Source organism: Parvibaculum sp., assembly GCF_035325945.1.
Lineage (GTDB): Bacteria > Pseudomonadota > Alphaproteobacteria > Parvibaculales > Parvibaculaceae > Parvibaculum.
In genome coordinates this window covers 244,398-354,964 of the sequence record NZ_DAOKYX010000001.1, presented here as the reverse complement: position 1 = coordinate 354,964, position 110,567 = coordinate 244,398, and the positions used below count along the sequence as shown (strand labels likewise).

111 protein-coding genes and 1 riboswitch (1 of these 112 only partly in view) are annotated in these 110,567 nt (G+C 65.2%); of the genes, 54 read left to right on the top strand and 57 right to left on the bottom strand.

Features of this window, described 5'->3' with window-relative positions; translation table 11 throughout:
* Positions 1-248, bottom strand: the 5' portion of a protein-coding gene (gene groES, locus PKA57_RS01745) for a co-chaperone GroES (protein WP_324297195.1). The gene continues 67 nt to the left of window position 1, outside the view; the window shows 248 of its 315 coding nt (coding positions 1-248); the start codon lies at positions 246-248; the stop codon falls past the left edge of the window.
* 165 nt (positions 249-413) lie between these two features.
* Positions 414-1,046: a TetR/AcrR family transcriptional regulator gene (locus tag PKA57_RS01740; RefSeq protein WP_324297194.1), complete on the bottom strand. Its 633-nt coding sequence runs from the start codon at positions 1,044-1,046 to the stop codon at positions 414-416.
* 177 nt (positions 1,047-1,223) lie between these two features.
* On the opposite strand from PKA57_RS01740, the gene PKA57_RS01735 reads away from it, so the two are divergent.
* Positions 1,224-2,363 (top strand): DSD1 family PLP-dependent enzyme, encoded by a 1,140-nt coding sequence (locus PKA57_RS01735; RefSeq protein WP_324297193.1) that lies wholly within the window; start codon positions 1,224-1,226, stop codon positions 2,361-2,363.
* A gap of 12 nt (positions 2,364-2,375) precedes the next feature.
* On the opposite strand, the gene PKA57_RS01730 is transcribed toward PKA57_RS01735, so the two are convergent.
* The 4 genes from PKA57_RS01730 to purD all read right to left on the bottom strand — a co-directional run bounded on the left by PKA57_RS01730 (position 2,376) and on the right by purD (position 6,550).
* The gene (locus PKA57_RS01730; protein ID WP_324297192.1) at positions 2,376-3,545 is read right to left on the bottom strand and encodes a Gfo/Idh/MocA family oxidoreductase; all 1,170 of its coding nucleotides are present in this window, start codon (positions 3,543-3,545) and stop codon (positions 2,376-2,378) included.
* 100 nt (positions 3,546-3,645) lie between these two features.
* Complete coding sequence (locus PKA57_RS01725; RefSeq protein ID WP_324297191.1) at positions 3,646-4,071, bottom strand: GNAT family N-acetyltransferase; 426 nt, start codon at positions 4,069-4,071, stop codon at positions 3,646-3,648.
* A gap of 21 nt (positions 4,072-4,092) precedes the next feature.
* Positions 4,093-5,205 (bottom strand): phosphotransferase family protein, encoded by a 1,113-nt coding sequence (locus PKA57_RS01720; RefSeq protein WP_324297190.1) that lies wholly within the window; start codon positions 5,203-5,205, stop codon positions 4,093-4,095.
* 61 nt (positions 5,206-5,266) lie between these two features.
* Positions 5,267-6,550: a phosphoribosylamine--glycine ligase gene (gene purD / locus PKA57_RS01715; RefSeq protein ID WP_324297189.1), complete on the bottom strand. Its 1,284-nt coding sequence runs from the start codon at positions 6,548-6,550 to the stop codon at positions 5,267-5,269.
* Positions 6,551-6,694: 144 nt separating this feature from the next.
* On the opposite strand from purD, the gene xseA reads away from it, so the two are divergent.
* Genes xseA through PKA57_RS01700 form a run of 3 tightly spaced genes read left to right on the top strand, consistent with a single transcriptional unit; the run spans position 6,695 to position 9,273 of the window.
* Complete coding sequence (gene xseA, locus PKA57_RS01710) at positions 6,695-8,158, top strand: exodeoxyribonuclease VII large subunit (RefSeq protein ID WP_324297188.1); 1,464 nt, start codon at positions 6,695-6,697, stop codon at positions 8,156-8,158.
* Between the two features lie 42 nt (positions 8,159-8,200).
* A complete protein-coding gene (locus tag PKA57_RS01705; RefSeq protein WP_324297187.1) occupies positions 8,201-8,422 on the top strand; it encodes a DUF2093 domain-containing protein in 222 nt (73 codons plus the stop codon).
* Positions 8,419-9,273: a M23 family metallopeptidase gene (locus PKA57_RS01700; protein ID WP_324297186.1), complete on the top strand. Its 855-nt coding sequence runs from the start codon at positions 8,419-8,421 to the stop codon at positions 9,271-9,273. Before PKA57_RS01705 ends, PKA57_RS01700 begins: the two co-directional genes overlap by 4 nt.
* A gap of 27 nt (positions 9,274-9,300) precedes the next feature.
* Here the strand turns inward: PKA57_RS01700 and PKA57_RS01695 are convergent, their stop codons facing one another.
* The 10 genes from PKA57_RS01695 to PKA57_RS01650 all read right to left on the bottom strand — a co-directional run bounded on the left by PKA57_RS01695 (position 9,301) and on the right by PKA57_RS01650 (position 19,008).
* Positions 9,301-10,179, bottom strand: a complete 879-nt coding sequence (locus PKA57_RS01695) for a hypothetical protein (RefSeq protein WP_324297185.1) — start codon at positions 10,177-10,179, stop codon at positions 9,301-9,303.
* 44 nt (positions 10,180-10,223) lie between these two features.
* Positions 10,224-11,258, bottom strand: a complete 1,035-nt coding sequence (lpxK, locus tag PKA57_RS01690) for a tetraacyldisaccharide 4'-kinase (protein ID WP_324297184.1) — start codon at positions 11,256-11,258, stop codon at positions 10,224-10,226.
* The gene (locus tag PKA57_RS01685; RefSeq protein ID WP_324297183.1) at positions 11,251-12,594 is read right to left on the bottom strand and encodes a 3-deoxy-D-manno-octulosonic acid transferase; all 1,344 of its coding nucleotides are present in this window, start codon (positions 12,592-12,594) and stop codon (positions 11,251-11,253) included. The genes lpxK and PKA57_RS01685 overlap by 8 nt, the downstream gene beginning before the upstream one ends.
* Complete coding sequence (locus tag PKA57_RS01680) at positions 12,591-13,337, bottom strand: lysophospholipid acyltransferase family protein (RefSeq protein ID WP_324297182.1); 747 nt, start codon at positions 13,335-13,337, stop codon at positions 12,591-12,593. Before PKA57_RS01680 ends, PKA57_RS01685 begins: the two co-directional genes overlap by 4 nt.
* An 8-nt stretch (positions 13,338-13,345) precedes the next feature.
* Positions 13,346-15,223 (bottom strand): ABC transporter ATP-binding protein, encoded by a 1,878-nt coding sequence (locus PKA57_RS01675; RefSeq protein ID WP_324297181.1) that lies wholly within the window; start codon positions 15,221-15,223, stop codon positions 13,346-13,348.
* A 179-nt stretch (positions 15,224-15,402) separates the two neighbouring features.
* A complete protein-coding gene (locus PKA57_RS01670) occupies positions 15,403-15,927 on the bottom strand; it encodes a TspO/MBR family protein (RefSeq protein ID WP_324297180.1) in 525 nt (174 codons plus the stop codon).
* On the bottom strand, positions 15,924-16,175 hold the full coding sequence (locus PKA57_RS01665; RefSeq protein ID WP_324297179.1) for a DUF4170 domain-containing protein: 252 nt from the start codon (positions 16,173-16,175) through the stop codon (positions 15,924-15,926). The genes PKA57_RS01670 and PKA57_RS01665 overlap by 4 nt, the downstream gene beginning before the upstream one ends.
* 164 nt (positions 16,176-16,339) lie before the next feature.
* Positions 16,340-17,104 (bottom strand): 3'(2'),5'-bisphosphate nucleotidase CysQ, encoded by a 765-nt coding sequence (locus PKA57_RS01660; protein ID WP_324297178.1) that lies wholly within the window; start codon positions 17,102-17,104, stop codon positions 16,340-16,342.
* Between the two features lie 37 nt (positions 17,105-17,141).
* Positions 17,142-18,452 (bottom strand): metallopeptidase TldD-related protein, encoded by a 1,311-nt coding sequence (locus tag PKA57_RS01655; RefSeq protein WP_324297261.1) that lies wholly within the window; start codon positions 18,450-18,452, stop codon positions 17,142-17,144.
* A gap of 154 nt (positions 18,453-18,606) precedes the next feature.
* Entirely contained in the window at positions 18,607-19,008 is a 402-nt protein-coding gene (locus PKA57_RS01650) for an MAPEG family protein (protein WP_324297177.1), read from the bottom strand.
* 93 nt (positions 19,009-19,101) lie between these two features.
* On the opposite strand from PKA57_RS01650, the gene PKA57_RS01645 reads away from it, so the two are divergent.
* Entirely contained in the window at positions 19,102-19,632 is a 531-nt protein-coding gene (locus PKA57_RS01645) for a macro domain-containing protein (protein ID WP_324297176.1), read from the top strand.
* Between the two features lie 6 nt (positions 19,633-19,638).
* Here PKA57_RS01645 and PKA57_RS01640 read toward each other — a convergent pair whose 3' ends face one another.
* Positions 19,639-21,732, bottom strand: a complete 2,094-nt coding sequence (locus PKA57_RS01640) for a methyl-accepting chemotaxis protein (protein WP_324297175.1) — start codon at positions 21,730-21,732, stop codon at positions 19,639-19,641.
* Positions 21,733-22,040: 308 nt separating this feature from the next.
* Here PKA57_RS01640 and PKA57_RS01635 point away from each other — a divergent pair, with 308 nt between their 5' ends.
* From PKA57_RS01635 to PKA57_RS01620, 4 genes are all read left to right on the top strand, one after another.
* Positions 22,041-22,646 (top strand): cytochrome b, encoded by a 606-nt coding sequence (locus PKA57_RS01635; protein WP_324297174.1) that lies wholly within the window; start codon positions 22,041-22,043, stop codon positions 22,644-22,646.
* A gap of 6 nt (positions 22,647-22,652) precedes the next feature.
* The gene (locus tag PKA57_RS01630) at positions 22,653-23,237 is read left to right on the top strand and encodes a YceI family protein (RefSeq protein ID WP_324297173.1); all 585 of its coding nucleotides are present in this window, start codon (positions 22,653-22,655) and stop codon (positions 23,235-23,237) included.
* Positions 23,234-23,866, top strand: coding sequence for a YceI family protein (locus PKA57_RS01625; RefSeq protein ID WP_324297172.1), 633 nt, complete (start codon positions 23,234-23,236; stop codon positions 23,864-23,866). The genes PKA57_RS01630 and PKA57_RS01625 overlap by 4 nt, the downstream gene beginning before the upstream one ends.
* Before the next feature lie 162 nt (positions 23,867-24,028).
* Positions 24,029-24,982 carry a TerC family protein gene (locus tag PKA57_RS01620; RefSeq protein ID WP_324297171.1) on the top strand — a complete coding sequence of 318 codons (954 nt, stop codon included), beginning with the start codon at positions 24,029-24,031 and terminating at the stop codon, positions 24,980-24,982.
* Between the two features lie 3 nt (positions 24,983-24,985).
* Here the strand turns inward: PKA57_RS01620 and PKA57_RS01615 are convergent, their stop codons facing one another.
* Complete coding sequence (locus PKA57_RS01615; protein WP_324297170.1) at positions 24,986-26,512, bottom strand: UbiD family decarboxylase; 1,527 nt, start codon at positions 26,510-26,512, stop codon at positions 24,986-24,988.
* Positions 26,513-26,713: 201 nt separating this feature from the next.
* Here PKA57_RS01615 and PKA57_RS01610 point away from each other — a divergent pair, with 201 nt between their 5' ends.
* The gene (locus tag PKA57_RS01610; protein ID WP_324297169.1) at positions 26,714-27,310 is read left to right on the top strand and encodes a DUF6101 family protein; all 597 of its coding nucleotides are present in this window, start codon (positions 26,714-26,716) and stop codon (positions 27,308-27,310) included.
* 79 nt (positions 27,311-27,389) lie between these two features.
* Positions 27,390-27,680, top strand: a complete 291-nt coding sequence (locus PKA57_RS01605) for a DUF1330 domain-containing protein (RefSeq protein WP_324297168.1) — start codon at positions 27,390-27,392, stop codon at positions 27,678-27,680.
* Positions 27,681-27,843: 163 nt separating this feature from the next.
* Here PKA57_RS01605 and PKA57_RS01600 read toward each other — a convergent pair whose 3' ends face one another.
* Positions 27,844-28,779 (bottom strand): putative sugar O-methyltransferase, encoded by a 936-nt coding sequence (locus PKA57_RS01600; protein ID WP_324297167.1) that lies wholly within the window; start codon positions 28,777-28,779, stop codon positions 27,844-27,846.
* A 91-nt stretch (positions 28,780-28,870) separates the two neighbouring features.
* Positions 28,871-29,659, bottom strand: a complete 789-nt coding sequence (locus PKA57_RS01595; RefSeq protein WP_324297166.1) for an enoyl-CoA hydratase — start codon at positions 29,657-29,659, stop codon at positions 28,871-28,873.
* A 158-nt stretch (positions 29,660-29,817) separates the two neighbouring features.
* On the opposite strand from PKA57_RS01595, the gene PKA57_RS01590 reads away from it, so the two are divergent.
* A complete protein-coding gene (locus PKA57_RS01590) occupies positions 29,818-30,396 on the top strand; it encodes a DUF308 domain-containing protein (protein ID WP_324297165.1) in 579 nt (192 codons plus the stop codon).
* 13 nt (positions 30,397-30,409) lie between these two features.
* Here the strand turns inward: PKA57_RS01590 and PKA57_RS01585 are convergent, their stop codons facing one another.
* The 5 genes from PKA57_RS01585 to PKA57_RS01565 all read right to left on the bottom strand — a co-directional run bounded on the left by PKA57_RS01585 (position 30,410) and on the right by PKA57_RS01565 (position 34,610).
* Positions 30,410-31,060, bottom strand: a complete 651-nt coding sequence (locus PKA57_RS01585; RefSeq protein WP_324297164.1) for a methyltransferase — start codon at positions 31,058-31,060, stop codon at positions 30,410-30,412.
* 10 nt (positions 31,061-31,070) lie between these two features.
* Positions 31,071-32,015, bottom strand: coding sequence for a bifunctional riboflavin kinase/FAD synthetase (locus PKA57_RS01580; protein ID WP_324297163.1), 945 nt, complete (start codon positions 32,013-32,015; stop codon positions 31,071-31,073).
* Positions 32,016-32,243: 228 nt separating this feature from the next.
* Positions 32,244-33,113 carry a TIGR01459 family HAD-type hydrolase gene (locus tag PKA57_RS01575; protein WP_324297162.1) on the bottom strand — a complete coding sequence of 290 codons (870 nt, stop codon included), beginning with the start codon at positions 33,111-33,113 and terminating at the stop codon, positions 32,244-32,246.
* Positions 33,114-33,124: 11 nt separating this feature from the next.
* On the bottom strand, positions 33,125-33,697 hold the full coding sequence (gene rsmD, locus PKA57_RS01570; protein ID WP_324297161.1) for a 16S rRNA (guanine(966)-N(2))-methyltransferase RsmD: 573 nt from the start codon (positions 33,695-33,697) through the stop codon (positions 33,125-33,127).
* On the bottom strand, positions 33,672-34,610 hold the full coding sequence (locus tag PKA57_RS01565) for a pseudouridine synthase (protein WP_324297160.1): 939 nt from the start codon (positions 34,608-34,610) through the stop codon (positions 33,672-33,674). Before PKA57_RS01565 ends, rsmD begins: the two co-directional genes overlap by 26 nt.
* An 89-nt stretch (positions 34,611-34,699) precedes the next feature.
* Here PKA57_RS01565 and PKA57_RS01560 point away from each other — a divergent pair, with 89 nt between their 5' ends.
* The 3 genes from PKA57_RS01560 (at position 34,700) to PKA57_RS01550 (ending at position 37,323) form a co-directional block, all read left to right on the top strand.
* Positions 34,700-35,179 (top strand): nucleoside deaminase, encoded by a 480-nt coding sequence (locus tag PKA57_RS01560; RefSeq protein ID WP_324297159.1) that lies wholly within the window; start codon positions 34,700-34,702, stop codon positions 35,177-35,179.
* Positions 35,180-35,318: 139 nt separating this feature from the next.
* On the top strand, positions 35,319-36,557 hold the full coding sequence (locus PKA57_RS01555; protein ID WP_324297158.1) for an acyl-CoA dehydrogenase family protein: 1,239 nt from the start codon (positions 35,319-35,321) through the stop codon (positions 36,555-36,557).
* 121 nt (positions 36,558-36,678) lie between these two features.
* Complete coding sequence (locus PKA57_RS01550; protein WP_324297157.1) at positions 36,679-37,323, top strand: glutathione S-transferase family protein; 645 nt, start codon at positions 36,679-36,681, stop codon at positions 37,321-37,323.
* A 9-nt stretch (positions 37,324-37,332) separates the two neighbouring features.
* Here the strand turns inward: PKA57_RS01550 and PKA57_RS01545 are convergent, their stop codons facing one another.
* From PKA57_RS01545 to PKA57_RS01530, 4 genes are all read right to left on the bottom strand, one after another.
* Positions 37,333-39,282: a PAS domain S-box protein gene (locus PKA57_RS01545; protein WP_324297156.1), complete on the bottom strand. Its 1,950-nt coding sequence runs from the start codon at positions 39,280-39,282 to the stop codon at positions 37,333-37,335.
* A gap of 169 nt (positions 39,283-39,451) precedes the next feature.
* Entirely contained in the window at positions 39,452-40,516 is a 1,065-nt protein-coding gene (locus tag PKA57_RS01540; RefSeq protein ID WP_324297155.1) for a phosphotransferase, read from the bottom strand.
* Between the two features lie 96 nt (positions 40,517-40,612).
* A complete protein-coding gene (locus PKA57_RS01535) occupies positions 40,613-41,635 on the bottom strand; it encodes a fatty acid desaturase family protein (RefSeq protein WP_324297154.1) in 1,023 nt (340 codons plus the stop codon).
* The gene (locus PKA57_RS01530) at positions 41,632-42,285 is read right to left on the bottom strand and encodes a TetR/AcrR family transcriptional regulator (protein ID WP_324297153.1); all 654 of its coding nucleotides are present in this window, start codon (positions 42,283-42,285) and stop codon (positions 41,632-41,634) included. The genes PKA57_RS01535 and PKA57_RS01530 overlap by 4 nt, the downstream gene beginning before the upstream one ends.
* Before the next feature lie 79 nt (positions 42,286-42,364).
* Here PKA57_RS01530 and PKA57_RS01525 point away from each other — a divergent pair, with 79 nt between their 5' ends.
* Positions 42,365-42,607 carry a hypothetical protein gene (locus tag PKA57_RS01525; RefSeq protein WP_324297152.1) on the top strand — a complete coding sequence of 81 codons (243 nt, stop codon included), beginning with the start codon at positions 42,365-42,367 and terminating at the stop codon, positions 42,605-42,607.
* A 231-nt stretch (positions 42,608-42,838) separates the two neighbouring features.
* Positions 42,839-44,083, top strand: a complete 1,245-nt coding sequence (locus tag PKA57_RS01520; protein WP_324297151.1) for an MFS transporter — start codon at positions 42,839-42,841, stop codon at positions 44,081-44,083.
* Here PKA57_RS01520 and ubiA read toward each other — a convergent pair whose 3' ends face one another.
* Together ubiA and PKA57_RS01510 are read right to left on the bottom strand one after the other, a co-directional pair.
* Positions 44,084-45,001 carry a 4-hydroxybenzoate octaprenyltransferase gene (ubiA, locus tag PKA57_RS01515; RefSeq protein WP_324297150.1) on the bottom strand — a complete coding sequence of 306 codons (918 nt, stop codon included), beginning with the start codon at positions 44,999-45,001 and terminating at the stop codon, positions 44,084-44,086. It abuts the gene before it with no gap.
* A 4-nt stretch (positions 45,002-45,005) separates the two neighbouring features.
* Entirely contained in the window at positions 45,006-45,500 is a 495-nt protein-coding gene (locus tag PKA57_RS01510) for an NUDIX domain-containing protein (protein ID WP_324297149.1), read from the bottom strand.
* Positions 45,501-45,600: 100 nt separating this feature from the next.
* Between PKA57_RS01510 and PKA57_RS01505 the strand changes: the two genes are divergently transcribed.
* From PKA57_RS01505 to PKA57_RS01490, 4 genes are all read left to right on the top strand, one after another.
* Entirely contained in the window at positions 45,601-46,392 is a 792-nt protein-coding gene (locus PKA57_RS01505; protein ID WP_324297148.1) for a 16S rRNA (uracil(1498)-N(3))-methyltransferase, read from the top strand.
* A gap of 13 nt (positions 46,393-46,405) precedes the next feature.
* Positions 46,406-46,996, top strand: a complete 591-nt coding sequence (locus PKA57_RS01500) for an NAD(P)H-dependent oxidoreductase (protein ID WP_324297147.1) — start codon at positions 46,406-46,408, stop codon at positions 46,994-46,996.
* A 142-nt stretch (positions 46,997-47,138) separates the two neighbouring features.
* A complete protein-coding gene (locus PKA57_RS01495; RefSeq protein WP_324297146.1) occupies positions 47,139-48,509 on the top strand; it encodes a glutamate--cysteine ligase in 1,371 nt (456 codons plus the stop codon).
* Positions 48,510-48,536: 27 nt separating this feature from the next.
* Positions 48,537-48,920, top strand: coding sequence for a VOC family protein (locus PKA57_RS01490; RefSeq protein WP_324297145.1), 384 nt, complete (start codon positions 48,537-48,539; stop codon positions 48,918-48,920).
* 535 nt (positions 48,921-49,455) lie between these two features.
* Here PKA57_RS01490 and PKA57_RS01485 read toward each other — a convergent pair.
* From PKA57_RS01485 to PKA57_RS01475, 3 genes are read right to left on the bottom strand one after another with little or no spacing between them, the layout of a single operon-like run.
* Positions 49,456-50,067: a hypothetical protein gene (locus PKA57_RS01485; RefSeq protein ID WP_324297144.1), complete on the bottom strand. Its 612-nt coding sequence runs from the start codon at positions 50,065-50,067 to the stop codon at positions 49,456-49,458.
* Between the two features lie 26 nt (positions 50,068-50,093).
* Positions 50,094-51,527, bottom strand: coding sequence for a metalloprotease TldD (tldD, locus tag PKA57_RS01480; protein ID WP_324297143.1), 1,434 nt, complete (start codon positions 51,525-51,527; stop codon positions 50,094-50,096).
* A 27-nt stretch (positions 51,528-51,554) separates the two neighbouring features.
* On the bottom strand, positions 51,555-51,953 hold the full coding sequence (locus tag PKA57_RS01475) for a hypothetical protein (RefSeq protein ID WP_324297142.1): 399 nt from the start codon (positions 51,951-51,953) through the stop codon (positions 51,555-51,557).
* Between the two features lie 628 nt (positions 51,954-52,581).
* Between PKA57_RS01475 and coxB the strand changes: the two genes are divergently transcribed.
* The 11 genes from coxB (at position 52,582) to PKA57_RS01420 (ending at position 66,089) form a co-directional block, all read left to right on the top strand.
* Positions 52,582-53,340 carry a cytochrome c oxidase subunit II gene (gene coxB / locus PKA57_RS01470; RefSeq protein WP_324297260.1) on the top strand — a complete coding sequence of 253 codons (759 nt, stop codon included), beginning with the start codon at positions 52,582-52,584 and terminating at the stop codon, positions 53,338-53,340.
* Between the two features lie 56 nt (positions 53,341-53,396).
* Positions 53,397-55,004: a cytochrome c oxidase subunit I gene (gene ctaD / locus PKA57_RS01465; RefSeq protein WP_324297141.1), complete on the top strand. Its 1,608-nt coding sequence runs from the start codon at positions 53,397-53,399 to the stop codon at positions 55,002-55,004.
* 61 nt (positions 55,005-55,065) lie between these two features.
* Positions 55,066-55,992, top strand: a complete 927-nt coding sequence (cyoE, locus tag PKA57_RS01460) for a heme o synthase (protein WP_324297259.1) — start codon at positions 55,066-55,068, stop codon at positions 55,990-55,992.
* 2 nt (positions 55,993-55,994) lie between these two features.
* Positions 55,995-56,207: a hypothetical protein gene (locus tag PKA57_RS01455; RefSeq protein WP_324297140.1), complete on the top strand. Its 213-nt coding sequence runs from the start codon at positions 55,995-55,997 to the stop codon at positions 56,205-56,207.
* Between the two features lie 50 nt (positions 56,208-56,257).
* The gene (locus PKA57_RS01450) at positions 56,258-57,097 is read left to right on the top strand and encodes a cytochrome c oxidase subunit 3 (RefSeq protein ID WP_324297139.1); all 840 of its coding nucleotides are present in this window, start codon (positions 56,258-56,260) and stop codon (positions 57,095-57,097) included.
* A gap of 108 nt (positions 57,098-57,205) precedes the next feature.
* Positions 57,206-57,949, top strand: a complete 744-nt coding sequence (locus tag PKA57_RS01445; protein ID WP_324297138.1) for an SURF1 family protein — start codon at positions 57,206-57,208, stop codon at positions 57,947-57,949.
* 7 nt (positions 57,950-57,956) lie between these two features.
* Entirely contained in the window at positions 57,957-59,468 is a 1,512-nt protein-coding gene (locus tag PKA57_RS01440; protein WP_324297137.1) for a carboxypeptidase M32, read from the top strand.
* Positions 59,469-59,581: 113 nt separating this feature from the next.
* On the top strand, positions 59,582-60,985 hold the full coding sequence (gene thrC, locus PKA57_RS01435; RefSeq protein ID WP_324297136.1) for a threonine synthase: 1,404 nt from the start codon (positions 59,582-59,584) through the stop codon (positions 60,983-60,985).
* A gap of 18 nt (positions 60,986-61,003) precedes the next feature.
* Entirely contained in the window at positions 61,004-62,275 is a 1,272-nt protein-coding gene (locus PKA57_RS01430; RefSeq protein ID WP_324297135.1) for a pitrilysin family protein, read from the top strand.
* Between the two features lie 96 nt (positions 62,276-62,371).
* Positions 62,372-62,959, top strand: coding sequence for a GNAT family protein (locus PKA57_RS01425; RefSeq protein ID WP_324297134.1), 588 nt, complete (start codon positions 62,372-62,374; stop codon positions 62,957-62,959).
* Between the two features lie 148 nt (positions 62,960-63,107).
* Positions 63,108-66,089: an EAL domain-containing protein gene (locus PKA57_RS01420; protein WP_324297133.1), complete on the top strand. Its 2,982-nt coding sequence runs from the start codon at positions 63,108-63,110 to the stop codon at positions 66,087-66,089.
* Positions 66,090-66,091: 2 nt separating this feature from the next.
* Here PKA57_RS01420 and PKA57_RS01415 read toward each other — a convergent pair whose 3' ends face one another.
* Positions 66,092-66,712 carry a YqgE/AlgH family protein gene (locus tag PKA57_RS01415; protein WP_324297132.1) on the bottom strand — a complete coding sequence of 207 codons (621 nt, stop codon included), beginning with the start codon at positions 66,710-66,712 and terminating at the stop codon, positions 66,092-66,094.
* A gap of 225 nt (positions 66,713-66,937) precedes the next feature.
* Here PKA57_RS01415 and PKA57_RS01410 point away from each other — a divergent pair, with 225 nt between their 5' ends.
* Both PKA57_RS01410 and PKA57_RS01405 read left to right on the top strand, forming a co-directional pair.
* On the top strand, positions 66,938-67,753 hold the full coding sequence (locus PKA57_RS01410) for a protein-disulfide reductase DsbD domain-containing protein (RefSeq protein WP_324297131.1): 816 nt from the start codon (positions 66,938-66,940) through the stop codon (positions 67,751-67,753).
* 125 nt (positions 67,754-67,878) lie between these two features.
* A complete protein-coding gene (locus tag PKA57_RS01405; protein ID WP_324297130.1) occupies positions 67,879-68,364 on the top strand; it encodes a peroxiredoxin in 486 nt (161 codons plus the stop codon).
* 88 nt (positions 68,365-68,452) lie between these two features.
* On the opposite strand, the gene rnhA is transcribed toward PKA57_RS01405, so the two are convergent.
* The 3 genes from rnhA to ispH are packed head-to-tail and all read right to left on the bottom strand — an operon-like array spanning position 68,453 to position 70,848.
* Entirely contained in the window at positions 68,453-68,917 is a 465-nt protein-coding gene (gene rnhA, locus PKA57_RS01400; protein ID WP_324297129.1) for a ribonuclease HI, read from the bottom strand.
* Positions 68,914-69,879 carry a homoserine kinase gene (locus PKA57_RS01395; protein ID WP_324297128.1) on the bottom strand — a complete coding sequence of 322 codons (966 nt, stop codon included), beginning with the start codon at positions 69,877-69,879 and terminating at the stop codon, positions 68,914-68,916. Before PKA57_RS01395 ends, rnhA begins: the two co-directional genes overlap by 4 nt.
* Positions 69,880-69,891: 12 nt before the next feature.
* Positions 69,892-70,848 carry a 4-hydroxy-3-methylbut-2-enyl diphosphate reductase gene (gene ispH / locus PKA57_RS01390; protein WP_324297127.1) on the bottom strand — a complete coding sequence of 319 codons (957 nt, stop codon included), beginning with the start codon at positions 70,846-70,848 and terminating at the stop codon, positions 69,892-69,894.
* 277 nt (positions 70,849-71,125) lie between these two features.
* On the opposite strand from ispH, the gene PKA57_RS01385 reads away from it, so the two are divergent.
* The 7 genes from PKA57_RS01385 (at position 71,126) to PKA57_RS01355 (ending at position 78,035) form a co-directional block, all read left to right on the top strand.
* A complete protein-coding gene (locus PKA57_RS01385; RefSeq protein WP_324297126.1) occupies positions 71,126-71,740 on the top strand; it encodes a hypothetical protein in 615 nt (204 codons plus the stop codon).
* A gap of 139 nt (positions 71,741-71,879) precedes the next feature.
* Positions 71,880-71,970, top strand: a riboswitch (glycine riboswitch).
* A 178-nt stretch (positions 71,971-72,148) separates the two neighbouring features.
* The gene (gene gcvT, locus PKA57_RS01380) at positions 72,149-73,303 is read left to right on the top strand and encodes a glycine cleavage system aminomethyltransferase GcvT (RefSeq protein ID WP_324297125.1); all 1,155 of its coding nucleotides are present in this window, start codon (positions 72,149-72,151) and stop codon (positions 73,301-73,303) included.
* Between the two features lie 12 nt (positions 73,304-73,315).
* On the top strand, positions 73,316-73,693 hold the full coding sequence (gcvH, locus tag PKA57_RS01375; protein ID WP_324297124.1) for a glycine cleavage system protein GcvH: 378 nt from the start codon (positions 73,316-73,318) through the stop codon (positions 73,691-73,693).
* 84 nt (positions 73,694-73,777) lie between these two features.
* Complete coding sequence (gene gcvPA, locus PKA57_RS01370) at positions 73,778-75,124, top strand: aminomethyl-transferring glycine dehydrogenase subunit GcvPA (protein WP_324297123.1); 1,347 nt, start codon at positions 73,778-73,780, stop codon at positions 75,122-75,124.
* An 8-nt stretch (positions 75,125-75,132) separates the two neighbouring features.
* Positions 75,133-76,701: an aminomethyl-transferring glycine dehydrogenase subunit GcvPB gene (gene gcvPB / locus PKA57_RS01365; RefSeq protein ID WP_324297258.1), complete on the top strand. Its 1,569-nt coding sequence runs from the start codon at positions 75,133-75,135 to the stop codon at positions 76,699-76,701.
* 28 nt (positions 76,702-76,729) lie between these two features.
* Entirely contained in the window at positions 76,730-77,293 is a 564-nt protein-coding gene (locus PKA57_RS01360) for a nucleotidyltransferase family protein (protein WP_324297122.1), read from the top strand.
* Between the two features lie 139 nt (positions 77,294-77,432).
* Positions 77,433-78,035, top strand: a complete 603-nt coding sequence (locus tag PKA57_RS01355) for a D-sedoheptulose 7-phosphate isomerase (RefSeq protein WP_324297121.1) — start codon at positions 77,433-77,435, stop codon at positions 78,033-78,035.
* Positions 78,036-78,044: 9 nt separating this feature from the next.
* On the opposite strand, the gene PKA57_RS01350 is transcribed toward PKA57_RS01355, so the two are convergent.
* The 10 genes from PKA57_RS01350 to PKA57_RS01305 all read right to left on the bottom strand — a co-directional run bounded on the left by PKA57_RS01350 (position 78,045) and on the right by PKA57_RS01305 (position 87,599).
* The gene (locus PKA57_RS01350; RefSeq protein WP_324297120.1) at positions 78,045-78,827 is read right to left on the bottom strand and encodes a dienelactone hydrolase family protein; all 783 of its coding nucleotides are present in this window, start codon (positions 78,825-78,827) and stop codon (positions 78,045-78,047) included.
* An 11-nt stretch (positions 78,828-78,838) separates the two neighbouring features.
* Complete coding sequence (locus PKA57_RS01345) at positions 78,839-79,570, bottom strand: class I SAM-dependent methyltransferase (RefSeq protein ID WP_324297119.1); 732 nt, start codon at positions 79,568-79,570, stop codon at positions 78,839-78,841.
* Positions 79,571-79,715: 145 nt separating this feature from the next.
* Entirely contained in the window at positions 79,716-80,207 is a 492-nt protein-coding gene (locus PKA57_RS01340) for an ATP F0F1 synthase subunit B (RefSeq protein ID WP_324297118.1), read from the bottom strand.
* A gap of 3 nt (positions 80,208-80,210) precedes the next feature.
* On the bottom strand, positions 80,211-80,828 hold the full coding sequence (locus tag PKA57_RS01335) for a F0F1 ATP synthase subunit B (protein WP_324297117.1): 618 nt from the start codon (positions 80,826-80,828) through the stop codon (positions 80,211-80,213).
* Positions 80,829-80,929: 101 nt separating this feature from the next.
* Entirely contained in the window at positions 80,930-81,154 is a 225-nt protein-coding gene (locus tag PKA57_RS01330; RefSeq protein ID WP_324297116.1) for a F0F1 ATP synthase subunit C, read from the bottom strand.
* 104 nt (positions 81,155-81,258) lie between these two features.
* Positions 81,259-82,038: a F0F1 ATP synthase subunit A gene (locus PKA57_RS01325; RefSeq protein WP_324297115.1), complete on the bottom strand. Its 780-nt coding sequence runs from the start codon at positions 82,036-82,038 to the stop codon at positions 81,259-81,261.
* 6 nt (positions 82,039-82,044) lie between these two features.
* Positions 82,045-82,452 carry an AtpZ/AtpI family protein gene (locus tag PKA57_RS01320; protein ID WP_324297114.1) on the bottom strand — a complete coding sequence of 136 codons (408 nt, stop codon included), beginning with the start codon at positions 82,450-82,452 and terminating at the stop codon, positions 82,045-82,047.
* A gap of 259 nt (positions 82,453-82,711) precedes the next feature.
* Entirely contained in the window at positions 82,712-86,170 is a 3,459-nt protein-coding gene (smc, locus tag PKA57_RS01315; RefSeq protein WP_324297113.1) for a chromosome segregation protein SMC, read from the bottom strand.
* Between the two features lie 67 nt (positions 86,171-86,237).
* Positions 86,238-86,945: a DsbA family protein gene (locus tag PKA57_RS01310; protein ID WP_324297112.1), complete on the bottom strand. Its 708-nt coding sequence runs from the start codon at positions 86,943-86,945 to the stop codon at positions 86,238-86,240.
* A gap of 93 nt (positions 86,946-87,038) precedes the next feature.
* Positions 87,039-87,599, bottom strand: a complete 561-nt coding sequence (locus PKA57_RS01305; protein ID WP_324297111.1) for a DciA family protein — start codon at positions 87,597-87,599, stop codon at positions 87,039-87,041.
* A 109-nt stretch (positions 87,600-87,708) separates the two neighbouring features.
* Here PKA57_RS01305 and mutY point away from each other — a divergent pair, with 109 nt between their 5' ends.
* A complete protein-coding gene (mutY, locus tag PKA57_RS01300; RefSeq protein WP_324297110.1) occupies positions 87,709-88,794 on the top strand; it encodes an A/G-specific adenine glycosylase in 1,086 nt (361 codons plus the stop codon).
* 80 nt (positions 88,795-88,874) lie between these two features.
* Here mutY and PKA57_RS01295 read toward each other — a convergent pair whose 3' ends face one another.
* The 3 genes from PKA57_RS01295 to PKA57_RS01285 form a co-directional block, all read right to left on the bottom strand.
* Positions 88,875-89,981: a site-specific DNA-methyltransferase gene (locus PKA57_RS01295; RefSeq protein ID WP_324297109.1), complete on the bottom strand. Its 1,107-nt coding sequence runs from the start codon at positions 89,979-89,981 to the stop codon at positions 88,875-88,877.
* A gap of 61 nt (positions 89,982-90,042) precedes the next feature.
* Positions 90,043-90,759 carry a ribonuclease HII gene (locus PKA57_RS01290; protein WP_324297108.1) on the bottom strand — a complete coding sequence of 239 codons (717 nt, stop codon included), beginning with the start codon at positions 90,757-90,759 and terminating at the stop codon, positions 90,043-90,045.
* A 140-nt stretch (positions 90,760-90,899) separates the two neighbouring features.
* Positions 90,900-92,090 carry a PA0069 family radical SAM protein gene (locus tag PKA57_RS01285; RefSeq protein WP_324297107.1) on the bottom strand — a complete coding sequence of 397 codons (1,191 nt, stop codon included), beginning with the start codon at positions 92,088-92,090 and terminating at the stop codon, positions 90,900-90,902.
* A gap of 90 nt (positions 92,091-92,180) precedes the next feature.
* On the opposite strand from PKA57_RS01285, the gene PKA57_RS01280 reads away from it, so the two are divergent.
* From PKA57_RS01280 to PKA57_RS01270, 3 genes are read left to right on the top strand one after another with little or no spacing between them, the layout of a single operon-like run.
* Positions 92,181-92,876 (top strand): TIGR04283 family arsenosugar biosynthesis glycosyltransferase, encoded by a 696-nt coding sequence (locus PKA57_RS01280; protein ID WP_324297106.1) that lies wholly within the window; start codon positions 92,181-92,183, stop codon positions 92,874-92,876.
* Positions 92,877-93,485, top strand: coding sequence for a TIGR04282 family arsenosugar biosynthesis glycosyltransferase (locus PKA57_RS01275; RefSeq protein ID WP_324297105.1), 609 nt, complete (start codon positions 92,877-92,879; stop codon positions 93,483-93,485). It begins immediately after the preceding gene.
* Positions 93,482-94,228: a class I SAM-dependent methyltransferase gene (locus tag PKA57_RS01270; RefSeq protein ID WP_324297104.1), complete on the top strand. Its 747-nt coding sequence runs from the start codon at positions 93,482-93,484 to the stop codon at positions 94,226-94,228. The genes PKA57_RS01275 and PKA57_RS01270 overlap by 4 nt, the downstream gene beginning before the upstream one ends.
* On the opposite strand, the gene mscL is transcribed toward PKA57_RS01270, so the two are convergent.
* The 4 genes from mscL to PKA57_RS01250 all read right to left on the bottom strand — a co-directional run bounded on the left by mscL (position 94,225) and on the right by PKA57_RS01250 (position 98,213).
* Positions 94,225-94,650, bottom strand: coding sequence for a large conductance mechanosensitive channel protein MscL (mscL, locus tag PKA57_RS01265; RefSeq protein ID WP_324297103.1), 426 nt, complete (start codon positions 94,648-94,650; stop codon positions 94,225-94,227). The genes PKA57_RS01270 and mscL overlap by 4 nt on opposite strands.
* A gap of 85 nt (positions 94,651-94,735) precedes the next feature.
* Positions 94,736-95,272, bottom strand: coding sequence for a molybdenum cofactor biosynthesis protein B (gene moaB / locus PKA57_RS01260; RefSeq protein ID WP_324297102.1), 537 nt, complete (start codon positions 95,270-95,272; stop codon positions 94,736-94,738).
* A gap of 52 nt (positions 95,273-95,324) precedes the next feature.
* Positions 95,325-97,109 (bottom strand): transglycosylase SLT domain-containing protein, encoded by a 1,785-nt coding sequence (locus PKA57_RS01255; protein ID WP_324297101.1) that lies wholly within the window; start codon positions 97,107-97,109, stop codon positions 95,325-95,327.
* 210 nt (positions 97,110-97,319) lie between these two features.
* Positions 97,320-98,213, bottom strand: coding sequence for a uracil-DNA glycosylase (locus PKA57_RS01250; protein WP_324297100.1), 894 nt, complete (start codon positions 98,211-98,213; stop codon positions 97,320-97,322).
* A gap of 138 nt (positions 98,214-98,351) precedes the next feature.
* Between PKA57_RS01250 and PKA57_RS01245 the strand changes: the two genes are divergently transcribed.
* The 3 genes from PKA57_RS01245 to PKA57_RS01235 all read left to right on the top strand — a co-directional run bounded on the left by PKA57_RS01245 (position 98,352) and on the right by PKA57_RS01235 (position 102,898).
* Positions 98,352-100,022, top strand: a complete 1,671-nt coding sequence (locus PKA57_RS01245; protein ID WP_324297099.1) for an electron transfer flavoprotein-ubiquinone oxidoreductase — start codon at positions 98,352-98,354, stop codon at positions 100,020-100,022.
* 221 nt (positions 100,023-100,243) lie between these two features.
* Positions 100,244-102,010, top strand: coding sequence for a tetratricopeptide repeat protein (locus tag PKA57_RS01240; protein WP_324297098.1), 1,767 nt, complete (start codon positions 100,244-100,246; stop codon positions 102,008-102,010).
* A 3-nt stretch (positions 102,011-102,013) separates the two neighbouring features.
* Positions 102,014-102,898 carry a 4-(cytidine 5'-diphospho)-2-C-methyl-D-erythritol kinase gene (locus PKA57_RS01235; protein ID WP_324297097.1) on the top strand — a complete coding sequence of 295 codons (885 nt, stop codon included), beginning with the start codon at positions 102,014-102,016 and terminating at the stop codon, positions 102,896-102,898.
* A 38-nt stretch (positions 102,899-102,936) separates the two neighbouring features.
* Here the strand turns inward: PKA57_RS01235 and PKA57_RS01230 are convergent, their stop codons facing one another.
* The gene (locus PKA57_RS01230; protein WP_324297096.1) at positions 102,937-103,956 is read right to left on the bottom strand and encodes a polyprenyl synthetase family protein; all 1,020 of its coding nucleotides are present in this window, start codon (positions 103,954-103,956) and stop codon (positions 102,937-102,939) included.
* Between the two features lie 144 nt (positions 103,957-104,100).
* Between PKA57_RS01230 and PKA57_RS01225 the strand changes: the two genes are divergently transcribed.
* The 4 genes from PKA57_RS01225 to PKA57_RS01210 are packed head-to-tail and all read left to right on the top strand — an operon-like array spanning position 104,101 to position 106,288.
* Complete coding sequence (locus PKA57_RS01225; RefSeq protein ID WP_324297095.1) at positions 104,101-104,328, top strand: DUF2007 domain-containing protein; 228 nt, start codon at positions 104,101-104,103, stop codon at positions 104,326-104,328.
* Entirely contained in the window at positions 104,325-105,143 is an 819-nt protein-coding gene (locus tag PKA57_RS01220) for a methyltransferase (protein WP_324297094.1), read from the top strand. The genes PKA57_RS01225 and PKA57_RS01220 overlap by 4 nt, the downstream gene beginning before the upstream one ends.
* A gap of 8 nt (positions 105,144-105,151) precedes the next feature.
* A complete protein-coding gene (locus tag PKA57_RS01215) occupies positions 105,152-106,048 on the top strand; it encodes a S49 family peptidase (protein ID WP_324297093.1) in 897 nt (298 codons plus the stop codon).
* Between the two features lie 48 nt (positions 106,049-106,096).
* Positions 106,097-106,288 (top strand): hypothetical protein, encoded by a 192-nt coding sequence (locus PKA57_RS01210; protein ID WP_324297092.1) that lies wholly within the window; start codon positions 106,097-106,099, stop codon positions 106,286-106,288.
* Positions 106,289-106,300: 12 nt separating this feature from the next.
* Here PKA57_RS01210 and PKA57_RS01205 read toward each other — a convergent pair whose 3' ends face one another.
* Positions 106,301-107,830 (bottom strand): helicase HerA-like domain-containing protein, encoded by a 1,530-nt coding sequence (locus tag PKA57_RS01205; protein ID WP_324297091.1) that lies wholly within the window; start codon positions 107,828-107,830, stop codon positions 106,301-106,303.
* 193 nt (positions 107,831-108,023) lie between these two features.
* Between PKA57_RS01205 and PKA57_RS01200 the strand changes: the two genes are divergently transcribed.
* Positions 108,024-108,911, top strand: a complete 888-nt coding sequence (locus PKA57_RS01200) for a glycine--tRNA ligase subunit alpha (RefSeq protein ID WP_324297090.1) — start codon at positions 108,024-108,026, stop codon at positions 108,909-108,911.
* The coding region (gene glyS, locus PKA57_RS01195) for a glycine--tRNA ligase subunit beta (protein ID WP_324297089.1) at positions 108,908-110,567 on the top strand (1,660 nt) is incomplete at its 3' end. The genes PKA57_RS01200 and glyS, both read left to right, overlap by 4 nt.

Here is a 110,567-nt window from a genome sequence, read left to right as displayed (position 1 = left end):
AGCAGCTCCTGGCCGTCGATCTTGACCTCCGTGCCCGACCACTTGCCGAAGATGACCCGGTCGCCGACCTTGACGTCGAGCGGGAGGATCTTGCCTTCGTCCGTGCGGGCGCCCGGGCCGACCGCGAGCACTTCACCCTGGGAGGGCTTCTCCTGGGCCGTCTCGGGGATGATGATGCCACCGGCGGTCTTGGTGTCTTCCTCGACGCGCTTGACGACAACGCGGTCATGCAGAGGACGGAATTTCATTTCTGTCTGCTCCTGTTTCGGAACCGCGAATTTCGCGGGAAACTTTTGTGGATTATGGGTTGTTAGCACTCGCTAGGGGTGAGTGCTAACAACCGGGAAAACAGATAGGCGTGCCCCTGGGGCATGTCAAGATTGCGAGATCAATGAAGAGATGGATCGCGGGAGCTATTTTTGCTCGCGCGGGAGCGGGCGCAGGCCCCGGAGGGCGAGCCGGACGATGCGCTCCAGCCGGTCGCGGAAATCGGCCTCGTCCCGGGCCCCCCATTCGGCGCCGTGGGCGGCCGCCACGAGCGTGTCGACGGCGGCGTCGAGGCTGAAACCTGCGGCTTTGGGGTCGAACTCGCCCCGCCTGACCCCTTCCTTCAGGGTCTTCGTCAGCGCGGCGCGGAAGCTTCGGTCCACCGGCTCGAAGACGTCGCCGGAGAGCTTGTGCTTCGAATCGATGAATTCCGCCGCATGTGGGCTCGACAGCACCCAGCGGTAGATGAAGCCGAGCTTGGCGTCGAGAAGGGCGAAGATCTTGTCCTCGGCGCTCGTGTCGCGCGCCGCCGCCGCCTTCAGATTCGCTTCGATGCGCTCGCCGAGCTGGCGGGCCAGCGCCTCGAAAAGCTCGTCCTTGCTCTTGAAATAGAGATAGAGCGTGCCCTTGGCGACATTCGCTGCCTGGGCGATGTCCTCCATCGAGGTGCGCCGGTAGCCGTAATGGCGAAAGAGATCGAAGGCGGAATCGAGAATGAGCGTCCGCTTGTCCGCGGCCGGGCCCTTCTGCTGCGACGCTTCGTTCACCTTCGCTGCCATTCCGAGCGGGCCGGGTGGTGTGGTTCGCCCGGCCGTCCCCCTGTCCGGTCGACGATCCCTATTCGCATACACCAGGCCCGGCGCAAAGTCATGGCCGCCGCTGTCGCACCGTTTGCGTAACTCGTGCCGCCAGCTAGGATGGCGCCTCTTTCGCAGATGGGCAGGGGGAGGATGATCATGGCCGGCCGTTTCGTGAATGAAGGGCTGATCGGCAAACCGGGCTCGCGCGACAGGCTTCAGACGCCCGCACTCGTTCTCGATCTCGACCGCTTCGAGCGAAATGTCGCGGCCATGGCCGAGCATTGCCGCCGCAATGGGCTGGCGCTCCGCCCCCATGCGAAGACGCACAAGAGCGTGGCAATTGCGAAGGCGCAGATGAAGGCCGGCGCCATCGGCCAGTGCTGCGCCAAGCTCGGTGAGGCCGAGGCGATGGCCGATGGCGGCATCGAGAGCCTCCTTCTCACCTCGCCTGTGGTGAGCGAGGGCGGCATCGCCCGCCTCATGGCGCTGAACGCGAAGGTCTCCGATCTGATGGTCGCGGTCGACAATCCGCTCAATGCCGAAGCGCTGGCCACCGCGGCCGCCACGGGGGGCAGGAAGCTCAAGGTCCTTGTCGATCTCGATCCGGGCCTGCACCGCACGGGCATCACGCCCGGCGCGCCCGCTCTCGCGCTTGGCGAGCAGATCCACCGCTCGGAATGGCTCGAGCTTCGCGGAATCCAGTGCTATGCGGGCCATGTCATGCATATCGAGGATTTCGCCGACCGCCGCGAAAAGTCGCTCGCCGCGATGAAGCTCCTCGCCGAAACGCGCGATGCCTTCCGCGCCAAAGGGCTGCCGGTCGATATCGTCTCGGGGGGCGGCACGGGGAGCTACAATATCGACCCCGAGGCGCGCGTCCTTACCGAGCTTCAGGGCGGCTCCTACGTCTTCATGGACAAGCAATATAACGACGTGCCGATCGCGAATGGCGCGCCCATGCCCTTCGAGACATCGCTCTTTGTGCAGATGAGCGTCGTTTCCAACAACACGCCGAACCTTGCGACGACCGATGCTGGCTTCAAGGCATTCTCGACCGACGCCGCGCCACCCGTGCTTTCATCCGGTGCGCCGGAAGGCTCGGTCTATTTCTTCTTCGGCGACGAGCAGGGCGGCATCGCGCTGCCCAAGGGCGCATCCCTGCCGCTCGGCGCGGCCCTGACCGCGATCACGCCGCATTGCGACCCCACGGTCAATCTCTACGATTGCTACCATGTCGTGCGCGGCGACACGCTGGTCGACATCTGGCCGATCGAGGCGCGCGGGAAAAGCGCCTGAAGCCCGCCCTCGCTAGCGTCCCATCTCCCGGTCGAGCCGCTCCCAGAGCGGACGGCAATCGACGACCGAGCCTTCCCGCATCGCCCGGTCGATCGCCATGACGGTGAGGCCGGCCACCATCGCGTCATGTGCGTTGACGGGGAAGGGCTTGCCTTCGAGCAGATGAGCCGCCAAGTCGCGCCCCATGGCGGGGTCCATGCCGGCATGGCCGCCCGAGCCCTCTTCGACGGCGATTGTCTCGGCGGGGGCAAGGCCCAGCGCGTCGCGATACTGCACCCGGTCGCTCACGAGGTCGGCTTCGAGCGCGCCATTGGTGCCCATGAAAAGCCATCGCCGCTGCGGCAGCCCCGCATGGGTGTTCGCGCTGAAGGAAAGCCGCACCCCGTTTTCATATTCGACGATGGCGACCTGATGGTCGGTCACGTCCGCGTCGGAGGAGAAGGTCTCCGCCGATGTGTTCCAGCCCGGCCGCCACACAGAATAGGCGGATGTGCCGTCGGCGTATCGCCGCCCCGTCATTTCCTCATGGCCGGGCGTGAAGATCGCACGCCCGCCGAAACTTGAGACGCGCGCCGGATTGGCGCCGATGAACATGCGGTAGATGTCGAAGTCGTGGCAGCATTTGTCGAGAAGGAACGAGCCGCCATATTGCTGCCGGCGCCGCCAGTCGCGCATGAGGAAGGCCCCATGCTCTGGGTGCAGATGTTCGTTTCCTTCCATGCTGATGAGCGTGCCGAGCCGCCCGTCGGCGAGCGCGGCCGCGACCGCGCGGGTGAGGGGCGATGAGCGCATGACGAGGCCGACGAGTATGGCCTCCTCGCCATGCGCGCGCAGAAGCCGGGCCAGCGCCCAGCTTTCTTCCTCGGTGCGCACGATGGGCTTTTCGGTGAAGACGCGCACGCCCGCCGCGAGCCCCGCCGAAATATGTTCGAGATGAAGGTGGTTGGGCGAGCCGACCATCAAGAGGTCAGGCTTCGTCCGTGCAAGCATCGTCTCGACATCGGCGAATTGCGGCCCGGGCTCGATGCCGCGTTTGGCGAGCGAGGGGAGGCCGTATGGCTCGGGGTCCACATAGCCGACAAGGCGCGCGCCCGGCGCCGCGGCGAGGAGGTTGCGGATGACGACCGAAATGCGCTGGCCGAGGCCCGCGACCGCGATTTTGATTTCGCCTGAAGTGTTCATGACCGGATGCGCGTGGCGGATGTGAGATAGGCGATCCGAAGTCTAGCCGACCGGCGGCGCCATGTCGCCCACGCATGTGAAGGTGAGGGGTCTCGGCCCCTCACCGCAGAAGCTGCATCGTCGCCGCTGCTTCCTCGCCCTGGAGCGTGGTGAAGCCGATCCGCTCGTAAAGGATCTGCGCGTCCTTCGTGTTGAGCATGATCCGGCGGACCTTCTCGATGGCGGGGTCGGCGAGGACGGTATCGACGAGCCATTTGCCAAGGCCCCGCCCGCGATGGACGGGCAGCACATAGACGTCGCTCAGCCAGGCAAATCGCGTCGTGTCGGTGACGAGCCTTGCGAATCCCGCCTGTTCGCCATCGGGGGAGTACATTCCATAGGCGCGGGAATTCACGATGCTCGTCCACAGGTCCTCGGGCGGAACTTCGCTTGCCCAATAGGTGGCGCGGAGCATTCGCAAGATCGATTCTCGGTCCAGCTTCGATTTGTCCGTGTTGATCTCGAAGCCATGACGCAACCAACTCATCTTTGTACTGATCCTTTACTGCTACCGGGCGCCCGCGCGTTGGGCGTATTTCCATGCTTCCAGCGCAAGGGGGCGAACATTCTGCGACATCTGCTTTGCGTGCTCGCTCGAAGCCGTGCCGTCGCGAACGCGTCCGGCAATGCCTTGCAGAATTCCCGCGAGGCGGAAGAAATTATAGGCGAAATAGAAATCGAGATTGTCGATGCCGGAACGGTTCGTCCGCTCGCAATACATGCGGATATATTCCTCGAGCGTCGGAATGCCGAGGCTCTTGAGATCGGCAGTGGCGATGGAGCCGGTGCCGCCGCCCGTGCCCTGGCCGGGCATCACCCATTGCATGCAGCTATAGGTGAAATCGCCGAGCGGATGGCCGAGTGTCGAAAGCTCCCAGTCGAGCACGGCGATGACGCGAGGTTCCGTCGGATGCAGGATCGTGTTGTCGAGCCGGTAGTCGCCATGAACGATGGAGGTGGAATCGTCCTGCGGCACGTTCTCGGGCAGCCATTCCATCAGCCGGTTCATCTCGACGATGGTTTCGGTCTCGGATGCGACATATTGCTTCGACCAGCGTGAGATCTGACGCATGAAGTAATTGCCGGGCTTGCCGAAGTCGCCGAGGCCGATGGCCTCGTAATCGACCATGTGGAGGCGCGCCATCGTCTCGTTGAGCGAGTCGTAGATCTTCCAGCGCGTTGCCGGATCCTGAGCGGGGAGCAGCGGCTCCCAGAGCACGCGGCCCTCCACCATGTCCATGATGTAGAAGGCGGTGCCGATGACGCTGTCATCCTCGCAGAGGCAATAGGTGCGCGGAACAGGAAAGCCGACGCCGTTGAGCGCCGTGATGACCTTGTATTCGCGATCGACCGCATGGGCGGAGGGCAGGAGCTTGCCCGGCGGCTTGCGGCGCAGCACATATTTGCGCGCAGGCGTCACGAGCTGATAGGTCGGGTTGGACTGGCCACCCTTGAACTGGTTGACAGTCAGCGGGCCCTTGAAGCCTTCGACATGCCCGGCCATGTAGGCTTCGAGCCGGGCGACGTCGAAACGGTGACTTTCGGCCACTTCTTTCGTGCCGGAAAACTGTTCCTGGCGGCTCGGCTGTGCGCCATTGCCGCTGGCGGCCTCGTTACTCATGGCCTCATCCTCCCTATCAGTGACATTATTCGTATGCTGAATGCGATTCAAGAATCCATCGTCAGGCCGTCTGGCGTTCGCGTTCTATCGCGCGCCAGCCGATGTCGCTGCGGCAGAAGCCGTCCGGCCACTGAATGAGGCCGATGGCCCGATAAGCCGCTTCCTGCGCCGCCGCCACCGTCGCGCCCGTCGCGGTGACATTGAGGACGCGCCCGCCGGTCGAAAGTATGTGCCCGTTCTCGACGCGCGTGCCCGCATGGAAGATATTCACATTCGGCACCCGGCTTGCGGCATCGAGGCCGGCGATCTCGGTATTCTTCCGATAATCGCCCGGATAGCCGTTCGCCGCCATGACGACGGTGAGCGCCGCGTCGTCCTTCCATTCGAGAGCGACCCTGTCGAGCGTGCCGTCATGAGTGGCGATGAGCGCGGGCAGAATGTCGGAATTGAGCCGCGTCATCAGGACCTGCGTTTCGGGATCGCCGAAGCGCGCATTGTATTCGATGAGCTGCGGGCCCTTTTCCGTAATCATCAATCCGGCGAAGAGGACACCCTTGAATGGCGTGCCGCGTTTCTTCATGGCCTGGACGGTGGGCTCGATGATCTCGCGCATGACGCGCTCGACGAGATCGGGCGTGAGGACGGGCGCCGGCGAATAAGCGCCCATGCCGCCGGTGTTCGGCCCCTGATCACCGTCATGGACGCGCTTGTGATCCTGTGCGGTTGCAAGCGCCAGCGCATGTTCCCCGTCGCAGAGCGCGAAGAAGCTCGCTTCCTCGCCTTCGAGGAATTCCTCGATTACGACCTCGGCGCCCGCCGCGCCGAAGCGTCCGCTGAAAATCTCGTCGATCGCGGCTTCGGCCTCGGCCGCCGTCTCGGCGATGATGACGCCCTTGCCGGCGGCGAGGCCGTCCGCCTTGACGACGATGGGCGCACCCTTCTCGCGCGCAAAAGCCTTTGCGGCGGAGGCATCCGAAAAGCGGCCATAGGCGGCGGTCGGAATCCCGAACTCCGCGCAGAGATCCTTGGTGAAGCCTTTCGAGCCTTCAAGCCGCGCGGCCGCCGCGCTCGGCCCGAAGGATTTGATTCCCTCCCGCTCCAGCCGGTCCACAAGGCCGTTGACGAGCGGGTCTTCCGGCCCGACGACCACGAAACCGATCTTCGACTCGCGGCAGAAGCGGACGATGCTGTCGAAGTCGAGCGGCTTCAGGTCGATACATTCCGCGATTTCGGCGATGCCGCCATTTCCCGGCGCGCAGTAAAGGCGGGATACGAGCGGGCTTGCCGCAATCTTCCAGGCCAGCGCGTGTTCGCGGCCTCCGGAGCCGATAACGAGTACATTCATCGAGCGCTTCGGACCTCTTGCCTGCCGGAAACGAGCCGCCCCGTCCAGGGTGGGCTTTGAGGGTTTTCCTTGTAACATGTGCGCGGGGTGAGGCAACCCTGACCCATGTTGCAAACCCAGATCAGAACGAGTCCAGAAAAGAGCATGGCCGGAACGGCAAAAGGCAGAACCAGAGTGTCGCAGTCCGGCGAGGAGGGCGGCAATGCGCATGAGTTCTCGGTCAGCGAGATTTCCTTCGCGCTGAAGCGGACGGTCGAAGAAACCTTCGGCCATGTGCGCGTGCGCGGCGAGATCACGGGCTTTCGCGGGGTTCATTCCTCGGGCCATGCCTATTTCGCGCTCAAGGACGAGGGCGCGCGCCTCGAAGCGGTGATCTGGAAGGGCGTCTATGGGAAACTCCGCTTCAAGCCCGCCGAAGGGCTCGAGGTGATCGCGACCGGCAAGCTCACCACCTATCCGGGCAGCTCAAAATATCAGATCGTCATCGAGCAGCTCGAGCCGGCCGGCATCGGCGCGCTGATGGCGCTTCTGGAAGAGCGCAAGAAGAAGCTCGCCGCCGAAGGGCTCTTCGCCGCCGAGCGCAAGCGGCCGCTGCCCTATCTTCCGGATGTCATCGGCGTCATCACGAGCCCGACGGGCGCGGTCATCCGCGACATATTGCACAGGCTTTCCGACCGTTTTCCGCGCCGCGTCATCGTCTGGCCGGTGCGCGTGCAGGGAGAGACGGCCGCCTCCGACGTCGCGAATGCGATTGCGGGCTTCAACAGGCTCGCGCCGGGCGGCTCGATCCCGCGCCCCGATCTTCTAATTGTCGCGCGCGGCGGCGGCTCGATCGAGGATCTCTGGTCCTTCAACGAGGAAATCGTCGTCCGCGCGGCGGCGGCAAGCGAGATTCCGCTGATCGCCGCCGTAGGCCACGAAACCGATGTGACACTGATCGACCATGCCGCCGACAGGCGCGCGCCGACGCCGACAGCGGCCGCCGAGATGGCCGTTCCCGTGCGCGCCGAATGTCTCGCATCTGTCTATGACCTTGCACGCAGGCTCATCCGCGCCGAAGGACGCCTCGTCGAGGAAAGCCGCGCGCAGTTGAAAGGCGTCGCGCGCGGCCTGCCGCGCCTCCAGGATCTCATCGCGCTGCCCCGCCAGCGCTTCGACCATATCGGCGAAAGGCTCGCGCTGGCGCTCCGCCGCGCGGCCGAGGTCAAGCGCGCCGCGCTCCACCGCATCGAGGGCAGGCTTTCGATGCATGTCCTGCGTTTCAGGATGGATGAAGGCCGGAAGCGCCTCGAACAGCTCGACGCCCGCGCCCGCGTGGCGGAGCGGCGGCAGCTCGTCGATCTGGCGCGGCGGCTGGAGAGCGCGGGAAAGCTCCTCGATTCCTATTCCTATGAGCGCGTGCTCGATCGCGGCTTTGCCCTCGTCCGCACCGCCGAGGGCGCGCCTGTCCGCGGTTCCGCAGGCCGCAAGCCCGGCGAGGCGCTGGAGATCGAATTTTCCGGCAAGGATCGCCTCGGCGTGGTCGTCGCGGGCGCGCCAGACGCGCCGAAGCCCGCCCCGCGCCGGAAAGCGCATGCGGGCGAAGACCCGCAAGGGAGCCTTCTCTAGAGCCGCTTTGAAAGCACGGCCGGGCGCGCTAGAGTGCGCCCCATGAACAGGATCGACAGAATGAACACCGGCGGCGAGGCCGAAATCGTCTATGGCGACGGCGAATATCACGTCGTGCGCCCCGGCGCCTATGTGACTTGCGCCGTGACCGGCAACCGCATTCTGCTCGACGATCTGCGCTACTGGAGCGTCGATCTCCAGGAGGCTTATGAAAGCCCCGAGGCTTCGCTCACGCGCTACCGCCAGAAGCATCCGGACAAATGAGGCTCGGCCGCGCCCTCCTGCTCGTCTCGGCAATTCTCGCCGCGGCCTCGTCGGCGCGCGCCGAAACAACGCTGAAGGGAGCGATCGAGCAGGGCTCGCTCGTGATCGGCCGGACGGAACCCGGCGCGAAGGTCGCGCTCGACGGCAAGGCGCTTCCCGTATCGGCCGGCGGGCTCTTCGCCATCGGCTTCGACCGGGATCACGGGCCGCGCGCGACGCTCGCCGTCACCGCGCCCGGCGGCAAGACCGAGACGATGGAACTCGTGGTCGCGCCGCGCGACTGGAACATCCAGCGTATCGAGGGCATCGCGCCCGCGCTGGTCACGCCGCCGCCCGAGGCCATGGCGCGCATCAGGCGCGAGATCGCGCTCAAGGCGGCTTCGCGGCCGGTCGATACCGATGAAGAATGGTTCGCGGGAACTTTCATCTGGCCCGCAAAGGGCACGATCTCCGGCGTTTTCGGCAGCCAGCGCGTCTATAACGGCCAGCCGAAAAATCCGCATTACGGCGTCGATGTTGCGGCACCGACGGGCGCTGCCATCGTCGCGCCCGCCGATGGTATCGTGCGCCTTGCCGAGCCGGACATGTATTTCGAGGGCGGCCTCGTCTTTATCGACCACGGGCAGGGCGTCATCAGCATGATGATGCATATGTCGCGCATCGATGTGAAGCAGGGCGAGCATGTGCGGCAGGGCCAGCCCATCGGCGCCGTCGGCAAGACGGGAAGGGCGACAGGCCCGCATCTTCACTGGGGCATGGTGTGGCGCGATGCGCGCGTCGATCCCTCGCTGCTCGTGAAGGGCGTGGCCGCGCGGGGTGCTGTGCCGGGAACCGCCGTCGGCGGCGATTGAGCCTCGCCTCTCCGCCCGGGCGCGGCCTCAGTTCGTCCAGCGATTATGCAGCCAGAACCAGTTTTCCGGCTTTTCGCGGATGCGGGCCTCCAGAAAATCATTGAGCGCCTGCGTGATCCGCACGATCTCCGAATTCATCTCGGCGTCCTGCTTCACCTCGATCCGGTCGAAGACGGTGAGGCGGAAATTGGCGCCATGCACGCGCTCTATGATGGCGGGAAAGATCGGCGTGCCATAGCGCACGGCGAGGCCCGCGGGCGAGGGCGTCGTCATGGCGGGAAGGCCGAACAGCCGTGCCTCGATGCCATCATTGAGCTTCTGGTCGATGAGCATGCCGATGAAGCGATGTTCGCGCACAGCCTTGATGAGTTGCCTCGTACCCTTCGGGCCCTTGGCGATCTGCTCCGGCACGATCAGCTCGCGCCGCATGGCGACCATCCACTCGTTGACGTAGGGATTGTTCGCGGCGCGATAGACCCCGCTTCCATCGAGGCCCTTGAGCCGCATGGCGAGCGGCATCAGCTCCCAATTGCCGAAATGGCCGGAAACGACGAGCGCGCCCTGACCGGCCCTGGCCAGTTCGAGCAGCGGTTCGGCGCCGATGATCTCCATCCGCGCGCTTTCCTCGGGCCGGCTGAACTTGTCGAGATGCGCATATTCAAAGGCCGTCCGTCCGAGATTGTCCCACATGCCGGCGACGATGCGATCGATCGCCTCGGGCGAAAGCTCCGGCATGGCGCGCGCGATATTGCCTCTGGCACGCCGCGAGATGCCGAGCCTTGGCCCCAGCGTGTGCCCGAGCCATCCGCCGAGCGCGGATGAGCGATCGAGACCGAGGATACGGCAGAAGGCGAGCATCACCCGCAGCGCCACCGCTTCGAGGCGGTATTGTATGTTCTTGTTCATGCCAGTTTCGGCACCGGTCTTTTCTATGCGTTCGCCAGCTTATATCAGGCAGTCCGCCGCCGTGCGATCCTGATTTGTTCGGCGAGCAGCGCTTCGAGGGTCTGGAAGTCATCGATCAGCGCACCGATGGTAACGGTTTTCACCGCATCGCGGAGCTGGGCCCTTGCGCTGCCTTCCGGCGCGCCGAGCAGCCGGACGCGATCCTTCTCCGTGGTGACGAGGGCGGCCTTGAGGTCGCGTGCGCGTTGCAGCAGGGCGGTCGCCTCCCGCTCGCTATACATGTGATGGTCGGCATGGCTTTCGCTCGCCACGATCTCGGCATGTAGTTCGCGCAGCGTCGCGAAAAATTTCTCCGGGCGCCCGATGCCGGCAAAGGCGATGACCGGCAAGCCGTCGAGTTCGGGCGCCGGCGCGGGGCGCAAGATGGCCTTGAAAACCGGAATGGCATGAGCGCGTGCGCGCGCGGCAAGACCGTCCGCGGCATGGCCGCGCCCGATCTTGATGACCGCATTGGCGCGCGAGAGCGCGTCGCCCATTCGCTCGCGCAAAGGACCGGCCGGAATGAGCCTGCCATTGCCGAGGCCGGTCGCCGCATCGACGATGAGGATCGAGAAATCCTTTTCGAGCGCCGGGTTCTGGAACCCGTCATCCATGATGATGAGCTTCGCGCCCGCTTCCACGGCGGCGGCGGCGCCCTGAACGCGGTCGGAGGAAACCCATGTGGGCGCAACCGCCGCAAGGAGGAGGGGCTCGTCACCCACCCGCGCGGCATCGTCCGTTGACGGATCGACGCGGTGCGGCCCCTTCTCGCGCCCGCCATAGCCGCGCGTCAGAAAGTGGACAGCTTCGCCCTTCGCGATGAAATGGGTCGCGAGCGCGAGCGCGACCGGCGTCTTTCCGGTGCCGCCCGCCGAGATATTGCCGATGCAGATGACGGGCGCGCCCGCGCGTTCGGCGCGGGTGAACTGGCGGCGCATGCGCCCGGCAAGCCCGTAGACATAGGCCGCAGGCGCAAGGAGGCGCGGCAGTATCGGAAGGGTGCCGGCAGGCGCCTGCCGCCAGAAGCGCGGTTCATGCATGGGCGAAGGCGCCTCCGCTCCGTGCGGGTTCCTGCGGCGGAAGAAGCGAAAGCAGCGCCTCCGCCGTCCGCTCGACCGCGCCATTGGATCGGGCCGCGATGCGCTCGGCCGCTGCGGCGCGGCGCTCGCATTCCTCCTCATCTGTGAGCAACCTTTCCACGGCGCTGGCAAGCATGGGCGCATCGGCGATGCGGATCATCGCGTCAGCCTGCTCGAAGGCCGAATAGGCTTCCTCGAAATTGAAGCTCACCGGCCCGGCAATGAGCGCGCAATGGAGCCTCGCCGCCTCGAAGGGATTGTGTCCGCCAATGTCGACCATGGTTCCGCCGATGAAGGCGATCCTGGCGAGGCGATAGAAAAGCCCCAGCTCGCCCAGCGTGTCGGCGATGTAGACATGGGTTGCTGCCGTGATCGCATCGCCTTCGGCGCGGCGCGCGACAGTGAGCCCGCGCTTTTTCAGCATCGCCGCAATTGCGCCGCCACGCGCCGGGTGACGCGGCACGATGAGGGTGAGAAGGTCGGGCCGCGCGCGAGAAAGACGCTCATGGATTTCGGCGGCAATCGCTTCCTCGCCGTCATGCGTGTTCGAGGCGAGCCAGAGCGGGCGGTTGCCGATGGCGGCGCGCAGACGCTGAAGCTCCGTCTCGTCGGCGGTGAGCGGCGTGGCATCGTGCTTCAGATTGCCGGGCGTGCCGACTTCTGCCGCGCCGAGTGTCATGAGCCTGCGGGCGCTTGCGGCATCCTGCGCGAGGACGAGGGAGAAGCGGCTAAGGAGATCGGCGATCATGGCCGGAAAGCGCTGCCAGCCCCGAAAGGATTTTTCCGTGATGCGCGCATTGATGAGCGCGAGCGGAATGTGGCGTTCATGCGTGGCGACAATGAGATTGGGCCAGAATTCGGACTCGACCCAGACCGCGAGATCGGGCTTCCAGTAATCGAGGAAACGGGCCGTGTATTCCGGGTGATCGAGAACCGCGAACTGGTGCAGCACCTCTTCGGGCAGGCGCTCGGCCATGAGGCGGGCGGATGTGACCGTGCCGGTGGTCAGCAGCACATGAAGATCGTCACGCGCCGTGGTCAGTTTTTCGATGAGCGGCAGCACGGAAAGGGATTCGCCGACGCTCGCCGCATGAATCCAGACGAGCTTGCCATGCGGCCGCTCGCGCGAGGCGATGCCGCAGCGTTCCGCGAGGCGTTGCGCATCCTCCTTGCCGCGCCGCATGCGCGCCGCAAGAAGGAGCGGGATGACAGGGCGCACGGCGCGCGTCGCCAGCCTGTATGCGGCGAGTCCGAACGAGCCGTGGCGGGAGGAACTGCGCGGCGCCGGGGTCGTCAATGCACTGCCGCTCCGTTGGCCGCTCTTCGCGGCGCGCGGCCGACGATCTGATCGGCCTCGGCCGTGACGGCATTGAGCCCTTCCTCGACGCGGCGGCGCGCATCTTCGAGCGTTTCGGGATCGGCATCGCGCGCGACATAGATGGGTTCGCCCCAGACCAGCGCGCCCTTGGAGAAGGGCAGATTGATCGTGAACTTGTCCCAGTTGTTGAGCTGCACGCGGGCGCGTGTCGTTGCCGCAACGGGCACGATGGGGCAGCCTGAAAGCCGCGCCAGCATGACGATCCCGTCGCCCGCGCGCCGCGCCGGTCCGGGCGGGAGATCGGCGGTCATGCCGACGGAAATGTTTTCGCCGAGCGCGCGGACCATCGCTCTCAATGCGCCCGCGCCTCCCTTGCCCTTGAACTTCTCGCGCCGCTCCTCACCCTTCGGCACGCCCGAGCCGCGGATCGTGCCGACGCCCAGAAAATGCATGATCTTCGAGACGATCTCGCCGTCGCCGTGGCGGGAGACGAGAATGCGCATCTCGCGCCAGTTGTGCCAGAAGGTCGGCAGGATCAGGTTCTGCCCGTGCCACGTCGCGCCGATGAAGGGTTCGTCGCCCGTCCAGAAGCGCGCGGCGATGTCGCCGCGGCGGACCTCGAAGCGGCTGGTGCGGCGCACGAGCTTGATGAGCATGGCGGCGACGAAGGCGATCGTCGTCTGAACCGTTTCACTCTTCAGTATGCGCTTACCCAACGACATGTCGCTGCTCATTCTCCGGCAATGGCAATCTGCGCGGCGCTTTCATCCGCCGCTTCCTCATCGGGCTCGTCCTGCTCGAATTGCGATCTGGAAAGCTCGGCATAGAGCCCGCCCTGCGCGACGAGCGAGGCGTGCGTTCCCTGTTCGACGACGCGGCCGCCATCGATGACATAGATCGCATCGGCATGCTTGATGGTGGAAAGGCGATGGGCGATGACGAGCGTCGTGCGGCCCTTCATCAATGCGCGAAGCGCCGATTGCACCTGAAGCTCGGAAGCAGTGTCGAGCGCGGAAGTGGCCTCGTCGAGAAGCAGGATCGGCGCGTTCTTGAGCATGGCGCGGGCAATGGCGATGCGCTGGCGCTGGCCGCCGGAGAGCCGGAAGCCCGCCTCGCCGACCCGCGTGTCATAGCCTCTGGGCAGCGCCACGATGAAATCATGCGCGGCCGCATTGCGCGCCGCTTCCTCGATCTCGGCGTCGGTCGCATCCGGGCGCCCATAGGCGATGTTCGCGCGGATGGTGTCGTCGAAAAGGAAGGGCTCCTGGGTGACGAGCGAGCTTGCCTGCCTGAGAGAGTCGATGGTGACGTCGCGAATGTCCTGCCCGTCTATGGTGACGCGGCCGTTCGTCGGATCGTAGAAGCGCGGCACGAGGTTGAGCGTCGTGCTCTTGCCGCCGCCCGACGGGCCCACCAGCGCGACCGTGTGCCCCTTCGGCACCTCGATGCTGATGTTCTTGAGCGCGGGCGTTCCGTCGCCATAGACGAAGCTCACATCCTCGAAGCGGATCGCGCCGTCGACGACATGAAGCGGCTTCGCGTCCGGGTTGGCGATGATGGAGGGCTCGATGTCGAGAATGGGGAAGACGCGCGCCGCTGCCGCCACGCCTTCCTGCATGACCGTCTGTGTGTTGGCGACGGCCTTGAGCGGCTGATAGGCGAGCATCATGGCGGAGATGAAGGCCATGAGTTCGCCCTTCGTCAGATGCGCGTCGATGACGGCAAGACCGCCGAAATAGATCACGCCCGCAATACCGACGCCGGAGAGCGATTCCGTCAGCGGGCTCGCCTTCGCCTTGGCGCGGAAGCCCGCCATCATGTGGTGGAGGACATTCCGGATCGTCTGCGTCACCCGCGCGATCTCGCGTTCTTCCTGCCCATAGGCCTTGACGACGCGGATGCCACCAAGCGCCTCGGCGATGTTCGCCGACAGGTCGCTCGTTCCCGCGAGCCCCTTGCGCGTCGCCTTGCGCGTCTTGCGGCCGAGCTTGCGCATGTAGAGGATGCCGAAGGGAATGACCGATGTGCCGAGAAGCGCGAGCTTCCAGTTCATGAAGAACATGCTGCTCATCAGCGCGATGACGGTCAGCAGGTTCTGCGTGAAGTCGATGACGGACATCGTCACCGTGTCGCGCACGCGGGTCGCATCGGTCATGAAGCTCGAGATGAACCGTCCCGTATGCGTGCCCGAGATCCAGGCAAGGTCGGCCCGCATGATGCGCGTGAACATGCGCGTCTGGATCGAGGAGATGATGCGCTGGCCGATCTCGTTCTTGGTGACGTTGGCCGTATAGGACGCAAGCCCCTTGAAGGCCGAAACCGCGATCGTGCCGACCGCGATCAGCACCAGCATGCGCAGGTCCTTCTGATCGAGCACGGCATCGAAGACCTGCTTGATGAGATAGGGCAGGACGCCGGTCGTCGCCGCGACGATGGCGCTCGCGCCCAGCGCCAGCGCGACAAGGCGCCAGTTGGGCAAGAGATACTCTCGCGTCGTCCGCCTGAGAACGTCCGCCGTCCGCAACTGGTCCGCCGGATCGCCCGCAGGCGTTCGGCGCTGCGCCAAGTCCTCGCCGGTTTGCCCTTCCGGTGCGGTTGTCTCACTCAAATGCGGCCTCGTCATATGGGATGCGGGGCGCGCTCATCGGAAAACAATTGTCCCGAAATCGGCCCCGCTGCCCGGAAACATAACATGAAGCCGGGGGACCCGCCACCGCTGCGGCCATGCCGCGATATTGGTAAACGCCGGAGATGATTGGCTTTTTTCACGCTGGCCGTGACCGGCCATCAGCGGTTGAGAAGCCAGACGGCAGCCGTGAGATAGGTGGCAAAGAGCGTCCAGGCAAGATAGGGCAGCAATAATGCCGCGGCGAGCGCGCTGATCCGCCAGAAGGCGACGATGGTGGCCGTGATCGCCAGCACCAGAAACAGGACCTCGATGACGGCGGCTCCGAGGCTGTGCAGGCCGAAGAAGAGGACGCTCCAGGCGAAATTGAACATCATCTGCGCGGCAAAGAGCGCCATGGCGGGCCCCGCCGCCGTGAAGCCTCCCGCCGTCCGCCAGACGAGCCAGCCCGAGATCGCTATGAGCAGGTAGAGAAAATTCCAGACGACGGGAAAGACCCAGTCGGCGGGCGTCAGGGCCGGCTTTGCAAGGCCGGCATACCAGCCCCCGAGATTGGCGGCGGTTATCTTGCCCGATATGGCCGCGAAGATGAAAACGAAGGCGAGAAATCCGAAGAGGAGAAGGATGGAGATGGCGACGCCGGGCGTCCTCGTCTGGGGCTCCGTGCCGGGGGCGGTGCGGGTCATTCGGACTCTTTCTGTTCTGCTCCGGGCCCTTCCGCTCCGGGGTTCAGCAGGCGGTGCAGATGCACGATGAAGTAGCGCATATGGGCGTTGTCGACGCTGCGCTGCGAGGCGGTCTTCCACGCGCCATAGGCGCTCGCATAGTCGGGAAAGATTCCGACGATGTCGAGCTTGCTCGTATCCCGGAAATCCGTTCGTTCGAGATCTTCGAGCTCGCCGCCGAAAACGAGATGCAGGAGTTGCCGGGGCACGGGTAGTTGCCTCGCAGGAACATCGGGTTCGGTGCGCGGAGTCTAGACGGTTTCACCGGTCGACGAAACGACGAATGAACCGCTCTGGTGGGGTGAAACGGAGAAATTTTCCGCCATGCGAACCGCCCGACGCATGCCCGTGTGGGCGCTTGCGGGACGCCATCTCAGGATGGAAGCGTCAGCCCTCCGACGCGGGCAGAGAGCGCCTCGTGGAGCCGGGGGCCCGCGGCGATCAGGCTTCTGTGCCGGGGCAATTCGCGATTATAGACGAGCGGCCTTCCGTCATGGCTGGTCATCCGCCCGCCCGCCTCGCGGACGATGAGATCGGCGGCGGCGAGATCCCAGTCGTTCTTGGCCGAGAGCGCCATCGCCGCATCGGCCGCACCGCAGGCGACGAGCGCGATCCGGTAGGCGACCGAATTGCGTTCGATCATCTCCATTTCGGGCCAGGGTTCCTTCCAGGCCGGGTGACGGAAGAGCGTGAGGTGCGATGCCATGCGGCAGCCCGCGATCGACGCCCGGTCGGTGACGTGAATGGACGCCCCGTTCAGCCGCGCGCCGCCGCCCGCGCTGGCCTCGAAAAATTCATCCGTTGCCGGATTGAAAAGCGCGCCGAGCACTGGCGCCCCGTTCTCGACCAGCGCCACCGAAATGACGAAATGCGGCTTGCCCTTGGCAAAGGCGCGTGTGCCGTCGATCGGATCGACGACCCAGACGCGCGAACGGGTGAGGCGGAGATGGTCGTCCTCCGTTTCCTCGGAGAGCCAGCCATAGTCGGGGCGCTCGACGGCAAGCTTCTTCTGAAGCAGTTCGTTGACCGCGATGTCGGCCTCGGTGACGATGCTGTCGCCGCCCTTGATCCATTTCTTGAGGTCGGTCCGGTAGAAGCCGAGCGCCAGGATGCCTGCCTCGCGCACCGCGGCCAGCATGGCGGCGCGATCTTCTTCGCGTGACGGAGACGAAACCTCACATGCCTGCAACGGTCATTCCCTCGACGCGGATGGTGGGCGCGTTGGTCGCATAGCGGAAGACGAGATCGTTCGCGGGCGTCATGTGCAGGAACATTTCCTTGAGGTTGCCCGCAACGGTGATCTCGCTCACCGGGAAACCGATCTTGCCGTTCTCGATCCAGAAGCCCGAGGCGCCGCGACTGTAATCGCCGGTGACGCCATTGACGCCCATGCCGATGAGTTCGGTGACGTAGAGCCCTTGCTGGATGTCGGCGATCAGCGCTTCGGGCGAGAGCTTGCCCGGCGCCATGTAGAGATTGGTTGTCGAGGGCGAGGGCGGTCCGCCCGCGCCCCGCGCCGCGTGCCCCGTCGATCTGAGGCCGAGCTGGCGGGCCGATGCCGTGTCGAGAAGCCAGGTCGTGAGCGTGCCGTTCTCGATGAGCTTCATGGCGCGGTTCCGCACCCCCTCGCCATCGAAGGGCTTGGAGCGCAGGCCGCGCTTGCGATGCGGATCGTCCACGATCTCGATGCCGGGCGCAAAGACCGGCTTGCCCATGGCGTGCTGGAGGAAGCTCGTCTTGCGCGTGATGGCCGCGCCCGATATGGCGCCCGCGAAATGGCCGACGAGCCCCGCCGAGACGCGCGGATCGTACACGATGGGAACCGCCTGCGACCTGACCTTGCGCGGATCGAGCCGCCGGACGGCGCGCTCGCCCGCCGAGCGGCCGATCCGGGCGGGCGCATCGAGGTCGGCGAGGTGGCGCGCCGACGAATAGTCGTAGTCGCGTTCCATTCGCGTGCCTTCGCCCGCGAGCACCGAGCAGGAGACGGAGAAGGACGTGCCCGAATAGGCGCCCGAAAAGCCGCCGCTGGTGACGAGCGCCATGCCGGAGCGGCCCCATTGCGCGCCCGCGCCGCCGGAATTGGTGACACCCTTCACGGCAAGCGCCGCTTCCTCGGCTTCGGCCGCGCTGGCTGCGAGCGCCTCGGCTGTCGGCGCGGACGAGGGATCGTCGATTTCGAGGTCGGGCCATGAGCTTGCGAGCAGATCGGGATCGGCGAGCCCGGCGTAAGGGTCTTCCGGCGCGACCCGCGCCATGGCGACGACACGCTCGACGAGCGGGCCTAGCGAGCGTTCGGAAAGATCGGTTGTCGAGACGACGGCCTGCCGGCTTCCGATGAAGACGCGCAGCCCGACATCGCGCCCTTCCGAGCGCTCGACATCCTCGAGCTTGCCGAGCCGCCAGGAAACGCCGAGCGACTGGCCCTCGAAGACGATGGCTTCGGCGGCGTCCGCGCCCGCCTGCAGCGCTCGCTCGACCAGCATGGCGGCGGCATCGACGACGCTGCCTGCGATTTCGGAAGGCGGCTTGGTCCCGGTTCTGGCCATTTCGGTACTCTGCTGGATGGAAAGGCCCGAATGAAAAGGGCTCCGACCCTTATACAGATCGGAGCCCGTTCGGAAAAGGCAGGCGGGTGGCTTACATCACCGCGTAATAGAGGCAGGCGATGCCCGCGACGAGCTGGCCGAGCCAGGTGAGCACGGTGCCGATGAGGCGCGGCGGCGTCGAGATGCGTGCGGCCTGGCTGAGCCCGATCGCATGCAGAATGCGGCCGACGGTCAGGCAGATGCCGGCGATGTGAATGATGTAGATCGAGGATGAAAGCAGATGCAGCGCGACGAGGCCGATGAGGCCGATCGGCGTATACTCCACATTGACGATGTGGGCGCGATTGGCGTTGTAGAGCCTTTCGTCCTCGCCCGTGCCCGTCATCACATTGCTCCGCACCCGGTTCGCCGAGACGCGATAGGCAAGGAACAGATTGATCAGCAGGTTGAGACCGACATAGACGCCGACGATCTCAAGTGAATAGTTCAGCATGAGGCCCTCCGGGGATGATCGCGCTTGGGCGTTCGGTAGGGCCCGGGCGTGATTCGTTTTCTGTGCGGCAAACGCTAGCACGGCGAGGTAATTATGACACGGGTTCCAGGTATCGAACTTCATGTCGGAGACATCACCAGGCTCGATGTCACCGCAATCGCCAATGCGGCCAATGAGGCGCTGGCGCCGGGCGGCGGTGTCTGCGGCGCGATTTTCCGCGCGGCGGGGCCGGAGCTTGTGGGCGAATGCCGGGCGCTCGGCGGCTGTCCCACGGGCGAGTGCCGGTTGACGCAGGGGCACGGGCTCAAGGCGAACTGGATCCTGCATTGCGTAGGCCCGGTCTGGCATGGCGGCGGACGGGGAGAGGCGGCGCTTCTCGCCTCCTGCTACCGCAGCGCGCTCGAAATCGCCGCCCAGCGGCATTTCGAAAGCGTCGCCTTCCCCGCGATCTCGACCGGCATATTCGGCTATCCGCCGGCTGACGCCGCCCGCATCGCCGTCGGCGCCGTGCATGACCATCTCGCCGCGCATGACTGGCCGAAGCGCGTCATCCTCGTCGCATATGACGAAGGGGCCGCGAGGCCCCTTCGAGCGGCACTTGCCGCAGCTATGCAGGGTGGCTGAGCGGCATCAGGCCGCCCGCACCCGCTCCACGAAGCCCGCGACTTCGCTGCGCAGACGATCGGCCTGTCGGGTAAGCTCGGTCGCCGAGCCAAGCACCTGCGTGGCGGCCGTTCCCGTTTCGGTCGCGGCCTCGGTAACGCTGGAAATGCTGTCCGAGACTTCCGCCGTACCTTGCGATGCCTGCTGAACGCTGCGCGAGATTTCCTGCGTTGCGGCGCCCTGTTCCTCCACGGCCGATGCGATGGCCGACGAGATCTCGTTGATCGAGGTGATCGTCTTGCCGATGTCCTGAATGGCGCCGACCGAATTGGCCGTGGCCGACTGGATGGCCGCGATCTGCTGGCTGATCTCGTCGGTCGCCTTCGCCGTCTGGTTCGCAAGTGTCTTCACTTCGGCGGCGACGACCGCGAAGCCCTTGCCGCTCTCGCCCGCCCGCGCCGCCTCGATGGTGGCGTTGAGCGCGAGAAGGTTCGTCTGGCCCGCAATGTCATTGATGAGGTTCACCACATCGCCGATCCGGCGCGCCGCCTCGGCAAGTCCCTGCACCATGGCATTGGTCGTCTCGGCGCTCCGCACCGCATCGCCGCAGACGCGCGTCGATTCCTGAACCTGGCGGCTGATCTCCTGGATCGAGGAGCTGAGTTCCTCGGCCGAGGTGGCGACGCTGTTGACGTTGCTGGCGGCGAGTTCGGACGCCGTGGCGACGCTCGATGCGCGTTCGCTCGTATGTTCCGCCGTGCGGTTCATCGACTGCGCGGTCGCCTCCATCTCGACGGCGGCCGAGGAAAGCATGTCCACCACGCCGCCCACGCTGGCGAGGAAGGAGTCGGCAAGCTCGTTGAGCGCGCGCTTCTTCTCTTCCTCCGTGCGGCGGGCGAGTTCCGCCTGCTCGGCCTCCATACGCTCGATTTCGAGCGCGTTGCGGCGGAAGACCTCGACCGCCGCCGCCATGGCGCCGATCTCGTCCTTGCGGCCCGCGCCCGGAACTTCCGACTGCTTGTCGCCTGCGGCGAGCGCCGTCATGCGCTCGCTCATCGCGCCGAGCGGACGGGTGACACGAGCGAGAACGGTCCAGAAGGCAACGATGATGACGCCGCCGGCCGCGCAGAGAAGAACGAGCGCGAGAACGAAGGACCGGAGGCCCTCGCTTGCGGATTGTTCCGTCAGCGTTGCGATGTTCTCGCCGGTCGAGTTGCTGAGCGCGAGAATGGTGTTGATGGCATCGGTTGCCTGCACGACCCATTCGGCGGCGCTCACCGGATAGGCGCTGCCTTCGAAGCTCGCCTCATAGACCGATTTCCGCGTGGCGCCGAAGCGGTCGAAGAAGACCGTCGAGACAGTGGAGATCGCGGCGCGCACATCCTGCGGGGTCGAAGGCTTGGAGGCGATCATCTGGATCGTTTCCCAGGCAAGCTCCACCCGGCCGCGATACTGCGACAGGATCTGCATCTGTTCGCCGGAAAGCGGCTGTCCCTGCGCGATGGCGGCACCGAAGGCGGCGCGCTCGCGGCCGCTGAATTCGCTCATCACCCAGATCGAGTCCTTCATCTGCTGGAGATGCGCCATGCGCGCCTCGGCCGTGTCGAGTTCAAGCTCGAGCTTGCGGCGAAGCACCTGCGCCTTCTCGATCAGCGATGTGATGTTCGCCGGGAATGCCTTTGCCAGATTTTGGTCGCGCGCGGATTTGGGTCTGGAAAGATCGCCATCGGCGCTGCGGCGCAGCGCCTCGACGCTGGCGAAGCTCTGTTCGGCCGTGCCGATCAACTGCGCATATGTCGCCGCGTCATGGTTCCTGATCCGTTCGATCGCGGCCTTGAAACTCGTATCGGCCGTCCGGCGCTGAGCCTCGATCGTCGTGTGCAGCCCCTCGTCGGCGGGGTTTTCGCCATTGAGGCCGGTTGAAGTCGCGCCGCGCTCGACGGCCCAGGCCCCGGCGCTCTTCAGCAGCAGGTCGCTGATCTCGTTGATTTCCCGCCCGGCATCGGCGAGCTGGCGCTGATGCAGCATGCGCAGCGCCATGTCCCCCGCGAGTGTGATCACCGTGATGCCGAGAATGCCCGTGATGGCGAGCAGAATGTTGCGCAGGCTGAACAGGTGCATGTGGTCCCCTACAAGAAAGATGCGAGAGCCCTCATGACACAGGGTCCCGGTTTCGAGGGACGCAGAATGGCTAACGAACACTGAAAGTGACGTAAAGCATTGTGAGTGATCGGTGAAAGGAAGCGTAAAGGATTGGCTGCGAGCGGGACGAGGGCCGGCGGCCGGAAAGGACGGAATTTCCACGGTTGCCATGCCTGATCCGGGATACCACCTTACGAAGTTGTGAGGAGCGTGAAGGCAAGGAGAGGTTGCCGCAGATTTTCCGATCGCGCATTCTTCCGGACACATGCGAGGGGACGACGCCAACCATGCAGCTTCGCAACGACGAAAACCGCTTCGGACTGATCGCCGTTTCGTTTCACTGGCTGGTCGCGCTCCTATTCATCGCGATGGTGGCGATCGGCCTTGCGATGACGAACCTGCCGCTCACGCATCCGCTCACATTTCCGCTTTATCAGCTCCACAAGTCGATCGGCGCGACGATCTTCGCGCTCGTCGCCTTGCGCCTCGCCTGGCGGCTTGCAGGCCCCGTTCCGCCTCTGCCGGCGGAAATGCCGGGCTGGGAGCGGCGCGCGGCGCAACTCACTCATTGGGGGCTCTATGCCCTGCTTCTCCTGCTGCCGCTCGTGGGCTGGGTCGTCGTTTCCGCCTCGCCGCTCGGTATCCCCACCATGCTTTATGGCGTGATCAAGCTGCCTCATATCGGCTTCATCGCCGCCAACCCCGACAAGGAAGCGATCGGGAAGGTGGCATCGACGGTTCACGTCACCCTCGCATGGAGCGCGGTGGTGCTGGTGACGCTTCACGCCGGTGCGGCGCTTCGGCACCACTTCTGGCTGAAGGACGGGATCCTCACGCGCATGCTACCGTCCCGCGCTCTCTTTCTTCGCGGCCATGACACGAAAGACGGATGACATTCCATGATGCAGTTCCTGCGCTCCTTTGTGCTGGTGATGACGGTGACGAGCCTTGCCGCGAACGAAGCCCGCGCCGCCGTGCCGAGCTGGTCGGTCGCGAAAACGCCCGACACCATCACCTGGGATGGCACGGAAGGCGGCGGCAAGGCGTTCACGGGCCGCTGTGAAGCCTTCGATGCCGAGATCGCCTTCGATCCCGCAGATCTCGAACATTCCTCGGTCAAGGTCGTCATCGACATGGCGTCATGCCTCACCGGCGACACGCAAAAGGACGCCTATCTGCCGCAGGAAGGCTGGTTCGACGTGCAGGCTTTTCCCAAGGCCGTTTTCGAGGCGACGAAGTTCCGCCATGAGGGGGGCAACAAATATGTGGCCGACGGCACGCTGACGCTGCGTGGGGTGATGAAGCCCGTGAACCTTCCCTTCTCCCTCGATATTGATGGCGCGAAGGCGCATGTCGTCGGCGAGACGACGCTCAAGCGGCTGATCTTCGGCGTCGGCGCGAGCAGCCAGCTTGCATCCAGCGATGTGGCCGGCCCCGATGTGCGCGTGAAGATCGACCTTCGCGCCACGAGGAATGGCGGGTGACCGGGCGCTGGCGCGTCGTCATCGCCGCCGGGCTCGCCGCCGCGGCGCTCGCGTCCTGCTCGGCATTCCGCGTTGTCACGCATGAGGTGAACGACGATCCGGTGAAGGCGCCCGCGGGCATCTACACGCTCGATCCGCGCCATTCGAGCCTTCTCTTCGATGTCGATCATTTCGGCTATTCGCGCTTCGTCGCGCGCTTCGACGAGGTCTCGGGCACGCTCGATGCGAAGCCCTCGGCGCCCGCGACGAGCCGCCTGAGCGTGACCATCAAGGCGGCGAGCGTCGACACCAACGTCCCCGAACTCGACCGGATGATCACGGGTAAGGACCTCCTCGACGCGGCGAAATATCCGGACATCCGCTTCAAGACGACCACGCTGAAGCGCACCGGCAAGAACACAGGCGAAATGACGGGGGATCTCACCATGCACGGCCGGACGAGGCCGGTGACGCTCGCCGTGACATTCAACGGCGCCGCGCCCGATCCGCTGACTGGCGAGGATACGCTCGGCTTTTCCGCAACGGGGCATTTTAACCGTGCCGACTGGGGGTTAGGCGCCTGGTGGCCTGCCGTCGGCAACGATGTGAAGGTGAGCATCCAGGCCGAGTTTGTTCGAAAGCGGGGCTGAGGCCGGGCGGGACATGGCGGGATTTTCTTGAATCCGGCCATGCCATCCCTTATTTCAAGCGCATGAGCGGGTCCGGGCCCCTCTGGCGGTGGAGGCGTCTGCCGCGATGTCGGACCTTGAGGATCGTCTGCGCTGGCGCGGCGCGTCGTGGTCTGGTGTTTCATGGAACTGCTCGGCACCCCTCTCTGGGCCTGGGGAGCCTTTGGCGCAATCGTCGTCGCGCTGCTCGCCTTCGATCTCGGCGTGCTCCACAAAGAGGACAGGGAAATCGGCGTGCGCGAAAGCCTCTGGCTTTCAGCCGGCTACGTCGCCATGGCCTGCATTTTCGGCGCGGGCGTGTGGTGGGCTTTCGGCGCCGAGCACGGCATCGACTTCTACACCGGCTTTTTCGTCGAGAAATCCCTTTCACTCGACAATGTGTTCGTGATCTCGCTGATCTTCAGCGCCTTCGCGATCCCGCGCATCTATCAGCACCGCGTTCTCTTCTGGGGCATCATGGGCGTCATCGTGATGCGCGGCGCCATGATCGGCGTCGGTGCGGCGCTCATCGCGAAGTTCCACTGGATCCTCTATTTCTTCGGCCTATTCCTCGTCGTCACCGGCATCCGCATGCTCTTTGCGAAGGAGCAGCACGACAAGAAGATCGAGGATCACCCGCTGGTGAAATTCCTGCGCCGCCATATCCGCATTTCGGATCGGCTCCACGGCCATGATTTCACGGTGAAACTTCCCGATGCGAAGACGGGCCGCATCGTCTGGCATGCGACGCCGCTGCTCCTCGCGCTCATACTCATCGAAGGCGCCGACATCGTTTTCGCCGTGGACAGCGTGCCCGCCGTCTTCGCGATCACGCAGGACCCCTTCATCGTCTATACGAGCAACATCTTTGCGATCCTCGGCCTGCGCGCGCTCTATTTCGCGCTCGCCGCCATCATCCATCGCTTCGCCTATCTGAAATATGCGCTCGCCGCCGTCCTCATCTTCATCGGCGCCAAGATCTTCTATTCCGAATTCGTGGAGAAGGTGCCGGCGCTGCTCTCGCTCGGCGTCACCTTCGGGCTACTCGCCGCAGGCGTGATCGTCTCGATGGTGAAGACGCGCAGGGAAGCGGCCTGAGACTCATTTCCAGATCGGCCGGCCGGTTCCGGGCAGGCCGAGGGAGCTCCATTTGCGCGTCACCTCGTCGATGACGTTCTGGTCCATGCGGATCTGGTGGCCCCATTCGCGCTTCGTCTCGGGCGGCCATTTGTTCGTGGCGTCGAGGCCGATCTTGCCGCCGAGGCCGGATTCGGGACTTGCGAAATCGAGATAGTCGATGGGCGTGCCCTCGATGAGCGTCACATCGCGCACGGGGTCCATGCGCGTCGAGATCGCCCACATGACGTCCTTCCAGTCGCGCGCGTCGATGTCGTCATCCACGACGATGAGCCATTTCGTGTACATGAACTGGCGGAGGAACGACCAGGCGCCCATCATCACGCGCTTGGCATGGCCGGGATATGCCTTCTTCATCGAGATGACGGCGATGCGATAGGAGCAGCCTTCCGGTGGCAGCCAGAAATCGACGATCTCGGGGAATTGCTGCTGGAGCAGCGGAATGAAGACTTCGTTGAGCGCTTCTCCCAGGACGGAGGGTTCGTCCGGCGGGCGGCCGGTGAAGGTCGAGAGATAGATCGGGTTCCTGCGCATGGTGATCGCCGAAACGGTGAAGACCGGGAATTTCTCGACCGAATTGTAATAGCCCGTATGGTCGCCGTAAGGACCTTCATCGGCATATTCGTCGAGCGAGACGTGACCCTCGAGCACGATTTCCGCTTCGGCGGGAACCTTGAGCGGCACGGTCTTGCAATCGACAAGCTCGACCTTCTGCCCGCGAAGGAGGCCCGCGAACTGATATTCGCTGAGCGTGTCGGGAACGGGCGTCACGGCGGCGAGGATCGTGCCCGGATCGGCGCCGATGACGGCGGCGACGGGCAGCGGCTCCGATTTCTCGCCCTTCCAGCGGCGATGGTGCTGCGCCCCGCCGCGATGCGCGAGCCAGCGCATGATGGTCTTGTCGCGGCCGAGCACCTGCATCCGGTAGATGCCGAGATTGTAGTCGTCCTCGCGCGAGGTCGAGGGCCCCTTGGTCACGACGAGGGGCCAGGTGATGAGCGGCGCGGGCTCGCCCGGCCAGCAGGTCTGGATCGGCAGCGCGCCGAGGTCGATGTCGGAGCCCTTGAGCACCACCTCCTGACAGGGCGCGGCCGAAAGCGTCTTCGGCTTCATCGCCAGCACCGTCTTGAGGATCGGCAGCATGGAGAAGGCCTCGCGCAAGCCCCCCGGCGGCTCCGGCTGGCGCAGAAAGGCGAGAAGCTCACCCACTTCGCGCAGATCCTTCGCCGAGCGCCGCTCGATACCGTCCATGGTGACGGCGAGCGCCACACGCTCGACCGTTCCGAAGAGATTGACGAGAACCGGCATGGGCGAGGGGCGCCCGTCGGCCATCACGGCCTGCTCGAACAGCGCCGCCGGCCCCTTTTCCGCCAGAAGCCGCGTCTGGATTTCCGTCATTTCAAGCACGGTCGAAACCGGCGCCTTGACGCGGGCGAGATCACCCGTCGTTTCGAGCCGGTCGAGGAAATCTCTGAGGGAGGAATAGGACATGGGTCTCTCGGGGCATTTCTGGCGAAGCGGGCCTGCTTCCGGGCCGGAGAATGCCGGAAAGCGCAGGCCAAGCCAAATCGGACGGATCGGAGGGCCGGGGAGGGGCGCCGGACGCAGTTTCCCGCCTCCGCGTTAATGGGTTGCCAACCTTGGGCCACTAGCCTCGTTTCGGGACATTCGCAGAGGCTGAAGAGGGCACCCATGGGGAAGGCTCATCACACCCCGCATACCGGACGGCGCTGGAACGGCGGCGAGATCGACGCCGACCCTTTCGTGCTGCCGCAACGCGTGACGATCCCTGCAAGCGAATGGTGGGCCCGCGCTTTCGGGTTCATCCGCTATGCCGTGATCTACCGGGATGCGGTGAAGGCGACCGATTCCTCGCCCATTCTCGGGCCATTCGTCTGGTCGGAGCCTGTTTCCGCCTATCGCGGCGTCGCGCTCTGCGTGGCGCGCCGGCCCGGGCGGGGCACGAAGCCCGCGATCCTCGTCGAGCTTCTGCATGCTCATGATCCGCGCCGTTCGGTCGTGCTTCACGCTTCCTTCGATGGCGCAGATGTCGCCGCGCGGTGGCGGAGCTGGGGGCGTGTCCTCGGTCTGCCGCTTATCGTCGAGGACCGCGAGGGCAGGTTGCGCGATGCCGAGCGGCGCCTCGGCGCGCTCCGCATCGAAACGCCCCAGCCCCATGCGGGCGCAAACCCGCTTTCCGCCCGCCGCCCGCTGACATTCGGCGCGACCGGCCGTCCGCGCCTGTGGCCGCAGCGCCTGACCGCCGGGGCGCGTCCCCCCGCCTACTGAGTTCCGCAAATCCGCCTGCGCAAATAGCGGCTCGCCCGCTGGCCGCCGCACCGGCATGATTTTCCCGAAAGGAAAATTCATGACCGTTTATGCCATTGCACAGATCGCGATCCATGACAGGGACGCCTACGGACGATATCAGGCGCGGTTCATGGAGGTATTCAGCCGCTTCAAGGGCAAGCTCCTTGCCGCCGACGAGAACCCGCTCGTCGTCGAAGGCGAGTGGGAGCGCGAGAAGCTGATCCTGATGTCCTTCCCCGATGAGACGGCATTCCGCGACTGGGCGGAATCGCCCGCCTATGAGGAAATCGCCCGCGACCGCAAGGCGGGCTCGGCGGGCGTCGTGCTGCTCGCGAAGGGTTTGGGGTAGCGGCTGCCTTAGGCCCTTGCGCAGCTCGCAATGACGATGAAGAAGGCGATTGGATCGGGCCGATGGATCCCTCTTGCCGATCTCGATGCCCGCTGGCATTCGGCGCGACCGGGCCATGCCGGCGCCGCCTCGTTCGGCTAAGCATGATCGCGAGCGGCCGTTCTCAAGAAGCCAAGACTGCGGCGATGCCTGAGGTGGCGCGCCGGAAGAGGCCGCGGAGCGATCGCCGCTCTGCCCGCCGCGCTTCCCGCTCGGCGATGAGCCGCTGCGAACCGGCGCGGATCTCCTCAAGCGGTGTGCCCGCGCCGAGCGCATGATCGCCAAAGGCGAGAATGTAGTTGGAGGTCGCGCTTTCGGGCCGATCAGGTGCCAGCACCGCGTTGGGCAGCCGCTCCAGAAGCTCCTCGACCGTGAAGCAGGCATGGCCGAAGGCAGTGCCCGACCAGAGGCCGGTGTTCATGGTGAGATAGCCGGCAGAAGCATTCTCGAGAACGCGGGCGAGATAACTCTCCTGGAGCGTCCGGTCGAGTTCCGAGAAGGCATAATTGCTAATGACGAGATCCCAGTCCTCGACTGCCGTGTCTTCGCTGGCGAGGAAGATCACGTTGTTGCCGCTTGTGCAGAGGTCCATGTAGCGCCGCGCGAGCATGGCGACTGGCGCGAGATCTATGCCGACATAGGTTTCGAGCATCGTTTCTGCGAGCAAATGATGCTCCCAGACGAGGCGTGCGAGCCCACCATAGCCGACGCCGATCTCGACAATGCGCCGCATCCGAGGGTACTTCGGAAAGAAGCGCTGAAGATCGCAGAGAACCTTTCCGTAGCGCAGCGTCGTCGGCGACAGCGCCACCCCCTCGTATGGAAAGGTCGTCGGACCACCGACGCAGTCGGCGGCTGCCGATGCGAGGCAGAGCCTTCGCACCAGCGGATCGTCGATTGCTGAAAGGAACTCCGCCCCCTGTTCGGCGGATAACGTTTCGACGATCGACCTGTAGACAGGCTGACGTCGAAACGTCGCGAACACACGCTCATCAACGGCCGCATCCAGAACGAAATCCGTATAGGAATCGCCCTTGCGGCCCAGCCACCCGTTGCCCATGTCAGTCTTCCCCCCCGGTCAGACAGCACAGATGGCATCACAAGTGAAAAAGCCGCGCAAGTGGCGAATCGGGATGGGCGGATTTCTTGTGTCAGCCGAGTTTAGAGAAATCCGGTGCGCGCTTCTCGAAGAAGGCGCTGATCGCTTCCTTCACTTCGGCCGAGCGGAGCTGATTGGCAAAATCGGCGCCTTCCTTCTTCTGGCGGGCAAGCACCGCTCCGCGATCCTCGCCCCTGAGAAGCGCCTTGGTGAGCCTGACGGCATTCGGCGCCTTGGCGGCGAGGGCTTCGGCGCGGGCGAGCGCCTCCGTCTGAAGCGAGGCATCGGGGAAGACTTCGGCGATGAGGCCGAGCGCCTCGGCCCTGGCGGCGTCGATCTTCTTGCCGGTGAGGAAGAGATCGGCTGCCTTCTGCATGCCGACAAGGCGCGGCAGGAGAAGCGTCGAGCCCGCCTCCGGCACGAGGCCGAGATTGACGAAGGGCATCTGGAATGTTGCCGCCTCGCCCGCATAGACGAGGTCGCAATGGAGGAGCATGGTCACGCCGACGCCAACGGCAAGTCCGTTCACCGCAGCGATGAGGGGCTTTTCGGCGGTGGCGAGATTTTCGAGAAAGCGCGTGACATGCGGCTTCTCGTCGGGCTGCCGGTCGACGGGCGTCGCTCCGGCGGCGGCGAAATCGGCGAGATCGTTTCCGGCCGTGAACGCATCGCCATTGGCCCTGATGAGCGTGACGCGGATCGAGGCATCGCGCTCCGCCCGCTCCAGCCCGTCCGCGAGCGCGCCATACATGGCGGCGGTCAGCGCATTCTTCTTGTCGGGACGGTTGAGGGTGAGCGTCTGCACTCCCTTGTCCGTGGCGGCGAGAACATGGTCGGTCATGTGAGACTCCGCTTGGTGTTACAGGTCCTTGTGTTGCCGGGCGCCGAGCCTGCCGGAGCCCCGCCACATCCGCAAATCGCAATTTTGAACAGGCCGGTCTTCGATTTCGGGCGGCAGGCGATGTAGACTGGGGGCGTCCGGGATCGACGGAGGATGGCATGAGCGATCGAAGCCGCGACGAGGGCCTTGCGGGCATCATCCGCCGCTACAGGATCGGCTATCTGATAGCAGGCGGCATCCTGATGGCCGGCGGCGTGCTTGCCATTGCCTTTCCCTTCTTCGGCACGCTGGCCACGGCCATCTTCGCCGGCTGGATCCTCGTCATGTCCGGCATCGTCGAGATCCTTCACGCGCTGAGTGCGCGGGGTGCGCCGGCCATCGTTCTCAATCTGCTGGCGGGCTTGCTCAGCCTCGGCGTCGGCTTTCTCATCATCGTCGATCCGCTTGCGGGTGCGCTCAGCCTGACCCTGCTTCTGGGCGGCTTCCTCGCCGCCGACGGGGTGATCCGCATCCTCTCGGCGGCGCAGATCGGCCGCGTGCCGGGGCAGGGGCTCGTAATAATGAATGGTGTTTCAAGCCTTGTGCTGGCCGCAGTGCTGCTCTGGCTGCTGCCGGGCGCGTCGCTCTATGCGCTCGGCATCCTGCTCGGCGTCGATCTGCTGGTCGCGGGCGCCACGCTGATGCTGCTGTCGAGCGCGGCGGGCGGCATCGAGGACACGCTTCGCATGAAAAAGTGAACCTTAATTCTATTCACAACACCCGCCAGACGCTCGTATTGCGGACATCCGTGTCCTCAAGCTCGCGCGTGGTCTTCACGGCATAGGAGATAAGTTTCTCCAGCCCGGATTTCGGCAAGTAAGTTCGGCCAGGATCGCCGATCAGCGCCTGCGCCCCGTCAGCGACCAAATCATGAACCCAATTTTCAATTCTTTCCGCCAGCGGGCGCTCATAGCACATATCGCCGACAAGGATCACGTCCCAGCCTTGGTTGGGGACACCGACGATGTCTTCGGTCTCAACAAGAAGTGAACTATTATTCACTTCTGCATTGAGCTCGATGGCGGCCGCGGCGAAAAGGTCGATGTCGGCGGCCAGCGCCGAGATTGCCCCGGCCTTCATCGCCGCGATGGCGATGAGCCCCGAACCCGAGCCGAAATCGAGCACGCGCTTGCCACGCACCGTTTCGGGATGGTCGAGAATGTAGCGCGCCAGCGCCTGGCCGCCTGCCCAGGCAAAGGCCCAGAAGGGCGGCGGCAGGCCGGTCTTCTCCAGTTCTTCCTCGGTCATCTGCCATATGGGCACGACCTCGGTGGCGAGATGAAGCCGGACTTCCGGGACGAGGGGCGGTTCGTGAAGCGCGGTATTGGCCCGGATGAAGGCGCGCGCCTCCTGCCTGTTCATGGCGCCCCGTTCATGGCGCGAGAGCGGCCAGAACCTGCCGGGCCTTCTCGCTGTCTCTTGCGATCTGCGCCTTCAGGCTTTCGAGCCCGTCGAATTTCATTTCCGGCCGGATGAACTCGATGAAGGAGACGGCGGCGTGGCAGCCATAAATGTCGCCCGCGAAATCGAGGATATGGACTTCGAGCAGGACTTCCTTCTTGTCGAAGGTCGGTCGGCGGCCGAGATTGGCAACCCCGTCATAGACGCCCTTGTGCGGCCCGTCCTCGATCTCGATCCGCACAGCATAGACGCCGAGCGCCGGTTCGACATGATCCTCGAGCGCGAGATTGGCGGTCGGAAATCCGATGGTCCGTCCGCGCTGGTCGCCGCCGCGCACATGGGTTTCGACCGTCCACCAGCGGCCGAGAAGCCGCGCCGCGCCGCGCGGGTCGCCGGCGCCGAGAAGTTCGCGGATGCGCGTCGAGGAATACGCCTCGCCATCCTGCGCGACCTCATCGACGATCGAAACACCGAAGCCTTCCATCTCGCCCATATAGGAGAGGACGGAGGCATCGCCCGCGCGCCCCTTGCCGAAGCGGAAATTGTAGCCCGCAACGACATGGATCGCATGAAGGCCGTTCACGAGCACATCGAGCACGAATTCCGGCGCGAGCTTCTTCGACATGGCCGCGTCGAAGGGGAGCGCCGCGAGAATGTCGACGCCGAGCCGCTCCAGCGCGCGCGCCTTGGAGCGAAAGGGCGTGAGGCGGAAGAACGGCCTGTCGGGAAAGAAGAACTGCTTGGGATGCGGTTCGAAGACAAGTACGCCGAGCGGCGCGCCAAGCTCTTCGGCGATGCTCCGCGCCTTCGCGATCACCTGCTGGTGGCCGAGATGCACGCCGTCGAAATTGCCGAGCGCATAGACGCCGCCCTGAAGCGGCGCCGGCACATTGGCGTAATGGCGAAGGATCTGCATCAGCGGCCGAGGCTCATCGCGCCGCGCATGGCGGAGGCGAGATCGAGGGCGGCACGAAGGGACGTCCCGGCGAAGGGGGCTCTCATGTTCCTGACGGATTTCTCGAAGCGGCTTCTGCTGAACACGGCCATGACTGTTCTGTGCGCTGGGGAAACGGGCAACAAGCGGGCGCACTCTATCGCGTGCACACGCGAAATCACAAGATGTGAAGCCCGGTTCATTCTCCTGTTACCAGACAAGGCGGGGGAGCGCCGCGACGGGCCGTATCCCGGCCTCCTCGCAGAGGCTCGACACGAGGTCGGCCTGCGGATTTTCGGGATCGGGCCCGCACTTTGCCGCCGCGATGCCGCCGGTCACGAAGAGCGCGTCGATGCCCTGCGTGTCGGCGCCCTTCATGTCGGTCGCCATGCCGTCGCCTATGGCGAGGATATGCGTATCGGGAATGGGTTTGCCCGCGATCTCGATCAGATGCTGGCGCGCGACCGAATAGATCGGTCCGTGCGGCTTGCCGAAATAGGTGACCGCGCCGCCCAGTTCCTCATAGAGTGCCGCCAGCGCGCCCGCGCAATAGATATGCTTCGGCCCGCGCTCGACCACAATGTCGGGATTGGCGCAGATGAGCGGTAGCCGCCGCTCGACGAGCCGCGTGAACTGCTCGCGGTAATCTTCCGGTCCCTCGACCTCGTCATCGAACGGGCCGGTGACGAGGATGAAGGCCGCGCGATCCTCGTCCACCCGCGTGACATTGGTGCCGTCGAAAAGGGCGAGGTCGCGATCGGGCCCGATGTGATAGCAGTCGCGCCCGAATGTGTGCCTGGTGAGGCATTCGCGCGTCGCGTCGCCCGAGGTCAGAATACCGTCATAGGCCGTATCCGGAATGCCGAGCCTTCCGAGCATGGCAGGAAGCTCGGTCGAAGGGCGCGGCGCGTTCGAGAGTAGAAGCACATGGCCGCCCCTGTCGCGGAAGGTGCGGAGCGCCGCGGCGACCCCCGGATAGGCGTCCCTGCCATTGTGCAGCACGCCCCAGACGTCGCAGATGAGCGCCTCATAGCGATCGGCGATGGTGGAAAGTCCGGCAATGAGGGGCACGGATCTCATGTCACCTCGATTCATGATCTTACGGGTTTCAGGAAGATGATTTCGGAGATGCCGTATTTGCGGCGGTCGATCTCCTCGAAGCCCTCGGGCGCGTCGAACTTCGCATCCGCCGCCTCTTCGACGACGCAGAGCGCCTCCTCGCCGAGCCAGCCCCCTTCCAGCGCCGAGACGAGAGCGAGCGCGGCAAGACCCTTGCCATAGGGCGGGTCGATCAGGACGAGGCCGAAGGCGGGGCCGACGCTTCCGGGCCGGGGGCCGAGCTTCGTCGCATCGCGCTTGTAGATCTTGGCGTTGCCGGTCAGATGCAGCATCTCGATGTTTTCGCGGATCGCGGCGCGCGCATCGGCATCCTCTTCCACGAAGAGCGCGAAGGCGGCACCGCGCGAAAGCGCTTCGAGGCCGAGCGCGCCCGTGCCCGCGAAGAGATCGAGCACGCGTACGCCCTGAAGCTCGAACGCGCCGAAATCGGCATGGGCGAGAATGTTGAAAAGGGCCTCGCGGGCGCGGTCGCTGGTCGGGCGCACCTGGAGGCCGGTGGGCGCCGCTATGGCGCGGCCTCTATGGGCGCCGCCGACGATTCTCATTTGGTCTGTTCACCTTTTGCGGGGTCTGTTTCTTCGGGTTCGCGCCGGGCTTTTTCGGCAGATGGAGCTTGCCGCGCCGTGGGCCCGCGGGCGAGGAGGGGCTTGTGGGCGGGGCGGCCTCGATCCGGCTTTTGAAGCTCTCGCCATGCGGCCCGAGCTGGTCCATCAGCACGCGGTTCGGCACCTGCGCCACTTCGCCTTCCGCGAGATCGCCGATCTGGAAGGGGCCGAAGGAAAGGCGGATGAGCCGGTTGACGGAGAGGCCGAGCGCGCCGAGCACGCGCTTCACCTCGCGGTTCTTGCCTTCCTTCAGGGCGACGGTGAGCCAGACATTCGAGCCCTGAACCTTGTCGAGCTTCGCCTCGATGGGCCCGTAGCGGACGCCTTCGACCTCGATGCCGTCCTTGAGCCTGTCGAGTTCTTCCTGCGTGATCTCGCCCCAGGCGCGCACGCGGTAGCGCCGCGTCCAGCCCGTCGAGGGAAGCTCGAGAAGGCGCGCAAGCTCGCCATCATTGGTGAGAAGGAGAAGCCCCTCCGTGTTGATGTCGAGGCGGCCGACGGAGACGACGCGGGGCATATGCTCCGGCAGCCGCTCGAAGACGGTGGGGCGGCCTTCCGGATCCTTCGCGGTGGTGACGAGGCCGGCGGGCTTGTGATAGCGCCAGAGCCGCGTCGGCTCGGTCTGTGGCAGCGCCTCGCCATTGACGGCGATCCTGTCGTGGGGGGTCACGTTGAAGGCAGGGCTTTTCAGCACCTTGCCGTTGACGGTGACCTTTCCTTCCTCGACGAGGCGCTCGGCATCGCGCCGCGAGCAGATGCCTGCCCGCGCGATGACTTTGGCAATACGGTCGCCCTCCCTCGTGCCGGAGGCAGGGGGCGTGGTGGTGCGGCCTTGGCCGGATCTGGCGTTCATGGCCCCCTCTTTAGCAGGGGTGCGGCAAAGCCGAAAGGCCGCTCCGCCGATCTTGACGGAAGGCGATGGGGGCGGGCAGGGTCGGCTCCATGACCGAGAGCGCTCCCGACGGGAAAATCATTCAGCCGACCTTCATGGATCTCGCCCTTGCCGAGGCCGAGGCGGCGGCCGCGCGGGGCGAGGTGCCCATCGGCGCCGTCATCGTCGACGGGGCGGGCGCCGTCATCGCCGCGGCGGGCAACAGGACGATCGAACTCCGGGACCCGACGGCCCATGCCGAATTGCTGGCGATCCGCGAGGCATGCGCGAAGCTCGGCTCCGAGCGGCTGACGGGCTGCGACATCCATGTGACGCTCGAACCCTGTCCCATGTGCGCGACGGCCATTTCCTTCGCCCGCATCAGGCGGCTCTATTTCGCGGCTTCAGACGAGAAGGGCGGCGGCGTCGAGCACGGGCCGCGCATCTTCGCACAGCCGACCTGCCATCATGTGCCGGAGATCTATGGCGGCATTGGCGAGCGGCGCGCGGCGGAGATGCTTCGCGGCTTTTTTGCGCTGCGGCGAAACTGAAAGCGGCGGCCCGGTCAATTTGTCCCGCGATTTGGCGGGTGATTTAGCCCGTGCAACCGGCTACAGTCCTCGCATTCGCCATTGAATGGGGGGACGCCATGGCGTTTTCCCCGGTCACACGCAATCGGAAGGAATGCACATGGATTTCGAATATTCCGACAAGACGAAGGAGCTCATGGCCCGCCTGCAGCGGTTCATGGACGAGCACATCTATCCGAACGAAAAGACCTATAACGACCAGATGGACGCCTTCCGCAAGGCGGGCAATCCCTGGCAGGTGCCGCAGATCCTCGAGGATCTGAAGCCGAAAGCGAAGGCCGAAGGGCTCTGGAACCTGTTCCTGCCCGAATCCGAGCGCGGCGGCGGCCTCACCAACATGGAATATGCGCCGCTCTGCGAGATCATGGGCCGCGTCGGCTGGGCCTCGGAAGTCTTCAACTGCTCCGCGCCCGATACCGGCAACATGGAAGTGCTGGAGCGCTATGGCAATGAGCGCCACAAGCGCGAATATCTGGAGCCGCTGCTCGAAGGCACGATCCGTTCGGCCTTCCTCATGACGGAGCCGGATGTCGCCTCCTCCGACGCGACCAACATCTCGACCCGCATCGAGCGCGACGGCAACGAATACGTCATCAACGGCCGCAAGTGGTGGTCGTCGGGCGTCGGCGATCCGCGCTGCAAGATCGCGATCGTCATGGGCAAGACCGACCCCAAGGCCGATACCTATCGCCAGCAGTCGCAGATCCTCGTGCCGCTCGACGCACCGGGCGTCAAGGTCGTGCGCATGCTGCCCGTGTTCGGCTATGACGACGCTCCGCATGGTCATGCGGAAGTGATTCTCGAGAATGTCCGCGTCCCGGCCGAGAACCTGCTTCTCGGTGAAGGCCGCGGCTTCGAGATCAGCCAGGGCCGCCTTGGGCCAGGCCGCATCCATCACTGCATGCGCACCATTGGCGTCGCCGAGCGCGCGCTCGAGCTGATGGTGAAGCGCCTGCTCACGCGCGAAGCCTTCGGCAAGAAGGTCGCCGAGCACTCCGTGTGGGAAGAGCGCGTCGCCCGCGCCCGTATCGACATCGAGATGGCCCGCCTCCTGACGCTCAAGGCCGCCTACATGATGGACACGGTGGGCAACAAGATCGCCCGTGCGGAAATCGCCATGATCAAGGTCGCGGCGCCGAATGTCGCGCTCAAGATCATCGACGACGCGATCCAGGCGCATGGCGGCGGCGGTGTGACGACCGATTTCGGTCTTGCCCGCATGTATTCCGGCATGCGCACGCTGCGTCTCGCCGACGGGCCGGATGAAGTCCACGCCCGCACCATTGCCAAGCTCGAGTTCAAGAAGTACTCGAACAAGGTGCGCGCGGCGGCCGAATAAGGTCCGCGTGAGCTAATCTTGAACGGCCGGCCCTATCGAAAGGCCGGCCGTTCTGCCTTCCGGCGATGGTTCTGGTTCGCCGGGATGGCCGGGAACGCGAATTGGCAGGGGGAGAGGGGGCATGAGGCTTTTCAACTCGCAGCTATCGCCTTATTCGGCGCGGGTAAGGCTCGCCATCTATGCCAAGGGGCTCGATGTCGAGATCGTCGACGGCTTCGGCACGCCGGAGCTTGAACGAGAGCTTGAAGGGCTCAATCCCATGCACAAGGTGCCGACGCTCGTTTGCGACGGCGAGGCGCTGCCCGAATCCGAAATCATCTGCGAATATCTCGACGATGCGGGCCTCGGCCTGCCGCTCCGGCCCGACGATCCGAAGGAGCGCGCGCGGATGCGCCTCCTCTCGCGTATCGGTGATCTCTATGTCATGGAGCCGATGAACAGGCTCTTCGGCCAGATCAATCCGAAAGGCCGCGACCAGGCGCTGGTCGAGCGCGAGCTTGCCGAACTCGACAAGGGCATGAAGTGGCTCGCCCATTATCTCGACGGTTCGCCCTATGCCGTCGGCGGAAAGCTCTCGCTCGCCGATTGCACGCTCGCGCCGATCCTCTTTTTCTATGAGCAGATCGGGCCGATGTTCGGATATGCCGATCCCTTCGGGGCGCTGCCGCAGGTCAGATCCTATTGGGAAGGATTGAAGCGCGATCCGCATGCGGCCCGCGTGCTTGCGGAGCTTGCCACGGCGCTTCAGCGGGTGATGGGACGCTGACGGGAGCCCTTACTGCGCGGCGATCGTCGCGTGGCGGCGCGGCACCAGTGGCAGCGCCACTTCCACCGTCGTTCCCTGGCCAAGCTCGCTTTCGATCCTGAACGTGCCGCCGTGAAGCTCGGCGAGCGAGCGCACAAGCGCAAGCCCGAGCCCCGTTCCCTGCTTGCTGAGGCTCGCATCGCTCGATGCCTGCTCGAATGGCTGGCCGAGCCGTGAAATATCCTCCGCCGGAATGCCCTGGCCGGTGTCGGTCACGCTCATCGAGACGGCGCCGTCGCGCCGCCTGACGGCGACGATGACCCGCCCGCCAGCCGGCGTGAACTTGATCGCATTCGACAGCAGGTTGAGCAGGATCTGCTTCAGCGCGCGCGCATCGGCCTGAAGCGGCAGGGCCGCGACGTCGGCGGGAATGTCCACATCGAGGAGCAGGCCGCCATCCTCGGCGCGCCCCTGCACGAGCCTCGCCGCGCCTTGCACCACTTCGCGAATGTCGATCGGCTCGTGATGGAGTTCATATTTGCCCGCCTCGATCTTCGACATGTCGAGAATGTCGTTGATGAGATCGAGAAGCAGCGCGCCACTCTCATTGATGAGTTGCGCGTATTCCCGGTAGCGCGAGTGCCCAAGCTCGCCGAACATCTGCAGCTTGAGCATTTCCGAAAAGCCGATAATGGCGTTGAGCGGCGTCCGCAGCTCATGGCTCATATTGGCGAGGAAGCGCGATTTCGTGTGGCTCGCCGTCTCGGCGCGCTCGCGCGCTTCCATGAGCTCGATTTCATTGCGCTTGCGCTCGCTCACATCGCGCGTGATGCCGACAATCTCGCTCACCGATCCGTCAGGCCCGCGCACGCCCCGCAAGGTGGATTCGAGCCAGACATAGTTTCCCGCCTTGTGACGCAGGCGGAATTCGACGCGCAGCGTCTCCCGGCTCGTGGCGAGTTCCCTGTAGGTCATGACCACCCGCTCCCGATCTTCCGGGTGCAGGATCTCGTCCAGATTCGACATTTGCAGAAGCTCGTCGAGCGGGTAGCCAAGCGTTCCTTCCACTGATGGCGAAATGAAGATGATCTCGCCCGCGGGCGTCGCATGGTGGACGATGTCGGACGCCTGTTCCGCAAGCAGCCTGTAGCGCGCCTCGCTGTGGCGGAGCGCTTCCTCCGCGTGAACCTGCTCGGTCACATCCTCGACCAGCCCGAACAGCGCGCCGATTTCCTCGCTGGCGTCGAATTCGGCATAGGCATAGGTCTTGATGTGGCGATAGCCGCCATCGCCCGAGCGGTAGCGCGACACCGCTATGATGGACTCCTTCGTGTCGAAGACCTCCAGAAGTTTCGAGAGAAGGGCCTCCTGATCTTCCGGGTGGATGAGATCGCGATGCCAGTCGCCATCCGTGGGCATGGATTGGGCCGGCCGGTCGAGTATCTTCGCCGCGCCGTCTGACCAGCGCGGAGCGGGCTCGTTCTTCGCCCAGCGCCAGTGCCCGAAGCGGGCAAGCTGCTCTGCTTCGCGCAATTGCTGCTCGAGGCGGCGCGTCTGTGTGACGTCGCGCGAAATGCAGAGAATGGCCCCGACCTCGGGGTCGTCGAGCATGTTCTTCGCCCGCGCTTCCATCCAGCGCCAGCTTCCGTCGCGGTGTCGGAGACGGAACGTCTCCATCGACATCCAGTCGGGCGTTCTGGCGCAAATGGCGATGCGTTCGCGCATGCGCTCGCGGTCTTCCGGATGCACGCTGTCGAGAACGGAATGGCCGACCGGCGGAACGATCTCATGGCCGAGAACTTCCATGACGGCGGCACTCTGGTAGAGAACGGTGCCGTTGCGGTCGAGCAGGGCAACGATGTCGCCCACATTCTCGATCAGTGCCCGGAAGAAATTGCTGCCGCCGGTCGCGGACACGCGATCGTAGCGCCAATCACGCGCTGCGCCCGTCGTCGGTTTCGCATTGTTGCGATCGACCATGTCCCACCCCGGTGCCGGTCCCGGCCGGCCGTCGGCGAGCAACGGCACTTCCTGTGCGCTCGCCGGACGGGGGTTACCTTAAAAGCATTGGATTTAAGATATCTTGAACTGCCTTTGCCGTTCATCCGGCATTAACCATGCCGGCGAAGGGGCGTGGCGGTGCGCGGCCTCAGTCGCCGCGCTGGATGATCTGCCAGGAATGGTCGGCAAGCTGGCGGCACGCATCGCCGAGCGTCATCGCCCGCTCCGAACTGGCATTGCCGTCGAGCCCGCGCTTGTAGACGCCCTGGCTGATCGAGGCGAGGCGGAACATCGAGAAGGCGAGATAGAAATTCCAGTTCTCGATGCGGTCGCGGCCGGAGAAGCGGCAATAGGCGGCCGCATATTCAGCCTCCGTCGGCACGCCCGGCGTCTTGGTCCGGTCGACCGGGCCGAAACCGCCCGCCACGCCGAGAAGGTCGTACATGCAGTTATAGGCAACGTCCGCGAGCGGATGGCCGATGGTGCAGAGTTCCCAGTCGAGGACCGCGATCATGCGGGGCTCGGTCGGGTGGAACATGGTGTTGCCGAGCCGGTAGTCGCCATGCGCGATCGTCACCGACTGCTCGTCGGGAATATGGTTCGGCAGATATTTGATGAGTTCTTCCATCGACGGAATGTCCGCCGTCTGCGCGCCGCGATACTGCTTGATCCAGCGCCCGATCTGGCGCTCGAAATAATTGCCCGGCTTGCCGAAGTCGCCGAGCCCCACCTTCTCGTAATCGACCTTGTGAAGTTTCGCGAGATTCTCGGCGAGGTTCGTATAGACCGCGCGGCGCTCGGCCTCCGTCGAGCCCGGCATCGTCGGATCGCGGAAGACGCGGCCCTCGAGATATTCCATGACATAGAAAGCCGTGCCGATGACGCTGTCATCCTCGCAGAGCGCATACATGTGCGGCACCGGCACGTCGGTTTCCGCAAGCGCCTTCATCACGCGATATTCACGGTCGATCTGGTGCGCGCTGGCAAGCAGCACGCCGGGCGGCTTCTTGCGCATGACATAGCGCCGCGTCGGCGTGATGAGAAGAAAGGTCGGGTTCGACTGGCCGCCCTCGAACTGGCGCACGGTGAGCGGGCCTGCAAATCCCTCGACGGCGTCGTGGCAATAGGCCTCGAGCCGCTTCACATCGAAGCGATGGGCCTCGCGAATTTCGGTTGTCTCCGCGTCGGCGCCCCTCTGCGCTCCATCGGCCATGACCTTCTCTCCCTCGGAATTTCTTGTTGAGGGAGATTTAGCATGGCCGACCGGAGGCGCAAAGCGACGCGCCTTGACGCAAGGGCCGGGCCCGCCTCAGGCCGCCGTTCCGTCGGTGGGCTGGAAGCCTTCGTTCATCGTTCCGGTGACGCGCTGGCGGCGCGCATTGTGAACGAGCTTGCCGCGCTGGTCTTCATCGTCGGGGCGCGAAGTCGCCATGCGCAGCACTTCGGCGTAGCTCCCCTTCGTCTCCATGCGGGGGCCGAAGCCGTTGGCGATGAGGAAGGCCCGGGTCTTGGGCAGGTTGTAGCAGGGCACCCACATGAGCAGATGGTGCTCGACATGGTAGTTGACCCAGTAGGGCGCGATGAGCGCGCGCTCGATGAAATTTGCCTTGGTCGTGCGCGCATTGCGGAAGTCGTCGCTGTTGTCCGGCACCATGGCGTGCTCGGCGATATTGCGAATGCGCGTGATCGCCTGCTGCCACGTCAGGAAAGGCAGGAGCCAGAGCACGAAATAGAGATACCAGTGACCGCTGGCCGCGAGAATCGCGAAGATGACGGCCTGGGCGATGGTGGGGCGACCGAGCTTGTTCCAGTAATTCTCGAGGCGGCGCGAAAACGGCCAGTCCGAAGGGCCGAGCGCGTTCAGGATTTGCGCCTTGCGCTGCTGGTAGCCCGTCTGGCCCGTCAGATCACGGATCATCTTGCGGCGGAAGCTCTTCTTCGTGATGGGGAAGGGCGCCGAGAGGATGAGGTCCGGGTCTTCGGGCTGCTGCGTATTGGCATGGTGCTTGAGGTGATAGCGCCGGTAGGCGCCGGTTTCCGCAAGCATGGGGTAGGCGCAGAGCCACTGGCTCAGAAACATGTTGAGCTTCGGATTGTGGCAGAGAATGCCATGCGCGCCGTCATGCATGAGAATGGCGAGGCCGAGCTGGCGCGCGCCGATCACCGCCACCGCGACGAGAAAGGTGATGGGATTGGGAAACCAGACGAAAACCGCCATGGCACCGAAAATCACGGCCCAGGCGTGAAACACCACCCATAGCCCGCGCAGATCCGAGCGCTTGCGCACTTCGGCAAGCTGCTGAGGGGTCAGAAGTTCGCTGGCGCCGATCATGCCGTCATCCTCCGAAGATCATTATTCTTGTTATGGGGGTGGCCCGCGCCGACGGCTGCAAGGCAGAAGTGTACGATTTCATCGACTACCCTGTCGGCGTTCTCGTCAAGTTCATGCGACTGGGGAGCGAGCGGGCCGATAAGGGCGGTGGGGATGGCGCCGGCGATGCAGGCGGCCGCGATCTTCACATTGAGCGGCGCGATCTCGCCGCTTGCAATGCCCTCTTCGAGAATGCTCGCGAAAATCTCGCCATGGGTACGGCGGAAGCGGCCCCGCTCCTCGGCAAGGCCGACATCGACGGGCTCGGCGAGCAGCGCATAGGCAAGCCGGCGTCCGCGCACGGCGCGGGTGGCGAAAGTCCGCAGCACCCTGTCCAGCCGCTCGCGTGCCGAGCCCTCGCCCTGCGCGATGCCGACGAGCAGGTTCATCTCGCGGGCCGAAACCTCGCGAAAGACCTGGCGGCAGAGTTCTTCCTTGGACGGGAAATATCGATAGAGGGTGCCGGTCGCCACGGCGGCCTTGCGTGCCACTTCGGTCATCTGGGCGGCACTGAATCCGCCTTCAGCGACCAGCTCGCGGGCGGCGTTCAGAATGCGCCGGCGCGTGTCGGCGAGACGGGCGGAGACATGATCGGTGCGTCGATAGGCCAAGGCGTGAACCTCCATTCCATTTGAGGAATGAACTACTGTTCACGCCGAGTCGTCAAGCTGCAATGAGGGATAGCGCTGAATGGCGATTTCGCAATGCAGCATAATCGCCATTCATTTGCGTATTATAGGAGTGAATATAAATTCACTCTCACGGATGCATCAGGCCGCGGCGCGGGAAATGGGTGACCTGCGCGGCGTCGAGACCTCGATCGGCTTCGATACTGCCTTCCTCGCCGGGAGTTTCCGGCGCTGCTCCTCCATGATCACATCCGCCCAGGCAGACATGCCGCAGAAGGCCGCCGTCGTGATGGCCGCTGCATGAAGCCATTGTCTGAACATGGATTTCTCCTTCCGATGTGATTGCTATGCTGCAACGCAACATATGTAGGTGTTGCAGCACAACATCTCAAGTCTTGAACACTGCGTCATATTTGCACGGGCGGGGCAGGACCTGCTGCCCGCCGCCCGCATGGGCAGGCGACTTCGGCCTGTGTTTCGGTCATAAATGTCGCCCGCAGGGGCTCCGCCCGGCGCTTCGGAGGCCCGTTGCAACATGTCCTCAGTTTCCCCGACTTCCCTTCAAGGCGTTCTGCGCGTCCGGGATTTCAGGCTGTTCCTGTCGGGGCGGTTTCTCGGCACGCTCGGCGCGCAGGTGCAGTCGGTCGCCGTTGGCTGGCAGATCTACGACATCACGTCGAGCCCCATGGCGCTGGGCTTCGCCGGGCTCGCGCAGTTTCTCCCCATGGTGCTGCTCATGCTGCCGGCGGGCGACATTGCCGACCGCGTGGACCGGCGCCTCATCGTGGCGACGAGCTACGGGCTTCAGACGCTCGCCATCGCGCTTCTCATGGTGCTCACGCATCTCGAGGCGCACACGGCCTGGCCCTTCTATGTGGTGCTGGTGCTGACGGGAATTTCGCGCGCCTTTGCCGGGCCGGCGCTTCGCGCCTTCGTGCCGCTTCTCGTGTCATCGGCGCAGCTTCCGCGCGCCATCGCGATCTCGTCGTCCTCGTTTCAGGTCGCCGTCATCGGCGGCCCCGCGCTTGGCGGCCTCCTTTATATCTTCGGCCCCGAGGCAGCCTATGGCGCCTGCCTCATCTTTTTCTTCGCCGTCACCCTCATCTTCATCGCCATCCACACGCGCCACGAGCAGGTGCCGGTCGATCCGGCGCTTTCCGCCTTCGGGCGGCTTACCGCCGGCATCGCATATATCCGCACCCGGCCGATCATTCTCGGCGCGATCTCGCTCGATCTCTTCGCCGTGCTTTTCGGCGGCGCGGTGGCGCTGCTGCCGATCTATGCGCGCGACATCCTGCATGTGGGGCCCGAGGGCCTCGGCCTCATGCGCTCGGCGCCGGCCATAGGCGCTGTGCTCGTGAATTTTCTTCTCATCTGGATGCCGCTTAATCGCCGCACGGGCCTTGCCATGTTCGGCTGCGTCGCGATCTTCGGCATGGCGACGATCGTCTTCGGCCTGTCGGAGAATTTCGGCCTGTCGCTTGCTGCTCTCGTCATCATGGGCGGGTCGGACATGATAAGCGTCTATGTGCGCTCGACGCTCATTCCGCTGGCGACGCCCGCCGACAAGCTTGGCCGCGTGAGCGCCGTCGATCTCCTCTTCATCAGCGCCTCGAACGAGCTTGGCGAGTTCGAGAGCGGCGTCACGGCCGGATGGTTCGGCACCGTGCCCGCCGTCGTCATTGGCGGCGTCGGCACGCTCGGCGTCGTGGCGCTGTGGATGTGGCTCTTCCCCGATCTTCGCAAGATCGACCGGCTGAGCGATGTGAAGCCCGTCTGATCAGAAGAGCCGCCCGGCGACGATGGCCGCGAGAACGATGAAGCCGAAATCCCGGTTGGAGCGGAAGAGGGCGAGGCAGCGCGCCGGGTCGTCAATATCGAGCCGGAGGATCTGCGAGGCGAGATGCGCGGCGGCGAGCGCGACGCCCGCATAATAGGCAAGGCCGAGATGGGCGGCGGCTCCGGCCGCGACGAGCCCGAGCGTCATGGCGCCGTAGAAGCCCCACATCCAGCGATGCGTCATGGGGCCGAAGCGCAGCGCCGTCGACTTGACGCCGATGAGCGCGTCATCATCCTTGTCCTGATGGGCGTAGATCGTGTCGTAGCCGATGGTCCAGGCGATAGAGGCGAGATAGAGAAGCACCGGCGCGAGCGAGAGCCGGTTCGCCGCCGCCGCATAGCCCATCAGCGCGCCCCAGTTGAAGGCGAGGCCGAGCACGAACTGGGGCCAATAGGTGACGCGCTTCATGAAGGGATAGACGGCGACGAGGCCGAGCGAGGCAAAGCCGAGCAGGATGGCGAGCGGCGAGAGCATGAGCAGGATGCCGAGCCCGGCGAGAAGCTGCGCGGCGAGGAAGACCCATGCCGCGCGCAGGCTGACCGCGCCGCTCGGAATGGGGCGAAGCCGGGTGCGCTCGACCTTCGCGTCGAAATCGCGGTCGACGATGTCGTTGAAGGTGCAGCCCGCCCCGCGCATGACGAGCGCGCCGATGGCGAAGAGGAGCATGAGAAGCGGGTCGGGCCAGCCTTCGGCCGCAAGCGCGATCGACCACCAGCAGGGCAGGAGAAGCAGCCATGTGCCGATGGGGCGGTCGAGCCGCATCAACCGCATATAGGGCCGCGCGAAGGCCGGGGCCCATCTATCGACCCAGTTTTGAGGCGGCGCGTCGGCGACGCGGAATTGGCTGGCGGTGGTCATGGCTTCACGGTTCGATGCGGAGCGGGCTCCGAGGGTAGCGCCCTTCGAGGAGCGGCGGCAGATGCTCTCTGAGCGAGGTGGGAAAGACCAGCGCGTCGCTTTGCAGGAGCGCTTCCGCGTCCCACCATTTCATTTCCTTCACGACGGCGCGTTCCGTGTCGGTCCAGTTCGCGTCCGAAATCTTTCCGTCCCCAGTGAAGGCGACGAAATATGTCTCCTGAAGGAGGCGCGGCTCGCCTCTTATCACGAGCACATGCTCGCCATACCAGACGGCGGGCCCGAGCGTCACATCGCTCTGGCCCGTCTCCTCTGCGATCTCGCGCCGCGCGCCTTCGGCCAGTTCCTCGCCGGGCTCCACCTCGCCGCCGATCGTGACCCAATAGGAGCGCGTCAGCACCCGGCCGTTCGCGCCCGCCACATCGGGGTCGTGCATATGCATGAGAAGGAGCCGCCGCGCTTCGTCAAAAAGCAGTATGCGGGCCGTGCGTCTGATCTGCATGGAGCCGATGTTTTGGTTTGTCGTCCCTTCGTTCCTACCATACATCTGTTCCGTCCGGTGCAATCAATCCGCGCCGGATCGTGAAGGGCCGGGAGAGGCGATGGAGCACGATGTTGAAGACGAGGGCGGCCCCGCGCATTGCGCCACGGGCAAGACGCGCCTTTATGTCGATGCGCCGCTGGCCGAGGGCGGCGAAGTCGCGCTCGGCAAGGATCAGTCGCACTATCTGCTCCATGTGCTGCGCATGGGCGAGGGCGAGCACGTCCTGCTCTTCAACGGGCGCGACGGCGAATGGGCGGCCGAGATCGCGGAAGCGGCGAAGAAGAGCTGCCTACTTCGCGTGACCGGACGGACGCGGCCTCACATCGCCCTGCCGGACATCTGGCTGCTTTTCGCGCCGGTGAAGCGCGCGCGCCTCGATTTCATCGCCCAGAAAGCGACCGAAATGGGAGCTGGTCTCATCCAGCCCGTCATCACGCGTCGCACCATCGTTTCGCGCGTCAAGGATGCGCGTCTTCATGCCAATGTCATCGAGGCTGCCGAGCAATGCGGGCTCGTGGCGCTGCCCGAAGTGCGCGAGGCGGAAAGCCTCGATCGCCTGCTCGACAGATGGAGCGAGGAAGCGGGCGGGCGCCGCATTCTCTTCTGCGACGAGGCGGCGGAGCCCGGCGGCGCGAAGGCGGCGCTCGAGCGTCTCGCAGGAGAGATCGGAAGAGGCGCTCCGCTCGCGCTTCTCATTGGTCCCGAAGGCGGTTTCGACGCGGGCGAGCGCGCGCGCCTCCATGCGCGCGCCGACACGCTGGCGCTTTCCCTCGGTCCACGTATCATGCGCGCCGACACGGCCGCGATCGCGGCGCTCGCCGCCGTGCAGCTTTTCCTCGGCGACTGGTAGGAGGCGATGAAGGATGAAAGTGCTCGTCGTCTATTGTCATCCGGTGGCGGAGAGTTTCTGCGCCGCCATGCGCGATGCGGCGCTTCGCGGCCTTGCGCGCGCGGGCCACGAAACGCGCCTTCTCGATCTCTACGCCGAGAATTTCGATCCGCGTCTCAGCCGCGCCGAGCGCATCGACTATCAGGACGAGGTGAGGAACGCGGCGAGCGTCGCCGATCACGTCGCGCATCTCGAATGGGCGGAAGGGCTCGTCTTCGTTTTTCCGACCTGGTGGTACGGGCTTCCGGCCATGCTCAAGGGCTGGTTCGACCGCGTCTGGCTGCCCGGCGTCGCCTTCCACATGCCCGAGAGCGGCAAGGTCATCCGTCCCGGCATGACGCATATCAGGGCGCTTGCCGGAATCACGAGTTGCGGTTCGCCCTGGTGGTGGGCGAAATGGGTGGGCGAGCCTCATCGCCGCATCATCATGCGGGGGCTCGGCGCGCTCTGCCGTCGCGGTGGCACCAGGGTCTGGATGACGCTTTACGAGATGGATACGGTGAGCGCTCAAAAACGCGAGCGTCACCTGCGCCGGATCGAGGCCCGCATGGCCCGTTTTGCGTGACGTTCGCAACTTCTTAGTGCTTGTCAGGGGAGAAGCGCACCCCTACATGTTTCCGACGCCAGATCAAAGACCGGACGGGGACGGCACGGCAAGCGGCTCGACCGGAAACGGCACGGTCTTAAAGTAATGCCAGGGGGCTCTCATGAGCGTACTCGTTGCAGGGCCCGAGCCCATCACGAGCCGGAACGATCTCGTCGCCGCGCTGGAGCGCGGCTCGAAGCCGCGCGAGGATTGGCGCATCGGCACCGAGCACGAGAAATTTCCCTTCTTCACTGCCGACAGATCGCCGGTTCCCTATGACGGGCCGCACGGCATCCGCGCCCTTCTCGAAGGGCTGATGCGTTTCGGCTGGCTCGGCGTCTATGAAGGCGAGACGCTGATCGGCCTCGAGAGCCCGAAGGGCGGCGGCAATATTTCGCTGGAGCCGGGCGGCCAGTTCGAGCTTTCGGGCGCGCCGCTCGAGACGCTGCACCAGACCTGCGCCGAGCTGCACGATCATCTGGCGCAGGTGAAGGAAGTGGGCGGCGAGCACGGCGTCGGCTTTCTCGGCCTCGGCTTCACGCCGAGCTGGCGGCGCGACGAGATTCCGGTCATGCCAAAGGGCCGCTACAAGATCATGACCGAGTATATGAAGAAGGTCGGGACCATGGGGCTCGACATGATGTACCGCTCATGCACCGTGCAGGTGAACCTCGATTTCGCCTCCGAGGCCGACATGGTGAAGAAGCTGCGCGTCGCCGTCGCCTTGCAGCCCATCGCTACTGCGATCTTCGCAAATTCTCCGTTCACGGAAGGAAGGCCGAACGGCTATCTCTCCTACCGCTCGCATGTCTGGACCGACACGGACCGTGCGCGCACGGGCATGATCCCCTTCATCTTCGAGGATGGCTTCGGCTTCGAGCGCTATGTCGATTATGCGCTCGACGTGCCGATGTATTTCGTCTTCCGCAACGGCCGCTATATCGACGTGACGGGCCAGTCCTTCCGCGACTTCATGGAAGGAAAGCTCAGGGGCGCCGAGGGCGAGACGCCGACGCGCGGCGACTGGATCAATCATCTGACGACGATCTTTCCCGAGGCGCGGCTCAAGAACTATATCGAGATGCGCGGCGCCGATGGCGGCCCCTGGGCGCGCATCTGCGCGTTGCCCGCCTTCTGGGTCGGCCTCACCTATGATCAGTCCTCGCTCGATGCCGCCTGGGATCTCGTCAAGGACTGGAGCGCGGAGGAGCGCCAGCGGCTTCGCGACGATGTTCCGCGTCTGGGTTTCGCGACGCCGTTCCGCAAGGGCACGCTGCTCGACGTCGCGCGCCAGGCGGTCGAGATTTCGCGTGCCGGACTGCGCGCGCGCGCCAGAGGCGACGGCGCGGGCACGGCGAACGAAACCGTCTTCCTCTCCGCCGTCGAGGACATTGTCGGCAAGGGCAAGTCGCCCGCCGAGGAAATGCTCGAGGCCTATCACGGCCGCTGGGGAGGCAAGGTCGATCCTGCCTATACGGAATATGCGTTCTGATCGGCGCAGTTCATGAGCGGAGGGGAGATGTTCAGCCACGTCACCATCGGGGCGGACGATCCGCAGAAGCTCGAAGCCTTCTATGATGCGGTTCTGGCGACGCTCGGCATCGCGCCCTTCTTCAAGATCGACGGCGCGCTGAGCTATGGCACGGCGACCGGCCCCAAGGTGTTCGTTCTGAAGCCCTTCGATGGCAAGCCGCATGTGCCGGGCAATGGCGGGCACATCGCCTTTCTCGCGCCGAGCCGCGTCGCAGTCGATGCCTTCCACGAGGCGGCGCTGAAATTCGGCGGCACGAGCGAGGGCGCGCCGGGCCTGAGACCCCATTACCATCCGTACTATTACGGCGCCTATGTGCGCGATCCGGCCGGTAACAAGTTGCAGGCGGTCTGCCACAGTAAGAATGGTTGAGGCGAGGGCGGCTGCCGGGCGGTCGCGGCATTCTTGGGGGATCGGACGTCCCCGTGTGTGTTGGCCGGGCTTCATGCCGGGGTGACGCGGAAGTTGTGAAACTAGATTCATCTCTCCGTCATGCCGGGCTCGATCCGGCATCCACATTGTCATGCGCGTGGCCTAAAGATGGACCCCGGGACAAGCCCGGGGTGACAGCCTTAGAGAAGGATCGGGCGCCCCGTGTTTGTCGCCCGGCTTCATGCCGGGGATGCGCCATTAATGAAATGAAATTCATTTCATTGTCGTGCCGGGCTCGACCCGGCACCCATCTTTTCCCGTGCCGTGGCTTGAAAAAAGATGGACCCCGGGACAAGCCCGGGGTGACAACCTTGAGAAGGGGTGGCCAAGCATAACTGTCACCCCGGCTTCATGCCGGGGTCCAGGGGCCGCTGACACTGAGCGCTGCGCGCCACCGGACCTCGGACAAGGCCCGGGCGGCAGGGCCAGATGGGATCGAGCCGCGGACCGTTACCGCTCATGGAGCGCAAGTGCTTCAGCGACGCTCTGCCGTCTGGTCCTTCCGGTAGCCGGCTGCGCCCCTCATGCGCCTGACATCGGAGAGGATCGGCACGCCAAGCCGCGCCGCATAAAGCTCAAGCTCCGCCTGTCCCGACCATGCGCCGCGGCGTACATAGAGGGGCAGCGTCTTCGTGCCGTCGCGATCCACGAGTTCGATGATCTGATGAAGCGTCGTTCCGTTGCGCGCCACTTGCGCGATTTCGAGGCGGCGGACGCCTGCCATGTCCTGATATCTGGCGCGCCACTCTTCGCCATCGGCTTCCGTCACCCGGACGTCGAGCGGGCCGAAAAGCGCAATGCGGCGCGTGGCGAGAACGCTCCACGCCTGAAGCAGAAGGAGCACGACGGGAAGAAGCGCCGCAAGCGCGGCGTAGAGGGCTGTTCCCTCGAGCGGCTGGTTACGGATGACGAAGAGCGCAAGCCCAGCGGCGAATAGTCCGGCGCCGGCGAGTGACGCGTAGCCGGCCGCGCGCGATGGCGAAAGATCGACCTCCACCGGCAGGGCGGTGAGATCGGCCTGAAAGGGCCTGAACCCCGCGAGCAGCGTCGGATCGCTCGACCGCATTCTGAAGCGGCGCCAGCTCATGTCTTTCCCCGTGGCTCCGCGCCCGGTCAGGCCGCCTGCGCGGTGCCGCCGACCGTCAGCCCTTTGACAAGCAGCGTCGGCTGGCCGACGCCGACAGGCACGCCCTGTCCAGCCTTGCCGCAGGTGCCGATCCCGGGATCGAGCCGCATGTCATTGCCGATCATGGCGACGCGGGTGAGGACGTCCGGGCCGTTGCCGATGAGGGTCGCGCCCTTCACCGGGGCGCCGATGCGGCCGTTCTCGATGAGGTAGGCCTCGGTGCAGGTGAAGACGAACTTGCCGCTGGTGATGTCGACCTGCCCGCCGCCGAAATTGACGGCGTAAAGGCCCTTCTTCACCGAGCGGAGGATTTCGTCGGGCTCGTGACGGCCGGAGAGCATGTAGGTGTTCGTCATGCGCGGCATGGGCTGGTGGGCGTAGGATTCGCGCCGCCCGTTGCCGGTCGCGGCCATGCCCATGAGGCGCGCATTGAGCCGGTCCTGCATATAGCCCTTGAGGATGCCATCCTCGATGAGCACCGTGCGCGAGGTCGGCGTGCCTTCGTCATCGACCGTGAGCGAGCCGCGCCGGTCGGCAAGCGTGCCGTCATCGACGACAGTGACGCCGGGGGCCGCGACACGCTGGCCGAGAAGGCCCGAAAAGGCCGAAGTCTTCTTGCGGTTGAAATCGCCCTCGAGCCCGTGGCCGATCGCTTCGTGGAGAAGAATGCCCGGCCAGCCCGGCCCGAGCACCACGTCCATCTCGCCCGCGGGCGCAGGCACAGATTCCAGATTGACGAGCGCCTGGCGCAGCGCCTCGTCGACCTGCGCCTGCCATTGCATCGGGTCGATATAAACCTCATAGCCCATGCGCCCGCCGACGCCATAGCTTCCGGCCTCCTGCCGGTCGCCCTGGCCCGCAATGATCGAAACATTGAGGCGGACGAGGGGGCGGATGTCCCGTACGACATTGCCGTCAGGCCGCATGATCTCGACGGCCTGCCATTCGCCGACGAGGGAGGCCGAGACCTGGCGCACGCGCTCGTCCTTCGCGCGCGCATAGGCGTCGATCTCGGCGAGAAGTTTCACCTTCTCCTCGAAGCTCTGGGCGCCGAGCGGGTTTTCATCCGTATAAAGATGGATGTTGGTGCGCTTCGGCCCTTCGGCGAGGCTGAAGCTGCGGCCCTGCTTCACCGCCTGCACGGCCGCGCCCGCGCGCCGGATCGCCTCTTCCGAGAGGTCGGAGGCGTGCGCATAGCCCGTCGATTCGCCCGCGACGCAACGAAGTCCGAAGCCTTGCGTCGTGTCGAAGCTCGCGGTCTTCAGCCGTCCGTCATCGAAGGCGAGGGCTTCCGATTGCCTGTATTCGAGAAAAAGTTCTCCGTCTTCGGCGCCATGCAGCGCCTCGCCGACAAGGCTTTCCACGCGCGACCGGTCGAGGCCGCTGGCGGAGAAGAAGAGATCGTCTGCGGAGCTGCTCATCTGGTCCTGGCTTTCGTCAAACGCGGGTTACTTCTGGTCGAGCCATTCTTCCACTGGCACGAGCCGGCGCGGCAAGCCCGAAAGATCGCAGCGCACCACCTGTGAGCCGCAGCTATAGAGCGGAAACTGCACGACGCGAAGGAGCTTCAGGTCCACCAGGAACACGCCGTTGATCCGGCCGAACCAGTCGTCCCACTGCGCAAAGCGCCAGCTCTGCCAGCCGGGCGGGGGAGGGGCGACGATGTCGTCCACCATATCCGGGTGGCAGACGCAGAACCCGACCGCCGAGCGGCCGGGATTGCGCGGATTGAGGTAGGGCGCGGCCTCGCTGATGAGTTCGGGTGCCGCCGATCCGTTGGCCGTCAGCACGAGGCCGGCCGAGATCTGCGAACCGTAATGAAAGTGGATGAGGGCCTCGTCGCGCATCGCTTCTTCCCGCCTTTCGGCTCCAAGCCTCCGGTTTGAGATTAAGTCTTACTCTAGGCTTTTTTGTCGCCGTGAGAAGTGGCGGGCATCTGACGTCGCGGAATCCGGTAAAATCATGGCGGCTGCGTGATCCGGACGGGATTGTCCTTGTGGCAAAACGTCGCAAAAGGTCCTGAACATCTGTGGCCGATGGCCGCAAGGTGTCTATACTCAACCCCGCGAGTCGTGCCGGGTCTCCGACGGTCCCGGAGGGCGGTTCGTGCCGAGGGGATGCGGCTTGAGCGGGGATTTTTCCGCCGTCTGGATGCTTGCGGCGGATTACGGATTATGATTTTTGACGCCCGAGATTGATTTTCATGTGCTCCGCCGGAATGCGGGGCGCTGACCCCGACCGGGTGAAACGCGGCCGGGAAAACGGCGGGAGGGGAGCTGCGACGCCCTTGCGGCGCAAGCGGACCTTTCTACGGACAAGAACTCTGCGTCGACAGGAAGACATTCTGCGTCGGCAGGAAGACACTGGGAGCTGGGAACAAGCATGCGGTTTCTGATCGGTATGGGGCTCTTCGCGATTGCTTTCGCGATCGGGCACTTTGATGGCGGCCTCGTCGCCTCGGCATGGGCGGATGGCATGGCTGTGGACGGCCAGCTCGGCTTGCAGGCGGCGGCGACGCCGGTGATGGAAGACATCCACACCTTCCATGATCTTCTTCTCGCCGTAACCGGCGGCATCGTGATCTTCGTGACGCTGCTGCTGCTGATCGTGATGGTTCGTTTCCATCACAAGAAGAACCCGACCCCCTCCAAGACGACCCACAACACCCTCGTCGAGGTCGCCTGGACGGTCATTCCGGTGATCCTTCTGGTCGTCATCTCCATTCCCTCCTTCCGGCTCCTCTACAAGCAGGTCGTCATTCCCGAGGCCGAGCTGACCATCAAGGCGACCGGTTATCAGTGGTACTGGGGCTACGAATATCCCGACCATGGCGACATCTCCTTCGACGCGAACATCGTCGCCGATGCCGATCTGAAGCCGGGCCAGCCCCGCCTTCTCGCCACCGACAACGCCATGGTCGTTCCGGTCGGCACCACCGTCCGAGTGATCGTGACGGCGGCCGACGTGATCCACTCCTGGGCGGTGCCCTCCTTCGGCGTCAAGATCGACGCCGTGCCGGGCCGCCTCAACGAGACCTGGTTCCGCGCCGAGAAGACCGGCAGCTACTATGGCCAGTGCTCCGAACTTTGCGGCCCCAGCCACGCCTTCATGCCCATCGACATCAAGGTCGTGACGAAGGAGGAGTTCGCTGCATGGCTCGCCGAGCAGCAGAAATCGGCCGATGCAGGGCAGTCGAACCTCGTGAAGACCGCCGCGGTTTCTGTCGCCCGCTGAGCGGACGGCCGGATCAATTACAGAATATTTGAAAGACAGAGCGAAGGGTTAGACAGATGGCAGGGCAAGCTCAGACTGCGCACGCCGGTCACGCAGACCACCCGACCGGATGGAGGCGCTACCTCTATTCGACCAACCACAAAGACATCGGGACGATGTATTTCATCTTCTCCATCGTGGCCGGCCTGATCGGCGGCACGATGTCGGTGATGATCCGCATGAACCTGATGTATCCGGGCGGCGGAATCCTGCATCTCGATCACAATCTCTATAATGTGCTCGTCACCGCGCACGGCCTGATCATGATCTTCTTCGTGGTCATGCCGGCGATGATGGGCGGGTTCGGCAACTGGTTCGTGCCGCTCATGGTCGGCGCGCCGGACATGGCCTTCCCGCGCATGAACAACATCTCGTTCTGGCTGCTGCCCGTCGCCTTCGCGCTCTTCATCATTTCGATGTTCGTTCCCGGCCAGCCGGGCGGCGATGGCGTCGCAGGCGGATGGACGATCTATCCGCCGCTCTCGACGACCGGCACGCCCGGACCGGCGATGGACTTCGCGATCCTCTCGATCCACATCGCGGGCGTCTCGTCGATCCTCGGCTCGATCAACTTCATCACCACCATCTTCAACATGCGTGCCCCGGGCATGACGCTGCACAAGATGCCGCTCTTCGTCTGGTCCGTGCTCGTGACCGCGTTCCTGCTGCTGCTCTCGCTACCGGTTCTCGCCGGCGCGATCACCATGCTGCTCACGGACCGCAACTTCGGCACCACCTTCTTCAAGCCCGAAGGCGGCGGCGACCCGATCCTCTATCAGCACCTCTTCTGGTTCTTCGGCCACCCCGAAGTCTACATCATGATCCTGCCCGGCTTCGGCATCGTCAGCCAGGTGGTGTCCACCTTCTCGCGCAAGCCCGTCTTCGGCTATCTCGGCATGGCCTATGCCATGGTCGCGATCGGCGTCGTCGGCTTCGTCGTCTGGGCGCACCACATGTACACGGTGGGCCTCTCGGTCAACACGCAGGCCTATTTCGTCGCGGCCACGATGGTCATCGCCGTGCCGACGGGCGTGAAGGTCTTCTCGTGGATCGCGACCATGTGGGGCGGCTCGCTCGAGTTCAAGACGCCGATGCTCTGGGCGATCGGCTTCATCTTCCTGTTCACGATCGGCGGCGTCACGGGCGTCGTGCTCGCCAATGCCGGCATCGACCGCGTCCTTCAGGACACCTATTACGTGGTGGCGCATTTCCACTACGTGCTCTCGCTCGGTGCCGTCTTCGCCATCTTCGCGGGCTGGTACTACTGGTTCCCGAAGATCACGGGCTACATGTACAGCGAGCTGATCGGCAAGCTGCACTTCTGGGTCATGTTCATTGGTGTGAACATCGTCTTCTTCCCGCAGCACTTCCTCGGCCTTGCCGGCATGCCGCGCCGCTATGCGGACTATCCGGACGTCTACACCTTCTGGAACCACATCTCCTCGATCGGTTCCTACATCTCGGCCTTCGGCGTGCTGATCTTCCTCGTGGGCGTCGTTCACGCCTTCGCGAAGAAGCAGAAGGCGGCGGACAATCCGTGGGGCGAGGGCGCGACGACGCTCGAATGGACGCTCTCGTCGCCGCCTCCGTTCCACCAGTTCAACGAACTGCCGCGCATCAGATAAGCGGCCAGGACCGGATATGTCTGACACTTCGATCGCAGATCGCCATCTCGGAAACGAGGCCATGCCGCAAATCGGCATGGCCTCGCCCGGGGACTATTTCGAGCTTCTGAAGCCGCGGGTGATGTCGCTCGTGATCTTCACGGCGCTCGTCGGTCTTGTGGTCGCGCCTGGCGAGATCAATCCGGTCATCGCCTTCACGGCGCTTCTCTGCATCGCGATCGGCGCCGGCGCCTCCGGCGCGCTCAACATGTGGTACGACGCCGACATCGACGCGAAGATGGCGCGGACGATCAACCGGCCCGTGCCGGCAGGCCGCATCACCTCGCGCGAGGCACTCGGTTTCGGCCTGACGCTTTCGGTGGGCTCCGTGCTGATGATGGCGCTGGCCGTCAACTACACGGCGGCCTTCCTTCTCGCCTTCACCATCTTCTTCTACGCCGTCATCTACACGATCGGTCTGAAGCGCCGCACGCCGCAGAACATCGTGATCGGCGGCGCGGCCGGCGCCTTCCCTCCGATGATCGGCTGGGCGGCGGTGACGGGCACGGTATCAGTCCCCTCGGTCGTCCTCTTTCTCATCATCTTCATGTGGACGCCGCCGCATTTCTGGGCTCTGGCGCTCTTCCGTTCCGACGATTACGAGCATGCCGGCGTGCCGATGCTGCCGGTCGTCGCGGGCGAGGCCGAGACGCGCCGCCAGATCCTGATCTATTCGGCGCTTCTCGTGCCGGTAACGCTGGCGCCGGGCTTCCTCGGATTTGCGGGCATCTTCTACACGGCGTTCGCGGCCGTTCTCGGCGCTCTGTTCCTCGTCTTCGCCTTCCGCGTGTTCAGGACGCGGGCGGACACGGCGGAGGAGAAGAAGACGCAGGACAAGGCGGCCAAGCAGCTTTTCGCCTATTCCATCCTCTACCTCTTTCTCGTTTTCAGCACGCTGCTCGTCGAACAGGGCTTCGGCCTCGCGCGGCCGCTGGAACTGTGGGGATAGGCATGGCGGAAGGCGACAACCATGGCGGGCAGGAGCTGCCGCGCCAGTGGAGCGAAGAACAGTTGAAGCGCCGACGCCAGCGCAGCGTGGCGCTGGCCCTGGTACTCGGTGCGTTGGTGACGCTCTTTTTCATCGTCACCATCGCCAAACTCGGCGGCAATGTCGCCAAGCGGCCCGTCGTCGGCGCCGTTCTTGGCATGGAACAGGTTGTATAAGAAATGTTCCGGCGCAGTGACCGCCGGATTGGAAGCGGAGAAGAGGGGACATGGCTGACGCTCACGCCAAACATCACGATTATCATCTCGTAGACCCGAGCCCCTGGCCCATCGTCGGCTCGGTGGGCGCGTTCGTCCTCTGCGTCGGCGCGGTGATGTATTTCCACGGCTCGCCGATCTGGTACATGGCGCCCGGCTTCGCCATCGTGATCTACACCATGATCGGCTGGTGGAGCGACGTCGTGCGCGAGGCCAATCGCGGCGACCATACGCCGGTCGTGCAGCTTCACCTGCGCTACGGCATGCTGCTCTTCATCAGCTCCGAGGTGATGTTCTTCGTCGCCTGGTTCTGGGCCTTCTTCGATGCGAGCCTCTTTACCGGCGAGCCCATTCAGGCCGCCCGCGCCGCCTTCACCGGCGGGCATTGGCCGCCCCAGGGCGTCGAGGTCTTCGATCCCTGGCACATCCCGCTGCTGAACACGCTCATCCTGCTCACCTCGGGCACGACCGTCACTTGGGCGCACCACGCGCTTCAGCACGGCGATCGCAAGGGCCTCGTTCAGGGTCTCGTTCTGACGGTGGTGCTGGGCATCATCTTCAGCACCCTTCAGGCCTATGAGTACCACCATGCGGAGTTCTCCTTCGCGGGCAACATCTATGGCGCGACCTTCTACATGGCGACCGGCTTCCACGGCTTCCATGTGTTCGTCGGCACCATCTTCCTCGCGGTCTGCCTCGGCCGCGCGCTTGCCGGGCAGTTCACGCCGAAGCATCATTTCGGCTTCGAGGCTGCCGCCTGGTACTGGCATTTCGTCGACGTGGTGTGGCTCTTCCTCTTTGCCTGCATCTATGTCTGGGGCTCTCACGGCGCCGTCATCCATGCGGGCTGATCGAGGAAGCTCTTCGAATTGAACGGGGAGGGCGGGTTCGCGAGCGCGGTCCCGCCCTTCGTTTTTGACAATGGAGAAACCGGCGGCACCACGCCGGTTCGGCATGGAATGCTCGCTCGCAACCGTTTTTTCCGTCCGCTTCTGTGGCCGACCGTCGCCACGGCCGCGATGTTCGCGCTTCTGGTCGGGCTCGGCATCTGGCAACTCCAGAGGCTCGATTGGAAGCTCGCCCTCATCGCCAGGATCGACGAGCGCATGTCGGCGCCCGCCGCCGATGCGCCGCCCGAGGCGAGCTGGCCCACGCTCGATGTCGCCGCGCTCGAATACCGCCATCTCCGCCTGACGGGTACCTTCCGCCACGACAGCGAGTTTCACTACTTCACGCAGGCCGACAGGGGAACGCCGGGCTACGACATCATTACGCCCCTGCTGCTTTCATCGGGCGGTATCGTGCTGGTCGATCGTGGCTTCGTGCCGGAGGAGCGCAAGGATCAGGCGACGAGAGAGGCAGGCCAGATCGCGGGCGAGGTCACGGTCGTCGGCATCGTCCGCATGCCGCAAAGGCGCGACACCTTCACGCCGCCGGACGACACCAAAAGGAACCTCTGGTTCACGCGCGATCCGCAGGCGATGGCCGCGGCATCGCATCTCGGCCCGGTCGCACCTTTCTTCGTCGAGGCGGATGCGACGCCCAATCCCGGCGGCCTGCCGAAAGGCGGGCGCACGCATGTGGATATACGCAACGAGCACCTGCAATATGCGCTCACTTGGTTCAGCCTCGCGGCGGCGCTGCTTGTCATCTACTTTTTCTATCATCGCGGCCGCGGGCGCGTCGGCCGTCCGAAAGCCTGATCCGACCATGAGTGAAAGCAATTCGATCTCGGCCTATGAGGCGTTGAAGGCGCGCTTCCACCGCCTTTCCGCGCTTCAGGGCGCGCAGGCGGTTCTGCATTGGGACCGGGCCACAATGATGCCGGAGGGCGGCGCGCGGGCGCGCGCGGAGCAGCAGGCAGCGCTCGCGCTCGTCGCGCATGAGCTCATCACCGCGCCGCAAATGGCCGACCTTCTGGCGAGCGCGCGGGAAACCGCCGCCTCGCTCCCCGAATGGGATCGCGCAAATCTCGATGAGATGGCGCGCATCCACGCCCATGCGACGGCGACGCCCGCCGATCTCGTCGAGAAGCTGTCGCACCAGAAATCCGAAACCGAGATGATCTGGCGCAGCGCCCGCGCGGCGAACGATCATGCGCGCCTTGCGCCGGCGCTCGATGTGCTGATCACGCTTGTCCGCGAGCAGGCCGCCGCCAAGTCCGATGCGCTCGGCCTTGCGCCATATGACGCGCTGCTCGACAGCTACGACCCCGGCCGCCGTTCCGCCGAAATCGACCGCCTCTTCGACGAGATCGAGAGCTTCCTGCCGGACATGCTACGGCGCGTCATGGAAGCGCAGGGGGCGCGTCCCGCGCATCTGCCCATTTCCGGTCCCTTTCCCGTCGCGCTTCAGGAAAGGCTCGGCCGAGAGGTTATGGATGCGCTCGGCTTCGATTTCAGGCATGGCCGGCTCGATGTGAGTCACCATCCATTTACCGGCGGCGTGCCGGAGGACAGCCGCATCACCACCCGATATGACGAGGCGGACTTCACCGAAAGCCTGATGGCCGTCATCCACGAAACGGGGCACTCGCTCTATGAGCGCGGGCTTCCGGCCGAATGGCGCGGCCAGCCGGTCGGCCGCTCGCGCGGCATGACGATCCATGAAAGCCAGTCGCTGCTTTTCGAGATGCAGGCGGGACGCTCGGCACCCTTCATCGCCTTTCTGAGCCCGCGTCTGAAGTCGATCTTCGGCGGCGAGGGGCCTGAATGGACGCCGGAGAACCTGCTTCGCCACTATCGCCGCGTTCAGCCGAGCCTCATCCGCGTGCAGGCCGACGAGGTGACCTATCCGCTCCATGTCATCCTGCGCTATCGCCTTGAGCGCGCGATGATCGCCGGCGATCTCGGCGCCGCCGATCTACCCGCCGCATGGAACGAGGGCATGGAAAAGGCGCTCGGCATCCGCCCGCCGGACGATGCTTCGGGCTGCATGCAGGACATTCACTGGCCGTCCGGATCGTTCGGTTATTTTCCCACTTATACGCTCGGCGCGCTTGCGGCGGCGCAGCTCTTTGCCGCGGCGAAAAGGGCCGATCCCGGCATCGAGCCGGCGCTGGGGAAGGGCGATTTTTCGCTTCTCCTTCAGTGGGTTAGGGATAATGTCCACGGCCATGGCTCGCGCCTTGAGCCTGACGGCATCATCCTTGCGGCGACCGGCGAGCCCCTTGGCACGGCAGCCTTCCGGCGCCATATAGAGGAGCGATATCTCGGCTGCTAGGCCAGTCCGGCGCGCTCTTCGCTCAATTCGAATCGCATGTTTGCCTCGTTCCCTCGCCGGGGTTAGGTTAGCCCCCGACCGGCCGTATGGACCCGGCTATCCTGGAGATTATGGTGAAATACGTCAGCACAAGGGGCCAATCCCCGGCGCTTGAATTCGAAGAAGTATTGCTCGCCGGCCTCGCCCGCGATGGCGGGCTCTACGTGCCCGCAGAGTGGCCGCAGCTGAGCGAGCGCAAGATCAAGGCGCTGGCGGGGCTTTCCTATCAGGAAGTCGCGCTCCGGGTCATGAGCCCCTTCATCGGCGGCGCCATTGCCGAGGCGGATCTCGCGCGGATGATCGAGGAGGCCTATCGCGGCTTCGGCCACAAGGCGGTGGCGCCCCTGAAGCAGCTCGACGTGAACGACTGGCTTCTGGAGCTTTTCCACGGCCCGACGCTCGCCTTCAAGGACGTGGCGATGCAGATCCTCGCCCGGCTCTTCGATCATGTGCTGGCGAAGCGGGGCGCGCGCATCACCGTGGTCGGGGCGACCTCGGGCGATACCGGCTCGGCGGCGATCGAGGCTTTCCGCGGCCGCGAGACGAGCGACATCTTCATCCTGCATCCGAAGGGCCGCGTCTCCGACGTGCAGCGCCGTCAGATGACGACGGTGCCCGACGCCAATGTCCACAACATCGCCATCGAAGGCTCCTTCGACGATTGCCAGGCGCTCGTGAAGGCGATGTTCAACGACCACGGCTTCCGCGACGAGGTGGCGCTTGCGGGCGTCAACTCGATCAACTGGGGCCGGGTCATGGCCCAGATCGTCTATTTCTTCACGAGCGCGGTGGCGCTCGGCAGTCCCGCGCGGCCGGTGTCCTTCTCCGTGCCGACCGGCAATTTCGGCGATATTTTCGCCGGCTATGCGGCAAGCCGAATGGGCCTTCCGGTCGGAAAGCTCATCGTGGCGACGAACCAGAACGACATTCTCGCGCGCACGCTCGCCAGCGGGCGCTACGAGGTCGGCGAGGTCGTGCCGACCATGAGCCCGAGCATGGACATTCAGGTTTCGTCGAATTTCGAGCGCCTCGTTTACGATGCCTATTCGCGCGACGGCGCGGCGGTGAGCCGCCTGATGCAGAGCCTCGCGCAGGCGGGCTCCTTCACCATCGAACCCTTGCGGCTCGAGGCGATCCGCACGCTGTTTTCCGCCCGCCGCGTCGATGAGGCGGAAACGGCCGAGACGATCGCAAGGACGCTCGCCGAGACCGGCGAACTCGTCGATCCGCATACGGCCGTCGGCCTCGCGGCCGCGCGCGCCCAGCGCGGCGACGGCGCGACGCCCATGGTGACATTGGCGACCGCGCATCCGGCGAAATTCCCGGACGCGGTGAAGAAGGCGTCCGGCATCCATCCCGAATTGCCGCCTCGCATGCGTGATCTTTTCGAGCGGGAGGAGCGCCTGAGCGTGCTCCCCAACGACCTTCACGCGGTCGAGTCCTTCATCAGGGAGCGGGCGCGAGCAGTAGTAGCGTAAGCAAGTCAGGAGAATTCCATGTCCGTCAACGTGACAAGGCTCGGCAACGGCCTCACCGTGGTGAGCGATCACATGCCGCATCTCGAAACCACGTCTGTCGGGGTCTGGGTCAATACCGGCGCGCGAAACGAAAGCGCGCCCCAGCACGGCGTGTCGCATCTTCTCGAGCACATGGCCTTCAAGGGCACGGAGCGGCGCTCGGCGCGCGCCATCGCGGAGGAAATCGAATCCGCCGGTGGTCACCTCAATGCGCATACGACGCATGAGGCGACGGCCTATTATGCGCGCGTTCTGAAGAACGACCTGCCGCTCGCCGTCGATCTTCTCGCCGACATTCTTCAGAACTCGGTCTTCGAGCCCGCCGAACTGGAGCGCGAACGCGGCGTCGTGATCCAGGAAATCGGCCAGTCCCTCGACACGCCCGACGATCTCGTCTTCGACCATCTTCTCGAAGCCGCCTATGTGGACCAGCCGCTCGGCCGCTCCATTCTCGGCACGGTCGATACGGTCAAGGCCTTCGGCCGCGAGGTGCTGAGGGGCTATATGGAAGAGCGCTATCACGCGCCGAGCATGGTGCTCGCGGCGGCTGGCGCCGTCGATCACGAGCGCCTTGTCGGTCTTGCCGAAGAGAGTTTCGGCGAGCTGCCGCGCCGCCTGAACAATGGCGCCGAGCCCGCGAATTTCAGCGGCGGCGAGAAGCGCGAGACGCGCGATCTCGAGCAGGCGCATGTGGCGCTGGCCTTCGAGGGCCCCGCTTACGGCGATCCCGACTACTACACGGCCCAGATCTATTCGAGCATGCTCGGCGGCGGAATGTCGTCGCGTCTCTTCCAGGAGGTACGCGAGAAGCGCGGCCTTTGCTATTCGGTCTTCTCCTACGCCTGGTCCTTCGTCGATACGGGGCTCCTCGGCGTCTATGCCGGCACCTCTCCCGACGATCTCGCCGAACTCATGCCCGTCATCGCGGGCGAGATCGGCCGCATGGCCGAAGACGCGACCGAGGAGGAAACGGCCCGCGCCCGCGCGCAGATGAAGGCCGGGCTCATGATGAACCTCGAATCCTCTTCTTCGCGCGCCGAACAGATCGCGCGGCAATATTCGGTTCACGGCCGCGTCCTGCCGATCGACGAGATCATCGCCAAGGTCGATGAGGTCGATGCGGCGGCGGTCCGGCGCTTCGCCGGCCGCATATTGTCGAAGCCGCGTCCCGCGATCGCGGCCGTGGGCCCGCTCGATGGCGCTGGCGGCGGACTTGAATCCTACGACCGTCTCGCGGCAAGATTTGCCTGACGACGTGTGAGACGCGCCGGCGGTCCGGTGTGCCGCCACTGCGGGTTCCGGCAGAAGATCCGGCGGAATGGCTTGCGCGTAGGGAGCCGCGCATCCATGGCCTTTCTCAGATCCATATCGAGACCCGAGCCCGCTCCCCTCATCATCGGCGACGGGGTGCGCCTGCGCAGCCCGCAAATGGGCGACTATGAGGAATGGGCGGCCTTGCGCGAGAAGAGCAGGGCCTTTCTCACGCCCTGGGAGCCGACCTGGCCCGAGGACGATCTCAGCAAGGCCTCCTACCGCCGCCGCACTCGCCGCTATCTGCGCGAGATCAGGGCAGACCGCGCCTACCCATTTTTTATCTTTCGCGAGGAAGATGGGGCGCTTGTCGGCGGATGTACGCTGTCGAACGTCCAGCGTGGGGTTCAGCAATCATGCGCGCTCGGCTATTGGGCGGGGGAAATCCATGCGGGGCGGGGCTATGTTACGCGGGCGGTGCGGGCGCTGATTCCCTATGTGTTCGAGGAGTTGAAACTTCATCGCCTGCAGGCGGCCTGTCTGCCGGAGAACGAGCGCTCCAAGGCCGTGCTTCGCAAATGCGGCTTCCGCGAGGAAGGATATGCGCGGGGCTATTTGAGGATAAATGGGGTGTGGCGCGATCATCTCGTCTTTGCCATTCTGCGCGACGACCCGCGGCCGTGAGATTTTGAGAAGGGGGACCGATGCGGCAAGTAGGCCTTGGGGCATGAACTGGAAAGTCGGGGGCTTTCCGGGCAAGTCATGCCCCGGAAGTTTCATTCAGCCGGGCGCGATCTTGTCGCAATTTCGTCTGCTCCGCCGCGCGCCGCGCATGACGGCCATGCGTGCGGCCGGCGCCTTCATGGTGCTGCTGTCCTGCGTCGTCTTCATGCCGTCCGCCGCGCGCGCGCTCGATGCGGTGGTGCTCGACGATCACCGTCCGGTCGTCAATCTGACGCCCTTCATGGAGCGCTATGAGGAGAAGGGCCGCAAGCTCACCATAGAAGCGCCGGAAGCAGCGCCCGCCGAGGAGGAGCCCGGCGCCGCGCAGAAGGCGCCGCCGCCCACCGCTCCCGCCGAAAAGGAAGCCGCACCCGAAGCCGATGGCGGCGACGCTGTGGATGATGGCAGGATCACGCTTTCCGATGGTTCCGAAGAGGCGAACGGCATCTGGCTTGCCACCGCGCTCCGCAATCGCGGCGAGGAACCCGCGAACCGCTATCTCATCGCCGACATGCGCGGCAAGGGCCTCCTCAACTTCCTCTGGCCCGTGCCTGCGCCGGGCGTCGATCGTGCCTATACGGCGGGTGCGGAAGATCCCCTTCGCATGCCCTCGGACGAGCGGCCGGGCTTTGCCGTTTTCTCTCTGACGGTCGATCCCGCAACGAGCGTCACCGTCGCGCTTCATTCCGACCGCCCGGAGCCGACCTCGCTCTATATGTGGAGCCCGGAGGCCTGGCAGTCCTTCAACCGGCGCCTGTCGCTCATTGAAGGCGGCATGCTCGGCGTCATCGCCGCGCTCGCCATCTATCTCGCGGCGCTCGCCGTTCTGACGCAGACGCCCGCCACGCGCGCGACCGCGCTTCTGCTCGCGGCGGGCTTTCTCGTCGAACTGGCGGAATTCGGCTATCTGGCGACCATGACGGGCGCATCGGCGCGCTGGGATTCGGTGATGCGAACGGGCGCGCTAGCACTGTTCTTAAGCGCCGTCTTCGCGCTCGAGCGTCATTTCCTCGATCTCGAGCGCCACGTCCGCTGGCAGTCGCAGTTTGCGCGCCTCCTCGCGCTCGCCGCGCCAGTGACAATTCTCGTCGCCATGCTGAGCCCGCCTGCCGGCGCGCTTCTCGTCAGGCTCGGGCTCATGCTCGCCCTCTTCGGCGGCGGGCCGCTTCTCGTCCTCGCGGCGCTTCGCGGCGTTCGCCCGGCCCAGCTTCTCATTCCGGGTACGGTGCTTTTCGGCCTTTCAGGATTTGTCGCGGCCTTCAATGCGTTCGGCTGGCTGCCGGGCTCCTTCATCGGCACGCCGCTCGCCATCGGCCTCTTCACGATCGCGCTCGTTCTCTTCGCCTTCGCCGCCGCCTATCAGGCGCAGGGCGGCAGGCGGCGCGCCGATGTGGGCGCAGTCCGCAGCGAGCAGCGCAACGCCTTCGCGCTTTCGGGCGCGCGGCAGGGCGTCTGGGACTGGGACATCACCGCCGACACGCTCTATGTCTCGCCCTCGGTCGAGGCGCTTCTCGGGCTCGATCCGGGCGCGCTTGGCGGCACCGAGGTCGCGTGGCGCGAGCACATGCATCCGGCGGACCGCGAATCCTACAGAAACGCGCTCAACAGCTATATCGGGCGCGGCAATGTCGCCTTCACCCTCGAATTCCGCATGCGGCATTCCGATGGCGCGTTTCGCTGGATCGCGCTCAATGCGAGCTGCGTTGCAGGGCCGGAGGGCTTCGCCAATCGCTGCGTCGGCACGGCAAGCGACATCACCCCGCGCAAGCTCGCGGAAGAACGCCTCTTCCACGACGCCGTGCATGACAGCCTGACCGGCCTTCCCAATCGCGCGCTCTTCATGGACCGGCTCGACCGCGCGATCCGCCGAACGAGCATGATGGACCGCCCGCGCGCGGCCCTTCTCCTCGTCGATCTCGACCGCTTCAAGACGGTGAATGACAGCCTCGGCCATTCCGGCGGCGATGCGCTTCTGATCGCGGTGGCGCGGCGGATCGAATCCCTCGTCACCCAGGAGGACACGGTCGCCCGCATCGACGGGGACGAGTTCGCCATTCTCCTCACAACGCGAACGCATCGGGACGATGCGCACGCCTTTGCCGAGGCACTGGCCGAGTTCCTTTCCCAGCCGATCGAGATCGCGGGCCATGAGGTCTTCCCGACCTCCTCCATCGGGGTCGCCATTTGCGAGGACAGCCACGAGCGGCCCGAGGAGCTTCTGAACGAAGCCGAGATCGCCATGTACCGCGCCAAGCGGTCGGGCAAGGCGCGCATCGAATTCTACGAAACGGGCATGCGCGGCGAATCCGAGGACCGGCTCGGCTTCGAGACCGATCTTCGCCATGCGCTCGAGCGGCGGGAACTCGAAATCTATTATCAGCCCATCGTTTCGCTGATGGACGGCAGCGTGCGCGGCTTCGAGGCGCTGGTGCGCTGGAACCACCCCCAGCAGGGCGTGCTCACGCCGGATCTCTTCGTGCCGCTCGCCGAGGAGCTTGGCCTCATCCACGATATCGGACGTTTCGCGCTGCGCGCCGCGAGCGAGGAGCTTGCGACCTGGCAGCGGCTCTTTCCTCTGGAGCGCCCGCTCTTTGCGAGTGTGAACGTGTCGAGCCGCCAGCTTCTCCGTCACGATCTCATCGAGGATGTGAAGCGCGTGCTGCGCCGCATCGACATCGTGCCCGGATCGCTGAAGCTCGAGGTCACGGAATCGCTCGTGATGGAGAACCCGGAATTCGCCGCGCAGGTTCTTGCCCGCGTGAAGGGGCTCGGCGCGGGGTTGTCGCTCGACGATTTCGGAACGGGCTATTCGAGCCTGTCCTATCTCCAGCGTTTCCCCTTCGATACGCTGAAGGTCGATCGCTCCTTCGTCGCCGGCATGGCGGCGGATCGCGAAACGCCAATGATCATCCGTTCCATGGTCACGCTGGCGCATGACCTCGGCATGGAGGTCGTTGCGGAGGGAACCGAAAGCGAGGAACAGGCGCGTGATCTCGCCGCCATGGGCTGCGACTATGGGCAGGGCTATTATTTCGGCCAGCCGATGCGCGCCGCCGAGGCGCTCGACTTCATCGCCCGAAATTCACGCTGATCTCAGGCGTGCCCGGCCTCGCCGGAGAGCAGCGACAGGTCGATGCCGAGCTTCGCCAGCGCGCGGTGATATTTGTCATCAAGGTCGGGGCCGAACAGCAATTCCGTGTCGGGGTCGCAATGGAGCCAGCCATTGGCCTGAATTTCGGCTTCGAGCTGGCCGGGGGCCCAGCCCGCATAGCCGAGCGCGAGAATGGCGTGGCGGGGCCCGTGCCCATGCGCGATGGCGCGCAGAATGTCGACGCTTGCGGTGAGCCCCACATCCTCATCGACGGGCAGGGTCGAATCCTCGGAGAAATAATCCTGCGTGTGAAGCAGGAAGCCGCGCCCCGCCTCGACCGGCCCGCCGACCAGAACGGGGCACTCGCTGCGGCCCGGACGGCGCAGGGGGCTCTCATTCGGCAGAGGAATGGACAGCTGATCGAGAAGATCGGGAAGCGTGATGTTCGGCGCGGGCTTGTTGACGACGATGCCCATGGCGCCCTCGGCATTGTGCACGCACATGTAGATGACCGTGCGCTCAAACCGGGCGTCGCCGATCGAGGGCATTGCGATGAGCATCTTGCCTTCGAGGAAGCCGTCCTCTCCGGCCTTGTAGCTCAGGTCTGACGACAATGGGCTCATGAAAAATATGTAGCTCCCACCGTGCTGCGCTCAAGGACCTTGCGAACATTTATATTTTCGCCTCTTGCGGCGTCGCTGTCACGTCCCAATAGGAGGAGAAACGCTCCATTCCGAGTAGGATGGAAAATACGCTCATCCTCATTTGTGGTGAGAAATGCGAAACAATCTCTCTCTCCGGCGATGCCGAAGGTGACGAAGATGCTCGAAGCGTGTGATCGGCCCGCAATGATCCGCCAAATCCTTTCCCGTTTCGTTTTGCCGGTCCTCATTCTCGCCGCATTATCCGCGCCCGCCCGCGCGGCCAATGGCGCGGATGGTGTGACGCTGCTCCGCCTCGTTGCGGCCGAAACGGGCCATGCGGGCCAGCCTTTCCTCGCCGGCATCGAGATGCGGCTTGCCGATGGATGGAAGACCTATTGGCGCAAGCCCGGAGATTCGGGGATCGCGCCGCGCTTCGACTGGTCGAAATCGGAAAATGTCGGCGCGGTCGATGTCGGCTGGCCCGCGCCGCAACGCTTCGACGCGCCGGGCGACATCACCTTCGGCTATGAGCACGAAGTCATCTGGCCGCTGCTGGTGACGCCGAAGGACGCCGCGAAGCCCGTAAGGCTCGCGCTCACCATGAGCTATGGCGTGTGCAGGGAGGTGTGCGTGCCGGGCGAGGCCGTGCTTTCGCTGACAGTGCCGGCCGCATCGAAGCCGCAGCCATCGGCAGAAGGCCAGCGCATTCGCGCCGCGCTCAGGCGCGTGCCGGTGGCCGAGGCGGCCGCGAAGCCCGCGGCGATTTCCGTGCGCTTCGAGGCGGAGCCATCGCCGCGGCTGCTCGTCGATTACGCGGTCGAGGGTGCAGTACCGCAACTCATCGTCCAGGGGCCGGACGGCTTCTGGTTCGGAACGCCTGAGGCCGCGCGACATGGTGGGACGGTCGCCTATGTGGTCCCCGTCGAACTCGAAAAGGGCACTGCGCCCCAAGGCGCCATAGTCACGCTCACATTTTCGACGCCGGACATGGCGTTAGAGGCGAAGCGCCGGATTCCCTGACCGGCGCTCACGAGCGCGTGAATTATGGAAGGCAGGCTGGCGGCAGGCGGTGATTGGCGCTTTAATGCCCGCGAATACGCGCCGCTCCCGACCCGCGGGAGCGCATCACAAAATTGGAGGCAAGAATGGCGATCAATGTCGGAGACCGGATTCCCGATGCCACGCTGATGAAGCTCGGCGACAAGGGCCCCGTGCCCGTCAAGGCGTCGGATTTTTTCAAGGGCCGGAAGGTCGTCGTCTTCGCGCTGCCTGGTGCTTTCACGCCGACCTGCTCGAACCAGCATCTGCCGGGCTTCATTCAGAAATCCGGTGACATCAAGGCGAAGGGCGTCGATGAGATCGCCTGCATCTCCGTCAACGACGCCTTCGTGATGGGCGCCTGGGGCAAGCAGCAGGGCGCCGAGGGCAAGGTGACGATGCTCGGCGACGGCAATGGCGAGTTCACGAAGAAGCTCGGCCTCGATTTCGACGGTTCGGGCTTCGGCATGGGCACGCGCAGCCTGCGCTACTCGATGCTGGTCGATGACGGCGTGGTGAAGAGCCTGAACAAGGAAGCGAACCCGGGCGAAGCGAAAATCTCCGGTGCGGAAAACATGCTTTCGCAGCTTTGATCGCCGCAAGCGGCACTTCAGAAGAATGGCGCCCCGGATTTTTGATCCGGGGCGTTTTCATATGCGGACAGAGACGATGCCGGGGCGGCTATTTTCCCGCCGTCTGCTTCTGGAATGGCTCCATGCCGCGCCGCGCCAGCTCGTCCGCGCGCTCGTTCTCCGCATGACCGGAATGGCCCTTGATCCAGTGCCAGCTTATGTCATGGGCTTCGATGGCAAGCTCCAGCCGCTTCCAGAGTTCGGCGTTCTTCACCGGCTTCTTGTCCGCGGTGCGCCAGCCATTGCGCTTCCAGTTGTGGATCCATTTCGTGATCCCGTCGCGCAGATAGATGGAATCGGTATGGAGCCGCACATGGGAGGAGCGCTTCAGCGCCTCGAGCGCCATGATCGCCGCCATGAGTTCCATCCGGTTGTTCGTGGTCTGAGCTTCGCCGCCGGAGATTTCCTTCTCATGGCCCTTGTAGCGAAGCACGGCGCCCCAGCCGCCGGGGCCCGGATTTCCCGAGCAGGCGCCATCGGTGAAGATGTCGATCGTGTCGGCGTGCGGCGTCATGCGTCGAGCCCGTAGGAGGCGGGCGAGGTGACGCCGCGATGGAAGCGCAGCCGTTTGAGATATTCGAGCGGGTCCTTGGGCTTCACGAAGGCGCCCGCCGGATGATTGAGCCAGTCATAGAGGCGGGTGAGGAGGAAGCGCATGGCGCTGCCGCGCGCAAGCAGGGGCAGGGCGGCAAGCTCCGCCGCATCGAGCGGCCGGACGGCGTTATAGGCCTGAAGCAGCGCGCGCGCCTTGGTGATGTTGAACGAGCCGTCGGCCTCGAAGCACCACGCATTGAGGCAGATTGCGAGGTCATAGGCGAGCGCATCGTTGCAGGCGAAATAGAAATCGAAGACGCCGGAGAGCTTCTCGCCGATGAAGAACACATTGTCGGGAAAGAGATCGGCGTGAATGACGCCTTGCGGCAGCGCGCCCGGCCATTCGCGCTCGAGGATTTCGAGTTCCGCTTCAAGCTCCGCGCCCAATCCCTTCGCGACCTCGTCGGCCCTGGCGCCGCAGGATTCGAGCAGCGGTCGCCAGCCCGAAACGCCGAGCGCGTTTTCGCGCGTGAGCGAGAAGTCGCGGCCCCCGATGTGAAAGGCGGCGAGCGCCCCGCCAAGCTCCGTGCAATGGCGCGGTTGCGGCCGGCGGATCGAAACGCCTTCGAGATAGCTGATGAGCGCGGCCGGCCGTCCGGCAAGCTCTCCGAGCATTTCGCCATGCCGGTTGCGCAGCGGCACCGGGCAGGCGATGCCCTTCGCCGCCAGATGGTTCATGAGCCCGAGAAAGAAGGGCAGGTCTTCCCGCGCCACGCGCTTTTCGTAGAGCGTCAGAAAGTAGATGCCCTTGTCCGTGTGGAGCATGAAGTTCGAGTTCTCGACGCCCTCCGCGATGCCCTTGTAGGAGAGCAGCCGGCCGAGGCCGTAAGGTTCGAGAAAGGCTTCGAGTTCGTCGTCCGCGACTTCCGTATAGACCGCCATCCCGAAACCCCGTCAGCCCGCGAGCGAGCGCGGCAGCTTGAACTGCATGGACTCGCGGGCGACCGCGACATCCTCGATGGTCACGTCGAAGCGGTCGTGAAAGGCGGCGATGACCTCCCTGACGAGAATGTCGGGCGCGCTCGCGCCTGCCGTGAGGCCGACGGTGTGCGGCTCGCCCAGCGCCTGCCAGTCGATGTCGGCCGCGCGCTGCACCAGAACCGAGCGGGGGCAGCCCGCGCGCTCCGCCACTTCGACGAGCCGCATCGAATTCGATGAGTTGGGCGCGCCGATGACGATGAGCGCGTCCGCGCGCGGCGCGATCGCCTTCACCGCGTCCTGGCGGTTGGTCGTCGCGTAGCAGATATCTTCCTTGTGCGGACCGACGATGCCGGGGAAGCGGCGCTGGAGCACGGCGACGATTTCCGCCGTATCGTCTACCGAAAGCGTCGTCTGGGTAACGAAGGCGAGCTTCTCCGCGTCGCGCGGGCGATAGGCTTCGGCGTCCGCCACCGTTTCGATGAGCCTCACCGCCCCCTCGGGAAGCTGGCCCATAGTGCCGATCACCTCCGGGTGCCCCTGATGCCCGATCAGGATGATCTCGAGACCGCGCGCATGAAGTCGCTCCGCTTCGATATGGACCTTGGAGACGAGCGGGCAGGTCGCGTCGAAATAGATGAGTTCGCGCCTCTTTGCTTCTTCGGGCACGGATTTCGGCACGCCATGGGCCGAGAAGATGACGCGGGCGCCCTCGGGCACCTCGTTCAGTTCCTCGACGAAGATCGCGCCCTTGCGTTCCAGCGCCTCGACGACGAAGCGGTTATGCACGATCTCGTGGCGCACATAGACCGGCGGGCCGAACTTCTCGAGCGCCATTTCGACGATCTGGATGGCCCGGTCCACGCCCGCGCAGAAGCCGCGGGGGCTCGCCAGGATCAGCGTGAGCTTCGGCTTCGGGGAAGGGTCGGTCATGGGCAACTCGTGCGGGTGTTCATCTCTGCACCTTGAGGCCGCAAGGGCCGGGCGCCTCGCGGGGGAGGCCGCCTGCTTGTGGCCCGGCGGACACTCCGATAAAGTGCCCGCGCCGCGTCGAGCGGCCCTGCTGCCATGCCTAACCGCATGAAAAGCAAGGCTTTCAGGGGGCCAATTCTGATCGGTAATAGAGGGGGCCTCACAGTGAAAGTCAAGAAACCAGGGCCGGGCGGCATCGGGGAGATTGCAACTCTTAATCGAGGCGAGTGACACGACGATGGCGTTTCCGATCGAACCGGCCGGCCAGGCGCGCCGCCTTGGCATTCCCTCTCCCCGGCGAATCGGCCTTGCCGCGCTGCTGCTCGCGCCGCTGGCGCTGGGCGGTTGCAGCTGGCTCGGCATGGGCAGCGACGATGAGGCAGACGTGCTGGCGGCCGCGCCGAAGCCCTGCCCGACCATCGGCGTGCTCGACGGGGCCGATCGCATCACCATGTTCAACGGCAGGGGGCTCGACCTCACCGATGTCGTCGTCCGTGGCGAAATCCGCAAGGCCGTGAGCAAATGCGAATATGACGATGGCGAAATCACCGTCGATGTCGCCTTTGACGGCCATGCCGACCTCGGCCCGGCCGCGACCTCGCGCGAGCTCAACCTGAAGGGCTTCATGACGGTCGTTCGCAACGGCCGCATCCGCGACAAGCAGGTCTTCGACATTCCGGTCGTCTTCGAGGGCACGGCGCGCACGGTACGTTTCCTCAAGACGATCGAGGACACGAAGCTCGCCTATGATGGCCGGCTCGATGGCTCGTCCTATGAGCTTCTCGTCGGCTTCCAGTTGTCGCCGGAAGAGCTTGAATACAACCGCAAGGTGCCCTCCACGCCCCTGAAATGAGGGCGAAGGCGAGGAAGCGCGGATTTCCGTGGAAAACGCCCGATTCGGCCCTGGACCCTGTCAGGCCGAGATTGACTCCCTTGGGCCCCTCCATATGATCTGCGCTGGCTTCGCGGGTCGAAGCCTGGACGTCATACAGATGAACCCTGCGGGAGAGACCGGAGCAAGCCTCCGGCGCCGAAGGAGCAACCGCCCCGGAAACTCTCAGGCAACCGGACCGCAGGGGGATGAAACTCTGGAAAGCAGGCGCCCGCCATATGGGACGCCTCACCGAAGGGCGTAAGCGGACGGGTTGAACCCGCACCCGCGAAATCTCTCAGGTTCCGCGACAGAGGGGGCGCCGACGACGAATTTCGTCGTGCAGCAGCCTTTGATGATTCGCGCGTTGAACCGAGAGACCGGAGCCCGATGACTACCCAACAGGACCATACCGAAGCCTTGAAGGTCACGCCGCTGCATGCGCTCCATGTCGAGCTGGGGGCGAAGATGGTGCCCTTCGCCGGCTATGACATGCCGGTGCAATACAAGGACGGCGTCCTTGCCGAGCATCTTCACACACGCGCGGCGGCCGGCCTTTTCGACGTTTCGCATATGGGGCAGGCCTGGATCGGGGGGCCGGATTTCGAGGCGGTGGCCCGCGCGCTGGAGGCGCTGGTTCCCGGCGATCTTCTGGGCCTCGCGCCCGGCGCCATCCGCTACACGCTGCTGCTGAACGACGAGGGCGGCATTCGCGACGATCTCATGGTGACGCGCCCCGTTGAGCCCGAGCGGGCCAACGCGCTTTTCGTCATCGTCAACGCGGCCTGCAAGGAGCGGGACTTCGCCCATATCGCGGCGAACCTTGCCCCGGGCATCACGCTGAAGCCGGTCACGGACCGTGCGCTTCTCGCCTTGCAGGGGCCGAAGGCGGAGGAGGTTCTGACGCGCTTCGCGCCGGACGCCCCCTCGCTCGATTTCATGCATGCACGGGTGATCGAGGTCGCAGGCATTCCCTGTTACGTCAGCCGCTCGGGCTATACGGGCGAGGACGGATTTGAGATCTCCCTGCCCGAGAAGGACGCCATGGCGCTGACGCGGAAGCTGCTCGCGGAGCCGGAGGTGAAGCCCATCGGCCTCGGCGCGCGCGATTCGCTGCGCCTCGAGGCGGGTCTCTGCCTCTACGGGCATGACATCGACGAGACGACGACGCCCATCGAGGCGGGCCTCGGCTGGACCATCGGCAAGCGCCGCCGCGAGGAAGCGAATTTTCCCGGCGCGAAGATCATCCTCGATCAGATCGCGAACGGCGCGGGCCGGAAGCGCGTTGGCCTTCTGCCCGAAGGCAAGGCGCCCGCGCGCGAAGGCACGGAGATCGTCGACAAGAGCGGCGGGAAGATCGGCACGATCACCAGCGGCGGCTATGGGCCGACCGTCGGTGGCCCCATCGCCATGGGCTATGTCGACACGGCAGAGGCGAAAACAGGCACAGAAGTCGAACTGATGGTGAGAGGAAAGGGACGTCCCGCAAGGATCGTCGCCATGCCTTTCATCGCGAAGCGTTTCCATCGAACGGAAAAGAAATAACAGGGGATAGTGATGAGCGAGATCCGCTTTACCGATCAGCATGAGTGGGTGCGTGTCGACGGCGACATCGCCACGATCGGGATCACAGACTACGCGCAGGAACAGCTCGGCGACGTCGTCTATGTCGAGCTGCCGGAAGTCGGCAAGTCCATCGCGCAGGGCGATGAGGCGGCGGTCGTCGAAAGCGTCAAGGCGGCGAGCGAGGTCTATGCGCCCGTCTCCGGCGAGATCGTCGAGGTGAATGCCGATCTCGAAGCGGCGCCCGGCGGCGTCAATGAGGACGCGATGGGCAAGGGCTGGTTCGTGAAGCTCCGGCTTGCCGACAAGGCCGAATTCGAAAAGCTCATGGATGAAGACGCTTACAAGAGCTTCATCGAAGGGCTCGCCTGACACATCAATTTCGCCGTCATGGCCCGGTCGAGCCGGGCCGTGGCGGAACGGGAACCGGTGAACTCCGAACGATTGGTCTGAACCATGCGTTACCTGCCACTGACCGATGCCGATCGCCGCGACATGCTTGGCGTCATCGGCGTGAAGAGTGTCGACGATCTTTTCCGCGATGTACCCGAACGGGCGCGGCGCGACGGCCTTGTCGATCTGCCGCGCCGGCAGGGCGAACTCGAGGTCGAGCGCGCGCTGTCGAAAATGGCGGCGAAAAATATCGCGGCAGGCTCCGTGCCCTTCTTCATCGGCGGCGGCGCCTATCGCCATCATGTGCCCGCGACCGTCGATCATCTGATCCAGCGTTCGGAGTTCCTCACCTCCTACACGCCCTATCAGCCCGAGATCACGCAAGGCACGCTGCAATATCTCTTCGAGTTCCAGACGCAGGTGGCGATGCTGACCGGCATGGATGTGGCGAACGCCTCCATGTATGACGGCTCGACGGCCTGCGCGGAGGCGGTGCTGATGGCGCATCGCGTGACGAAGCGCAAGAAGGCCGTGCTTTCCGGCACGCTTCATCCCCACTACCGCGCCGTTGTCGAAAATCTCTGCGAGGCGGGCGGCGATCCCGTCGAGGCGCTCGGCCCGGCGCTACCCGATCGCGCGGAAGACATCATCGCGCGCATCGGCGACGATACGAGCTGCGTCGTCGTGCAGTCGCCATCCTTCTTCGGCGAGCTGATCGACCTGGCGCCGATCGCCGAGGCAGCCCATGCGAAGGGCGCGCTCCTCATCGCCGTGGTGCCGGAGGTCGTGTCGCTCGGCCTCGTCACGCCGCCCGGCGAGATGGGCGCTGACATCGTCGTCGGCGAGGGGCAGTCCATCGGCAACGGCCTCAATTTCGGCGGGCCCTATCTCGGCCTCTTCGCCACGCGCACCAAATATGTCCGCCAGATGCCGGGCCGCCTTTGCGGCGAGACGGTAGATGCCTCCGGCAAGCGCGGCTTCGTGCTGACGCTCTCGACGCGCGAACAGCATATCCGCCGTGAAAAGGCGACATCGAACATCTGCACCAATTCCGGCCTCTGCTCGCTCGCCTTCACGATCCATCTCTCGCTTCTGGGCGAGGAGGGCTTCAAGCGTCTCGCGCGTATCAACCATGCGAACGCGGTCAGGCTTGCCGAAGGGCTCGCATCGGTGAAGGGCGTAGAGGTTCTCAATTCGGCCTTCTTCAACGAGTTCTCGATCCGCCTGCCCAAGCCGGCGGCCGCCGTTGTCGATGCGCTGGCCGACGGGGGCGTGCTTGGCGGGCTGCCGGCGAACCGCCTCACCCCCGGCGATGCCTCGCTCGAAAATGTTCTGATCGTCGCGTCGACCGAAGTGAACACGGATGACGACCGCGCGCAGTATGTGGCCGCGCTGAAGGAGGTGCTGTGATGTCGGTCATGAACAGCAGGGGCCGGCCCACGACGCCGGGCGAGGTGACGCATGCCGAGGTCGAGACTTTCACTGGCAACAGGGGCCTGCGTCTGGAAGAGCCGCTGATCTTCGAACTCGACAATCCGGGCGCTTCTGGCGTCGATTTCGACGAGCCCGCGCCCGTCGCCTCGCGCCTCGGCGCGCTCGAGCGCAAGGGACGCATCGGCCTTCCGGGGATATCCGAGCCGGATGTGATGCGCCATTACGTGCGCCTGTCGCGCATGAATTATTCGATCGATGCCGGGCTCTATCCGCTCGGCTCCTGCACGATGAAGCACAATCCGCGCCTCAACGAGAAGATGGCGCGCCTGCCGGGCTTCGCCGACGTGCATCCGCTCCAGCCGCAAAAGACGGTGCAGGGCGCACTCGAACTCATGGACACGCTCGCACACTGGCTGAAGGAGCTGACCGGCATGCCCGCCGTCGCCATGTCGCCCAAGGCGGGCGCGCATGGCGAGCTTTGCGGCATGATGGCGATCCGCGCCGCGCTGGTGGCGCGTGGCGAGAGCGAGACACGCACCCGCGTGCTCGTTCCTGAATCCGCACACGGAACGAACCCTGCCACCGCCGCGCTTCTGCGCTACAAGGTCGATGCGATCCCGGCGACCGAGGACGGCCGCGTCGATCTCGCCGCCTTCAAGGCCAAGCTCGGGCCCGACGTCGCCGCGATCATGCTCACCAATCCGAACACATGCGGGCTCTTCGAGCGCGACATCATCGAGATCGCCGACGCGGTGCATGAGGCGGGCGCCTATTTCTATTGCGACGGCGCGAATTTCAACGCCATTGTCGGCCGCGTGCGTCCGGGCGATCTCGGCATCGATGCGATGCACATCAACCTGCACAAGACCTTCTCGACGCCGCATGGCGGCGGCGGTCCGGGCGCGGGGCCGGTCGTGCTCTCCGCCGCGCTCGCGCCTTTCGCGCCGCTTCCCTATGTGGTGCATGGCGATGAGGGCTTCCGCTTCGTCGAGACGGATGAGGAGGCAAAGGCCGACGGCACGAGGCCGCTCGGCCGCATGGTCGCCTTCCACGGCCAGATGGGCATGTTCGTGCGCGCGCTCGCCTATATGATGAGCCACGGCTCGGACGGGCTGAGGCAGGTCGCCGAGGATGCCGTGCTGAACGCCAACTACGTTCTCGCCTCGCTCAAGGATCATCTCTCCGCGCCCTTCGAGGGTCCGTGCATGCATGAGGCGCTTTTCGACGACCGCTTCCTCAAGGGCACGGGCGTCGAGACGCTCGACTTCGCCAAGGCGATGATCGACGAGGGCTACCACCCGATGACCATGTACTTCCCGCTGGTGGTGCATGGCGCGCTTCTCATCGAGCCGACGGAAACGGAATCGAAGCACACGCTCGATCAGTTCATCGGCACGCTGAAGCATCTGGCGCAGGCGGCGAAGGGCAACGACAAGTCGCTCTTCACCGGCGCGCCGCATTTTGCCCCCCGCCATCGGCTCGACGAGACACAGGCTGCCCGCAGCCCCGTGCTGCGGTGGCAGGCGCCGGCGCCGAAGCAGGCGGCCGAGTAGGGCGGCGAAGCGGGCGGCGCGACGCAATATGGATGAGGCGGTCTTTCTCGATCTCGCGCTCGCCAATCCGGTCAACAAGGTGATTGCCGAGCGCCTTCCGGCGCTCGGCCTTCCCGATGCCTGGCTCGTTTCCGGCTCGCTCTTCCAGTCCGTCTGGAACGGCCTCACCGGCCGCGGCGTGCTTCACGGCATCAAGGATTACGATATTTTCTATTTCGATCCGGACACGTCGTGGGAGGCGGAGGACAGGGTCATCCGCCAATGCGCCTCCCTCCTTGCCGATCTCGGCGCGCCGGTCGAAGTCCGCAATCAGGCTCGCGTCCACCTCTGGTATCCGCAGAAATTCGGCATCGCCTATCCGCCGCTCGCCAGCGCGACGGAAGGGATCGACCGCTTCCTCGCTCCGGCGTCCATGGTGGGGCTTTCGCTTTCCGGCGCCGCGCGGCGGGTCTATGCGCCGCGTGGTCTCGCGGATGTCGGCGTGATGATCGTCCGCCCGAGCGGGGTCCCTAATTTCAGCTCTGAACGCTATGCGGAAAAGGCCGCCCGCTGGAAGGCGTCCTGGCCGGAAGTGACCGTGATCCCGGCCTGAGCCTCGATGCGGTCCGATGTGCCGGCGCTTGCTTGCGGAAAATCTTCCGCTATATGAGCGGCCGCTTTTGCGGCTAAAGTGCGGGCACGGCGCGGGGCTTCCGCGACCGCCGCAAGGTTAATCCCGAAGGATTTGAGGCATGGGCATCACGGGCCGGAATTTCGTGGAAGCGTATCTCTCCGACTCGCTCGCCACGCTCGACGCTTTCGCCAGGGATGCGGCGGCGGTGCAAAATCTGAACGCCATGGCCGATGTCATCGGCGATGCGCTCGAAGCTGGCAACAAGGTGCTGATCGCGGGCAATGGCGGCAGCGCGGCCGATGCGCAGCACATTGCGGGCGAATTGCTCTCGCGCCTCTTCTTCGACCGCAGCCCGCTGCCCGCCATCGCGCTCACCACCGACACGTCGGTCCTCACCGCGATCGGCAACGACTATGGCTATGAGAAGATTTTCGAGCGGCAGGTGCTGGGCCTCGGCCGTCCGGGCGACATCTTCCTTGGCATCTCGACTTCCGGCAAATCGCCCAATGTGATGCTGGCGCTCGATGCCGCCAAGGCGCGCGGCCTCGTCACCATCGGTTTCACCGGCGCGGCCGGCGGCGAGATGGCGGGGAAGTGCGACCACATTCTCAAGGCGCCGTCGGCCAAGACCTCGATCATCCAGCAGATCCACATCGTCGCGGCACATATCGTCTGCGCGCTGGTGGAGGAGAGGCTGTTCGGCGCGGCAAGACGCGGCTGACGCGGCCGGTCAGGTCGCCCGGAGGCGCTCCACGAAAAAGGCGATGACGCGCTTCGCCGCTTCCCTTGTCGGCTCGCCATCCCGGTCGATGAGGTCTTCAGTCAGCACCGAGTGAGGCCGCGGCTCGGGCGATTGCGGATTGGCGAATTTATCGTCGATCTCGATGCCCTCGAATGCGTCGCCCAGCTCGCGCCGCAGCGTTTCGAACCGTTCGGCAGGCGAAGTGACATCGCCCTTGAAGCGGAGGCCGAGCACCTTGTCGCCTTTCGCGCAGCGCTCCTTCAGGCATTGAAGTTCCACAGGCGAAACATGAAGCGCGGCCTTCCGCTCCGCGCCGAAGGGGAAAGGCAACGAGGGCTGCGAAAGCACGGGCGCCATGAGCGCGGGCTCCATCATCATGGAGAGCGCGAAATTGCCCGAGAAGCACATGCCGATGGCGCCGACGCCCTTTCCTCCCGCCTCTTCATGCGCATGGCGAGCGAGCGCCCTCAGCCATTCCGTCACCGGGCTCGAGCGATGGCTGGCGAGAACGTGGAACTCGCGGCTGATGCAGATCCTGGCGAGCGACTTCAGCACATAGCCCGTGGAGACGGGGCGGCCCGCCTCGCCGACAAGGAGCGGCATATAGACACGAAAGCCCGCATCGACGACCCAGTCGGCAAAGCGCACCACATTGGGCGTAATGCCCGGAAGTTCGTGGATGACGATGACGGCCGGTCCATGACCGCGCGTATAGACGGGCTTCGTCTCGCCCGCATGAGTGAACTCGCCAGGCGTATATCTCTCGAGCATGCGTTTCCCCTTCATCCCTTCTTGATGCCGCGGAATGCACGCCTGCGCGGAAGCAGCGCCGTTTCTCCATAGCGATCCACCACGCTCACGCTGAAGCCCGCCTCGCGCAGCGCGGCAATGACGTCGGCCTGCGGATAGAGAAATTGTACATGGCGCTCCTCGCTGCGCCGCCAGCCCTTGCCCGTGGCGCGAAAGGTGATGATGTCCCGCGTGATGCGCCGCGCCTTCTGATCCTCGCGCGCATCGGTGAGAACGGCCCAGTCCTTGCCCGCGCGCCAACCTCTCGCGGTAAGGCTCGGCGTTCGTGCAGGCATGATGAGATCGAAAAGAAAAAGCCCGCCCGCAGGCAGCGCCCTTGCGACGCGGCGGAAGAGGGGGAGGAGGGGAGGCGCCTTCCGCGCGCTCTCGCCTGCATAGTTCAGCACCTCGCCAATGGCGGTTACGGCATCGCATGGCGGGATCGGCGCGCTGCGAACGGGCGCGAGCAGGAACCGCGCGGCGGGCGCGGTCCTCCTGGCCAGCTGGAGAAAGGCGGACGACTGGTCTATGCCGAGGCCATGAAAGCCCGCCGCCGTGACCTCGCTCAGAAGCTCGCCGCTGCCGCAGCCGAGATCGACGACGAGGCCTCCCGCCCGGCCCGCCTTCCTCAGCGCAGAGACGATTTCGTGCGCCGCTGTTGTGCCGCCGGAGCTGAAGCCCTCATGATGGATGAATGCCAGATCTTCGCCATAGGTCTCGGCCATGAAGCACCCCGATGCTGCCCGGGGCCGATTCTAGATCAATTTACGGACCTGCGAAGCGCTTCATGCCGCGCAAGGGCAGGGGGCCCGAAAAGCAGAAAGCCCCGCCTTTTCGGGCGGGGCTTCCGGTTGATCTTGTGGGGGCCGCTCAGTGCAGCTTCGAGGGCAGTTCCGAGATCGACTGCTCGATGATGGACGCATCCTTCGCCGTATCGACCTTGCCGGCGATGAGTTCCTTCGCGGCGGTGACGGCGACTTCTGCCGCTGCCGCGCGCACTTCCTGCAGGGCCTGCGTTTCGGCCTGACGGATCTTGTCTTCCGCCTGCTTCTGGCGGCGCTCGACCTGGGCCTGCATGTTCGCCCGCGTCTCGACGGCGAGGCGCTCGGCCTCGACCTTCGCCTGGGCGATGATCGCTTCCGCTTCCTTCATCGCTTCCTCCTGCTTGCGCTTGTAGGAGGCGAGAAGTTCCTGGGCTTCCTCGCGCAGGCGGCGCGCCTGATCGAGTTCACCGGCGATTTCGTTCGAGCGCTTGTCGAGCTGGGCGGCAAGCATTCCGGGAACCTTCAGGTAGATCGTGATGCCGAAGAAGATCAGCACCGCGACCAGAACCCAGAACGGACCGGTGGCAAGAATTTCCATGACCTAGCTCCGTTTCAGCGCGGCATCGACCGCACGTTCGGTCGCCGCCTTGTCGGCGTCTTCGCCCAGAAGCCGGGCCACGACCGCGCCTGCCACATCGACCGCAACGCTGCGGACATTGGCGAGCGCCGCCGTCTTCGTCGAGGCGATGCTGGTTTCGGCCTGAGCGATCTTCTCGGCGAGCTTTGCCTCGATATCGGCCTTTTGGCGTTCGGTCTCGGCCGCAAGCGTGTCGCGCGTATCCTGCGCGATGGCATGGGCTCTGGAGCGCGCTTCCGCCAGCGCCTTTTCATAGGCGGCGATGGCGCTGTCCGTCTGCTGCTTTGCCGCCGCAGCCGCTTCGAGATCGGAAGCGATGCGGGAGCGACGGGCCTCGATCACGCTGGCGAAGCGGGGAAGCGCAACACGCGACATCACCACATAAAGCACGCCGAAGACGATGACGAGCCAGATGACCTGGGAAGAGAAGGTTTCCGAATTGAAGGGCGGAAACCCGGTGCTGTGCTGTTCCTGCGGGACGCCGGTTTCGGTCGTCACCTGATCGGCGGCAAGCGTCGCCGGCGCAGTGTGCGCGTCGACATGCGTGGACGTGCCGCTATTGATCGCCTCGTCTTGGGCCATCTGAGACTCCAGTTTGGCACTTCAGCCAATCGAATACCGGTGAGCGGAAAGCCTGCTGGCCGCACGGCGTGCGCGCGGCCAGCAGCCGGTCGAAAAGCAGATCAGGCGAACAGGAGGATCAGCGCGACGAGCAGCGAGAAGATGCCGAGCGCTTCCGTCACGGCGAAGCCGAAGATCAGACGGCCGAACTGGCCATCGGCAGCCGAGGGATTGCGCAGCGCGCCGGCGAGGTAGTTGCCGAAGATCGTGCCGAGGCCAATGCCCGCGCCGCCCATGCCGAGGCAGGCGATACCGGCGCCAATGAACTTTGCTGCTTCTGCGTCCATAACCAATGCTCCTTCAGGGGTTGTCTGGGTAGTCCTTGGGAGCGGCCCGACGCCGCTCCAAACCTTGTTGTGTCAGCCTTTTCGGCTTCCGCTCGGGGTCCGGCTCAGTGCTGCGGATGCAGCGCGTCGCGCAGATACATGCATGTCAGAATGGCGAAGACATAGGCCTGCAGCGCGGCCACGAGCAGTTCCAGCGCCACGAGCGCCACGATCATGGCGAGCGGCAGGATCGCGCCGAGCCAGCCGGCTGCGCCCATCGCGCCGAAGCTCAGAACGAAGCCCGCGAAGACTTCGAGCGTGATGTGGCCGGCGAGCATGTTCGCGAAAAGACGGACCGAGTGACTGATTGGCCGCGAAATGTAGGAGATGACCTCGATCATGACCACGAGCGGCAGCAGCAGCGCGGGCACGCCCTGCGGCACGAAGAGGCCGAAGAACTTGAAGCCGTGCAGATAGATGCCCGTCAGCGTCACGCCGATGAAAACGACGATGGCCAGCATGAAGGTGACGATGATGTGGCTCGTCACGCTGAAGCCATAGGGGTTCAGCCCCACCAGATTGGCGAAGAGGATGAACATGAAGAGCGTGAACACGAAGGGGAAGAAGCGCATGGCGTCGTGTCCCGCCGAGTCGCGCACCATATCGACGACGAAATCGTGGAGCATTTCAGCCGCGGCCTGGAAGCGGCCGGGGACGAGCGCCTTCTTGCTGATTCCGAAAACCGTGAAGCCGATCACCAGAAGCCCGGTGATGATCATCCACAGGCTCGCATTGGTGAAGGAGACGTCGATGCCGCCGATCTGCAGAGGCACGATCTTCTGAACGACGAACTGATGCAACGGGTCGACCGGAAAACTTCCCTGCGCGTGCTCGGCTGTAGCCACGATGCCTTACCTTTTGTCGTCGGGCTTCCGCCCGGCCTGATCCTGCTTCGCCTCGCCCGACTGCCGGGCCTTGTCCATTTCCCGCGTCGCGCGAAGCACGTTCCTTACTCCGGCCACCGTACCGAGCCCCATGAAGATGATGAGGCAGATGGGCGATATGCCGAAAACCTTATCGATCCCCCAGCCAATCGCCGCGCCGACAAGCACGCCTGAGACCATCTCCGATGACAATCGGAGCGCGACGCCCATGTCGGACGACCTGCTGGAGGCCGCTACTTTCTCCGGCTCGCTGCGGGCCCACTTCGCAGATTTGCGCGCCGCCTGGATACGCTGACCCAGATCGGCAAGCGCCTCCTCGTCGGCCTTTGAGGGGCTGCTGCCGTGTCGAGTTCCATGACTCTCTTCGTCAGCCAAACTCTCGCTCCGCCGTCCAGAAGGCCCAGTAAAACTGCGTCGAAACTGCGCGAGCCCCGCCTTAAGCCGGGCGCACCCTACTTGTGGGGCTTTTGCCTGTCAAGAACCGGGTAATGCTTCCTAACCCTTTGTGTTGAAAGGGGAATTTAGCGCTTTGTGGCGATGCGGCAATCGGCTCCGCCGCAAAGGCGAGTCGCGGGCCGCAAATAGAGGGAAAAGGCCCCTCCGAAGGAGGGGCCGCCAGCCTGATTCCCGGGCCTCAGGAGGCCTCGCGGAAGCGCTCCGCGCCCTCCAGATCGACCGAAACGAGCGTCGAGACGCCGCGCTCCTGCATGGTCACGCCGAAAAGGCGGTTCATCCGCGCCATGGTGAGGGCGTGGTGGGTGATGATGAGGAAGCGCGTATCGGTCGTGCGCGTCATCTCTTCCATCAGGTCGCAGAAGCGCTCGACATTGGCGTCGTCGAGCGGGGCGTCGACTTCGTCCAGCACGCAGATGGGCGAAGGATTGGTCAGGAAGACCGCGAAGATGAGCGACATGGCCGTCAGCGCCTGCTCGCCGCCCGAAAGCAGCGACATGACCTGAAGGCGCTTGCCCGGCGGGCGGGCATAGATTTCGAGGCCCGCTTCCAGCGGATCTTCCGATTCAGTGAGCTTCAGATGCGCCTCGCCGCCGCCGAAGAGATGAGTGAAGAGGCGCGAGAAATTCGCGTTCACCTTCTCAAAGGCTTCGAGCATGCGCTCGCGGCCTTCGCGATTGAGGCTGCCGATGGCCTGGCGGAGCTTTGCGATGGCGCTGACGAGGTCCTCGCGCTCCGTGGTCATGGTGGTGAGTTGTTCGGTCAGTTCGCGGGCCTCTTCCTCGGCGCGAAGATTGACGCCGCCGAGCCCCTCGCGCTCCCGCTTCAGCCGCTCGAATCTGGCGTCGATCTGCTCGATGGTCGGCAGTTCCGCGCCTTCCTCGAGATTGGCCTGGGCGAGCGCGTCGGCGGGCTCGCATTCGAGCGCCTCGCGAACCCGCTCCTCCGTTTCCCGGAGCCGCTCGCGCGCGCCTTCGACAAGGCCGTCGATGCGGGCGCGGTCCTCGCGCGCCTCGCCGAGATGCGCCTGGAATTCACGGGCGAGTTTCGCGCATTCCGAAAGCCGCGAATCGGCGGCCGCAAGCGCGTCGGCCGCGCTCGAGCGCGCGGCTTCCGCTTCGGCGATATGGTCGATGAGCGTGATGCGCTTTGCCTCGATTTCGGCGGGAATGCCCTCGACCAACTGCAACTCGCCCAGCGCTTCGTCCTGTCGCGTCTCGAGCGTCGCGATCTGGTGTTCGGCATTGGAAGCCCGAAGCGCCCATGCCTCGCTCTCCTGCGCGATGGCGGCGAGCCGGCGCGTGCGCGCCTCCGCCTCGCGGCGAATGCTCTCATGCTGCGCGCGGGCCTCGGCAAGTTCGAGGCGAAGCGATGACACAAGCTCGCGAAGCTCGTTCGCGCGAAGGCGGAGGTTCTCGTCGGACGGCAGTTCGGAGAGCTGGACTTCCGCTTCCTCCTGCGCGCGGGTCGCCTCCTTCATGTCGCCGGTGAGGCGCTCATGGGCTTCGGCGAGGGCGGCAAGCCGCGTTAGTTGCGCGGACGCCGCGCGTTCGGCGGCAGCCAGAGCTTCGCGGATGCGGTTCTGCTCGGCCTGCGCCTCGCGCTGGGCGCGCCGCGCATCCTGCTCGCGGGCAAGCGCGTCTTCGGCGGCAAGGCGCGCGGCCTCGAAGGCGGCGCGGGTCTCGGAGGCGAAAGCGCGCGCTTCCTGAAGCTGCGCCTCCACATCCGCGAGGCGGTTGCGCTGCTCGAGGCGGCGGGCGGAAGCGGTCGGCGCATCGGCCGCGGCCGTGTATCCATCCCAGCGCCAGAGCGCGCCTTCGCGCGTGACGAGCCGCTGGCCGGGCTTCAACTCGCTCTGGAGCCTCTTGCCGTCGACGGCATCGACGACGCCGATCTGCGACAGGCGGCGGGAAAGCGCCGCGGGCCCGCGCACGAATTGCGACAGGGGAAGCGCGCCCTGGGGCAGGGCGGGCGTGACCTCGAACTCCGGCAGCGCGTCCCAGTGGACGGGAGCGGCGACATTGCCCGGCACGGCGAGATCATCGCCCAGCGCCGCGCCCAGCGCCGTTTCGTAACCATGCTCGACGTGAACCGCGTCGATCATCGGCGGCCAGAGATCGCTCTCGCCGACGGCGAGAAGGTCGGCGAGCGTCTTTGCCTCGGCGGCAAGATCGCCGGCCTTGCGCTCGGCGACCTGCATGGGCTCGCGTGAGGCCTTTTCAGCGTCCTGCGCTGCCGCACGCGCTTCCTCCGCATCGAGCGCGGCATATTCGGCCGCCTCTGCGCGCGCGGCGGCGGCATCGAGTTCGGCCGACTGCAGCTCGATCTCGGCCTGCTTCTCGGCGGCGTCGGCGAGCGAAGCCTGCTCGCTCGCGATTTCCTCGATCTGGCGGGCGACGCGCTCCATCCGCGCACGGCCGGATTCGATCGCCTTTTCGAGGCTTTGGCGCTCCGCAGTGAGCCGGGCGATCTCGCGATTGAGCTGGTCGAGTTCGCTTTCGCGCGAGGAAAGGGTCGCCTGCGTCTCCTCGACACGCGCCTCGGCGATGGCCTGCGCCTCGGCCTGTCCTTCTTCCGCGCCGCGAAGCTCCACCGCTTCCGCCTCGAGCCGCGCGATGGCGCCGCGCGTGTCCTCGATCAGATGGCGCTCGCGGGCGAGGTCGTGGCCGATCTGCTCGATGCGGGCGTTGAGTCGCTGGGCTTCGCCTCTTGCGCGGGCTTCCTCCGCATCGAGATTGCCGCGCTCGATGGTGAGGCGGTGAAGGCGCGCTGCCTCCTGCGCTTCCCGGTCGCGCAGCGCGGGCAGGGTCTCCGCCGCATCGGCCTCGGCGACGCTTGCGGCCGCCGCCTCGCGCGTCAGTTCCGCGACACGCGCATCGGTGGCGACGAGGCGCTCTTCTTCATGCTTCAGCGCGTTGACCGCATGGGTCCATTTGAGGTGAAGCTGGATCGCCTCGGTTTCGCGGATCTGGCTGGAAAGGTTGCGGTAGCGCACCGCCTGCCGCGCCTGCCGCTTGAGGCTCGCAAGCTGGGATTCGAGCTGGGCGACGACGTCGTCGAGGCGGGTGAGGTTCGTTTCCGCCGCCTTCAGGCGAAGCTCCGCCTCGTGCCGGCGCGTATAAAGGCCGGTGATGCCGGCCGCCTCTTCGAGAATGCGGCGGCGATTGATCGGTTTCGACGAGATGAGCTGCGCGATCTGCCCCTGCCGCACAAGGGCGGGGGATTGCGCGCCGGTGGAAGCGTCGGCGAAGAGAAGCTGCACGTCGCGCGCGCGCACCTCGCGGCCATTGATGCGGTAGGTCGAGCCCTGATCGCGCTCGATCTTGCGCGAGACCTCGATCACCTCGCAGTCATTATAGGCAGCGGGCGCCGAGCGGTCGGCATTGTCGATGAAGAGCGTGACTTCCGCGTGGTTGCGCGCCGGCCTCCCGGTCGTGCCTGCGAAGATCACGTCTTCCATGCCCGAGCCGCGCATGTTCTTGAACGAGTTCTCGCCCATCACCCAGCGCAGCGCCTCGAGCAGGTTCGACTTGCCGCAGCCATTGGGGCCGACGACGCCGGTCAGCCCGGGCTCGATGATGAGATCGGTCGGATCGACGAAGGACTTGAAGCCTGAGAGACGCAGCCGGTTGAACTTCACGTTGAGCCCGATTCTGGATTGGAGGCCGAAAGAGGCCCGGGCGGCGTCCGCCCGGGGTCGCTGCTGGTTATTGCCCGGGTGCGGGCGTCGTCGGTCCCGATGAGGGCGCGGGAGCTTCCTCGCCCTTCTCGCCCGAGAGCTTCTTGTTCAGGATTTCCTCGAAATCCTTGTAGGGGATCGCGCCTTCGACCTTCTCGCCATTGACGAAGAAGGTGGGCGTGGAGCGAACGCCGAATTGCTGCGCAGCTCGCTGCGCCACCGTCTTCACATGGTCGAAGATGGCCTGATCCTTCATGCAGGCGTCGAATTTCTCATCCGAGAAGCCGCCCTGGCGCGCGAGCTTCTTCAGCGCCTCCATAGGCGTCTCGACGAAGGCCCACTGCTCCTGCGAGCGGAACAGAACCTCGATGAAGCCGAAATAGCGATCCGGCCCCGCGCAGCGCGCCAGCATGAAGGCGGCGGTCGCGACGGGATCGAAGGGAAATTCGCGGAAGACGTAATAGACCTTGCCCGTGTCGACGAAGTTCTTCTTCACCTCGGGAAAGGTGTCCTTGGCGAATTCGGCGCAGTGCGTGCAGGTCATCGAGGCATATTCATAGACCGTGACGGGCGCCGACTTGTCGCCGAGCGTCATTTCGCCAAGCGGGCCGGGGACCGCCAGTTCCTTTTCAAAGGCCGTCTTGTCGGCCGTGGTGATGGCCGAACCTGTCGGCGCTTCACCCCTCTGGCCGAAAATCCGGTAGGCGCCATAGCCAAGCAGCGCTACGGCCAGCACGGCCGCCGCCGCGATTGCGATAACCCTATTTTGATTCACTTTTAGCAGTCCCCACTAGATGTTGGGGCATTATGGCCTTGGGCCACCGCCCTCTCAATCAAAGCTTTCTCTTGCGCGGGCCCGAGAATCGGGACTCCGGGCACTTGTCCCCAGGATTCTTTCGCCCAGCCTCTCGAGCGACGATCTGAGCGCCGCCTCGCCGATGGGCTCGAGGCTCCGGGCGAGAAGGGCCCGCTCGTCCGGCCTGAGCGGGCGGATAAGCTTCCGCCGCGCCCGTGGGCGGGCGGGCAGGGGGCCTTGCACGATTTTCAGCCGCAAGACGGCATTGTATCCATAATATCCGTTGATCCGCTCCAGGATCTGGGGTTCGAGATGGCGGATCTCGAGGGCCACGGGCCCGTCGACCCTGACGGTCAGCGTCGCCCCGCCTTGCGCGCCCGCGCCGTCGCCGGCTTTGCGGGGAAAGCTCAGCTTCTCGGGCGAGGAATATTCGGCGAGGTCGGCGCCGACGATCTCCGGCCAATGGGCGAGGATATGCGATTGGGCAAAACCGCGCTTGCGGAAGATGTCGCGGGTGAGGCCCGCCACCCGCGCGCCAATGGCGGGCACGACAAAGCGCTTCGGCGCCAGCAGATGGTCCCTGTCGTCGGTCATGGCCCATTCTGCCCCGAAACGGCCCGGGGGGCGAGATGGATTGACGGAAAGCCGCCCCTCGCGCCATGACTGGCGCATGACCCGACGTCCAGCCAAATCCGGGAGCCCGATGAAACTCGGGGAAAGCGAGGCGCAGACCGTCGCCGGGCGGCTTCTCGCCTGGTACGACGCCCATGCCCGGGTGCTGCCTTGGCGGGCGCCGCCGGGCGAATACGCGGACCCTTACGCGGTCTGGCTTTCGGAAATCATGCTGCAACAGACGACGGTGGCGGCCGTCGGGCCCTATTTCCGCGCGTTTCTGGAGCGTTGGCCGAGCGTCGGGGCCTTGGCGGCCGCGCCCCTCGACGATGTGATGCGCCAATGGGCGGGGCTTGGCTATTACAGCCGCGCCCGCAACCTCCATGCCTGCGCGCAGGCGGTGGCGGGGGAGCATGGCGGGCGCTTTCCCGATACGGAGGAGGGGTTGCGCTCGCTTCCCGGCATCGGGCCCTACACGGCGGCCGCCATCGCCGCCATCGCCTTCGGCCGCCGTGCGACGGTGGTTGACGGCAATGTCGAGCGCGTCGTCTCGCGGCTCTTCGCGATCGAGGCGCCGCTTCCCCGCGCCAAGCCCGAGATCCGCGCGAAGGCGGAAACGCTGACCCCCGATCTGCGCGCCGGCGATTTCGCGCAGGCCATGATGGATCTCGGCGCGACGGTCTGCACGCCGAAGCGGCCCTCCTGCAACCGCTGCCCGATAGCCTCGTTCTGCTCAGCCCGCGAGGCGGGCATCGAGGAGACGCTGCCGCGCCGTATGGCCCGGAAGGAGCGGCCGGTGCGGCGCGGCGCCTGTTTCGTTCTTACACGGAGCGATGGTGCGATGCTGCTGCGCAAGCGGCCCGCGAAGGGGCTTCTCGGCGGCATGATGGAGGTGCCGACGACGCCCTGGGCGGAAGCGGAGATAGACGAGGCGGCGCTCTCGCTCCACGCGCCGGCCGCCGCGAATTGGCAACGCGTGCCCGGCCTTGTCGAGCATACCTTCACGCATTTCCATCTGGTGCTGACGATTTTCGTCGGTGAGGTGAGCGCGAGGGTGGCGGCGAAGGCCGAAGGCGTCTGGATCGCGGAAGAGGATGTAGGCCGCGAGGCGCTGCCTTCGGTGATGCGCAAGGTGGTGGCGCATGCAAAGCCGGATGCGGGGCCTCTGTTCCGGTAGCCATATCCCGGCTTCCGCCGTCATCCCGGCCTTGCGCCGGGGTGACGGGTCAATGGGTGACGGGGAAAATCGTGCGAGACTTACGCCTCGCCCATTTCGGCGCGCACCTTCTGGCGCAGAATGTCGATGGGCTTGAGCTTCCCGTCGGTCTTGAAGTGCCAGTAGGTCCAGCCGTTGCAAGCATCGAGCCCCTGCACATGGGCGCCGATCTTGTGAATCGAGCCGGTGGCGTCGCGGCAGACGATGGAGCCGTCGGCGCGTACACGCGCGGCATGACGGCGCGTCGGATCGGTGAGCACGGTGCCCGGTTCGAGAAGCCCGCGCTCCACGATGACGCCGAAGGGCACGCGCGGCTCGGCCTTTTTCGACGTCGTGACCTTCAGATCCTCCTCCGCGCCCGGCATCACGCGGGCGATGCGCTCGCGTGCGACCTTGAGATAGCGCTCGTCGCGCTCGATGCCGATGAACTTGCGGCCGAGCTTCTTCGCCACCGCGCCCGTCGTGCCAGTGCCGAAAAAGGGATCGAGCACCACGTCGCCCGGATTGGTCGTCGCCAGCAGCACGCGATGGAGCAGCGCCTCGGGCTTCTGCGTCGGATGCGCCTTGCCGCCATCCTCGTCCTTCAGCCTCTCATTGCCGGTACAAAGCGGGATGAGCCAGTCCGAACGCATTTGAAGATCGTCGTTCAGCGCTTTCATGGCGTCGTAGTTGAAAGTGTATTTCTTCTGGTCCGCGTCGCGCGTCGCCCAGATCAGCGTTTCATGCGCATTGGTGAAGCGCGTGCCGCGGAAGTTCGGCATCGGGTTCGACTTGCGCCAGATCACGTCGTTCATGATCCAGTAGCCGAGATCCTGAAGCGTCGCGCCCACGCGGAAGATGTTGTGATAGGAGCCGATGACCCAGATCGCGCCCGTATCCTTCAAGACGCGCCGCGCCGCGGCGAGCCACTCACGGGTGAAGCGGTCGTAAACCTCGAAGCTCGCGAACTTGTCCCAGTCGTCGGTGACGGCATCGACCTTGGACTGGTCGGGGCGCGTGAGTTCGCCGCCGAGCTGAAGATTGTAGGGCGGGTCGGCAAAGATGAGATCGACCGATTTCTCGGGCAATGCGTTCATCGCCTCGATGCAATCGCCCTCGATGATCCGTTCGGCCGGAATCCTGGCCGCCTCGCTTGAAGTGCGCCCCACGACTATCCCCTTTGAGTGACAAGGACGCGATCATGAGTCAGAGGCGATTCTGCGTCAAGAATCAAAGGGTTAAGGGATTCGGAGCCACTAGATCGAGTCCTTCGGGAATCCCGGGACTCAACATGTTGCGTATGGGCGCGAAGCTCCTGCGGTGATGCGCGGTCGCGCCGAGCCGTTTCAGCGCATCGAGATGCGCCGCGGTGCCATAGCCGCGGTTCTTTTCCCAGCCATAACCGGGATGCGCGCGAGCGAGGTCGTCCATCATGCGGTCACGCGTGACTTTCGCGACGATGGAGGCGGCGGCGATGGAAAGAACGCGTGCATCGCCTCCGACAATGGCGCGTGCGGGGCAGGTGAGCGCCGGCAGGCGATTGCCGTCGACAAGCGCGAATTGCGGTGCGCGCTGAAGGTTCTCCACCGCGCGGCGCATGGCGAGCATGGTCGCCTGCAGAATGTTGAGGCTGTCGATTTCCTCGACGGTCGCGATGCCGATGCCGATTTCGGCGCATTGCGAAAGCGCGGCGAAGAGAGCTTCGCGCCTTGCCTCGTCGAGCTTCTTGGAATCGTTGAGCCCTGCGGGGCAGTTCGTCTGGTCGATGATGGTGGCCGCCGCGACGACGGGCCCTGCGAGCGGCCCGCGCCCCGCCTCGTCGATACCGCAGACGCGCAAGCCTGGCGCGCCATGCTCGATCTCGAAACGATAGTCGGGCCTTGCCGCCATGCGCTTCTTTCGCTCCGCTGCGGGCCCGGCCGAATCTTTTTTCGGAGAACGTGTCATCGCGCGAGAGTGCAGCATGCCCGCGCGAGGCTCAACCTGATCGTGGTGGCTTCAATACCAGGTGCGGCGAGTGGATCCCGGCTTTCGCCGGGATGACGGTTCATTTGGTTGTCATCCCGGCGAAAGCCGGAACGATGGACCTAGAGAAGCTCGAGCTGGTCGCCCGGCCGCGGCGGCACGCGGAACGCGGTGCAGTCGAGCGTCCGGCCGCCACGGTCGAGGCCGAGGCGCTTCTTCGCGATCTCGAAGCGGCGCGCGATCTGCCAGGCATAAGGCCCGGTGCCGCGCATGCGCGTGCCCCATTCGGCGTCGTAATCCCTGCCGCCGCGCATCGAGCGGATGAGCGACATCACATGCGCCGCGCGGCCGGGCTCGTTCTCCTCCAGCCATTCACGGAAGAGATCCTTGATTTCGAGCGGCAGGCGCAGGAGCACGAAGCCTGCCGATGTCGCGCCTGCATAGGCAGCGCCGGTCAGGATCTTCTCGATTTCACTGTCATTCAGCGCGGGGATCACCGGCGCGACCATGACGCCCGTCGGAATGCCCGCTTCAGAGAGAAGACTGATCGCCTCCAGACGGCGCGTCGGCGTGGAGGCGCGCGGTTCCATGGCGCGGGCGAGCTTCGCGTCGAGCGTCGTCACCGAAAGCGCGACCCTGGCGAGATTGCGCCGCGCCATGTCCGACAGAATGTCGAGATCGCGCGTGATGCGCGCCGACTTGGTTACGATGGTGACGGGGTGATTATAGGCCGAGAGCACTTCGAGAATGCTGCGCGTGATGCGATAGCGCTGCTCGATCGGCTGATAGGGGTCGGTGTTCGTGCCCATGGCGATGGGGGCAACCTCATAGCCCTTGCGCGCCAGCTCCTTTTCGAGAAGCGCCGCCGCATTGGGCTTGGCGAAGAGCCGGCTCTCGAAATCGAGCCCCGGCGACAGCCCCATATAGGCGTGGGTCGGCCGCGCGAAACAATAGATGCAGCCATGTTCGCAGCCGCGATAGGGATTGATCGAGCGGTCGAAGCCGATATCGGGCGAATTGTTCCGCGTGATGATCTGCCGCGGGTTTTCGTTCGTCACATGGGTCTTGAGCGGCGGCGGCGCGTCGATCGTGCCCCAGCCGTCATCGAGAAGAACGCGCCGCTCGCTTTCGAAGCGACCGCTCTCATTGGTGAGCGCGCCCCGGCCGCGCCGGCCATTATGGGGGACCCCCGGGGGTACGAGGGGAACGGGGTCCACCAGCGGGGCAGGCCGGGCGCTCGCCGGGCCGGGCGGGGAACCGGCTGCCAGGCGGGCGTTGCGGACGGGGCGCGCCGTGTCTCGACTCGTTTTCATGATGAAAATTTATCGCGGGCACATGAACAAAACAAGAACAAACACGATCCCCCTCTCGCCTTCGCAGATGCAGCAGATATGATGCGGCGCATGGTGAGTGTCATCATCCCGACCCTGAATGCCGAGGCGACCCTGCCCCGGGTTCTCGCCGCCCTTGTACCTGCGGCGGTGAGCGGGCTTGTCCGGGAGGTCGTCATCGTCGATGGCGGCTCGAGCGATCGCACCTTCGATATTGCGGAGGCCTCGGGGGCGAAATTTGTCGAGGCGCCGCGCGGCCGGGGGCCCCAGCTCGCGGCGGGCGCGAATGCCGCCAAGGGCAACTGGTTCCTCTTCCTGCATGCCGACACGGTGCTCGAGGCCGGATGGGAGGAAGAGGTCGAAAAACTCTTCGAGCAGATTGCGACCGGCCGGATTCCGACGGCCGAGCTTGCTGCCGCCTTCCGCTTCAGGCTCGATGATTTTTCGCGGCGCGCGCGATTTCTCGAACGAGTGGTGGCCCTGCGCTGCGCGGTGCTGAAACTCCCTTACGGCGATCAGGGCCTGCTCATCAGCCGCCGTCTCTATCAGCGGATCGGCGGTTTCCGTCCCCTGCCGCTCATGGAGGATGTCGATCTCGTCCGCCGCATCGGCAGGCGCCGCCTGGTGATGATGCGCGCGCGCGCGGTGACGAGCCCGCAACGCTATCTCGAAGATGGCTTCTTCCGCCGCATGTCCCGCAATGCGCTCTGCATCGCCCTCTATTATCTGCGCGTGCCGCCACACCTGATCTCGCGCATATATTCCTGAATGGGCCTGACATCGCATCTCGTCGTGATGGCGAAACATCCGGCGCTCGGCCGGGTGAAGACGCGGCTCGCCGAAGGCGTGGGCGCGGTCGAGGCGATGCGCTTCTACCGCCATGCGAGCCGCGAGGTTTTGCGCCGGGTCGCCCATGATCCGCGCTGGCGGACGCTTCTCGCCCTCACGCCCGACGCCGCCAGGCATGATGCCGGTATCTGGCCGGATGGCATACCGCTGATCGCGCAAGGCGAGGGCGATCTCGGCCACCGAATGGGCCGGCTCATGCGCGATCTGCCGGCGGGGCCCGTCGTCATCATCGGCAGCGACATTCCCGATATCGGCGCCGCGCATATTGCGCTCGCCTTCCGCAAACTCGGCGATGCGGATGCCGTTTTCGGCCCCGCCGACGATGGCGGCTACTGGCTCGTCGGTCTGAAGCGCCGGCCGCGCGTGCCGGAAATATTTGACAATGTGCGCTGGTCGGGCGAGCACGCGCTTGCCGATACGCGCGCCAATGCCGAGCGCGCGGGCCTTCGCGTCGCCATGCTCGGCGTGCTCGCCGATATCGATACGGCGGAGGATCTGAAGCGCTGGAAACGGGAACGGCGGGCGTGAACGAAATCGATCCCTTCAAACTCTTTCTCGAACTGCAACTGGGCCTGCCGCGCAACGCGCCGGGCAGCGCGAGAGCGACGCGGGAAACCTTTTCGCTCCTGCCCGCATTGCCGCCCCGGCCCGAAATCGCCGATCTCGGTTGCGGGCAGGGGCCGGAGGCATTCGATCTTCTGCGCCTCACCGATGGCCGCGTCACGGCGGTCGATCTCTTCGAGCCCTTTCTGGAAAGGCTCGGCGAGCGGGCCGAGCGCGGGGGCGTTCCCGAGGAGCGGCTGCGCGTGCTGCGCGGCGACATGAACGATCTCCCGTTTCACGACGGCGAGTTCGATCTCATCTGGTCCGAGGGCGCGATCTATCTTCTCGGCTTCGAGGAAGGCTTGCGCCTCTGGCGCCGCTTCCTGAAGCCCGGCGGCTTCGCGGTCGTCTCCGAACTCACATGGCTGACGGATGCGCCTTCACCCGAGGCGGCAGGGTTCTGGGAGGAGGCCTATCCCGGCATGGGCAGCGTGGCCTCCAATGCAGAGGCGGCGGCCAGAGCCGGCTACCGCCTCATCGGAACCATCGCTCTGCCTGCGGAGGAATGGTGGCAGGACTATTATACGCCGATGCGCGCGAAGCTCGCCGAGATGCGCCGGACCTATGGGCCGCTGCCGGTCTTCACTGAAATGGAGCGCGAGATCGGCCTCTTCGAGCGCCATGCGGACGAATATGGCTATGTCTTCTATGCGCTCCGGCGCGATTAGCCGCGCGGCTTAAGCAGGTCGCGGATTTCCTCGAGCAGCACTTCCTGGCGCGGCGGCGCGGAAGGCGCGGGCGCCTCTCCCTTCGCGATGCGCTCCTTCAGGCGGTTCATCTGCCTGATGACCATGAAGAGCGCGAATGCGACGATCGCGAAATTGATGATCGCATTGACGAACTTGCCATAGGCGAGGACCGGCACGCCGGCGGCCTTCGCCGCGTCGAGCGAGGCGGGCGCTTCGCCCATGGTGAGCGGCAGGAAATAGTTGGAGAAGTCGACGCCGCCCAGAAGCACGCCGATCGGCGGCATCAGAACGTCATTGACGAGCGAAGTCACGATGGTCGTGAATGCCGCGCCGATGATGATACCGACGGCCATGTCGACCACATTGCCCTTGAGGGCGAATTCCCGGAATTCCTTCAGCATCGCGATCTCCTGAAATGCCTCGTGGCGCGCAAGCGCCGCCCGGGGGCAAGATTGACGCGCCCCCGGGTTTCGATCAATCGAATGTTCAGCCCTGCCGCTCCTGCAGGCGCGGAAGGATTTCCACGAAATTGCAGGGGCGGTAGCGATTGTCGAGCTGGTGCTGAAGGATTTCGTCCCAGCCGTCCTTGCACGCATTGGGAGAGCCGGGCAGCGCGAAGAGATATGTTCCGTGCGCGACGCCCGCCGTGGCGCGCGACTGGATCGTCGATGTGCCGATCTTCTCGAAGCTGACGCGGTGGAAGATCGCCGAAAAACCGTCGATTTCCTTTTCATAGACGCTCTTGAACGCTTCGGGCGTCACGTCGCGGCCGGTGAGGCCCGTGCCTCCGGTCGAGATGACGATGTCGATCCTGTCGTCCGCGATCCAGGCGAGGAGCTGGTTGCGGATCATCTGCACGTCATCGGAAACGATCGTCCGCGCCGCGAGCTTGTGGCCCGCCTTCTCTATGCGCTCGGCAAGCACATCGCCTGAACTGTCCGTTTCGGGCGTGCGTGTGTCCGAAACCGTCATGACGGCTATGTTGAGCGGAATGAAGGGTCGCGAAGTGTCAATTCCTGGCACGTGGGGGCACCTTTCCAGTAGAGATTGCAAGTGATGGACGGCAGCTTCGCGACTAGCGCAGCGAGAGCGGTCCGTCCCGAAGTGCGGCCGGCTCATAGACCGGCCAGTTCCCCGATGCCGTGGCATCGAGAGATTGCATGGGCTGACCCAGCCTTGCCCGGTAGATCCAGAAATTCGTGAGCACGCGCTCAATATAACCGCGTGTTTCCGGTGCGGGAATGCTTTCGATGAAGAGAAACGGGTCGCCCTTGAAGTTGATGCTGTCGAGCCAGCGCGTGAGATTGCCGGGCCCGCCATTATAGGCCGTGGTCAGCATGAAGAGATTGCCGCCCGGCGCGTTCGCCCCCATCAGCGTCTCGAGATATTGCTGCGCGAGGGTGAGATTGAACGACGGGTCGAGCAGCTTGTCCTTGTTGGCGCTGGCAAGCGTCGTATCGCGGGTGATGTGGCTCGCCGTGCCCGGCATGATCTGCATCAGACCGCGCGCGCCGGCAGGGGAAGTCACGTCGGGCCGGAACTTGCTCTCCTGCCGCATGAAGGCGAAGAAAAGTGCGCGATCGACGCGATAGCCGTTCTGCGGCTCATAATCCGGGATCGGAAAGAGGCCGGAATTGAGCGCGATCGTGCCGTTGCTCTGCCGTGCCGGCGGCAGGCTCGCGGCGCTTGCGACCTGAAGCTCAACGGCCGGGAGGTTGAAGGTCGAGGCGAGCGCGATCAGCGCTTCGTCGAGGCGCGGTTCGAGCCAGCCATGCGCGCGCACAAGCTCCTGCTCGGCGAGATCGCGGCGATTGATCTGCGCGAGCGCGACGGCGCGCGCCACGGCTGGATCGCTGACAAGCGCTTCATATCCGGTGCGGTCGAGCTTCGGTTCCACCCAGACGAAATGCGGTTCGCGGCCGAGTTGCCGCGTGGCGAGAAGCCCGTAGAAGGTCGCGCCCGTTTCGGCGGCGAGTTCGAGCATGTCCGCCACCCGCTCCGGCTGGCGATTGGCGAGATAGGCACGCGCCGCCCAGAAGCCGCCTGCCGCCTTCGACCAGTCGGCCACGGTGCCGGAGCGCGCCAGCCGCTCGAAATGATAGGCGGCGTCCGAATAGCGCTCCATCCGCCAGGAGGAGAGTCCCGCATACCAGTCCGCCATCGGAACCTCGCGGCCATGGCGGCGCGAGATCTCATCGGCGACCTGATAGGCGCGCTCATTGTCGTTCTCGACGAAATAGGACGTCGCGACCCGCTCGCGCGCCTTGTCGTATTCGACATCGGAAAGCGCCATGCGCACGGAAGCGGTGTTGAGATAGTTGAGCGCGTCGGAGGCTTTCGCGTTGCGGACAAGCTCGCGCACGCGCGCGTCAATCTTGGCGAAGCGCTGGGAGAAGAGCGGCTCGCCGCCATCGTCGACCGCATAGGCCGAATGGGCGGGCTGGCGGAAGCGCTGGGCGGCGGGACGATCGGGCGCCGCCGCGCCGCGCGGTTTCTTCTTCAGGGCGAGGCGGTAGATGTCGTTGGCGCCCGGCACGCTCGAATAGCTGGCCATCCAGCTTTTCAGTTCGGCATATTTGGATTTGTAATGCGGATGGAGATAGCGGTCGGCGAGCACATAGGCGAGAAGGCGGCGATCGGCGAGCTGGGCGATGAGCTTGTCGGCCGTCTTCCAGTCGGCGCGTTTCTGCGCGGCGAAAATCTTCAGATAGCGCTCGCGGTCGGCGCCGCTCAGAACTTCCGGGCTCCAGATCTTCGCGCTGGCGGGGCGGGGATCGGGTGCCGGCGCCTCTGCGACGCGCGCCAGATCCGTCGCGCTCAGCGTGCCGAGACTTGCGGCCTTCGCAACCGATGGTAGCAATGACGTGCCCAGCAGGCAGGCGGCCGCAAGGCTCAGCGCCCCGGCGAACCGGCGGCCACATGCTCCAATCGGGTTATTCGCGGCTCTTTTGCCACCCGGCAAGACCGCTCTGTTTTGGGACACCCCCGTCTTCATGGGAGTCATAATAGCTGTGGAGGATGACCCCACAAGCACGCGGGGGTTGAATCTTGCTGCGCCTGCGAAGCGCCGTCAGGCAGGCGGCAGCGCGTCGATGCGCGCCTTGAGCGAAAGGAGATCGCGCCAGGCGAGCCGCTTCTGTGCGGGCTGGCGGAGCAGATAGGCGGGGTGGAAGATCGGCAAGGCCGGAAGCTCGCGCGTGCCGGCCCTGTAGCTCGACCAGCGGCCGCGAAGCCGCATGATGCCCGTGTCGGTGCGCAGAAGCTGCTTTGCCGAAACGCCGCCGACGAACACCAGGATCTCGGCCCGCGAAAGCTCGATCTGCCGCTCGATGAAGGGCTGGCAGACGGCCTGTTCGTCCGGCGTCGGTGCGCGGTTGCCGGGCGGCCGCCAGGGCAGGGTGTTGGCGATATAGACCTTCGTGCGGTCGAGCCCGATGGAAGCGAGCATCCGGTCGAGCAACTGGCCCGAGCGGCCGACAAAGGGCAGGCCCTGCAGATCCTCGTCGCGGCCCGGCGCCTCGCCCACCAGCATGATACGGGCCTCCGGATTGCCGTCGGCGAAGACGAGGTTCTTGGCCGTGTAGCGAAGCGAGCAGCCCTCGAAATTCGCCAGCGCGTCCCTCAGTTCGTCGAGGGTGCGGCAGTTCGCGGCGAGCGCCCGGGCGGTGGAAACGGCCTGCGTCTCGTCGAGCGGAATGGTGGCGGGGGCCTGCGCGCGGGGCGGCATCGGCTCGGGCGCGCGGGCGCGCGGCGCGCGGCGCGGCGCCGCCGTTCCGGCCTCGCCACCCTCGGCCGGCATCGGCCGTTCGACGCTTCCGGCCGGCTCGGATGCGGCTGCGAGCTGGTAGCGATTGACGGGCTCGTCGGTAAAGGCGTCGCCCGCGCCTGCCTCGACCTGGAAGGCGAGGAGCGCCAGCGCCTCTTCATATGTCAATGTTTTGGCGGGTTCCCCCGAGGCGGACATGGTCTTCGTCGCTTCACTGGCACGGAATTGAACAAGGATGATCCAGACTAGCACGGGGCGGCGTATTGTTGACCAATGGCAAGTGAAGCACCATAAAGTGCCCCCAACCAAAGAGGCTGCGGTTCGAGGAGAGGACTTATGAGCGACGCGACGCCCGAGCGCGAATTCATGGAATACGACGTGCTGATCGTCGGCGGCGGCCCGGCGGGTCTGTCCGCTGCGATTCGCCTGCGCCAGCTTGCCGCCGAGCAGGACTTCGACCTGTCGGTGTGTCTGATCGAGAAGGGCTCCGAAGTCGGCGCTCACATTCTCTCGGGCGCCGTCATCGATCCGATCGGCCTCAACAAGCTCATCCCGGACTGGAAGGAGCAGGGCGCGCCGCTCGACACGCCCGTGACCTCCGATCACTTCATCTATCTCGGCCCGGCCGGCAGCATCACCATCCCGAGCTTCCTCTACCCGCCGCTGATGAACAATCACGGCAACTATATCGGCAGCCTCGCCAATCTCTGCCGCTGGCTCGCGACCAAGGCCGAAGAGCTCGGCGTCGAAATCTATCCGGGCTTTGCGGGCGCGGAAGTCCTCTACAGTGAGGACGGCTCGGTGCGCGGCGTCGCGACCGGCGACATGGGCGTCGCGAAGGACGGCCACCACAAGGACAGCTACACGCGCGGCATGGAGCTTCGCGCGAAGTACACGCTTTTCGCCGAAGGCGCGCGTGGCTCGCTGACCAAGGAGCTGATCCGCAAGTTCAAGCTCGACGAGGGCCGCGATCCGCAGAAGTTCGGCATCGGCCTCAAGGAAGTCTGGGAGATCGATCCCGCCAAGCATCAGAAGGGCAAGGTTCAGCACACGCTGGGCTGGCCGCTCAACGATCAGACCGGCGGCGGCTCCTTCCTCTATCACTTCGGCGAGAATCTCGTTTCGGTGGGCTTCGTCGTTCACCTGAACTACAAGAACCCCTATCTCTCGCCCTTCGACGAGTTCCAGCGCTTCAAGACCCATCCGGCGATCCGCGACACATTCGAGGGCGGCAAGCGCATCGCCTATGGCGCGCGCGCCATCACCGAAGGCGGCTTCCAGTCGGTGCCGAAGCTCGTCTTCCCGGGCGGCGCGCTCATCGGCTGCTCGGCGGGCTTCGTCAACGTGCCGCGCATCAAGGGCAGCCACAACGCCATGCTGACCGGCATGATGGGCGCGGAAGCGGCCTTCGACGCCGTGAAGGCCGGCCGTCAGGCGGACGAGCTCGGCGCCTATGCCGACGCCTATGTCGACAGCCCCGTCTACAAGGACCTGAAGCGCGTCCGCAACGTGAAGCCCTTCCTCTCGCGCTTCGGCACGATCATCGGCATGGGCTTCAGCTTCTTCGACATGTGGATGAACAATCTCGGCATCGGCCTGCCGTTCACGCTGAAGCATGGCAAGGCCGATCACGAGTCGCTGAAGAAGGCGTCCGAGTGCAAGCCGATCGACTACCCCAAGCCCGATGGCAAGGTGTCCTTCGACAAGCTCTCCTCGGTCTTCATATCCGCGACCAATCACGAGGAGGACCAGCCCGTCCACCTCAGGCTCAAGGACCCGGCAATCCCGATCGCCTACAACCTGCCGACCTTCGCCGAGCCGGCGCAGCGCTATTGCCCGGCGGGCGTCTATGAAGTCGTGCGGGATGCGGACGGCTCCAATCCGCGCTTCCAGATCAATGCGCAGAACTGCGTCCACTGCAAAACCTGCGACATCAAGGATCCGACGCAGAACATCAACTGGACCGTGCCGGAGGGTGGCGGCGGCCCGAATTACCCGAATATGTGATCGCGCTGTCCGAAAGCGGCTCATATCCCTCAGCCTTCGGATAGGCTAAGCTCACAAGCCGCGATGGCCGGCGAGCCCCTCGAGCGCGATCTTCGCGGATCGCGCTCGATCTGTGTCCCGGGGAGGACGGCGGCACCATTGCGCCTGCGGTCAATGAATTCTCCCGGCCTTCCGGCGATCGGCGGTCGTGTGTTCTAGAGGCAAGACGGTAGATGGCGTCGATGTCGATGGCTTCGGAGCGTAACCTGGGCACCTCTCGCTCGGGTGCGTCCCGCTGGGGTCTCGGCGCCCTGGCGCTCGGTCTGCTCGTCATGCTGCAGGGATGCGCGGGCACCGGCCTCTTCGCCGACCGCCGCGCCGAGACGCCTTATGGCGACTATCTGGCCGCGCGTTTTGCCGGCTCGGTGCATGAGGGCAGGGCGGCCGAGAAATATTTCGACCGCACTCTGGCCGCCGATCCCGATAACTCTGTCATCATCGAACGCGCCTTCATGGTGGCGCTCAATTCCGGCGACATGGATCGCGCGGTGACGCTCGCCCGCCGCCTCGTCAAGCTCGCGCCGCGCCACCGCATGGCGCGCCTCGTGCTCTCCCTCAACGCGATCCGCAAATCCGACTACAGGGAAGCGCGGGCCGAGATCGGCAATGCCGAAACCGGAGCCTTCGTCGCTCTGGTGGGGGCGCTCACCAAGGCCTGGGCCGCGGCCGGCGAGGGCGACAAGGCGCTCGCACTCAACGAACTCAAGGCGTTCGAGGGCAAGCCCGCCTTCGATCTCTTCCGCGCCTATCACACGGCGCTCATCCTCGACATGCTCGGCGATGCCAAGGGCGCGGAGGAAAGCTACCGGCAGGCCATGGACACGAGCGGCGCGACCTCGATCCGCATCGTGCAGGCCTATGCGAGCTTTCTCGACCGTCAGGGCCGGGTGAACGAGGCCCGGGCCGCGCTCGATCAGTATATCGCGATGGCGCCGGACCACCCCCTCGCCAAGGCATCGCTCGCCGAGATCGCCTCGAACAAGACGATGAAGCCGCTCATCGGCAACGCCGCCGAAGGCGTGGCCGAAGCACTTTACGGGCTTGGCAGCGCGCTGGCGCAGGACCGGGGCAACGAGCTTTCCGAACTCTATCTCCAGCTTTCGATCTGGATGCGGCCCGACTTCGATGTGGCGCGCACGCTGCTCGCCGATTTCTACGAGCAGCAGAAGCGCTGGGAGGATGCGATCGCCGCCTATGACGCGGTGGCGGCCTCCTCGCCGCTCTACCAGAACGCTCTCATCCAGAAGGCGCTCGATCTCAACCGGCTGGACAAGGATGCCGAAGCGATCGACGTCCTCAACAAGGCCGCCGACAGGTTCCCCTCGTCGATCGAGCCCGTCATCGCGCTGGGCGACGTCTATCGCGGCAAGGAGAAATATGCCGAGGCCGGCATCGAATATACGCGCGCCATTGCGCTTGCGGGCGCGCCGAAGCCTGCCCATTGGACGCTCTATTACGCGCGCGGCATCTGCAACGAGCGGCTTGGCCAATGGCCCGAGGCCGAACGCGATCTGAAGCTCGCGCTCAAGCTCTCCGACGATCATCCGCTCGTGCTCAACTATCTCGGCTATTCATGGATCGAGCAGGGCGTGCATCTGACGGAAGCGCTCGCCATGATCGAGAAGGCGGTCGAGTTGCGGCCGACCGACGGCTTCATCGTCGACAGCCTCGGCTGGGCGCATTACCGCCTCGGCGATTACAGGCAGGCGACGGAATATCTGGAGCGCGCGGTGGAGCTCGAGCCCGGCGATCCGACGATCAACGAGCATCTGGGCGATGCGATGTGGAAGGTGGGCCGCAAGATCGAGGCGCGGTTCCAGTGGAGCCACGCGCTTGAAATGAAACCCGAGAAGGACCGCATTCCGCTTCTGAAGAAGAAGCTCGAATTCGGTCTCGATACGGCGGAGGCGGACCACAAGCGCTACGCCCCCTTGCCGCCCGGCTCCTGAGCCTTGGCTGCCGCGGAGCCTCTCGTCGAACGGGCGCGGGCGAAGGTCAATCTTTCGCTCAAGGTTCTTGGCCGCCGCGCGGACGGCTATCACGAATTGCAGAGCCTCGTCGTCTTCGCGGAGGCGGGGGACCGCCTGACCCTCGCACTGGCCGAGGAGCTTTCGCTCGGCCTCACCGGCCTCTTCGCGCCGTCGCTTGCCGGGGAGAAGGACAATCTCGTGCTTCGCGCCGCGCGCCTCCTGCGCGAACGGATCGGCGGCAGCGCGGGTGCGCGCATGACGCTTGAAAAGAACCTGCCCGTGGCCTCCGGCATTGGCGGGGGCTCGGCCGACGCGGCAGCGGCGCTGCGCGGCCTTGCCCGCCTCTGGCATGCCGATCTGGACGAGCCGGCGATTTCCTCGCTCGCGCTCTGTCTCGGCGCCGACATCCCGGTCTGCATCGAGCCGCGGCCCGCGCTCATGTGGGGCGTCGGCGAATTCATCCTCCGCCTGGGCGCGCTGCCGCGCTTCTGGCTCGTGCTGGTCAATCCGGGCGTCGCGCTTTCGACGGCCGCCGTCTTCAGGGAGTTGGAGGCAGGTCCCTTCACGGAAATGACCGCGGCGCCGGAACTCCCGCCCATGCCCACGCTCGATGCGCTGGTCGGCTGGCTCAGGGAGAACGGAAACGATCTCGAAGCCCCGGCCCTGAGGCTCGCCCCCGCGATCGACTTCGCCCTTGCGGCGCTCCGGGCGAGCCCCGGCTGCCGCCTCGCCCGCATGTCGGGTTCGGGCGCCACCTGCTTCGGCATCTTCGCGGAAGAATCAGAGGCGCGCGCCGCCGCGGCGGAGATTTCCCGCACCCATCCGCAATGGTGGGTCACGCCCAGCCGCGCCGCGCCGGAGCCCTGAGAGCTTCGCCGCCGGGCTGGCCGGGGCTCAATGCGGGGTCAATAGGTCCGGCTGATGCAGAAATCGACGAGATCGATCAGCGCCTGCCGGTAGGGATCGTCCGGGAAGATCGCGAGCGCATCCTTGGCGATGGAGCCGTAATGGCGGGCGCGGGCGATGGTGTCCTCGATCGCGCCGTGTTTCGTCATCAGCTCCTTCGCATGGTCGAGATCGCCCTCGCGCCGGTCGCCCCGTGTGAGTGTGCGTTCCCAAAAGGCGCGTTCCTCCGTGCCGCCGCGCCGGAAGGCGAGCACCACGGGCAGGGTGATCTTTCCCTCGCGGAAATCGTCGCCGACATTCTTGCCCAGAGAGGCAGCGCGGCCGCCATAATCGAGCGCGTCATCGACGAGCTGGAAGGCGATCCCGAGATTGCGGCCATAGGATTCGAGGGCTGCAGCTTCGCCCGCGCTCCTGTCGGCGATGACGGCGCCAACCTCGGTCGCGGCGGCGAAAAGCGCGGCCGTCTTGGCGGCGATCACGCGCATATAGGCGTCTTCGGTCGTGCCGGTGTCCTTCGCGGCCGCGAGCTGCATCACCTCGCCTTCGGCGATGATCGAGGCGGCGTTGGCGATGATTTCGAGCGCGCGGAGCGAGCGCGTCTCGACCATGAGCCGGAAGGCGCGGCCGAGCAGGAAGTCGCCGACCAGCACGCTCGCCTGATTGCCCCAGACCATGCGGGCCGTCTTCTGGCCGCGCCGGAGGTCGCTTTCATCGACCACATCGTCATGGAGGAGGGTCGCCGTGTGCAGGAACTCGACGCTCGCCGCGAGCTTGATGTGATCTCCACCCGTATAGCCGCAAAGCCGCGAGGCGGCGATGGTCAGCATGGGGCGTAGCCGCTTGCCGCCCGAATTGATGAGGTGGCTGGCAAGTTCAGGGATCATGGGCACGTCGGAACTCATCCGTTCACGGATGAACTCGTTCACGTCCTCCATGTCGTCGCGGACCAGGGCCTGCAACTGAGCGACGGCGTTCTGACTGCGCCCCCGTTCGTCCTCCAGAGGGACAACGACTCCCAATTTTCGCTCCTGAAAATACAATCTGGAAATGTGATAGTCTTGGCCGCAGCATAAGAGGGCTCATCCCGTGCGGCAAGTGTGGCGGCAATGCCGCTCTCGCGGATGTGATGGGCCCGGCAATGGCTGGCGAGGCCTCGAAAGACGATGAAAGAACTAACCCGGACGAATGACATCGTGCTGCTGTCCTATCTCGAGCATCGGCTGCGCGAGGCGGGGATAGAGGCGCTCACTCTCGACACTCACACGAGCATCGTGGAGGGCTCGCTCGGCGTATTGCCGCGTCGTATCATGGTGAGCGACGACGATCTCGGCGAGGCGGAGAGCATCCTCGACGACGTGCGGCGGATGTCGCGGAGCGGGCAGGAGACATGATCGTGCAGGCTGGCGAAATTCCCGGAGAGGCTGCGGCGCAGGCATCATTCGACGCATCATGCACCGATGACGGTTTTCTGGGCGGGCGCCTGCGCCTCCTCCAGCCGGCGAAGGGCTATCGCGCCGGTATCGATGCGGTGCTGCTCGCGGCCTCCATTCCCCTTCGCGCGGGCGAGCGCGCGCTGGAGGCGGGCTCGGGCGTCGGCGTCGCGTCGCTTTGCCTTGGCTCGCGCGTACCCGGCACCGAAATTCTCGGGCTCGAGCTTCAGCACGATCTCGTGCGTGTGGCGCGGGAAAACGCCCGGCGTAACGATCTTGCGTCCCGCATCTCCTTTCTCGAAGGCGATATCGGCGCCCCCGTGCGCGATCTTGCCGCACTCGGGCTCGAACCGCAGAGCTGGCACCATGTCTTCGCGAACCCGCCCTTTTACCATCCCGACGCGACGGCAATTCCGCCAGACCGGGGCAAGGCGCAGGCGCATGTGACGCTGGGCTCGGATCTCGTCGACTGGGTGCGCTTCGCCTGCGTGATGGCGCGCCCCAAGGGCACCGTGACTTTCATCCATCGGGCGGATGCGCTGGCGGGGCTCCTTACGGCGCTTGAGGGCCATGTGGGCGGGATCGAGATATTTCCGCTCTGGCCGGCGGCGGGCAAACCTGCCTCGCGGGTCATCGTGCGGGGCGTCAGGGGCTCGCGGGCGCCGCTGAGCCTGCGTGCGGGCCTCGTGCTGCATGGCAGGGACGGTCGCTTCACCGAACGCGCCGAGGCGATCCTGCGCGATGGCGCGGGCCTTCTGCTTGACCAGCCCGATTGAAAGTAACGATGCCGATGAAGAACCTCATTGCCCGCTTTCTCCCCGCTTCCCTGCGCCGGCGCTTCGCGCCCGACTGGCAGCCCCGTGCGACCGTCGCCGTGCTGAGGCTCAACGGTCCGATCGGCATGGCGATGCCCCTCAGAGGCGGCATCGACTTCGCCTCCGCCGTCGGGCCGCTCGAGGCGGCCTTCGGCATGCGCGGGGTCAAGGCGGTCGCCCTCGTCATCAATTCTCCGGGCGGCTCGCCGGTGCAATCCTCCCTCATCTACAAGCGCATAAGGGCGCTCGCGCAGGAAAAGGAGCTTCCCGTCTATGCCTTCGCCGAGGATGTCGCCGCCTCGGGCGGATACATGCTCGCCTGCGCGGCCGACGAGATCTATGCCGATGAAAGCTCGATCATCGGTTCCATCGGCGTCGTTTCGGCGGGCTTCGGCTTTGCTGGGCTCATCGAGAAGCTCGGCATCGAGCGCCGCGTGCATACGGCCGGCGAGAGCAAGGCGATGCTCGATCCCTTCAGGCCCGAAAAGGCCGAAGACGTGATGCGCCTCGAGGCGCTTCAGCGCGACGTGCATGACAATTTCAAGGCGCTCGTGCGCCGCAGCCGGGGCGGCAGGCTCATCGAACCCGCCGACGGGCTCTTTACGGGAGAATTCTGGGCGGGGCAGGCCGCGCTCGATCGCGGCCTGATCGACGGGCTGGGCGATCTCAGGACCATCATGAGACAGAAATTCGGCGATCGCGTGCGATTGAGGCTCGTCGGCGGCCGAAAGCCCTTCTGGCAGCGACGGATCGGCTTTGCCGCGCGCGTTGAAGCGCAGGGAACGGCCGGATTGGGCGAAGGTTTTGCCCGTGGCCTCGTCGCCGCCGTGGAAGCCCGTTCCCTTTGGAGCCGATTTGGACTTTAATGCGATCTGGCGCCCTGTTTGAGCGCGCCCCGAACGAGGATGAAGACGATGAGCAGACTCGTCTTTGCCGCCGCTTTGCTGGTGGCCTTCTATACGGCCTATAGGGCGATCCTGCGCGCCGCCGAACGGCAGCGCGAGGCGATGGTGCGCGCGCGTGCGAAAACCAGCGTGGAGCCGCGCGACCTCGGCTCGCTGCGCGAGATCGAGCGCGGCGTCTACGTGCCCGAAGATCGCCGCTGAACCTCCGGCGCCTCAGCGCCTTGTCATTCCGCCGAGAATGGAACGGAAGATCGCCCGGCCGATCTGAGTGCCGATGGATCGCGCCGCCGAAGTGGCGACGCTGGTCACGATCCTTTCCGTCTCAGAGCGCGTCTGCCGGGGCCGAGCGGGTTCGGCGCGCTCGCGCGATGGTGCCCGCGGGCTCGCGGGGGCCGGCTGTTCCCATGGCCCGCTGCGTGGAACCGACCCCGTTGTCTCGCCTGCGCGTGAGGGCAGCGCGCTTTCGCCCGCCCGCCTCTGAAGCATCTCATAAGCCGACTCGCGGTCGATCATGCGGTCGTAGCGTCCGCGCACCGGGCTTGCGGCCATGATCGCCTGGCGCTCCTGATCGCTTGCGGGGCCGACGCGGCCGCCGGGCGGGGCGATCAAGGTCCTTTCGACCATGGTCGGCGCGCCCTTCGCATCGAGTGTGGAGACGAGCGCCTCGCCGACGCCGAGCGAAAGAATCGCTTCTTCCGTCTTGAAGGCCGGATTCTGGCGGAAGGTTTCGGCCGCCGCCCGCACCGCCTTCTGGTCGCGCGGCGTGAAGGCGCGAAGCGCGTGCTGGATGCGGTTGCCAAGCTGCGCCAGCACTTTTTCGGGAATGTCGAGCGGGTTCTGGGTCACGAAATAGACGCCGACGCCCTTGGAACGGATGAGCCTGACGACCCTCTCCACGGCATCGACAAGCGCCTTGGGCGCGCCGTCGAAGAGGAGATGGGCTTCATCGAAAAAGAAGACGAGCTTCGGCTTGTCGAGATCGCCCACTTCGGGCAGTTCCTCGAAAAGCTCCGACAGGAGCCAGAGCAGGAAGGTCGCGTAGAGGCGCGGGTTGTCCATCAGCCGGCTGGCGGCGAGGATGCTGACCACGCCGCGCCCGTCGCGGTCCGTCCGCATGAGATCGGCGATCTCGAGCGCGGGCTCGCCGAAGAAGTTTTCGCCTCTCTGATTTTCGAGCACCAGAAGCTGGCGCTGAATAGCGCCCACCGATTGCGCCGAGACATTGCCGTAGCGCGCGCCGAGCGAGGCGGCGTTCTCGGCCACGAAAGCGAGCATGGCCCGGAGGTCCTTGAGATCGAGAAGCAGCAATCCCTGCTCGTCGGCGACGCGGAAGGCGATATTGAGCACGCCTTCCTGCGTCTCGTTGAGATCGAGCAGGCGGGCGAGAAGAAGCGGCCCCATTTCGGAGATAGTCGCGCGCACCGGGTGGCCCTGTTCGCCGAGCACGTCCCAGAAGATGGTCGGGAAGCGGTCGGGCACATATTCGACGCCGATCTCCCGAGCGCGCTTGAGGAAGGGCTCCTTGCCGTCGCCGGGCTGGCTGAGGCCTGACAGGTCGCCCTTGATGTCGGCGGCAAAGACCGGCACGCCGGCATTGGAGAACCCCTCGGCCAGCACCTGAAGGGTCACCGTTTTGCCGGTGCCGGTCGCGCCGGTCACGAGCCCGTGCCGGTTGGCGAACCTCAGAAGCAGCGTCTCGGCCCTGGTGGCGCTCTTTCCGATCAGAATTTCAGTCTCGGCCACCTGAAAACCTCTCCATCAAGTCTCGGGACTGCGGGTGCGGCGCTTCGCCGGACTACAAGGCCGGACTATAAGGGATGGCGCGCCTGCCCGCCACGAAGGGCGCGTTGCTTGACCCTTGAGCCTCCCAGCCGCTAGTTTGCGCGCGCCCGGGGCCCTCAGACCCCGCCTGATTCCGCAAGAAGCCCGGCATGTGATGACCGCGAAGCGCGACCGCTCATTCCAGTCCCTCATCCTGACGCTCCAGCAATACTGGGCCAGGCAGGGCTGCGTCATTCTTCAGCCCTATGACATGTCGATGGGGGCGGGCACTTTCCACCCCGCGACGACGCTCCGGGCGCTGGGGCCGAAGCCCTGGAAGGCGGCCTATGTGCAGCCCTCGCGCCGGCCGACAGACGGGCGCTATGGCGAGAATCCGAACCGCTTCCAGCACTACTACCAGTTTCAGGTGATCCTGAAGCCGAGCCCGGACAATATCCAGCAGCTCTATCTCGACAGCCTCTGCGAACTGGGCATCGACCCCGCCAACCACGACATCCGCTTCGTCGAGGACGACTGGGAGAGCCCGACGCTGGGCGCCTGGGGGCTCGGCTGGGAAGTCTGGTGCGACGGCATGGAAGTCTCGCAGTTCACCTATTTCCAGCAGGTCGGCGGCTTCGACTGTTCGCCCGTCTCGGGCGAGCTCACCTATGGGCTCGAGCGCCTCGCCATGTATATCCAGGGCGTCGATAACGGTTTCGAGCTGGATTTCAACGGCGCCGATGGCGAGGACCGCGTGACCTATGGCGAGGTCTTCCATCAGGCGGAAGTCGAATTCTCCGCCCACAACTTCGAATATGCGAACACGGAGATGCTGTTTCGCCATTTCGAGGATGCGGAGAAGGAATGCCAGTCGCTGCTCGACAAGGGGCTGGCGCTGCCCGCCTATGACCAGTGCATCAAGGCGAGCCACAATTTCAACCTGCTCGACGCGCGCGGCGTGATCTCGGTCACCGAGCGGCAGGCCTATATCGGCCGCGTCCGCGCGCTCGCCAAGGGCTGCGCCGAAGCCTGGCTTAAGTCGCCGGCCGGGGGTGCGGCATGAGCGAGCTTCTTCTCGAACTTTTCTCGGAGGAAATTCCGGCCCGCATGCAGAAGCGCGCGAGCGAGGATCTCGCGCGTCTCGTCGCCGATGCGCTGAAGGCGGCGGGCGTCGAGGCAAAGGCCGCGCGCGCCTTCGCAACGCCGCGCCGCCTCGCTCTCGTCATGGAGGGGCTGCCGGAAAAGACGCCCGACGTGAAGGAAGAGCGCAAGGGGCCGAAGGTCGGCGCGCCGGAACAGGCGATCCAGGGCTTTCTCCGCGCGGCGGGCCTTGCCTCCATCGACGAGGCGACCGTGCAGGAGGACAAGAAGGGCGCCTTCTATGTCGCCGTCAGCGAGAAGAAGGGCCGCCCGACAGCTGAACTTCTGGCCGAGATCGTGCCGGAGGTCGTGCGCGCCTTTCCCTGGCCGAAGTCGATGCGCTGGGGCGCGGGCACGCTTCGCTGGGTGCGCCCGCTTCATTCGATCGTCTGCCTCCTTGGCGGCAAGGTCGTGCCCTTCGAGATCGACGGCATCGCCTCGGGCGATGTGACGCGCGGCCATCGCTTCATGGGACCGGAAGAGTTCGCGGTGAAGGATTTCGCCGACTATGTGGCGAAGCTCGAAGCGCACAAGGTCATTCTCGATCCGGCCGAGCGCGCGAAGGCGATCCATGAAGGCGCACGCAGGCTTGCGGACGAGGCAGGGCTGAAGCTCGTCGAGGATGAGGGCCTGCTTGCCGAGGTCGCGGGCCTCGTTGAATGGCCCGTGCCGCTCATCGGCCGCATCGACGATGAATTCATGTCCGTGCCGCAGGAAGTGCTGACGAGCACCATGCGCGCCAATCAGAAATATTTCGCGCTCAAGGAGGCAAATGGGCGCCTCGCGCCGCGCTTCGTCGTCGTCGCCAATCTCGTCGCGGGAGATGGCGGCAGGGCGATCGTGAACGGCAATGAGCGCGTGCTGCGCGCCCGCTTCTCCGATGCGCGCTTCCTCTGGGATCAGGACCGCAAGCACACGCTCGAAAGCCGCCTGCCCAAGCTCGAGGAAGTCGTCTTCCATGCGAAGCTCGGCACAGTGCGCGAAAAGGCCGAGCGCATCGCGAGGCTCGCGCGCGAGCTTGCCGCCGTCATTCCGGGCGTCGATCCGAAAAAGGCGGAGCTCGCGGGCCGTCTCGCCAAGGCCGATCTCGTCTCCGGCATGGTCTTCGAGTTCCCCGAATTGCAGGGCCTTATGGGCTCCTACTATGCGAAGGCCGACGGTCTGGGCGACGAGATCGCCGATGCCATCGCCGAGCATTACTCGCCGCTCGGGCCTTCGGACGACGTGCCTGAATCCGCGTTAGGTAAGGTTGTGGCTTTCGCTGATAAGCTCGATACCTTAGTCGGGTTCTGGGCGATCGACGAACAGCCGACTGGCTCTAAAGATCCATTTGCCTTGAGACGCGCTGCACTTGGTATCGTGCGCATTCTTCTGGAAGGCAATTTCCGTGTTGGCTTGTGGGGTGTCTTCGGAGACTCCATGACCGCATATACTCATGGCGGCTTCGATTGGCAGGGAAAGGGGCCGCGCGCAGCTAACGACCTTCTCGCCTTCTTCGCCGACCGCCTGAAGGTCTATCTGCGCGATCGCGGCGCGCGGCACGATCTCGTGGACGCGGTTTTCGCGCTCAATCAGCTTG

Excerpts from the sequence above, each read along its gene's own strand:
- PKA57_RS01740 (WP_324297194.1), bottom strand. The coding sequence starts at position 1,046 with ATGGCAGCGAAGGTGAACGAAGCGTCGCAGCAGAAGGGCCCGGCCGCG.
- PKA57_RS01735 (WP_324297193.1), top strand. The coding sequence starts at position 1,224 with ATGGCCGGCCGTTTCGTGAATGAAGGGCTGATCGGCAAACCGGGCTCG.
- PKA57_RS01730 (WP_324297192.1), bottom strand. The coding sequence starts at position 3,545 with ATGAACACTTCAGGCGAAATCAAAATCGCGGTCGCGGGCCTCGGCCAG.
- PKA57_RS01725 (WP_324297191.1), bottom strand. The coding sequence starts at position 4,071 with ATGAGTTGGTTGCGTCATGGCTTCGAGATCAACACGGACAAATCGAAG.
- PKA57_RS01720 (WP_324297190.1), bottom strand. The coding sequence starts at position 5,205 with ATGAGTAACGAGGCCGCCAGCGGCAATGGCGCACAGCCGAGCCGCCAG.
- purD (WP_324297189.1), bottom strand. The coding sequence starts at position 6,550 with ATGAATGTACTCGTTATCGGCTCCGGAGGCCGCGAACACGCGCTGGCC.
- xseA (WP_324297188.1), top strand. The coding sequence starts at position 6,695 with ATGGCCGGAACGGCAAAAGGCAGAACCAGAGTGTCGCAGTCCGGCGAG.
- PKA57_RS01705 (WP_324297187.1), top strand. The coding sequence starts at position 8,201 with ATGAACAGGATCGACAGAATGAACACCGGCGGCGAGGCCGAAATCGTC.
- PKA57_RS01700 (WP_324297186.1), top strand. The coding sequence starts at position 8,419 with ATGAGGCTCGGCCGCGCCCTCCTGCTCGTCTCGGCAATTCTCGCCGCG.
- PKA57_RS01695 (WP_324297185.1), bottom strand. The coding sequence starts at position 10,179 with ATGAACAAGAACATACAATACCGCCTCGAAGCGGTGGCGCTGCGGGTG.
- lpxK (WP_324297184.1), bottom strand. The coding sequence starts at position 11,258 with ATGCATGAACCGCGCTTCTGGCGGCAGGCGCCTGCCGGCACCCTTCCG.
- PKA57_RS01680 (WP_324297182.1), bottom strand. The coding sequence starts at position 13,337 with ATGTCGTTGGGTAAGCGCATACTGAAGAGTGAAACGGTTCAGACGACG.
- PKA57_RS01670 (WP_324297180.1), bottom strand. The coding sequence starts at position 15,927 with ATGACCCGCACCGCCCCCGGCACGGAGCCCCAGACGAGGACGCCCGGC.
- PKA57_RS01660 (WP_324297178.1), bottom strand. The coding sequence starts at position 17,104 with ATGCTGGCCGCGGTGCGCGAGGCAGGCATCCTGGCGCTCGGCTTCTAC.
- PKA57_RS01655 (WP_324297261.1), bottom strand. The coding sequence starts at position 18,452 with ATGCTGGTCGAGCGAGCGCTGCAGGCGGGCGCGGACGCCGCCGAAGCC.
- PKA57_RS01650 (WP_324297177.1), bottom strand. The coding sequence starts at position 19,008 with ATGCTGAACTATTCACTTGAGATCGTCGGCGTCTATGTCGGTCTCAAC.
- PKA57_RS01645 (WP_324297176.1), top strand. The coding sequence starts at position 19,102 with ATGACACGGGTTCCAGGTATCGAACTTCATGTCGGAGACATCACCAGG.
- PKA57_RS01640 (WP_324297175.1), bottom strand. The coding sequence starts at position 21,732 with ATGCACCTGTTCAGCCTGCGCAACATTCTGCTCGCCATCACGGGCATT.
- PKA57_RS01635 (WP_324297174.1), top strand. The coding sequence starts at position 22,041 with ATGCAGCTTCGCAACGACGAAAACCGCTTCGGACTGATCGCCGTTTCG.
- PKA57_RS01630 (WP_324297173.1), top strand. The coding sequence starts at position 22,653 with ATGATGCAGTTCCTGCGCTCCTTTGTGCTGGTGATGACGGTGACGAGC.
- PKA57_RS01620 (WP_324297171.1), top strand. The coding sequence starts at position 24,029 with ATGGAACTGCTCGGCACCCCTCTCTGGGCCTGGGGAGCCTTTGGCGCA.
- PKA57_RS01615 (WP_324297170.1), bottom strand. The coding sequence starts at position 26,512 with ATGTCCTATTCCTCCCTCAGAGATTTCCTCGACCGGCTCGAAACGACG.
- PKA57_RS01610 (WP_324297169.1), top strand. The coding sequence starts at position 26,714 with ATGGGGAAGGCTCATCACACCCCGCATACCGGACGGCGCTGGAACGGC.
- PKA57_RS01605 (WP_324297168.1), top strand. The coding sequence starts at position 27,390 with ATGACCGTTTATGCCATTGCACAGATCGCGATCCATGACAGGGACGCC.
- PKA57_RS01600 (WP_324297167.1), bottom strand. The coding sequence starts at position 28,779 with ATGGGCAACGGGTGGCTGGGCCGCAAGGGCGATTCCTATACGGATTTC.
- PKA57_RS01595 (WP_324297166.1), bottom strand. The coding sequence starts at position 29,659 with ATGACCGACCATGTTCTCGCCGCCACGGACAAGGGAGTGCAGACGCTC.
- PKA57_RS01590 (WP_324297165.1), top strand. The coding sequence starts at position 29,818 with ATGAGCGATCGAAGCCGCGACGAGGGCCTTGCGGGCATCATCCGCCGC.
- PKA57_RS01585 (WP_324297164.1), bottom strand. The coding sequence starts at position 31,060 with ATGAACAGGCAGGAGGCGCGCGCCTTCATCCGGGCCAATACCGCGCTT.
- PKA57_RS01580 (WP_324297163.1), bottom strand. The coding sequence starts at position 32,015 with ATGCAGATCCTTCGCCATTACGCCAATGTGCCGGCGCCGCTTCAGGGC.
- PKA57_RS01575 (WP_324297162.1), bottom strand. The coding sequence starts at position 33,113 with ATGAGATCCGTGCCCCTCATTGCCGGACTTTCCACCATCGCCGATCGC.
- rsmD (WP_324297161.1), bottom strand. The coding sequence starts at position 33,697 with ATGAGAATCGTCGGCGGCGCCCATAGAGGCCGCGCCATAGCGGCGCCC.
- PKA57_RS01565 (WP_324297160.1), bottom strand. The coding sequence starts at position 34,610 with ATGAACGCCAGATCCGGCCAAGGCCGCACCACCACGCCCCCTGCCTCC.
- PKA57_RS01560 (WP_324297159.1), top strand. The coding sequence starts at position 34,700 with ATGACCGAGAGCGCTCCCGACGGGAAAATCATTCAGCCGACCTTCATG.
- PKA57_RS01555 (WP_324297158.1), top strand. The coding sequence starts at position 35,319 with ATGGATTTCGAATATTCCGACAAGACGAAGGAGCTCATGGCCCGCCTG.
- PKA57_RS01550 (WP_324297157.1), top strand. The coding sequence starts at position 36,679 with ATGAGGCTTTTCAACTCGCAGCTATCGCCTTATTCGGCGCGGGTAAGG.
- PKA57_RS01545 (WP_324297156.1), bottom strand. The coding sequence starts at position 39,282 with ATGGTCGATCGCAACAATGCGAAACCGACGACGGGCGCAGCGCGTGAT.
- PKA57_RS01540 (WP_324297155.1), bottom strand. The coding sequence starts at position 40,516 with ATGGCCGATGGAGCGCAGAGGGGCGCCGACGCGGAGACAACCGAAATT.
- PKA57_RS01535 (WP_324297154.1), bottom strand. The coding sequence starts at position 41,635 with ATGATCGGCGCCAGCGAACTTCTGACCCCTCAGCAGCTTGCCGAAGTG.
- PKA57_RS01525 (WP_324297152.1), top strand. The coding sequence starts at position 42,365 with ATGGCGATTTCGCAATGCAGCATAATCGCCATTCATTTGCGTATTATA.
- PKA57_RS01520 (WP_324297151.1), top strand. The coding sequence starts at position 42,839 with ATGTCCTCAGTTTCCCCGACTTCCCTTCAAGGCGTTCTGCGCGTCCGG.
- ubiA (WP_324297150.1), bottom strand. The coding sequence starts at position 45,001 with ATGACCACCGCCAGCCAATTCCGCGTCGCCGACGCGCCGCCTCAAAAC.
- PKA57_RS01510 (WP_324297149.1), bottom strand. The coding sequence starts at position 45,500 with ATGCAGATCAGACGCACGGCCCGCATACTGCTTTTTGACGAAGCGCGG.
- PKA57_RS01505 (WP_324297148.1), top strand. The coding sequence starts at position 45,601 with ATGGAGCACGATGTTGAAGACGAGGGCGGCCCCGCGCATTGCGCCACG.
- PKA57_RS01500 (WP_324297147.1), top strand. The coding sequence starts at position 46,406 with ATGAAAGTGCTCGTCGTCTATTGTCATCCGGTGGCGGAGAGTTTCTGC.
- PKA57_RS01495 (WP_324297146.1), top strand. The coding sequence starts at position 47,139 with ATGAGCGTACTCGTTGCAGGGCCCGAGCCCATCACGAGCCGGAACGAT.
- PKA57_RS01490 (WP_324297145.1), top strand. The coding sequence starts at position 48,537 with ATGTTCAGCCACGTCACCATCGGGGCGGACGATCCGCAGAAGCTCGAA.
- PKA57_RS01485 (WP_324297144.1), bottom strand. The coding sequence starts at position 50,067 with ATGAGCTGGCGCCGCTTCAGAATGCGGTCGAGCGATCCGACGCTGCTC.
- tldD (WP_324297143.1), bottom strand. The coding sequence starts at position 51,527 with ATGAGCAGCTCCGCAGACGATCTCTTCTTCTCCGCCAGCGGCCTCGAC.
- PKA57_RS01475 (WP_324297142.1), bottom strand. The coding sequence starts at position 51,953 with ATGCGCGACGAGGCCCTCATCCACTTTCATTACGGTTCGCAGATCTCG.
- coxB (WP_324297260.1), top strand. The coding sequence starts at position 52,582 with ATGGCTGTGGACGGCCAGCTCGGCTTGCAGGCGGCGGCGACGCCGGTG.
- ctaD (WP_324297141.1), top strand. The coding sequence starts at position 53,397 with ATGGCAGGGCAAGCTCAGACTGCGCACGCCGGTCACGCAGACCACCCG.
- cyoE (WP_324297259.1), top strand. The coding sequence starts at position 55,066 with ATGCCGCAAATCGGCATGGCCTCGCCCGGGGACTATTTCGAGCTTCTG.
- PKA57_RS01455 (WP_324297140.1), top strand. The coding sequence starts at position 55,995 with ATGGCGGAAGGCGACAACCATGGCGGGCAGGAGCTGCCGCGCCAGTGG.
- PKA57_RS01450 (WP_324297139.1), top strand. The coding sequence starts at position 56,258 with ATGGCTGACGCTCACGCCAAACATCACGATTATCATCTCGTAGACCCG.
- PKA57_RS01445 (WP_324297138.1), top strand. The coding sequence starts at position 57,206 with ATGCTCGCTCGCAACCGTTTTTTCCGTCCGCTTCTGTGGCCGACCGTC.
- PKA57_RS01440 (WP_324297137.1), top strand. The coding sequence starts at position 57,957 with ATGAGTGAAAGCAATTCGATCTCGGCCTATGAGGCGTTGAAGGCGCGC.
- PKA57_RS01430 (WP_324297135.1), top strand. The coding sequence starts at position 61,004 with ATGTCCGTCAACGTGACAAGGCTCGGCAACGGCCTCACCGTGGTGAGC.
- PKA57_RS01425 (WP_324297134.1), top strand. The coding sequence starts at position 62,372 with ATGGCCTTTCTCAGATCCATATCGAGACCCGAGCCCGCTCCCCTCATC.
- PKA57_RS01420 (WP_324297133.1), top strand. The coding sequence starts at position 63,108 with ATGACGGCCATGCGTGCGGCCGGCGCCTTCATGGTGCTGCTGTCCTGC.
- PKA57_RS01415 (WP_324297132.1), bottom strand. The coding sequence starts at position 66,712 with ATGAGCCCATTGTCGTCAGACCTGAGCTACAAGGCCGGAGAGGACGGC.
- PKA57_RS01410 (WP_324297131.1), top strand. The coding sequence starts at position 66,938 with ATGATCCGCCAAATCCTTTCCCGTTTCGTTTTGCCGGTCCTCATTCTC.
- PKA57_RS01405 (WP_324297130.1), top strand. The coding sequence starts at position 67,879 with ATGGCGATCAATGTCGGAGACCGGATTCCCGATGCCACGCTGATGAAG.
- rnhA (WP_324297129.1), bottom strand. The coding sequence starts at position 68,917 with ATGACGCCGCACGCCGACACGATCGACATCTTCACCGATGGCGCCTGC.
- PKA57_RS01395 (WP_324297128.1), bottom strand. The coding sequence starts at position 69,879 with ATGGCGGTCTATACGGAAGTCGCGGACGACGAACTCGAAGCCTTTCTC.
- ispH (WP_324297127.1), bottom strand. The coding sequence starts at position 70,848 with ATGACCGACCCTTCCCCGAAGCCGAAGCTCACGCTGATCCTGGCGAGC.
- PKA57_RS01385 (WP_324297126.1), top strand. The coding sequence starts at position 71,126 with ATGGCGTTTCCGATCGAACCGGCCGGCCAGGCGCGCCGCCTTGGCATT.
- gcvT (WP_324297125.1), top strand. The coding sequence starts at position 72,149 with ATGACTACCCAACAGGACCATACCGAAGCCTTGAAGGTCACGCCGCTG.
- gcvH (WP_324297124.1), top strand. The coding sequence starts at position 73,316 with ATGAGCGAGATCCGCTTTACCGATCAGCATGAGTGGGTGCGTGTCGAC.
- gcvPA (WP_324297123.1), top strand. The coding sequence starts at position 73,778 with ATGCGTTACCTGCCACTGACCGATGCCGATCGCCGCGACATGCTTGGC.
- gcvPB (WP_324297258.1), top strand. The coding sequence starts at position 75,133 with ATGAACAGCAGGGGCCGGCCCACGACGCCGGGCGAGGTGACGCATGCC.
- PKA57_RS01360 (WP_324297122.1), top strand. The coding sequence starts at position 76,730 with ATGGATGAGGCGGTCTTTCTCGATCTCGCGCTCGCCAATCCGGTCAAC.
- PKA57_RS01355 (WP_324297121.1), top strand. The coding sequence starts at position 77,433 with ATGGGCATCACGGGCCGGAATTTCGTGGAAGCGTATCTCTCCGACTCG.
- PKA57_RS01350 (WP_324297120.1), bottom strand. The coding sequence starts at position 78,827 with ATGCTCGAGAGATATACGCCTGGCGAGTTCACTCATGCGGGCGAGACG.
- PKA57_RS01345 (WP_324297119.1), bottom strand. The coding sequence starts at position 79,570 with ATGGCCGAGACCTATGGCGAAGATCTGGCATTCATCCATCATGAGGGC.
- PKA57_RS01340 (WP_324297118.1), bottom strand. The coding sequence starts at position 80,207 with ATGGAAATTCTTGCCACCGGTCCGTTCTGGGTTCTGGTCGCGGTGCTG.
- PKA57_RS01335 (WP_324297117.1), bottom strand. The coding sequence starts at position 80,828 with ATGGCCCAAGACGAGGCGATCAATAGCGGCACGTCCACGCATGTCGAC.
- PKA57_RS01330 (WP_324297116.1), bottom strand. The coding sequence starts at position 81,154 with ATGGACGCAGAAGCAGCAAAGTTCATTGGCGCCGGTATCGCCTGCCTC.
- PKA57_RS01305 (WP_324297111.1), bottom strand. The coding sequence starts at position 87,599 with ATGACCGACGACAGGGACCATCTGCTGGCGCCGAAGCGCTTTGTCGTG.
- mutY (WP_324297110.1), top strand. The coding sequence starts at position 87,709 with ATGAAACTCGGGGAAAGCGAGGCGCAGACCGTCGCCGGGCGGCTTCTC.
- PKA57_RS01290 (WP_324297108.1), bottom strand. The coding sequence starts at position 90,759 with ATGACACGTTCTCCGAAAAAAGATTCGGCCGGGCCCGCAGCGGAGCGA.
- PKA57_RS01285 (WP_324297107.1), bottom strand. The coding sequence starts at position 92,090 with ATGAAAACGAGTCGAGACACGGCGCGCCCCGTCCGCAACGCCCGCCTG.
- PKA57_RS01280 (WP_324297106.1), top strand. The coding sequence starts at position 92,181 with ATGGTGAGTGTCATCATCCCGACCCTGAATGCCGAGGCGACCCTGCCC.
- PKA57_RS01275 (WP_324297105.1), top strand. The coding sequence starts at position 92,877 with ATGGGCCTGACATCGCATCTCGTCGTGATGGCGAAACATCCGGCGCTC.
- mscL (WP_324297103.1), bottom strand. The coding sequence starts at position 94,650 with ATGCTGAAGGAATTCCGGGAATTCGCCCTCAAGGGCAATGTGGTCGAC.
- PKA57_RS01250 (WP_324297100.1), bottom strand. The coding sequence starts at position 98,213 with ATGTCCGCCTCGGGGGAACCCGCCAAAACATTGACATATGAAGAGGCG.
- PKA57_RS01245 (WP_324297099.1), top strand. The coding sequence starts at position 98,352 with ATGAGCGACGCGACGCCCGAGCGCGAATTCATGGAATACGACGTGCTG.
- PKA57_RS01240 (WP_324297098.1), top strand. The coding sequence starts at position 100,244 with ATGTCGATGGCTTCGGAGCGTAACCTGGGCACCTCTCGCTCGGGTGCG.
- PKA57_RS01225 (WP_324297095.1), top strand. The coding sequence starts at position 104,101 with ATGAAAGAACTAACCCGGACGAATGACATCGTGCTGCTGTCCTATCTC.
- PKA57_RS01220 (WP_324297094.1), top strand. The coding sequence starts at position 104,325 with ATGATCGTGCAGGCTGGCGAAATTCCCGGAGAGGCTGCGGCGCAGGCA.
- PKA57_RS01215 (WP_324297093.1), top strand. The coding sequence starts at position 105,152 with ATGCCGATGAAGAACCTCATTGCCCGCTTTCTCCCCGCTTCCCTGCGC.
- PKA57_RS01210 (WP_324297092.1), top strand. The coding sequence starts at position 106,097 with ATGAGCAGACTCGTCTTTGCCGCCGCTTTGCTGGTGGCCTTCTATACG.
- PKA57_RS01200 (WP_324297090.1), top strand. The coding sequence starts at position 108,024 with ATGACCGCGAAGCGCGACCGCTCATTCCAGTCCCTCATCCTGACGCTC.